Origin of the sequence: Algoriphagus sp. SE2, assembly GCF_039563885.1 — a bacterium.
Taxonomy (GTDB): domain Bacteria; phylum Bacteroidota; class Bacteroidia; order Cytophagales; family Cyclobacteriaceae; genus Algoriphagus.
Window position 1 is genome coordinate 1 of record NZ_JBCLWJ010000018.1, and the last position, 91,967, is coordinate 91,967.

84 protein-coding genes are annotated in these 91,967 nt (G+C 37.2%); 44 read left to right on the top strand and 40 right to left on the bottom strand.

Translation table 11 applies throughout. The features are described from left to right. Positions 1-9: 9 nt before the first annotated feature. The 9 genes from AAGF08_RS17435 to AAGF08_RS17475 all read right to left on the bottom strand — a co-directional run bounded on the left by AAGF08_RS17435 (position 10) and on the right by AAGF08_RS17475 (position 7,592). Positions 10-1,575: an arylsulfatase gene (locus AAGF08_RS17435; protein WP_343512625.1), complete on the bottom strand. Its 1,566-nt coding sequence runs from the start codon at positions 1,573-1,575 to the stop codon at positions 10-12. A 317-nt stretch (positions 1,576-1,892) separates the two neighbouring features. Continuing rightward, a complete protein-coding gene (gene atpG / locus AAGF08_RS17440; protein WP_343512626.1) occupies positions 1,893-2,759 on the bottom strand; it encodes an ATP synthase F1 subunit gamma in 867 nt (288 codons plus the stop codon). A gap of 69 nt (positions 2,760-2,828) precedes the next feature. Continuing rightward, complete coding sequence (atpA, locus tag AAGF08_RS17445; RefSeq protein WP_343512627.1) at positions 2,829-4,403, bottom strand: F0F1 ATP synthase subunit alpha; 1,575 nt, start codon at positions 4,401-4,403, stop codon at positions 2,829-2,831. 33 nt (positions 4,404-4,436) lie between these two features. Further along, positions 4,437-5,000 carry an ATP synthase F1 subunit delta gene (gene atpH, locus AAGF08_RS17450; RefSeq protein WP_343512628.1) on the bottom strand — a complete coding sequence of 188 codons (564 nt, stop codon included), beginning with the start codon at positions 4,998-5,000 and terminating at the stop codon, positions 4,437-4,439. A gap of 9 nt (positions 5,001-5,009) precedes the next feature. Then, the gene (locus AAGF08_RS17455; protein ID WP_343512629.1) at positions 5,010-5,504 is read right to left on the bottom strand and encodes a F0F1 ATP synthase subunit B; all 495 of its coding nucleotides are present in this window, start codon (positions 5,502-5,504) and stop codon (positions 5,010-5,012) included. An 80-nt stretch (positions 5,505-5,584) separates the two neighbouring features. After that, complete coding sequence (atpE, locus tag AAGF08_RS17460; protein ID WP_343512630.1) at positions 5,585-5,842, bottom strand: ATP synthase F0 subunit C; 258 nt, start codon at positions 5,840-5,842, stop codon at positions 5,585-5,587. A 38-nt stretch (positions 5,843-5,880) separates the two neighbouring features. Next, complete coding sequence (atpB, locus tag AAGF08_RS17465; protein ID WP_343512632.1) at positions 5,881-6,909, bottom strand: F0F1 ATP synthase subunit A; 1,029 nt, start codon at positions 6,907-6,909, stop codon at positions 5,881-5,883. A 20-nt stretch (positions 6,910-6,929) separates the two neighbouring features. Beyond that, the gene (locus tag AAGF08_RS17470; protein ID WP_343512633.1) at positions 6,930-7,313 is read right to left on the bottom strand and encodes a hypothetical protein; all 384 of its coding nucleotides are present in this window, start codon (positions 7,311-7,313) and stop codon (positions 6,930-6,932) included. Between the two features lie 42 nt (positions 7,314-7,355). Then, a complete protein-coding gene (locus AAGF08_RS17475) occupies positions 7,356-7,592 on the bottom strand; it encodes an AtpZ/AtpI family protein (RefSeq protein WP_343512634.1) in 237 nt (78 codons plus the stop codon). 147 nt (positions 7,593-7,739) lie between these two features. Here AAGF08_RS17475 and AAGF08_RS17480 point away from each other — a divergent pair, with 147 nt between their 5' ends. The 3 genes from AAGF08_RS17480 to uvrC all read left to right on the top strand — a co-directional run bounded on the left by AAGF08_RS17480 (position 7,740) and on the right by uvrC (position 14,541). Further along, on the top strand, positions 7,740-10,364 hold the full coding sequence (locus tag AAGF08_RS17480) for a tetratricopeptide repeat protein (RefSeq protein ID WP_343512635.1): 2,625 nt from the start codon (positions 7,740-7,742) through the stop codon (positions 10,362-10,364). Between the two features lie 2 nt (positions 10,365-10,366). Continuing rightward, positions 10,367-12,673, top strand: coding sequence for a transglycosylase domain-containing protein (locus tag AAGF08_RS17485; protein WP_343512636.1), 2,307 nt, complete (start codon positions 10,367-10,369; stop codon positions 12,671-12,673). 62 nt (positions 12,674-12,735) lie between these two features. Beyond that, the gene (gene uvrC / locus AAGF08_RS17490; RefSeq protein WP_343512637.1) at positions 12,736-14,541 is read left to right on the top strand and encodes an excinuclease ABC subunit UvrC; all 1,806 of its coding nucleotides are present in this window, start codon (positions 12,736-12,738) and stop codon (positions 14,539-14,541) included. Between the two features lie 17 nt (positions 14,542-14,558). Here the strand turns inward: uvrC and gldN are convergent, their stop codons facing one another. From gldN to AAGF08_RS17530, 8 genes are all read right to left on the bottom strand, one after another. Continuing rightward, the gene (gene gldN / locus AAGF08_RS17495) at positions 14,559-15,374 is read right to left on the bottom strand and encodes a gliding motility protein GldN (RefSeq protein ID WP_343512638.1); all 816 of its coding nucleotides are present in this window, start codon (positions 15,372-15,374) and stop codon (positions 14,559-14,561) included. Between the two features lie 33 nt (positions 15,375-15,407). Then, positions 15,408-17,015, bottom strand: a complete 1,608-nt coding sequence (gldM, locus tag AAGF08_RS17500; protein ID WP_343512639.1) for a gliding motility protein GldM — start codon at positions 17,013-17,015, stop codon at positions 15,408-15,410. 35 nt (positions 17,016-17,050) lie between these two features. Beyond that, complete coding sequence (gldL, locus tag AAGF08_RS17505; protein WP_343512640.1) at positions 17,051-17,845, bottom strand: gliding motility protein GldL; 795 nt, start codon at positions 17,843-17,845, stop codon at positions 17,051-17,053. 61 nt (positions 17,846-17,906) lie between these two features. Continuing rightward, positions 17,907-19,001 (bottom strand): gliding motility lipoprotein GldK, encoded by a 1,095-nt coding sequence (gene gldK / locus AAGF08_RS17510; protein ID WP_343512641.1) that lies wholly within the window; start codon positions 18,999-19,001, stop codon positions 17,907-17,909. 173 nt (positions 19,002-19,174) lie between these two features. After that, positions 19,175-20,155, bottom strand: a complete 981-nt coding sequence (locus tag AAGF08_RS17515) for a type IX secretion system membrane protein PorP/SprF (protein ID WP_343512642.1) — start codon at positions 20,153-20,155, stop codon at positions 19,175-19,177. 76 nt (positions 20,156-20,231) lie between these two features. Next, positions 20,232-21,005, bottom strand: coding sequence for a uroporphyrinogen-III synthase (locus tag AAGF08_RS17520; RefSeq protein ID WP_343512643.1), 774 nt, complete (start codon positions 21,003-21,005; stop codon positions 20,232-20,234). Positions 21,006-21,034: 29 nt separating this feature from the next. Beyond that, the gene (locus AAGF08_RS17525) at positions 21,035-22,159 is read right to left on the bottom strand and encodes a DUF4271 domain-containing protein (RefSeq protein ID WP_343512644.1); all 1,125 of its coding nucleotides are present in this window, start codon (positions 22,157-22,159) and stop codon (positions 21,035-21,037) included. A 2-nt stretch (positions 22,160-22,161) separates the two neighbouring features. Then, positions 22,162-23,754 carry a POTRA domain-containing protein gene (locus AAGF08_RS17530; RefSeq protein ID WP_343512645.1) on the bottom strand — a complete coding sequence of 531 codons (1,593 nt, stop codon included), beginning with the start codon at positions 23,752-23,754 and terminating at the stop codon, positions 22,162-22,164. A 175-nt stretch (positions 23,755-23,929) separates the two neighbouring features. Between AAGF08_RS17530 and hemW the strand changes: the two genes are divergently transcribed. The 7 genes from hemW to AAGF08_RS17565 all read left to right on the top strand — a co-directional run bounded on the left by hemW (position 23,930) and on the right by AAGF08_RS17565 (position 31,806). Next, positions 23,930-25,030, top strand: a complete 1,101-nt coding sequence (gene hemW / locus AAGF08_RS17535) for a radical SAM family heme chaperone HemW (RefSeq protein WP_343512723.1) — start codon at positions 23,930-23,932, stop codon at positions 25,028-25,030. Positions 25,031-25,038: 8 nt separating this feature from the next. After that, the gene (locus AAGF08_RS17540; protein WP_343512647.1) at positions 25,039-25,353 is read left to right on the top strand and encodes a DUF721 domain-containing protein; all 315 of its coding nucleotides are present in this window, start codon (positions 25,039-25,041) and stop codon (positions 25,351-25,353) included. A 114-nt stretch (positions 25,354-25,467) separates the two neighbouring features. Further along, positions 25,468-27,534, top strand: coding sequence for a GAF domain-containing SpoIIE family protein phosphatase (locus AAGF08_RS17545; protein WP_343512648.1), 2,067 nt, complete (start codon positions 25,468-25,470; stop codon positions 27,532-27,534). 17 nt (positions 27,535-27,551) lie between these two features. Continuing rightward, the gene (locus AAGF08_RS17550; RefSeq protein WP_343512649.1) at positions 27,552-27,884 is read left to right on the top strand and encodes an STAS domain-containing protein; all 333 of its coding nucleotides are present in this window, start codon (positions 27,552-27,554) and stop codon (positions 27,882-27,884) included. 2 nt (positions 27,885-27,886) lie between these two features. Further along, positions 27,887-28,300: an ATP-binding protein gene (locus AAGF08_RS17555; protein ID WP_343512651.1), complete on the top strand. Its 414-nt coding sequence runs from the start codon at positions 27,887-27,889 to the stop codon at positions 28,298-28,300. A gap of 85 nt (positions 28,301-28,385) precedes the next feature. Next, the gene (locus tag AAGF08_RS17560) at positions 28,386-30,386 is read left to right on the top strand and encodes a peptidylprolyl isomerase (RefSeq protein ID WP_343512653.1); all 2,001 of its coding nucleotides are present in this window, start codon (positions 28,386-28,388) and stop codon (positions 30,384-30,386) included. A 49-nt stretch (positions 30,387-30,435) separates the two neighbouring features. Beyond that, the gene (locus AAGF08_RS17565; protein ID WP_343512654.1) at positions 30,436-31,806 is read left to right on the top strand and encodes a peptidylprolyl isomerase; all 1,371 of its coding nucleotides are present in this window, start codon (positions 30,436-30,438) and stop codon (positions 31,804-31,806) included. A 39-nt stretch (positions 31,807-31,845) separates the two neighbouring features. Here the strand turns inward: AAGF08_RS17565 and AAGF08_RS17570 are convergent, their stop codons facing one another. Further along, on the bottom strand, positions 31,846-32,163 hold the full coding sequence (locus AAGF08_RS17570; RefSeq protein WP_343512656.1) for a hypothetical protein: 318 nt from the start codon (positions 32,161-32,163) through the stop codon (positions 31,846-31,848). Positions 32,164-32,248: 85 nt separating this feature from the next. Beyond that, positions 32,249-34,039, bottom strand: a complete 1,791-nt coding sequence (locus AAGF08_RS17575; RefSeq protein ID WP_343512658.1) for an ABC transporter ATP-binding protein — start codon at positions 34,037-34,039, stop codon at positions 32,249-32,251. Positions 34,040-34,186: 147 nt separating this feature from the next. Between AAGF08_RS17575 and AAGF08_RS17580 the strand changes: the two genes are divergently transcribed. The 7 genes from AAGF08_RS17580 (at position 34,187) to coaE (ending at position 39,338) form a co-directional block, all read left to right on the top strand. Continuing rightward, positions 34,187-35,287 (top strand): Glu/Leu/Phe/Val dehydrogenase dimerization domain-containing protein, encoded by a 1,101-nt coding sequence (locus AAGF08_RS17580; protein WP_343512659.1) that lies wholly within the window; start codon positions 34,187-34,189, stop codon positions 35,285-35,287. A gap of 117 nt (positions 35,288-35,404) precedes the next feature. Beyond that, positions 35,405-36,589, top strand: coding sequence for a transcription antitermination factor NusB (gene nusB / locus AAGF08_RS17585; RefSeq protein ID WP_343512725.1), 1,185 nt, complete (start codon positions 35,405-35,407; stop codon positions 36,587-36,589). A gap of 7 nt (positions 36,590-36,596) precedes the next feature. After that, a complete protein-coding gene (locus AAGF08_RS17590) occupies positions 36,597-36,902 on the top strand; it encodes a YtxH domain-containing protein (RefSeq protein ID WP_343512661.1) in 306 nt (101 codons plus the stop codon). 1 nt (position 36,903) lies between these two features. After that, entirely contained in the window at positions 36,904-37,446 is a 543-nt protein-coding gene (locus tag AAGF08_RS17595; protein ID WP_343512662.1) for a DUF1573 domain-containing protein, read from the top strand. A 2-nt stretch (positions 37,447-37,448) separates the two neighbouring features. Beyond that, positions 37,449-37,766: a preprotein translocase subunit YajC gene (gene yajC, locus AAGF08_RS17600; RefSeq protein ID WP_343512663.1), complete on the top strand. Its 318-nt coding sequence runs from the start codon at positions 37,449-37,451 to the stop codon at positions 37,764-37,766. Between the two features lie 8 nt (positions 37,767-37,774). Further along, entirely contained in the window at positions 37,775-38,740 is a 966-nt protein-coding gene (locus tag AAGF08_RS17605; protein WP_343512664.1) for a YbbR-like domain-containing protein, read from the top strand. After that, a complete protein-coding gene (coaE, locus tag AAGF08_RS17610; protein WP_343512665.1) occupies positions 38,733-39,338 on the top strand; it encodes a dephospho-CoA kinase in 606 nt (201 codons plus the stop codon). Before AAGF08_RS17605 ends, coaE begins: the two co-directional genes overlap by 8 nt. A gap of 81 nt (positions 39,339-39,419) precedes the next feature. Here coaE and AAGF08_RS17615 read toward each other — a convergent pair whose 3' ends face one another. After that, the gene (locus AAGF08_RS17615) at positions 39,420-39,845 is read right to left on the bottom strand and encodes a nuclear transport factor 2 family protein (protein ID WP_343512666.1); all 426 of its coding nucleotides are present in this window, start codon (positions 39,843-39,845) and stop codon (positions 39,420-39,422) included. Between the two features lie 133 nt (positions 39,846-39,978). On the opposite strand from AAGF08_RS17615, the gene AAGF08_RS17620 reads away from it, so the two are divergent. Both AAGF08_RS17620 and AAGF08_RS17625 read left to right on the top strand, forming a co-directional pair. Continuing rightward, positions 39,979-40,773 (top strand): HipA family kinase, encoded by a 795-nt coding sequence (locus AAGF08_RS17620; RefSeq protein WP_343512667.1) that lies wholly within the window; start codon positions 39,979-39,981, stop codon positions 40,771-40,773. Beyond that, on the top strand, positions 40,751-41,158 hold the full coding sequence (locus AAGF08_RS17625; protein WP_343512669.1) for a DUF3037 domain-containing protein: 408 nt from the start codon (positions 40,751-40,753) through the stop codon (positions 41,156-41,158). The genes AAGF08_RS17620 and AAGF08_RS17625 overlap by 23 nt, the downstream gene beginning before the upstream one ends. Positions 41,159-41,210: 52 nt before the next feature. On the opposite strand, the gene AAGF08_RS17630 is transcribed toward AAGF08_RS17625, so the two are convergent. Then, on the bottom strand, positions 41,211-43,346 hold the full coding sequence (locus AAGF08_RS17630; protein ID WP_343512671.1) for a polysaccharide lyase 8 family protein: 2,136 nt from the start codon (positions 43,344-43,346) through the stop codon (positions 41,211-41,213). Between the two features lie 257 nt (positions 43,347-43,603). Here AAGF08_RS17630 and AAGF08_RS17635 point away from each other — a divergent pair, with 257 nt between their 5' ends. The 3 genes from AAGF08_RS17635 to AAGF08_RS17645 all read left to right on the top strand — a co-directional run bounded on the left by AAGF08_RS17635 (position 43,604) and on the right by AAGF08_RS17645 (position 47,446). Further along, complete coding sequence (locus tag AAGF08_RS17635) at positions 43,604-44,443, top strand: alpha/beta hydrolase-fold protein (RefSeq protein ID WP_343512672.1); 840 nt, start codon at positions 43,604-43,606, stop codon at positions 44,441-44,443. Positions 44,444-44,516: 73 nt separating this feature from the next. Continuing rightward, complete coding sequence (locus AAGF08_RS17640; RefSeq protein ID WP_343512673.1) at positions 44,517-45,995, top strand: APC family permease; 1,479 nt, start codon at positions 44,517-44,519, stop codon at positions 45,993-45,995. A 2-nt stretch (positions 45,996-45,997) separates the two neighbouring features. Continuing rightward, the gene (locus AAGF08_RS17645; protein WP_343512674.1) at positions 45,998-47,446 is read left to right on the top strand and encodes an aldo/keto reductase; all 1,449 of its coding nucleotides are present in this window, start codon (positions 45,998-46,000) and stop codon (positions 47,444-47,446) included. 147 nt (positions 47,447-47,593) lie between these two features. Here AAGF08_RS17645 and AAGF08_RS17650 read toward each other — a convergent pair whose 3' ends face one another. From AAGF08_RS17650 to AAGF08_RS17660, 3 genes are all read right to left on the bottom strand, one after another. Then, positions 47,594-47,845 carry a hypothetical protein gene (locus AAGF08_RS17650; protein WP_343512675.1) on the bottom strand — a complete coding sequence of 84 codons (252 nt, stop codon included), beginning with the start codon at positions 47,843-47,845 and terminating at the stop codon, positions 47,594-47,596. A 190-nt stretch (positions 47,846-48,035) separates the two neighbouring features. Then, positions 48,036-49,307, bottom strand: a complete 1,272-nt coding sequence (serS, locus tag AAGF08_RS17655) for a serine--tRNA ligase (protein WP_343512676.1) — start codon at positions 49,305-49,307, stop codon at positions 48,036-48,038. A 39-nt stretch (positions 49,308-49,346) separates the two neighbouring features. Further along, complete coding sequence (locus AAGF08_RS17660; RefSeq protein ID WP_343512677.1) at positions 49,347-50,117, bottom strand: hypothetical protein; 771 nt, start codon at positions 50,115-50,117, stop codon at positions 49,347-49,349. A gap of 74 nt (positions 50,118-50,191) precedes the next feature. On the opposite strand from AAGF08_RS17660, the gene AAGF08_RS17665 reads away from it, so the two are divergent. The 10 genes from AAGF08_RS17665 to trxA all read left to right on the top strand — a co-directional run bounded on the left by AAGF08_RS17665 (position 50,192) and on the right by trxA (position 59,947). After that, positions 50,192-51,169, top strand: a complete 978-nt coding sequence (locus AAGF08_RS17665) for a 2-oxoglutarate and iron-dependent oxygenase domain-containing protein (protein ID WP_343512678.1) — start codon at positions 50,192-50,194, stop codon at positions 51,167-51,169. Position 51,170: 1 nt separating this feature from the next. Further along, complete coding sequence (gene chrA, locus AAGF08_RS17670) at positions 51,171-52,370, top strand: chromate efflux transporter (RefSeq protein ID WP_343512679.1); 1,200 nt, start codon at positions 51,171-51,173, stop codon at positions 52,368-52,370. Between the two features lie 92 nt (positions 52,371-52,462). Next, positions 52,463-53,128, top strand: a complete 666-nt coding sequence (locus AAGF08_RS17675) for a cbs domain containing protein (protein ID WP_343512680.1) — start codon at positions 52,463-52,465, stop codon at positions 53,126-53,128. A gap of 3 nt (positions 53,129-53,131) precedes the next feature. Continuing rightward, a complete protein-coding gene (locus AAGF08_RS17680) occupies positions 53,132-54,007 on the top strand; it encodes an NAD kinase (RefSeq protein WP_343512681.1) in 876 nt (291 codons plus the stop codon). Positions 54,008-54,116: 109 nt separating this feature from the next. Then, positions 54,117-54,866: a DUF6089 family protein gene (locus AAGF08_RS17685; RefSeq protein WP_343512683.1), complete on the top strand. Its 750-nt coding sequence runs from the start codon at positions 54,117-54,119 to the stop codon at positions 54,864-54,866. A 44-nt stretch (positions 54,867-54,910) separates the two neighbouring features. Then, positions 54,911-55,687, top strand: coding sequence for an isoprenyl transferase (locus tag AAGF08_RS17690; RefSeq protein ID WP_296701419.1), 777 nt, complete (start codon positions 54,911-54,913; stop codon positions 55,685-55,687). Positions 55,688-55,694: 7 nt separating this feature from the next. Beyond that, positions 55,695-58,391: a POTRA domain-containing protein gene (locus AAGF08_RS17695; RefSeq protein ID WP_343512685.1), complete on the top strand. Its 2,697-nt coding sequence runs from the start codon at positions 55,695-55,697 to the stop codon at positions 58,389-58,391. A 91-nt stretch (positions 58,392-58,482) separates the two neighbouring features. After that, the gene (locus AAGF08_RS17700) at positions 58,483-59,013 is read left to right on the top strand and encodes an OmpH family outer membrane protein (RefSeq protein ID WP_296705996.1); all 531 of its coding nucleotides are present in this window, start codon (positions 58,483-58,485) and stop codon (positions 59,011-59,013) included. A gap of 13 nt (positions 59,014-59,026) precedes the next feature. Further along, positions 59,027-59,572, top strand: a complete 546-nt coding sequence (locus AAGF08_RS17705; protein ID WP_343512686.1) for an OmpH family outer membrane protein — start codon at positions 59,027-59,029, stop codon at positions 59,570-59,572. Positions 59,573-59,641: 69 nt separating this feature from the next. After that, a complete protein-coding gene (gene trxA, locus AAGF08_RS17710) occupies positions 59,642-59,947 on the top strand; it encodes a thioredoxin (RefSeq protein WP_343512687.1) in 306 nt (101 codons plus the stop codon). Between the two features lie 29 nt (positions 59,948-59,976). On the opposite strand, the gene AAGF08_RS17715 is transcribed toward trxA, so the two are convergent. The 7 genes from AAGF08_RS17715 to accD form a co-directional block, all read right to left on the bottom strand. Next, positions 59,977-61,410, bottom strand: a complete 1,434-nt coding sequence (locus AAGF08_RS17715) for a pseudouridine synthase (protein WP_343512688.1) — start codon at positions 61,408-61,410, stop codon at positions 59,977-59,979. 134 nt (positions 61,411-61,544) lie between these two features. Further along, the gene (murQ, locus tag AAGF08_RS17720; protein WP_343512689.1) at positions 61,545-62,354 is read right to left on the bottom strand and encodes an N-acetylmuramic acid 6-phosphate etherase; all 810 of its coding nucleotides are present in this window, start codon (positions 62,352-62,354) and stop codon (positions 61,545-61,547) included. Next, positions 62,351-63,193, bottom strand: a complete 843-nt coding sequence (locus tag AAGF08_RS17725; protein ID WP_343512691.1) for an N-acetylglucosamine kinase — start codon at positions 63,191-63,193, stop codon at positions 62,351-62,353. The genes murQ and AAGF08_RS17725 overlap by 4 nt, the downstream gene beginning before the upstream one ends. 1 nt (position 63,194) lies before the next feature. Then, positions 63,195-63,422, bottom strand: a complete 228-nt coding sequence (locus AAGF08_RS17730) for a cytochrome b5 domain-containing protein (protein WP_343512693.1) — start codon at positions 63,420-63,422, stop codon at positions 63,195-63,197. Further along, a complete protein-coding gene (locus AAGF08_RS17735; protein ID WP_343512694.1) occupies positions 63,423-64,574 on the bottom strand; it encodes a formimidoylglutamase in 1,152 nt (383 codons plus the stop codon). A gap of 199 nt (positions 64,575-64,773) precedes the next feature. Further along, complete coding sequence (gene nqrF, locus AAGF08_RS17740) at positions 64,774-66,078, bottom strand: NADH:ubiquinone reductase (Na(+)-transporting) subunit F (RefSeq protein WP_343512695.1); 1,305 nt, start codon at positions 66,076-66,078, stop codon at positions 64,774-64,776. Positions 66,079-66,212: 134 nt separating this feature from the next. Further along, on the bottom strand, positions 66,213-67,055 hold the full coding sequence (gene accD / locus AAGF08_RS17745) for an acetyl-CoA carboxylase, carboxyltransferase subunit beta (protein WP_343512696.1): 843 nt from the start codon (positions 67,053-67,055) through the stop codon (positions 66,213-66,215). 228 nt (positions 67,056-67,283) lie between these two features. Between accD and AAGF08_RS17750 the strand changes: the two genes are divergently transcribed. Beyond that, positions 67,284-68,918: a carbon starvation protein A gene (locus AAGF08_RS17750; RefSeq protein ID WP_343512697.1), complete on the top strand. Its 1,635-nt coding sequence runs from the start codon at positions 67,284-67,286 to the stop codon at positions 68,916-68,918. A gap of 11 nt (positions 68,919-68,929) precedes the next feature. Here AAGF08_RS17750 and AAGF08_RS17755 read toward each other — a convergent pair whose 3' ends face one another. From AAGF08_RS17755 to rimP, 6 genes are all read right to left on the bottom strand, one after another. After that, the gene (locus tag AAGF08_RS17755; protein ID WP_343512698.1) at positions 68,930-69,667 is read right to left on the bottom strand and encodes a hypothetical protein; all 738 of its coding nucleotides are present in this window, start codon (positions 69,665-69,667) and stop codon (positions 68,930-68,932) included. Then, a complete protein-coding gene (locus AAGF08_RS17760; RefSeq protein ID WP_343512699.1) occupies positions 69,643-70,029 on the bottom strand; it encodes a hypothetical protein in 387 nt (128 codons plus the stop codon). The genes AAGF08_RS17755 and AAGF08_RS17760 overlap by 25 nt, the downstream gene beginning before the upstream one ends. 108 nt (positions 70,030-70,137) lie before the next feature. After that, positions 70,138-70,503 carry a hypothetical protein gene (locus AAGF08_RS17765; RefSeq protein ID WP_343512700.1) on the bottom strand — a complete coding sequence of 122 codons (366 nt, stop codon included), beginning with the start codon at positions 70,501-70,503 and terminating at the stop codon, positions 70,138-70,140. Positions 70,504-71,054: 551 nt separating this feature from the next. Then, the gene (infB, locus tag AAGF08_RS17770; RefSeq protein ID WP_343512702.1) at positions 71,055-73,934 is read right to left on the bottom strand and encodes a translation initiation factor IF-2; all 2,880 of its coding nucleotides are present in this window, start codon (positions 73,932-73,934) and stop codon (positions 71,055-71,057) included. Positions 73,935-73,997: 63 nt separating this feature from the next. Further along, positions 73,998-75,242: a transcription termination factor NusA gene (gene nusA / locus AAGF08_RS17775; RefSeq protein WP_343512703.1), complete on the bottom strand. Its 1,245-nt coding sequence runs from the start codon at positions 75,240-75,242 to the stop codon at positions 73,998-74,000. Between the two features lie 5 nt (positions 75,243-75,247). Further along, the gene (gene rimP, locus AAGF08_RS17780) at positions 75,248-75,721 is read right to left on the bottom strand and encodes a ribosome maturation factor RimP (protein ID WP_343512705.1); all 474 of its coding nucleotides are present in this window, start codon (positions 75,719-75,721) and stop codon (positions 75,248-75,250) included. 332 nt (positions 75,722-76,053) lie between these two features. Between rimP and AAGF08_RS17785 the strand changes: the two genes are divergently transcribed. The 5 genes from AAGF08_RS17785 to rodA are packed head-to-tail and all read left to right on the top strand — an operon-like array spanning position 76,054 to position 81,513. Continuing rightward, positions 76,054-77,082: a rod shape-determining protein gene (locus tag AAGF08_RS17785; protein ID WP_343512706.1), complete on the top strand. Its 1,029-nt coding sequence runs from the start codon at positions 76,054-76,056 to the stop codon at positions 77,080-77,082. 7 nt (positions 77,083-77,089) lie between these two features. After that, complete coding sequence (gene mreC / locus AAGF08_RS17790) at positions 77,090-77,926, top strand: rod shape-determining protein MreC (RefSeq protein ID WP_343512707.1); 837 nt, start codon at positions 77,090-77,092, stop codon at positions 77,924-77,926. Continuing rightward, positions 77,916-78,437 carry a rod shape-determining protein MreD gene (locus AAGF08_RS17795; protein WP_343512708.1) on the top strand — a complete coding sequence of 174 codons (522 nt, stop codon included), beginning with the start codon at positions 77,916-77,918 and terminating at the stop codon, positions 78,435-78,437. Before mreC ends, AAGF08_RS17795 begins: the two co-directional genes overlap by 11 nt. Further along, positions 78,437-80,239, top strand: coding sequence for a penicillin-binding protein 2 (mrdA, locus tag AAGF08_RS17800; protein ID WP_343512709.1), 1,803 nt, complete (start codon positions 78,437-78,439; stop codon positions 80,237-80,239). Before AAGF08_RS17795 ends, mrdA begins: the two co-directional genes overlap by 1 nt. Then, positions 80,239-81,513, top strand: a complete 1,275-nt coding sequence (rodA, locus tag AAGF08_RS17805; RefSeq protein ID WP_343512711.1) for a rod shape-determining protein RodA — start codon at positions 80,239-80,241, stop codon at positions 81,511-81,513. Before mrdA ends, rodA begins: the two co-directional genes overlap by 1 nt. Here rodA and AAGF08_RS17810 read toward each other — a convergent pair whose 3' ends face one another. From AAGF08_RS17810 to AAGF08_RS17820, 3 genes are all read right to left on the bottom strand, one after another. Further along, on the bottom strand, positions 81,514-82,089 hold the full coding sequence (locus AAGF08_RS17810) for an HD domain-containing protein (RefSeq protein ID WP_343512712.1): 576 nt from the start codon (positions 82,087-82,089) through the stop codon (positions 81,514-81,516). It abuts the gene before it with no gap. A gap of 14 nt (positions 82,090-82,103) precedes the next feature. Continuing rightward, positions 82,104-82,670 carry a Pycsar system effector family protein gene (locus AAGF08_RS17815; RefSeq protein WP_343512713.1) on the bottom strand — a complete coding sequence of 189 codons (567 nt, stop codon included), beginning with the start codon at positions 82,668-82,670 and terminating at the stop codon, positions 82,104-82,106. A gap of 151 nt (positions 82,671-82,821) precedes the next feature. Beyond that, positions 82,822-83,934, bottom strand: coding sequence for a hypothetical protein (locus AAGF08_RS17820; RefSeq protein WP_343512714.1), 1,113 nt, complete (start codon positions 83,932-83,934; stop codon positions 82,822-82,824). A 32-nt stretch (positions 83,935-83,966) separates the two neighbouring features. On the opposite strand from AAGF08_RS17820, the gene AAGF08_RS17825 reads away from it, so the two are divergent. From AAGF08_RS17825 to AAGF08_RS17850, 6 genes are all read left to right on the top strand, one after another. Continuing rightward, positions 83,967-84,293, top strand: coding sequence for a 2Fe-2S iron-sulfur cluster-binding protein (locus AAGF08_RS17825; RefSeq protein WP_343512715.1), 327 nt, complete (start codon positions 83,967-83,969; stop codon positions 84,291-84,293). Between the two features lie 3 nt (positions 84,294-84,296). Further along, the gene (locus AAGF08_RS17830; RefSeq protein ID WP_343512716.1) at positions 84,297-84,881 is read left to right on the top strand and encodes a thymidine kinase; all 585 of its coding nucleotides are present in this window, start codon (positions 84,297-84,299) and stop codon (positions 84,879-84,881) included. Further along, complete coding sequence (recO, locus tag AAGF08_RS17835) at positions 84,881-85,570, top strand: DNA repair protein RecO (protein ID WP_343512717.1); 690 nt, start codon at positions 84,881-84,883, stop codon at positions 85,568-85,570. Before AAGF08_RS17830 ends, recO begins: the two co-directional genes overlap by 1 nt. A gap of 196 nt (positions 85,571-85,766) precedes the next feature. After that, the gene (gene rho, locus AAGF08_RS17840) at positions 85,767-87,521 is read left to right on the top strand and encodes a transcription termination factor Rho (RefSeq protein WP_343512718.1); all 1,755 of its coding nucleotides are present in this window, start codon (positions 85,767-85,769) and stop codon (positions 87,519-87,521) included. Between the two features lie 365 nt (positions 87,522-87,886). Continuing rightward, a complete protein-coding gene (locus tag AAGF08_RS17845) occupies positions 87,887-89,377 on the top strand; it encodes a glycine-rich domain-containing protein (RefSeq protein ID WP_343512720.1) in 1,491 nt (496 codons plus the stop codon). 869 nt (positions 89,378-90,246) lie between these two features. Continuing rightward, on the top strand, positions 90,247-91,967 hold a 1,721-nt coding region (locus AAGF08_RS17850), incomplete at its 3' end, for a PKD-like domain-containing protein (RefSeq protein ID WP_343512722.1).

The following is a 91,967-nucleotide window of genomic DNA, read 5'->3' on the forward strand; positions in this document are numbered from 1 at the left end:
AGCTTGATATCACTCCTCTACAAATCCAATCTGCTTCCACTCGCCCTCGATGGGATCATTTTGCTGTGGCACTCCAGGAGTACTTCTACCCTCTTTGATGTATTTGATCAATAGATTCTTTAAAGAAGCTACTTTCTCAGGATTTTCCTCCTGAAGGTTGATCTTCTCTCCCGGATCGGAAGCTAAATTGTATAACTGTACGTCCGGAAGTTCTGCCTCTGCAGGGTCACCCGGCTTTGGAAAACTCCATCCGCCCGAACCTTTTGCCATCAGCAATTTCCAATCTCCTTGTCTGATAGCAAAACTCCCATCGATGGAATGGTGCACTGTTGCTTCCCGAAATTGGTCCACTTGCTTCGCTGCATTAAACAAACCCAATAAGCTATAGCTGTCCTCTCCCTCATGATCCTGAAGTTCATATCCCACGATTTCAGCACTTGTTGCCATCAGGTCTGTCAAGCAAATCGTATGATCACTAGCAGTTCCTTTCTCTATTTTTTCTGGCCACTTGGCAATAAATGGTACCCTATGTCCCCCTTCATATAAGTCAGCCTTGTGACCCCGAAATATATAATTAGACAAATGTCCCAAAGCCGCCAACTCTTCCAATCCGGCAGCTGGGGATCCCCCATTATCAGAGGTAAAAATCACCAAGGTATTTTCTTCAATACCAGCCTTATTGATGGCCTCAGTTACTTTTCCAACATAGTCATCGATCATCATCATGAAGTCTCCGAAAGGAAGAACCCCACTCTTACCTTGCCATTCTTCAGTCGGTAAAATCGGAGTATGGGGAGAAGGAAGTGCTAAATACAGGAAAAACGGTTTTTCATCTTTCGCATTCTCCTCAATGTACTGAATGGATCTTTCGAAGAAATTAGGAGTAACTTCCTCATGATCAAAATCCGGAGCCGTAGGTCCTTCTCTCCACCAGGAATATTTTCCTTTATCCACTGTGACTTTTTCAGGAATTGCAGTCGCCATTCCATTTTCCACATAGACATAAGGGGCCATATCCAGCGAACCAGAATGTCCATAGGCATAATCGAAGCCTAAATCATTTGGGCTATGAGTAATCGCTTTGGAGAAGTCTATATGATCAAAATCCTGGGGATTCCAACCTTCACCCTGGCTCTCTTGCCCATCTTTGATCCCCCAATTCCAACCCAAGTGCCACTTACCGATGAAAGCTGTTTCATAACCTTTATTCTTCAGTACATCAGCAATGGTCGTTCTATCGTCAGGGATCAAAGCATTGGATTTTCCTGTCAGAACACCACTCTTCAACTTACTTCTCCAATTATATCTGCCCGTCAAGAATCCATATCGAGTTGGGGTACAAACTGCCGCCGGAGTATGCGCATCGGTAAATTTCATCCCGTCTTTTGCCAATTGGTCAATATATGGAGTAGGAATTTTACTTTCAGGATTAAAAGCTCCAATATCTCCATAGCCTAAATCATCAGCAAGTATCACAATGATATTAGGTAATTTTTCCTGTTCCGGCTGTTTTGGGGAGCAGGAAAAAATCTGTAAAAGAAGAATTGAGGTAAGAAGAGGAATACAATATTTCATAAAGGACCGAAAGGTATTTGTTGACTAATTTAGGGCAATCAAAAGAAATACAGTCAAGGAAATGATTTTTTCCTTTGGAGAGACTCATTCGGTTTTAGAAATCTTATTAAGCTACATAAAAAGCAGGATATAGAAATTTTGAAGAGATTTCTCCCTCTGGTCGAAATGACTCGTAAACTATAAGATTCATTTCAGGGAAAAATAAAATTCATTGTAGCAAAGAGAATTATAAGCGGCTATGTGGTAGCCATTTCTTTTAATAAAAAAACCACAACTCTTACGAGCTGTGGTTGGGTTGGATCTATTGCAATTAATAATTACCCAAGTGCTTCTGCACCAGCTACAATCTCTAGGATTTCGTTGGTGATAGCAGCTTGACGGGTTCTATTGTACATCAATCTAAGTTCTTTCAACAGTTCACCGGCATTTTCTGTCGCCTTATCCATCGCTGTCATTCTTGCTCCATGTTCAGAAGCATTACTTTCCAAAACGGCTTTGTAAAGTTGAATTTTTAAAGAAGTTGGAACCAATTCTTCGATGATATATGCTCTTGACGGCTCAAGGATATAATCAACTTCAGCCGTTTTTTCTTCTGCTGAATCTTCCTTTGCCATTGGCAAGAACTGTTCTGTTCTTACAATCTGGGTAGCGACGTTTTTAAATTCATTGAATACCAAAAACACTTGATCGAATTCACCAGCAACAAATGAGCTCATAGCAAATTCAGCAGCCTGACGAACATTGTCAAAATTCAAATCCTGAAAAACTTGGAAATAATCAGAAACAATAGCGTGTCCGGACTTTTTGAAGTATTCGTTAGCTTTTTTTCCAAGAGGAAGAATGGTGATATCAGCTCCAGAAAACTGCCCTTTGATAACAGCATTCGTGGCTTTGATAATATTGGTGTTGAAAGCTCCACAAAGACCTTTATCCGAAGTAACAGGGATCAAAAGTACTTTCTTAACTTCTCGCTTCTCCGCATAAACAATATCTGCTGCACCATCAGATGATGCAGAAACATTATTCAGGATATTCGTCAACTTCTGAGAATAGGGACGCATCTGGATGATTTTGTCCTGTGCTCTTCTCAGCTTTGCTGCAGACACCATTTTCATTGCCTTGGTGATCTGCTGGGTAGAAACTACCGAGTTAATTCTTTCCTTTACTTCCTTGAGGTTAGCCATCAGTGATTGCTTTGTAAGCTATAGAAATTCCGATAGGCTGTTATAGCCTACCGGATTTTGAATATTAAATTATGCGTATTTAGGAGCCAATTCAGATGCTGCTTTGGCAAGAATCTTACCTGCGCCATCAATGTCACCTTTTTTGATCAAATCAAGAGCTTCAGGGTAAGAAGCGTCAAGAAGCACATAGAATTCTTTTTCGAATGCTCTCGCTTTTTCTACAGGAACAGTATCCATCAAGCCTTTTGTTGAAGCGTAGATGATTGCTACCTGATGTGCAACAGATACTGGAGAATACTGAGGCTGCTTCAAAATCTCTTGGTTTCTTCTACCTCTTTCGATCGTTCTCTTGGTAGTTGCATCCAAATCAGAACCAAACTTGGCAAATGCTTCCAATTCACGGAACTGAGCCTGATCCAACTTCAATGTACCTGCTACTTTCTTCATGGATTTGATCTGTGCGTTACCACCTACTCGTGATACAGAGATACCCACGTTAATCGCTGGACGAATACCAGAGTTGAAAAGGTTAGTTTCCAAGAAGATCTGACCATCTGTAATAGAAATTACGTTTGTCGGAATATATGCAGAAACGTCACCTGCCTGCGTTTCGATAATTGGAAGAGCGGTCAATGAACCACCACCTTTTACCAAATGCTTGATAGACTCAGGCAAATCGTTCATTTGAGAAGCGATTTTATCAGATTTGTTGATTTTCGCAGCTCTCTCCAACAATCTTGAGTGAAGGTAGAATACGTCACCTGGATATGCTTCACGTCCCGGAGGTCTTCTCAAAAGAAGAGAAACTTCACGATACGCAACTGCTTGCTTAGACAAATCATCATAAACTACCAAAGCTGGACGTCCTGTGTCACGGAAGAATTCACCGATGGCAGCACCCGTAAACGGAGCAAAGAATTGCATAGGAGCTGGATCCGAAGCAGGGGCAGCAACAACAACTGTATAAGGAAGTGCACCACCTTTTTCAAGGGCTGCTACCACGTTAGCAACAGTAGAAGCTTTCTGACCGATAGCGACATAGATACAGAATACTGCTTCTCCTCTATCGTAGAATTCTTTTTGGTTCAAGATAGCATCAATAACTACAGCAGTCTTACCTGTCTGACGGTCACCGATAACCAATTCTCTTTGTCCTCTTCCGATAGGAATCATGGCATCAATAGATTTGATACCTGTTTGAAGAGGCTCAGTAACTGGTTGTCTATAGATTACACCAGGAGCTTTACGCTCCAAAGGCATTTCATATAATTCACCAGTGATAGGTCCCTTACCGTCGATTGGGTTACCCAAGGTATCCACAACTCTTCCCAACATCCCTTCACCTACTTGAAGTGACGCGATTTTCTTGGTTCTTTTTACGGTATCACCTTCTTTGATTTCTTTAGAATCACCGAAAAGTACGGCACCCACATTGTCTTCTTCAAGGTTAAGCACCATTGCTTTCAGACCATTGTCGAACTCAATCAATTCACCGGCCTGAGCCTTAGAAAGTCCATAGATACGTGCTACACCATCCCCCACTTGAAGGACTGTACCCACTTCTTCAAGTTCCGCTTGAGTTCTTGCTCCTGAAAGCTGCTCCCTCAAGATTGCTGAAACTTCATCTGGTCTTACTTCTGCCATGATATGATAAGATTATGATTATTGCTTATTGATTTAATACTGTTTTTCGTAATGATTTTGAATAAACTGAGACTTTAAAACTCTCAACTTGCTACTCAAGGAATCATCAAGCTGACGATCATTTACTTTCAAAACAAATCCACCAATAATGTCTGGATTGATTTTTTCTACCAGCTGTACGTCAGTCATGCCGGAAATTTCTTTCACCACATCCATAAATGCTTTTCTTTGTTCTGCATTTATTTTAGTAGTGGTCGTCAATTCAGCTACCTGAATAGACTTATAGATATTGTATTGAATTTCAAATTCCTTAGCGACATCAATCAAAATTTCTTCTCTGTTTTTTCGGGAAATAATCTCGAAAAAGGTCAGAGTCATTTTTTGAGAAGTCTTCTCTGGAAAAAGAGCCTTCAATACATTCAGTTTCTTTTCTGAATTAACAATCGGATTTTTCAACAAAAGCACAAGGTCATAATTGCTCTTGGCCATTGCAGTCAATTTTTGAAAATCCGCATGCACCTCCTCAAGCTGTCCCTTTTCAAGGGCTAGCTCCATAATAGATTTGGCATAGCGGGATGCTACTCTATGATTTGACATGGAGGTAGATTAGTTTAGCTTAAGATCTTTGATAAATTCATCCACAAGCTCTTTTTGAGCTTTGTCTTCAGACAAATTCTTTCTCAATAATTTCTCTGTTACTTCAAGTGTAAGTGTCGCCACCTGAGTTTTCACATCTGCCAAAGCAGCTTTCTTTTCAGTTTCGATTACGGCTTTCGCATTTTCGATCATCTGAGCCCCTGTCTTCACAGCTTCCGCTTTTGCATCTTCAATCATTTTGGCAGAAGCATCATGCGCTTTTTTCAGAATTGTATCTCTTTCCAATCTAGCCTCAGCAAGAAGTTTCTCATTTTCAGCTTTCAGATTAGCCATTTCATTTCTAGCTGTCTCTGCTGCTTTCAGGGCATTCTCAATACTGCTTTCTCTCTCGTCTAGCGCTGCAAGCATTGGCTTCCAAGCAAACTTGATCAAAATGAAAAGAAGGCCCAAAAAGCCAAATAATTGCCAGAAAATAAGACCGGAACCTGGTGTGATTAAATCCATGGTGGAATAATTTATTTCGGATTGTTCAATAAAAGAAAGAAAAGGGAAAGGCCTAGCGCCAATCCCTCTTCAAAATTTGATTAGCTGATTTCCGCGATATTAAGCGCGATCAACAAACAGATTACCGCTGCGAACAGGGAAACCACCTCGATCAAAGCAGCGATGATCAACATAGCGCCTTGGATCTTACCAGCAGCCTCAGGCTGACGAGCAATAGATTCCATAGCTTGACCACCAATACGACCGATACCTAGGCCTGCGCCAATCGCAACAATACCTGCACCGATACCAGCTCCCATTAGAGCGAAACCAGCAGTCAACAAAATAGAAGTTAACATAAGAGTTAGATTTATAAATTGAACAAAGAAATTACTAATTAATGATGATCGTCATGCGCATGCTCAGCTACCGCTCCACCAATGTACATCGCTGAAAACAGCGTAAATACATAAGCTTGGATAGTTGCCACTAACAATTCGATTATATTGATAAATGTTACCATCAGCGTACTTGCGATACCAATGGAGTAAGATTCAAAGATAAAGGCTAAAGCTATAAAGCCTAAGATGACTATGTGTCCTGCTGTGATCGCTACAAAAAGTCGAACCATCAAAGCAAAAGGCTTAGTAAATAGACCAATAATTTCTACCGGTACAATGATAAGCAACATAGGAATAGGAACCCCAGGAGTAGCAAACACGTGCTTCCAGTAATCCTTATTTCCATTCACATTAGTAATTATGAAAGTTAATACTGCCAAAACCATGGTAACAGCAATATTTCCAGTCATGTTAGCTGCTCCAGGCAATAACCCGAGCAAATTACCAAACCAGATAAACAAGAATAATGTAATCAGGTAAGGGACAAATTTTTTGTATTTCGGACCAATTGAGTTTTTCGCAATCTCGTCTCTAACAAAGATTACAATTGGTTCGATCAATGCAGCCGCACCTTTAGGAGCAACAGCTCCATTTTTCTTGTAGTGATTTGCGGCAGAGAGTGCCAAAGATGCCAATACAATCATGACGATAAACATCATGACCACATTTTTGGTGATGGACAGATCAACAAAGCTAGCGCCATCTACTCTTCCTAAATGATCATGCTCGTCAATGAAATATCCTTCATGTGCAAACTCCTCCCCAAAAGCATGTGTCTCATGATTTTGAAAATCAGAAGAGCTAAAAAACTCTAGTCCTTGGTCTCCAGAATAAACAATAACCGGCAATGGCAAGGTCACATGCGTATGCCCAAAAGTTGCAAAATGCCACTCGTGAGAATCTTTCACGTGATGCATTATAAAACTTGTCTTGTCTTCTTCAGATTCTGCTGCAAATGTTGCAGTGGAGAACGTCAACAGGAATGCTGACAATAATAGACTTAAAACCAATAGTTTACGCGTCATCAACTCTTCTTTTTGAGGGGCTACTTTGAAATCGGGCGCAAATTAGCTAGAAAGGCGTAGATATCAAAAACTAAGTAGAATAAAAAAATGATAAAGAAGTCTGCAATAAACAGAATAATATTTTCCATTCCGGGCCAAACCTCTATCCCAATGAACACTAAAGTGGCAATAAATCTTAAAATCATTGCCAAAACCATGATATTAAAGAAATTATCAGCAAAAGATTTTAGAAGAAAACCATTCAACAAACTGATCAAAAAAGATATTACCAGCATGAAAATGTAAATCTCCCAAATCTTTTCGTGGATTACTTGAGGCAAAAGCCATGTCAAGACCAAAATCAAAATGGCGACCGAAACTGATAACAACAGAAACTTAAAATGGATATTTTTAAAAAGAGACATTACATTTTTTTTGCAAAAATACCCATTTTCCTAAAAGTTTACTCACCCATCCTGTTTCATAGAATTCCACAGCTGGTAAAAAGCTATTCCAATTGACAAAAAACAAAATAAAAGAAGCCAAACAGGGAATTTGATATTGCTTTGCTCCTGAATCAACCAACCAATATAAGTTCCACCTCCTATCACCCCAAAAAGCTGGAAAGAAAGCCCGATGTACTTAACGTAAACGGGTGTTCCACTATTTTTCTGCTCTTCATTTTGGGAGGACTCTTTTGTCATAGACGAAGGTATTGATGGATAAAACTAATAAAATTCTGAATTGATAAATTTGAATAGGTCCTTTAAAAAAAATATTTGAATGTCCACATCGTTCCTTAAGTAAGCCAAAAAACCTATTTTGGTACTTTAATTGGGGAATACTGATTTATGATTAAATTTTCGAGGTTAGCATTGGGCTTATTTATTTTTATCTGTGCCTGTTCATCTGAGCGGAACACCTTTACAAATCGTACATTTCACAATATTACCTCCCATTTCAACGCGTATTACTTAGCCGATGTAAAAATCAATAATGTAGAAGAACTGGTTAAATCCAACTACAATGAAGACTATACTCAGGTTTTACCGGTTTTCATCCCCATCGATTCTGCCTCAATCGAAACTGGGATAGATTCCCTTCAGTCTGCAAGAGAACTTGCTTCCAAAGCAATTGAATGGCATAAAATCAGCAAATGGGTAGATGATAGTTATTATTTATTAGGCAAAATTGATTATCTCCAGGCACATTTTGATGATGCCCAAAACACATTCAAATTCGTCAATGTAAACAGTAAGGATAAAGATCTTCGACACAAAACCCTAATTTCTTTACTCAGGCTTTATGTTGATTTGGGGGAATATGAGAATGCCAATTTCACCATCGATTATCTTTCAAAAGAAAGTGGAATTAACGATAAAAACCGATATGAGCTTTACCGTACCTTGGCCTATTACTATGAAACCAGAGGAGATAAAAATGGAGTAATAGGTGCCTTAGTAAAAGCTTTGGAATATGTGGATGACAGTAAGGAAGAATCCCGAATTAATTTCATCCTTGCTCAACGCTACCAAAGAGAAGGGCTTGATGCCCTTGCTTTTGATTTCTATAATAATTCCTTGGCAGGAAATCCACCATACGAAAGAAGTTTCTTTGCACAATTATATGCCCAACAAGTTGCTGAGCTGAATGCCTCCAAAGACCTAAGAAAGGTGAGGAACTATTATGAGGATTTGTATAAAGATCCTAAAAATAAAGATCTCAAAGATGTGGTAGTTTATGAAATGGCTCTGTTTGAGGAAAAACAAGGGGATATTGAAAAAACGCTAAAATTGCTTCATCAAGCAGCCAAAGAGCCTGGAAGTAATCCCAGACAAAAGGGGTATATCTATCAAAAACTTGCTGAGATCAATCTAGATGAATTTAAGGATTACAGAGCTACTAAATATTATTTGGATAGTGCTTTAACTTTTATCAAAGAAACAGATCCGGTATCAATACAAATTAAAGAGCAGAAGGAAACCCTTGATCAATATGTTTTTCACGTAGAAAGAATTCATTCAAACGACAGTTTGATTAGTCTTTCCAAAATGAGTCCTGAAGAACAAATGTTGATTGCTGAATCCTATATTCAAAAAGAAGAAGAACGGCTATTAGCAGAAGCTGCCGCAAAACAAGAACCTAAAAGCACTGGTATTTTTGATAATTTACTTGCATTTAATGATAGAGGGTCAGGCTCTACATTTTATTTCGATAATTCTGTTGCAATGCAGCAGGGTGCTATAGAATTCTACAGAGAATGGGGAAATAGACCGCTTCAAGATAACTGGAGAAGGAGTGCGGCAAGCTTTCAAAGTACAGAACCTACGATTGCCGCTACGGTAGAAGCAGATTCCACTGCTTTGGATGAATCTGCCAACCCACTGAATCAACTTCCTGACATAGAGACTTTGTTGGCAAAAATACCTAGTTCGGAGGAAGAGCTTTCCAAACTAAATCTTGAACTGGAAGAATCATATTTTGAGCTTGGAAAGCTTTTATATTTTGATTTAGAAGAAATAGAAACCAGTATTGACAATCTTGAAATTCTAATACGAGAATACCCCAATTCATCAAGAAAACCTGAAGCTTATTATTTATTATATCTTGCTCAAAAAGACCGGGGAGGAAATTTTCAGCAATATATAGGAAGACTTAATAATGAATTCCCCAATTCCCAATATACCTATTCAGTAAATAATCCAGATGCAGCTTCTGGAAACTTAGCCTATTTAGCTTCTTCAAAAAATTATGAAATCGCTTATAATGCTTATTATCAGGGGAACTATAACGAAGCCAGGTCCATTATCAAACAAACGCTGGAAGAATATCCTCTTACGAGAAATACGGAGAGGATTCTACTCCTTGACATTATGGTGACAGGCAAATTAGAAAGTCGTCAGCAATACCGACAAAGGCTTGAAGATTTTATTGAGAATTCAAAAGAGGAGCAATTGATAGAATTGGCAAGAAATATGCTTAGACCCATGTTGTCAAGTGAAGAGTTAGCGGCTCTTAAAAAACCTGACGATTCTGCTTTAGACTCCGCACAATTAGCAGATGCTGATTTAGTGGAAAATGAAGGTGATGAAAATCTTTCGGAATCGCCTTATAAAGTAAATGAATCAAATACTCACATCTTTGTTTTGGTGATGAGTCCGGAAGAAATGGAGGAAGCCTCGGGACTTTTGGGAGATATTGATAATTTTCATTCAAAAAATTTCCCGAATGCTAGATTAAGGACTGGAAACATGAATATGAGCAGCGAAAATGCTATTTATATAATTTCTCCTTTCACAAATGCTGAAAAAGCAAAAGAGTATTATAAAATGTTTTTGAGTGATTTTAAATCCGATGGAATTACAGACATTATAAAATCTAACTCATTTGTCATCTCTATAGAGAATTTTCAGCAGTTGAATAAAACGAAAAATTTAGAAGAGTACAGGACTTTCTTTAAGTCAGTTTATAAGTAATTATGAGTAAAAATTCAAAACCCGAATCATCTAGCTGGGCCAAAAAATTGGTCAAATTCATCTGGCTGGCCTTCTTGGCTGGATTTTTTGGTTTTATCCTCTTTGTTTGGATGGTAAGCGTCAATTTCCTTGGCTTATTTGGATCGTTGCCGGACTTCAAAGCATTGGAAAATCCAGAAAGTGAATTAGCCTCAGAGCTATATTCAGCAGATGGTGTCTTGTTAGGAACTTATTTCAGAGAAAATAGGAGTCCTGTGACCTATGAGGAACTTTCACCAAATCTAGTAAATGCTCTGATTTCAACAGAAGATGTAAGATTCGAAAATCACTCCGGTATAGATATGATTGCAATGATGCGAGTCTTTGTGAAATCTATCCTTTTGGGTCAAGATGCCGGAGGAGGTTCTACTCTTAGTCAACAAACGGCGAAGAACCTATTTAAAACTAGAACAGATGCCTCACAGGGTACTTTGAGCTCAGTTCCAGGTTTGAGAATGTTAATCATAAAAACGAAAGAATGGATTGTTGCGACACAATTAGAAAAGTCCTACACCAAGAATGAGATATTAACTTTATATCTAAATACTTCTGAATTTGGATCTAATGCTTACGGTATAAAAACTGCCGCAAAAACTTTCTTTAACAAAACACCCGCAGAATTAGAAGTACAAGAATCAGCTGTTTTAGTAGGACTTTTTAAAGCGCCAACCTACTATAGCCCAGTTTATAATCCGGAAAACTCTTTAAGGAGAAGAAATACAGTTTTATACCAAATGGTAAAAAATGATGCACTCTCCCAGGAAGAATATGATTCACTATCTCAATTACCGATTGATTTAGATTACAATGTAGCCAATCAAAACAAAGGTCTCGCAACCTATTTTAGGGAGATAGTAAAGGCAGATTTATTGAGATGGGCTAAAGAAAACCTAAAGTCTGACGGTACCTCTTACGATTTATATGGAGATGGACTAAAGGTCTATACCACAATCGATAGCCGGATGCAACGATATGCAGAAGAAGCGGTTGCTGAACATATGGCTTCTTTACAAAAAGCATTTTATGCGGAAATGGGAAATAGGGATCCTTGGGTGGATGGAGACAATCGTGTCATTCCAAATTTCATAGAAGATGCCGTAAAAAGGACAGAAGCTTACAGATTGTTAAAAATCAGATATGGAAATGATTTAGATTCAATTGATTTGAAGCTGAATGAAAAGAAAAAAATGAAGGTGTTCTCCTGGGAAAAAGGAGAAATCGATACGTTGATGAGTACAATGGATTCATTAAGGTATTACAAAAAATTCCTTCAGGCAGGGTTTATGAGTATGGATCCACATACAGGACAAATCAAAGCTTGGGTAGGTGGAATGGATCATAAATATTTCAAATTTGATCATGTAATTCGAGGCAAAAGACAACCAGGATCTACCTTTAAACCTTTTGTCTATGCTGCTGCCATAGAAAATGGTTATAGTCCTTGCTACTCTGTAATTGACCAACCTGTAGAAGTTTATATTCCGGGACAACCTACCTGGAGTCCTTCCAATGCCAATGGAAAGTTTACGTACGAAAAAATGACCATTCGCCAGGCAATGGCTCAGTCAGTGAATTCTGTGACTGCCTATATGATGAAAAAAATTAGTCCAAAGATTGTTGTAGAAACTGCAAGGAGATTAGGAGTTACCAGTGATTTAGAAGAAGTACCAGCTTTGGCCCTAGGTGTAAACGATGTAAGTATCTATGAGATGGTAGGAGCTTTTGGAACTTTTGTCAATAGAGGGGAACACACCACTCCATTCTACATAGATAGAATTGAGGACAAAAATGGAAATGTAATTCAGCAATTCACTGCTAAAAAACGTCCGGCAATGAGTGAAGAGCATGCTTACTTAATGACTTACATGTTGAGAGGTGGATTTGAAGAAGGTGGTGGAACTAGCCAAGGTGTGCCTTATTCTTTACGAGAAGGAAACGAATTAGGAGGCAAGACAGGGACTACCCAAAACGCATCGGATGGATGGTATATGGGTATCAGTAAGGATCTCGTTAGTGGAACTTGGGTAGGTGGCGACGATCGTGCTATTCACTTCAGAAGTTGGCTTTCTGGTCAAGGAGGCCGAACCGCAAGACCTATATGGGTAAAATACATGGAAAAGGTATATGCTGATGAAAGTTTAGGATATACCAAAGGCCCTTTCCCAAGACCGGAGCGACCTTTAAGTATAGAAATTGATTGTGATGTTTATGAAAAAGAAAGTCAACGATTTGCAGATTTTGACTATGATGCTAAAAAGAATGATTTCTAAATTTTAATAAACTCAAAAATAAAAACAGCCTAAATCCAAGGCTGTTTTTTTAATTTTAGACCATGCAGGCATCTTCCTATAGACCCGAAGAACATTTATCTCTCCCAAATCAACCTGGAGTATATCGCTATTTTAATTCAGAAAATGAGCTTATTTATGTAGGGAAGGCAAAAAGTTTGAAGAAGCGGGTATCAAGTTATTTCAACAAGAATTCAGGGGTTAACTTAAAGACCAGAAGAATGGTCAAAGAAATCGTAAGGATAGAAATTACGATTGTGAATAGTGAATTTGATGCGCTACTTCTAGAAAATAATCTGATAAAAAAAACACAGCCAAAATACAACATCCTTCTCAGAGATGATAAAACTTACCCTTATCTACTTCTGACAAAGGAACATTTCCCCAAGATTTTTCAGACTAGAAAAATGATTCCTAAGCGAGGTACTTATTTTGGGCCTTTTGCAAGTGTTAAAGCAATGAACAATGTGCTGGATTTGATAAGAGAGCTTTTTACGATTCGTACCTGTAAGCTGGATCTATCTCCCTATAAAATAGCTGAAGAAAAATATAAGGTTTGCCTGGAATATCATATTGGAAATTGTCAAGGTCCCTGTGTTGGTTTTCAAAAAGAAAGTGATTATTTAAAAGATCTAGAGCATGCAAAACATATTTTAAAAGGTAATCTAGGGTTGGCGAAAACGCATTTCAAGAATGAAATGCAGCATTATGCTGAAAATCTGGAATTTGAAAAAGCACACAAAATAAAAGAGAAACTAGACCTCTTAGAAAAGTATCAAGCCAAATCCCTAATTGCCAGTCCTAGTATTACCAATTTGGATGTTTGTACGATTGTAACTGATGAAAAGGCGGCTTATGTTAATTATTTAAGGATAAAAAATGGAGCATTAAACGTTTCAAAAAATGTTGAGCTTAAAAAACGACTAGACGAAAGTGAGGAGCAATTATTAATCACTGCCCTAGTGCGGCTTCAGGATCAGTTCCAAAGTGATGCTTCGGAGGTTTTGATAAATATTGAGTTAGATGAACCAATTGAAGGCCTAAATCTGACGTTACCGAAAATTGGAGACAAGAAAAAACTTATTGAGCTTTCACTCAAGAATGCCTTATTCTATAAAAAAGAGAAAGCATTGCTCAAAGGCCTCAATGAGGATAAAAAAGACAGAGTAATAAAACAACTTCAAAAGGATTTAAGCCTCCCTGATATTCCGGATCACATCGAGTGTTTTGATAATTCCAATATTCAAGGTACAAATCCTGTCGCAAGTATGGTTTGCTTTTTAAATGGAAAACCTGCTGTAAAAGAATACAGGCATTACCATATCAAAACTGTTGTAGGCGCTAATGATTTCGCAAGTATGAAAGAGATCGTTAAGAGGCGATACAAACGCCTTTTAGAAGAAAATAAACCAATGCCAAAGCTTGTGGTTATTGATGGTGGAAAAGGGCAGCTATCCTCAGCCGTAGAAGCCTTACAAGAACTCGGTGTTTATGGACAAATGCCCATTATAGGCATCGCAAAAAGGTTAGAAGAAATATATTTCCCAGGTGATTCATACCCAATTCATATTGACAAAAAATCCGAAAGTCTTAGGTTGCTTCAAAGAATTCGAGATGAAGCACACCGCTTTGCGATAACATTTCATAGAAAGGTAAGAAGTAAAAATGCATTTGGAACACAATTGACAGCCATTCCCGGTATAGGAGAAAATACTGCCGAAAAACTTTTGTCTCATTTTAAATCAGTAAAAAAAATAAGTCTGGCAAGTCAAAAGGAGATTGCAGAGGTGATTGGAAAAAGCAGAGCAACCGCATTATTTGATTGGATAGAAAAAAATAAAGGGGCTTGAAAGCCCCTTTAATATTATTACCACTCCCAGAGTGTAGTTTCGTATTCTAAGAGTTTATACTCAAATTCAAGAGAATTCAAATAAGCCTGAACCTCCGGATTAGGATTATCTGCATCCACCAAATCTGCTATTAAAGCATCATCTGGATTTGTAAATCTCCTCACAACAGATCGGAATAATCTGGATTCAAAAGCCTCATCATAGGTTAGACTTTTTGAAAGATTCCTAAAATTAATCCACCTTGCTTCTGGATGATCTTTGAAATAATTGTAAAAGTCTTTATACCTAATGAATCCAATTGTTTTTTGGCCTGCGTTTGAATTAGTCTGAGAGGGCATTACCAATTCCAAATACTTGATATCGAAAACCATCTCAGAATGATGTTTGTCAAATACAAAATCCTCTTTGAAGTCCAAGTAATAAAGTTGCTTCACAAAAATACTATCACCTGTAGCATTCAACCAGAAATTATCTTGGAATTCAGCAATGGATAATGGTTGCGTAAAATCTTCATCCGCAAAAACTTCCAATGCATTTTCATCCACTACAGCCTTATAGATTTGGTTTATTATTCCATTCTTTTTAGCATCACCAGATCCATATAGAGATAGATTATACTTTTCTCTTAGATCAATTCTTCTCCAAACCGCAACTTGATACATTTTATCATCCTCACGAATTCTTTTCGCAGAGAAGATTGTATCCATATCAAAGGTTCGATCCCCATAACCAGAAGGATTAACACTAGTTGCAATTTGAGCTTCACTCACTAAAGGAGAAAGTGCCGCTGCAAATAGCAGGGTTAAGATCAATTTTGGAAGAAACTTTTTCATAATTATTCTTTTATCTTAATCCTTAACCCTGAATTATTTTACAGGAATACGGATAATTTGTCTTAATTCAGTAGGAATTTTATTTCCTCTAAAATTTGTTCTTGTGACTTGTCTGATTTCGAAAACAATGTCATCACCGGCTCTAGCACTTTCTAATAAAGAACGCATTGCAAGACTACTACCATTTGAAATCTGAACAGTTTGTCTTGGGACTTCATTTCTAAGTAATCGCATTTCACCACCCGTCACTTCAAAGTTAGCGTCTCTGGCCATGGTTCTACCAAACGTAGGCTCTGGCTTTGCTAGCAATTTAATTCCAGTTAATGTCCCAATTGCCTGAGCTTGACTTAAATCAATCTCACTTCCATTGGAAGCGACCGGAACCAAGCTTGGAGCAGGAACTGGTTTAATATCATACGCTACATCTCCAATTTTATTGCCTCCAGAACTTACCCCGATAGTAACTTTACCGGAAGCTCCAGGAACAACAGTTAATTGACCAGGTCTATTACCTTTGATAGACTGACCATTACTCACTGAGAAATCTGGAGAATATGTATTACCAAGAGCAGGAACTTCGATCAATAATTCGTTTGCACAGTCTGCGTAAAGCTGCTGAACAACTTCTGAAGAAACCTTAATCACTGGCTGAGCAACATAATACTCATATTCTACAGGAAGGACCTGATCTTCACCACCGACATTAGTAATGATTTCACCATTTAATACTCTTTTAGCAAGACCTCTATCGTCATATTCGCTTGCTGGAGGAACGGTAAATTCAATTTTTCCAAACCCATTTTCAACAGAAACAGGTCTTCCATCAAGTGTCATTTCTGGCGCTGCGGAAGAGGAGCTTGAAGCAATAAACATATCACCTTCAAATGTTGTTCCTGCCGCTACCACATTAGATGTTGCTGCGATTCTTGCTTCCAAAATATCCGCTTTGAAATAGAAAGTACCAATACCGCTTAATATTTGTGATAATGCTTCACTCTCAATATTTAAAACTTCGTTTTGATATTGAGAAATCAAAGCCATTACAGCTCCTACTGGTGATTTCACAAAATTTAAAGCCACAAAGTCCTTATTTCTTACTTCACTATCATTAGCAAAAAGAGGAATATCTCCGGCATCTTTTGCAATTGGTTGGAACGTCATATCAATTCCAATTCCACTTAAAATCTGGGAAATCTGAGTAGGATAAGAGTTTAATCTCTCCTTCATTTCTTCCCCTTTGCCATTGTTGGCAAACATATTTCCTGGAATTTCAGTATTCTTCAAACTTGCACTGACGAAGTTTCCTTCTTCATTTTTAGCATTTGATTGAGTTATTAATTGCTGCTTTAAATCCTCTAAATAAGAATAGATTTGCTTAGTAGCCTCTCTAACTTCCTCGGATGCTCCTACTTTTGGAACATCTTTTTCATTATTCCCTTGTTGCTCTACGGTAGATTTGATTGAGCTCACAACGAACTCATTCTTTGCAATGTAATTTTTGGAGGTTCTCTCCATACCGTCGTTCAACAATACAAATTTCTGGAGAATCTGGTTACTTACTTGGAGAGCCAATAAGGCTGTCAATACCAAGTACATCATCCCGATCATCCGCTGTCTAGGTGTCTCTTTAGCTCCTGCCATCTTTATTTTTTTCTATTCTAGATGTTTGAGTGAAATTAACCTTTCATAGCGGATAACATTCCACCATAGATTTTATTCAATGAACTTACGTTTTGATTAAGCTTAGCCAACTCATTTTTGAAAGCTTCAGTTTCTTTTCCTGCTTCAGAAAGTCCTTCCATAGCTGCAGTCATATTTGAATAGAATTTATTCAAAGTCTTCACATGACTATTTGCATCTTGAAGTTCCATTTCATAAACAGCATTCAATGCTGAAAGATTTTTTGTAACAGTTTGCACTTGTGTATGATAAGCTTTAGCATCTTGTGAAGCGGCAGACATTTCTGTCAAAGCAGCTGCAGTTTTGCTGTAAGATGCATTCATGTCAACAAGAGTCTTTGCCGCAGATTTTACATTGGTAGCATATTCGTTAGTAGCAACAGCTGCATCGGAAAGATTTCCCATTTTTTCTGCTGAAGACGCCAAGTTTTTCATTCCTTTTCCAAGACTATCGATTAACTCAGGGCCTATTTTAGCATTTGCCAACATATCGTCAAGTTTCTGAGAAACATTGTCTCCTGATTTAGCTGTTTTTTTGTTAGCAGGATCGCCACCAGATAACTCGGGATATACTTTTGCCCAATCAACCTCTTCATGGCGTGGTTCAAATGCGGAAAGGAAAAAGATCGCAGCTTCAGTAGTAAGACCTATGGTAATCATTAAATTACCTCCGGCCCAATCCAAAATCTTGAACATCGCACCGAGAATAACTACTGAGGCACCGATCCCGTAAATCTTGGGCATTATACTGCCGTAAAACTGTGACTTGAATGAATTGCTGTTACTAGCCATGTGTTAATTTGAAATTAAGGTGTTAGGTTTTTTTATCGTTGGATTTTTACTAAGTGTAGTATTATCTTTTTCTTCTTCTTGCAGATTTCACGTCCATAGAACCTGATCTGCCAATAAATGTCATTACTGTTCTGAATCCAATATGGGCTTGAGCCACATCTTCGTATTCATAAGTTCTGGTACTTGTTTCAAGGAAGTGTGCAATATCTTTCCAGCTACCACCTCTAACTACTTTTCTTGGTTCATTAGGATCGTCATAAACCGGGTTTAAATCCCAAGTAATTGAGCTTGATGTAGCTGCATACGCATCAAGGACCCATTCTGAAACATTTCCTGACATGTTGTATAACCCAAATCCATTTGGTGCAAAAACATCTACAGGTGCTGTATATGGGAAGCCATCATCTATATAATTACCTCTTCCAGGCTTAAAGTTTGCCATTAAGCAACCTCTTTTATTTTTGAGATAAGGACCTCCCCAAGGATACTTAGCTACATCTTTACCTCCCTTTGCTGCATATTCCCATTCTGCTTCAGAGGGTAGCCTAAATGGAGTCATATCAAACTCAGTTTCATCATTAGCTCTCATGTGATAGGTTCTCCATTCACAATATTGTTTTGCTTGATCCCATGAAATACCGACAACTGGGTAATTATCAAAGGCAGGGTGATCAAAATAAAATTCCATCAACGGATCACCGTAATGATAGGAGAAGCTTGTAGACCAAACAGTGGTATCAGGCTTTAACTCATCTAAATTAAAAGTTGGAGGTTCTCTCAAAGTTGTTGGAGTACCTGTTTCAAGCTGGCCATTTTTTACAGCTTCCAAAAATTGACGGTACTTATTATTTGAAACTTCATATTTATCCATGAAAAATTCCGAGATGGTAATCTGCTTATTCATGGAAGATTGGGTATAAGCAATATCTTCATCAGATTGCCCCATCCAAAATGTACCTGCTTTGACAGGAACCATATCAATAGGTAGGTTTTGCTGCCAGCTTTCTCTTTTTGGTACCCCAGTTACTTCTCCTCTTCTATTTGCCTTTTCACTTGCAGTACCTTTTTTATTAAAAAGCCCACAACTTGGTAATAGTGTCGCCAATGCCAAGCCTAAAGTAATTGGCAATAAGCGAGTTTTCATTTTTTTATACATAAATGACTTTTTTGAGTTCATCAAAATAATGTCCACTTTAAAATAGCCTCAAGCTCGAAATTTAGCTGAATTTGACTAACAAATACAAATAACTTGCCAAATTTCTGTTCTACGGTAAAATAGAGTTTATGGTTCAATTAACTTTATTTTAATTCTTAGTTTCCATTTTTTTGTCAGAATCTGAATCTTGGTGTCCTTTGGATTACTCTTTCGATTTGTCTACTGACATCTGCTAAGGTATATCTTAACATCAATTCATGGCTTGTTGGGGCTTTCGCTTCCACTCCACCAATAACCAAATCGAAAGCATAGCCTAATTTTAGGGAATTATCTCTTAAAAGACTGTAACCAAGTATTAAAGAAACTGATTCTTCCCCTCTAAAGGCAATTCCTCCACTGATCTTATTCTGATGTGTAGCAATAACGCTAACATCATAAGAAAAATTATTAAATGAAACTGACTTTATTAGAAAACTAGGTTCAATTGCCAATTGTCCAATTGGCCGAAACCGATACCCCATTAATAAATAGGAGTGATTTTTAAGCTGATTTGCGTAAGACTCATTGCCAAAATCAAAATTAGGCTCATTTAAATGACGACTACTTAGTCCTATATAATAGTCACCTCTATCAAATAACAATCCTGCACTAAAATTCAGATTAATCTGATTTTCTTTACCAGAGGATGGAAGATTAGGCTCCGGGTTGACTACTATCAGATCTCCATAATCTAAAGAACTAGAAAACATCCCCAAAGAAACCCCGAAACTTAAGTTCGCTCGATTTATTTTTTTATGATACGATCCTTGGAGATTAACTTCCAGATTTGAACTTGCTCCTATGTTATCATTAATCAAGGTCAGTCCATATCCGATGTTTTTGGATTCTAACCTTCCTTGAGCAGTTAGTAACTGGCTGACCGGAGCACCACCTTGTCCAGAGGAGGTACTGTAATTTGCCCATTGAGTTCTATGAAGTGCAGAAAACCTAAAGCCTCCATCTTTCCCGGCAAATGCAGGGTTATAATACATGCCATTATACATGTACTGTGTAAACTGGGCATCTTGCTGAGCCAATACAGGAATACTTCCTACACTTATGGTGAAAATTATAACGCTCTTAAAAAAGTACTTCCAGTAGCCGCTTTGATTCATTTTAGCGTGGTTTTTTCTGATCTGAAAACTATTGTAATGATTTAAACTGAAAAACCACAGAAATTGATTCTAAGTTTTACAAATTATTCGCCTTTTTGATATAAAGCTCTAATGCTCCTGTCATACTCGGTGCATTCGGAAGAGGTGCTTCAATATCCAAAATCAACCCTAATTCACGAACAGCTTGGGCAGTAGTAGGTCCAAATGCTGCAATTCTCGTTTTGCCTTGCTCAAAGTCTGGAAAATTTACTTTCAAAGATTTTATCCCAGATGGACTAAAGAAAGCAAGAATATCATATTTCACATCTGCCAAATCAGATAAATCTGCAGCCAAAGTATGATAAATAATAGCCTCTGTAAAAGCTATCCCATTTTTCTCCATATAATCCGGAATTACATCTTTTCGGATATCTGAACAAGGGAATAAATATTTTTCAGATTTGTGCTTTTTGAAATAATCGAATAAATCATCTGCAGTTTTTTGACCCACAAATAATTTACGCTTTCGGATCACAATATATTTCTGTAGGTAATGAGCAGTCTGGTCAGAGATACAAAAATATTTCATTTCTGCAGGCATCTCTATCTTAAAGTCTTTGCAAATAGCAAAAAAATGATCAATCGCATTTCTGCTGGTAAAAATTATAGCAGTATGCTTTAAAATATCAATTTTTTGCTTCCTAAACTCCTTAGGAGGAACTGGTTCTACCTTGATAAATTGTCTAAAATCAATCTTTAAATTATACTTCTCTGCCAACTGCACATAAGGAGAGTTTTCACCCGCTGGTTTTGGTTGTGAGACAAGAATACTTTTTACAGGAATAAATCGGTCTTTGCTAATTGCACTCATACTATTTATTATGCTTTGATCATTCAAATCTATTGACCTAAAATCATGACCCACTTAGCCATGATTAAGAAAGGCACTAATTCTGCGATGCAAAGGTAAGTAAATAAATGGTATTTCTTAAAGCTCAATCTATTCATCATTATTAAGAATAAACTTATTATGCCGGCTATATAAAGCCAGAAAAATACTGACAATGAGAGCCCTATAGCCTCTCTGGAAGAGGAAAATTCATTCACTAAAAAAAATGCAATAACTAATACTAATCCTGCAATTGCCAAAACTACAAGTCTTAATAGATAAAAGAAGTGGGCAAATTCAAGTTTCCCAAGATCAAATAAATAGGCAACAACTCTGATTCCAATAAATTTTAAAACCGTAATTATCAAAAAAGCAAAAGCTCCCAATAACCATAATATCATGAGTGAATTAAAATCTATTCCTATCCAGGTTATTAGCCATTCTTGTCTATAAAAGAATAAGCCTAAAACAGCAACAAGTGAAGTCATTAAATTCACCATCAAAATATAAAATAGCACGTCTACTGAAAAAAATTTCTGTAGGTTTCCAGAATCAGAAAAATCCTCAGCAGTTAGCAAAGATTCCGGGCGAATCATCGCAATGAACAAATAAGGATATGCTAGTTTATATAATGCTAAGATTAGAAGAATAATAAAAACCGCTACAAAAAAGAAATCTCTTAAATCTTGTCTGTCATGTTTTCTTTCTTTTCCAATAATCTCATTCGAATCCGTGCGTATTTCTGACGATGAAGTCTTTTTTAAAATTTTTTTTACAGAAGCATCTCCCAAATCAATTCCTTTTTTGAAGACTATTAATTCTACTTCCCCCGCTCCAAATTCCTTTGAAAGTTCAGAAATGGGTTTGTTAAAAGTTGTATCTCCTTCCGAATAAACCCAGAGTTTCTTACCAATAAAAACAACCGACTTTTCTGGAAACTCAAATGAAAAATTAGCTAATGGGAAGGTATTTAAATCTAGATTTAGGACCAATCTGTCGTTAGGACGTATCCAAGTCTCTTGTGTGCCTTTACTCCATTCCTTATTGTAATCTTGTAATACCTGTGAAGTAGCCAGATTTGTAAAGGAGGCAAAAATCAAGAAAACTGTAAGTAGTTTGAAATAGGTTATTTTCATACTCAAAATCTAGCCAGGTAGCCGAAATGAATTCTGGAATAAGAGAAAGACAAAGGTTGCAAATTAGATTTTCCTAATCCATAAATAAACCTAAAAACTCCATTACCTGTATCTAAATTTATTCCGGCACCGAAAGAAACCGGATAATCTTCTTTGATCTCATAATAAGGATTTTCAAAAAAACCCAAATCAGAAAATACCATTAAGTAAGAATTACCTCCAAAAAACAATCGTTGTTCCATGTTCAAATAGGCATAAGTTTTAGCAAAAAAGAAGTTTTCATTAAACCCTCTAAATGTTTTCAAACCACCTGCTCTGAAGAGATCATTTAATAATAAGTTTTCATTTTGCATAAAACCTGCATTTCCTCTTAACCACATCCCCCAAGATTTTTTCAGGAAAATATGTTTTTCAACTTCAATTTCCGCTGTAAACTGAGGCGTATTCAAGTCAAGATTTTGATAAACTGATTCAGGGATTCCAGTATTTTGAATAATTTTTTTGTTTCCTGCAGCAAATTCCGACTTCAGACGCATTCCCTTGCGCGGGAAAATGGGGTAGTCTAAATAATTTATATCAATTCCAATCCCATAAACATTCCATCGGGAATCAGCTACATCAGGCAATTCTTCAATTTCTCTATAGGCAAAAGTTGAAATCAAATCACTCGCTTTTCTGTTGGTGAAAAATCGAATGGAAGAATAATTCGAAAGCTGATAACCAAAATCAAGACTAAAAAATCGATTTAGAAAAGTAGTGTCTTGCTTCAATAAATTGAAACCTATACTGATGCTTAGGGGAGATCGGAATATAAAGGATTCCTTTGCGCTTATATCCAAAGTCTGGGACTCTTTATTCATCCTTTGCCAATGAACAGCGACATCCCTTCCTTTCCCTCCTAAATGATATAATTCTAAATCTAACTGGCCAGTAATCAATACCTTTCCTGGTTCATTTTCATTAGGAAGCAATCCTATTACTCCATCTATCACATTGACATTTCTGTCACTTAAATAAAATATAGGTCTGGCATTTTTTGTCTGAAAACTAAGCTCTGGTGATTGAGATAACCCAAAGTAAGGAGACCTATTTAGGACTTGACCTGCACTTTCAAAATCATTTTGAGAAAAGGGTTCTCCTGGTTGTATTCTAACCAAATTCTGTACATACCGAGGTGAGGTTTTTGTATTTCCTAAAATTTGTACACTATCCCAAGTAATTAAGGGGCCTTCAACTAAATCGATAGAAGCAAAAATCTGATCCCCCTTTCGCTCCAAGCTATCTAATTTAATGGTAGCAAATGGGTATCCCCTATTTTCTAGATCTTCTAAAACATCTAAAGTCCATTGATTCCATTCCATAAATCCGGAATCAGGAATGGGCTTCTTTTGAATTAATTCCTCAGGGACATTCCCAGTCTTTATTTTGCTAAGACTAAATTTCTGCCCAAGATGTAATTCGTAAACTAATGAATCATTCCTTTCTGATTCTTTCTCCCAAAATGCTGATAGGTAACCCTTATTATTTTCTTCAATTAAGATTGAATCTAATTCCTCCTGCATCTTTGACTTCTCAACAAATAGTTTCCAATCCATTAACTTGGAAGAATCAGACCTTTTCCACTGAAACCACACCTGCGATTGTCCCAAAGAATAATTTGAGATCAAGAATATCAGGATGACCAGAATAGAACAGTACCTCTTCAAAGGATTTCAGGATTGATTATATTCGCAAAATAACAGAATTCCCTTGGCTGGCATCTACATCCATATTCCCTTTTGCAAGCAAGCTTGCCATTATTGTGATTTTCATTTCGTCACCAATTTGGAAAGCATGGAAGAAATGATTGAAAAAATAAAGGTGGAACTCATCTTGAGAAAAGACTATCTAAATGGGGAGAGGATTGAAACTGTTTATTTTGGAGGCGGAACTCCCTCTTTGCTAAAGCCAAAGATGATTGAATCAATTCTTGATATCATTCATAAAGAATATAATTCGGATTGGAAGGAGCTGACTTTAGAATCAAACCCGGATGACCTAAGCAAAGAAAATTTAAGTGCTTGGAAAAGCTTGGGCATAGATCGCTTGAGTTTAGGAATACAAAGCTTCAATTCGAAGGTTTTAAAGTTTTATAATCGGGCTCACTCAGCACAGGAATCTAGAGAAGCAATCGGGAAATCTAGGGACATGGGATTTGATAAATTCAGTTTAGATCTGATTTATGGTTTCCCGTATAAAGACCATTCCATCTGGCAAAATGATTTGAACGAAGCTTTATCATTGGACCCCGGACATATCTCGAGCTATGCTTTGACTATTGAGCCAAAGACCGCTTTGGGAACTTGGGTACGAAAAGGGAAGTTTGAGGCGCCAAATGAGGATTTCGTGGCAGAGCAATTTGAGTATTTACAAAAAGCCACGGAAGATACGGGTTATATTCAATATGAAATCTCAAATTTTGGCAAACCAGAACAATTTGCATTGCATAATACAAATTACTGGAAAGGAGTCCCATTTTTAGGTGTCGGGCCAAGTGCCCATTCTTTTGATGGCAAAAACAGGGGTGCAAATCCCAGAAATAACTCCATCTATATCAAATCCCTAAATGAAAATAAATCCCCATATGAAGCGGAGGATCTAAATGAGGAAGATTTATTAAACGAATACATTTTAACTGGACTTAGAACTATATGGGGAATCGATTTTAGTAGGATCCAGAAAGAATATCATGTTAATCTAAAAGAGAAAAAAAAATCCATTTTAGATCAAATGAATAAGGAGGGTTGGCTATTATGGGATAACAATAAGTTATCTTTGAGTAAAAAAGGAAAGCTTATTGCAGATAGCATTGCATCAGCACTTTTTACCTGAACCAAAGCATGATGAATAAAAAAAATCCTTTAAGCAGAAAGAAAGAAGTTGCCCCATTGGAGGCAGCATTTAAGGATTTGTTAAAAGCTTATCGATTGGAGGATAAATTCCAGGAGAAAAGTTTGGTTCAATCTTGGCCTGAAATAGTTGGAAAAACCATTGCGGACAGAACCACCTCTGTCTTTGTGAAAGAAAAGAAACTTTTTGTGAAACTAACTTCGGGTCCAATCAAAAAAGAACTCTTGATGAATAAAGGAAAAGTGATTTCTTTGATTGAGAATAAGTTTGGAAAGGGGATTATCGAGGATTTGGTATGTTTTTGAAAGAAATTAGTTCTTCTCTGTAAAGTTTACTTTTTTTAACATCCATTTTGTAATCAAGCCATTAGTCCCGGTCTTAATTTATTTCACATTGAGTATTATTGTGGGACGAAATCTATGATCAAATTACCATCCATCCATATTGGAAAGCTCAGCATGCTCCTGGCCATTTTGGTTTGGTTGTCTTTGCTTTTTGTGGATTTGGTCAGGTTGTTTGGTTTATTGAATGAACTTGAATCAGGAATAGCCAGAGAATTTACATGGGTTTTAGAAATTCTATTTTTCTTGAACGTCTATCTTTTTTATAACTATTCAATCAGTAAAAACAGTCAAAACAATTTCCTCAATCTGATTTGGAGGGCTGCCTCTACCGGAATTGTAGCTGTTTTTGTGTCTTTAATGATCAATTTGTTCTATTCCTTACTAGGAGATAGCAATCTAGCGAATGATCCCTTTCTAAATAATTTTTTCTATCACGTCAACTTTGCACTTATTTCAGTTTTTTTGATTTCCAGCGCATTGCTTTGGAAACATTTGATATTATATCAAAAAAGTAAGCGGGTAGTCAAGCAATGGCAAGCATATGAAATAGCTATGCTCGCTGCGATGTTTTTGGTATTCTTGAATAACAATACGGTTGATTACAGCTTTTTATTTGGTCTGGTTCTATTAATCGGTTTTGGGATCATTCTTTCAGCAAACTTAAAATGGATTCCCTACCTTACTTTCAGAGAAAAATGGAAATCCCTTCTTTTTCTATTTATAATCATCAACTGTTGCGGTTATCTGTTTTATCAGGTTCAAAAGTACAGTGACAGAACCCTATATGTAGTAAATCTTACGGATAACCTATTCCTGATTTCTCTTTTTAGTTTCATTTTCATCTATGCTGTTTTTTGCTTTTTAGTCACGCTTTTTAACCTTCCTACTTCATCAGTATTTGAACAAAAGCTGAAAGAGGCAATTAATTTTCAGAGATTAAGTCAATCAATCCAGCCTGAGGAAAGCGAAGAGCAAGTTTTGGATATTCTTGTCGACTCTTGTATGAGTGCATCGTATGCGGACGCTGCATGGTTGGAATTAGGAGATTTGGAAAGTTCAAAGGGGGTTCTTCAAGAAAGGTGGTTGGATACTGCCCTCAGAGAAGAGCTTAGTGAGCTGATCCAAAATCAAAAAGCAGCACAGGATTGGGCTCTAAACAATCGCCCCGAAAATCTAAATCCACTTACGCTTAAGCTCAATCATACCCGTTTCGAATCTATCTTGTTAGTTCCATTGGTGATTAACAAATTGGCAATAGGAAGGTTGGTTCTTTTAAAAGAGGTAAGAGATGGTTTTAATAAAGAAATGGTGAATATCATCAGTACATTTGTGCGTCAGGCATGCATTGCTGTGGAAAACCATAGGCTTCTGAATCAAGCTATTCAAAATGAACGATACCAAGAGGAACTTAAGATTGCACAGCGAGTTCAGAAATCTCTTCTACCTACCAAACTTGATCATAATGAATCCTTCGATATAGTAGCCTTTTCCAATGCTGCAGATGAAGTAGGAGGAGATTATTATGATACCTTTAAACTTGATGAGGAACGTTTCGTTATGATCATCGGTGATGTCTCAGGAAAAGGTACTTCCGCTGCGTTCAATATGTCACAGATGAAGGGGATTTTTCAAAGTCTCATTCAACTGAATCTAAGCCCAGCCCAATTTATGATAAAAGCCAATGCCGCTTTAAGCCGTTGTCTTGAGAGGAACCATTTTATCACCGCGTCCATATTTCTAATCAATACACAAGAAAAAACAGTTTGTCATGCCAGAGCTGGCCATGTTCCCACCTTGATGCATCAGGTAAATGAAAATAAATCAGATTATCTGGGGATTGATGGACTTGGTTTGGGGATTTTGAGAAACAAGCAATACGAAAATCACGTTGAGGAAAGAACATTCTCTTATTCATCGGGAGATGTTTTAGTCATGTTTACAGATGGTATTGTTGAAGCAAAAAATGAGAAATCTCAGCAGTTTGGATTTGAAAGAATTAGAACTTTGTTGGAAGTATACCACACATTAAGCCCCAAAGAAATCCAGTCAAAAATTATCGATTCCTTACACAGTTATGTGGGAGGAGATGGTCTAATCGATGATGATTATTCCATTATGGTAGTCAAATTTTCAGATCAATAAAGAAATCCGCATAAAACATGCTTACGATAGAAACTCAAAAAGAAGACAATCACGATCTATTAATTATTAAAGGAGAGATAGATGCCAGTAACTCTGTTATGCTGGATCAAAAAATGTTGGATTTAAAAAATGCAGGTTCAAAATCCATTTTGGTAGATGGAAGTGGGCTTGAATATATCTCCTCTGCCGGTTTAGGTGTTTTTATGTCCTATTTGGAAGATTTTCAAGAGGAAGAAATAACCCTTAAAATTTTCTCTCTTTCTCCTCGCGTTTTTGAAGTTTTCAAGATTTTGGGATTAGATCAATTAATGTCCATTTATGACTCAAAGCAAGCAGCGCTAGAAGTTTAGGAATGAAATATCAGTTAAAAATATATTGCAATACAACTGCATTGGCAGATCTCAGAGGTTTTCTCCAAACGACTCTGAGAGAACTAAATTTATCTGATAAAGATCAGCATCAGCTGACCTTAGCCGTAGAAGAAGTTTGCGCCAACCTGATCATCCATTCCCATCACTGCAATGGCTTAGATCAAATAAAACTTGAAGTTCAAGAAACACCCGAAAAATTAATTTTTGAAATAACCGATAAAGGAAAAGCTTTCAATCTTCTCGATTATGAAGTCCCTGACTTAAAAAAAGTTGTCAGCGAAAAGCGAAAAGGAGGATTAGGCATCATTTTGGTAAAGACTATTATGGACGAAATAGAATTTGAGTCAAAAAAGGGAAAGAATACCTGCAGACTCATTAAGTGGTTTCGATCCTAATTCTTGTTAAATCACAGACTTAACATTCATTTCCCTTTATTATCTGATAAATTTGTAAAATTGCACTGAAATTAAGCACCAGTTCATGAACAACCGAACAATTTCGGCACATCTTCTTTCTCTACTATTTATTATAGCGTCCACCTTTCCTGCGTTAGCATTAATGCAAACCGTAAGTCAGGATGAAACGCTATTGTCGATTGGGGGAAAACCGATTGAAAAAGATGAATTAATCTACCTCATTTCGAAGGGGCAGGATTCAGCTCCTTCTTCAAGTGGAATGTCCAGAGAGGAATTCGAAGACAATCTAAACCTATTTGTCAATTATAAGCTTAAGGTTCGGCATGCTGAAGAACTTGGATTGGATAAAACCGATGAGTTCATCAATGAATTTGAATCATTTAAAGAAAATCTTAAAGCTCCTTATTTGATTAAGAATTCATTAGAAGAAGGCGAACTTCGCAAAGCTTACTCAAGAATGCAGGAGGTAATCAGAGCAAGCCATATTCTTTTTGAATTTCCACCAAATGCAAGTAAAGACGATAGTCTGATCGTCTTGAGAATGGCCTTGAAAATTAGAGACAAAATAAATTCAGGAGCAGATATCAATGAGCTAGCAGTCGAATATTCTGATGATCCCTCGGCAAAGGTTAACAAAGGAGATCTTGGTTACTTTACAGCTTTGCAAATGGTCCAACCCTTTGAAGATGCTGCATTTTCATTACAGCCTGGAGAGGTTTCCGACCCTGTCATGACAAATTTTGGCTATCATATTATTAAAGTCCTTGATAAAAGACCGAATCCAGGTCAAGTGAGGGTCTCTCATATTTTGGTAAGAATAGATGAGAATGATACAACCAGCGAAAACTTGGCTAGAAGAAAAATCGCTGATATCTATACCGAAATCCAAAAAGAAAGCACAGTCTGGGAAAACATTGTTAAGAACTATTCAGAAGATCCATCTTCAAGTCAAAACGGAGGGTTGCTACCTTGGTTTAGCGTAGGCTCCATGATTCCTGAATTCGAAATGGCTGCATTTTCATTGACGGAAATTGGGGAAGTTTCACCACCAGTTCGTACAAAATATGGATACCATATTCTTCGCTTGGAAGATAAAAAATCCATTGACTCTTTTGAAGATTTAGAAGAAAGTATCCGGTCAAAAATCATGAGAGATTCCCGCTCCACCATGATTCAATCACAAGTAATGGCTATCCAAAAATCCAGATATAACTTTGACGAAAATGAAGTTTCGGTAAAAAATCTGGAAAATGAATTAAAAACTTTCACCAAATCTCAGCTTCCGGGTGCAGTTGCAGCAAAGGGGTTAGATAAAGATGAGTTATTTACCCTTCAAGGTATAACTTATACGATGGATGACTTAGTGAAATTTATAGAGGATGAAGAATTAAGTATAAAAGTTAAAACAACAATGTTTGATGCTTGGTACGATCGATTTACTGCTTCTATCTTGAATAAAGCTGAAGATGCTGATATCCTTACTAACAATAAAGATTATAAAATGCTTTTGAATGAATACCATGATGGCATTTTACTATTTTCTCTAATGAATCAAGAGGTTTGGCAAAAAGGAATTCAAGACTCACTAGGTCAGAGAGCCTTTTATGAGGAAAATATTCAAAACTATCAATGGGATGATCGGGTAAATGCATTCATAGTGAAAGTACTTGATATCAACCAACTCGAAGGAGCAAGAACCAAATTGAAGGGTCAAACTATTTCTCAAGACTTGATTCAGGTATTCAATACTAATTATAAAACTAAGACACCACTTGCATACCAAACTGAAGATGGCTTGATAGAGTACAAAAAGCACCCTATCCTTTCTCAGGCCGAATTGACTGAAAGCTATCAGGAAATTGAAGCGAATGGACATTTACATATCGTACTATTGGGTGAAAAAATTCCAGCAGGTCCTAAAAGATTTAATGAAACAAGGGGGCTGGTGATCAAAGATTACCAAGAGCAATTGGATAAATCGCTGATTGCAGAACTTAGAGAAAAATATCCAATAGAAATCAATGCAAAAGCAAAAGAAGAAGCTTTTGTATCTCTCAATCAATAATAAAGACTGAAAACTTACTGAACCGAAAAAAAGGTTTGAACGAATACCAATGAAAATATTTAACCGATTTACACTTACTTTTCTGGCATTTTCAATGCTCTCATCTTTGGCAGCACAGGAGGAAAATCCAACTGCAACTGGGCAGGTTTTGGATAAAATTGTCGCAAAAGTAGATAATTATATCCTTTTGGAATCAGACATCCAGAAGACCTATTTGGAGGCTTTGGCGCAAGGACAACAAGGAGTTACTCCTCCTACTAGATGTGAGGTATTTGAGACCTTGATGGTCAATAAATTAATGGTCGCAAAAGCAGAAATAGATTCAGTAATGGTTACTGATGCAGAAGTAATGCTTCAAACCGATCAGCGATTCAACATGGTCATGCAGCAATTTGGCGGAAATGAGGAAACTCTTGCTGAAATATATGGAAAAACAGCAGATCAACTAAAGTCTGAAATTGAAGAAGTCATTAGAGAGCAGTTGGTCGTTCAGCGTATGAGAGGTGTAATTACAGAAGGTATTAGTGTATCTCCTGCTGAGGTAAGGGAGTTTTTTAAAAGTATTCCTAGTGATTCTCTTCCATTCTTTTCTGCTGAAGTAACGGTAGGTCAACTTGTCAAAAAACCAGACGTAAATCCTCAGATTAAAGAGGATATCTTCAAAAAACTACGTCAATTTAAGCAAGACATATTAGATGGAAAAGCAGACTTTGCTGACTTAGCTAGAGCCTATTCTGAGGATCCAGGTTCTGCAGCACAGGGTGGTGATCTTGGTTTTTTCAGAAGTGGAGAACTTGCCCCTGAATTTGAAGCTACGGCAATGGAATTAAAACAGGGTGAAATTTCTGATCCTGTGGAAACTGCATTTGGAATTCATTTGATTCAACTTCTTGAAAAAAGGACAGGCACATATAACACTCGTCATATTTTGATGATTCCAAAGGCCTCTGAGGAGGACTTGCAGAAAGCCGAAAGATATTTGGATAGTTTAAAAACAGAGATTCAGGCTGGTAAAATTGAATTTGCAAAAGCAGCAAAAGAGTACTCGGATGACAGAGGTACTTCCGACAATGGTGGATTCTTTGTAGATCCGGCAAATAATTCGAAAAGGCTAACACTTCGTACACTGGAGGATCCGGTGCTTTACTTTACCTTAGATAGTATGGAAGTAGGTACGATTACAAGGCCTATTAGATTTGAAGACCCTAGGGAAGGAACCAAAGTAAGAATCCTTTATTATCAATCTAAGTATCCTGCACACCGTGCAAATCTCGAAGATGATTACGAAAAAATGAAGGCTGCAACACTTCGTAAGAAAGAAGATGAATTATTGTCAGAATGGTTTATTACTGCCAAGGAAGATGTATTCATTGATATTGATCCAGCTTATGATCGATGTAATGCCCTCCAAGATAGGTAAGTAGAAATAAACCCGGAAGATTCTACTTCCGGGTTTATTTTATTTCTTCCCAAAAAGTGCTTTAAGGGCCATTCCAAATTGTTTGAGCCCTTCCCTAAAGAAGCCTTTAGACTCCTTTAACTTTGGCTCCAACTCCTCTTTTTTCTCTTTAAATTCTTTTTCAAGTAGGTCTTTCCCCTTTTTTAATTCAGCTTCAAGTGTAGTCTTATTTTCTTTTAGCTCTTGAATTTTCTTTTCAATATCATCTTTTACTTCGGAACCTGCTTCGGAACCTTTCTTAACAAGTTCTTCTATCTTATCACCAATTTCTCTCAATACTTTTTCGATATCCTTGGTTGTTGATTTTTTCTCTTCCATATCTCAATTGGTTTAATCCGTTGATTCACATCAATTTAATGAATTTTTCGGTAGTGTGTATACTCTTTGAAAATACTCCTAAAATCTAGCCTTCTACCGATTCTCCAGCTTGGGTCTGCTTTTCATATAATTCTGCATAAACTCCCTTTTCGGCCATGAGAGACTTGTGATTTCCTTTTTCTACTAATTTCCCATCATCTAATACAATGATCTGATCGGCTAATTTGGCAGAAGAAACCCGATGAGAAATAATTATAGAAGTTCTATTCTTCATTATCTTTTTTAAAGCATTCAGAATTACATTCTCGGTTTTAGTATCCACAGCTGACAAACAATCATCCAGAATCAGAATTTTGGGTTCTTTTGCAATCGCTCTGGCAATAGAAACCCTTTGTTTTTGCCCTCCTGATAAAGTAATCCCTCTTTCTCCAAGCAAAGTCTCAAAGCCTTTTGGAAAGTCTATAATATTTTGATATACATCTGCATCTTTAGCTGCTTTATGGATTTTCTCTTCATTTGCTTCATCCAATCCAAAAGCAATATTATTACCTATGGAATCGGAAAAAAGGAATACATCCTGCGGAACATATCCAATTTGCTTCCTTAAACTCGACACATTATACTTCTCTATGGATTCATTATCGATTTTAATTGATCCCGAACTAGGATCGTACATTCTCATGAGTAGGTTGGCAATGGTAGACTTACCAGATCCTGTTGTTCCAATGATTCCTAATGTTTGTCCTGATTTTATTTCAAAGCTTACATTGTCCAATGCCTTAATTCCAGAATCAGGATAAACAAAGCTCAAATTCTCAATCTTAATCTCACCATCAATCTCTCTTTCCAAATTCTCAGTACTTATAATATCATTTTTCTGATCTAGGAATTCATTAATTCTGGTTTGTGAAGCAGCGGCCCTCTGAACAATACTTGTCACCCATCCTAAAGATGTAACCGGCCAGGTCAGCATATTAACGTATAAGATAAATTCAGCAATTATACCGTAACCTATTTGGCCACTGATCACTTGCATGCCCCCCACATAAACTGTAATAATGGTGGATATCCCTACCAAAGCCATAATAATAGGGAAAAACAGGGCATTAACTCTTGTCAGTCTAATTGACTTTACCTTGTAGTCTTCACTCGCTTTTTCAAAATCTCTGGCACTGTCCTCTTCTCTAACAAAGGCTTTGATCACCCGAATCCCTGAAAATGCTTCCTGTACAAAAGTGCTGAGCCCTGAGAGACTCCTTTGAATTTTTTCGGATCTTTCATTGATCAAATTATTGACAAAATATATACTTAGTGAAAGTACAGGTAATGGCAATAAAGAATATAGGGTCAATTCGGGATTTACAGAAATCATATAAGAAATCACCAATGGGAAAAGAATCAAAAGATTCAAACCATACATAATAGCAGGCCCAAGATACATTCTAACTCTACTGACATCTTCAGTGATTCTCGCCATCAAATCACCCGTACTATTTTTTCTGTAAAAGCTTAATGGAAGATTTTGATAATGCTCAAAAATCTCATTCTTCATATCATATTCAATTCGTCTGGACATGATGATGATGGTTTGACGAATTAAAAAGAGGAAAAATCCTCTCAGCAAAGCCATTACCAAAATCAAAATTCCAAAAATGAAGACAAACTGAAGAAAAATTTCTCTAGCATTTTCGCCGACACCCCCCAACTCCAAAGGCTTATAAATCGAAAAACTTTCTACCACATAATCTATGGCAAGTCTTACCAACTGGGCAGGTATAATTACGAAAATGTTTGAAATAACCGTAAATATTATTCCCAAAAGCAATAATCCCTTGTATTTGTACAGGTACTTATTAAGTCTCCAAAGCGGCTTCACCAAATAAAAATTTTAAAATCGAGAAATATGTTTGTAGAAACTAGATAAATTAATTCTTTGAAGGCCAATAAAAGTATTTAATTTTGTATCAGCCTTTCTATCTAGGTTAAGTCCCAAATATAACACATTCTAAAAAGCTAAGTTCACATGTTAGAGATTAAAGCTACCGAAACTGTGCAAGAAAGCTCCATCTTTGGACAAATCAGCACCATGGATCATGAGCAAGTCGTGATTTGCCATGACCAACCCACAGGGTTAAAAGCAATTATCGGCATTCACAATACTGTGTTGGGACCAGCACTTGGTGGAACCAGAATGTGGCCATACGCTAGCGAAGAAGAGGCGATCACAGATGTCTTAAGATTATCAAGAGGAATGACCTTCAAGAATTCTTTGGCAGGATTGAATCTTGGCGGAGGAAAAGCTGTGATTTTAGGTGACCCTTCCTTAAAAAATGAGGCATTCATGAGAAGGTTTGGTCGATTCATAGAAAGTCTCGGAGGAAGATATGTAACCGCTGAAGATGTCAATATGAGTACAGCTGATATGGAATATATCAGAATGGAGACTCGTCATGTAGCTGGTCTACCTGAGATCAAAGGTGGTGCAGGAGATCCTTCTCCGGTAACAGCATATGGTACCTACATGGGTATGAAAGCTGCAGCAAAAAAAGCTTTTGGATCTGACTCTTTAAATGGAAAGAAAATTGTCGTTCAAGGTGTAGGTCAAGTTGGTAAATATTTAATTGAATATTTAGTAAAAGAAGGTGCCGAAGTAATGATCACAGACATCTTTGAAGATAAACTAAAGCAGGTAGCAAAAAATACCGGGGCAACTGTTGTTGATCCTAACGTGATTTATGACCTCAACATGGATATTTATGCACCTTGTGCTTTAGGTGCAACCATTAATGATGAAACCATAGACCGTTTAAAATGTAGTGTTATCGCAGGTGCTGCAAACAATCAATTGAAAGATGAGGCCAAGCATGGAAAGATCCTTCTAAAAAAGGGAATTGTATATGCCCCGGACTTCCTGATCAATGCTGGAGGAGTAATTAATGTAGGTGCAGAATACCTTGGTGACTATATCAAAGAGATGGTTTACCAGCAAACCGAAAAAATCTATGATACCTGTTTGGTGATTCTGGAAAAATCAAGTAACGAAAATATTCCTGCCCAACAAGCAGCGATTGAGACTGCAAAAGCAAGAATCGCGGCAATGGGTAGTGTCAAATTGCCATTCTAAGCAATTACCAAATCATTTTAGAACCACCGATAAGGAATTTTCGGTGGTTTTTTTGTCTACAAAGCCATGGGTATACCCCATGCAAATTACCTATATTTGCAACTCCATTTAGAAGATATGTTAAATAGAAGAATACTTAGGGTCAAGGCATTCCAAAATCTTTATGCTTATGAACAGTGTAAAGGATCCAATTTAAATCTAGCTAAAGATTTTATTAAGGAGTCTTTCTCGCCCGACCTCAATAGTATGGAGGTTCAAGATAAGGTAGCATTAAATGAGGAAGCAAAACTTGCTTTGAAGCTATTTGAAGAAAACCTGGGAAATAAGGAAGCTTTGAAATCCAATGAGGCTTCGCCAAAAATCAAAAAAGTCGTTTTAGAAGCTTTGAAACAATTCAATGCAGCTAATAAAAAGGATAGAGACTTTTTATTAAAAAATATGGTTGTCTCCGCCGAAAGAATCCCCCAGCTCTATTTAATAGCTATTGAATTACTGCAAGCTTTTGCAAAACATGTGGCAAAGGAATTTGACAAAAAGAGAAAATTCAATCGGGATGATCCTGCCGGATTTGCCAATGAATTGAATTTAGCTAATAACCAGGTACTGAAGCATATTCGTGAATCAGATGCATACATGGCAGCTGTAGCGCGTAATAACGCCAATTTAGACGACTTAGAATTGGAAATAAGTCAGTGGTTTAGGGACTATGTCAAACCGTCTGAAGAATATCAGTCTTATATAAGTATCTCAAACCCTACCTTAGAGCAGGATTTTGAGCTTGCGGATCAACTTCTGAAAAAAATCATCTTTAAAAATGAGGTAATTCTAAATTACTTCTCAGAGAAAGATTTGAACTGGACAGAAAACAAGTCTGTTGTTAGAAGTCTAGCATCAAAGGTTTTAAAGAATTCATCACTTTTGGATGAGTCAGAAAGCAGCCAACTTCCTGAGATTGCTATGAACTGGGATGAGGATAAGGAGTTTTTTCAAAATATCTTTAACTTCACCATCGAAAATGATGAATTAAGTAAAGAGCTAATTTCTCAAAAAACTAAAAATTGGGATATTGAACGGTTGGCTTATACTGATAAAATCATTATTTCTATGGCTTTGGCTGAGATGAAGAATTTTCCAAGCATCCCGGTCAAGGTCAGCATAAACGAATATATTGACATCTCAAAAACATATAGTACTCCAAAAAGCAAGCAATTTGTAAACGGATTATTAGATGTCATGTCAAAAGAGCTAACCGAAAGTGGTGAAATCCGTAAAAGCGGTAGAGGACTTTTGGACAATAAATAATAATATTATGAGCAAGAACAGTAACAACTCATTTCTAGCATTCCTCATAGGAGCTGGAGTAGGTACAGCAATAGGAATACTCTTTGCACCTGATGCAGGAGGAAACACACGTGACCGATTGACTTTCAAACTTTCGAAGTATAAAAAGGAGTTAGAAGATCTGGTAGGTGAACTTGTGGAAGGTAAAGAAACGCACTTCAATGAAGCAAAAACGGAAGGCAAGCGTGTTATCACTGAAGCTAAAAATAAGGCAGAAAATCTACTTAATGATGTCAATAAATTAATCGATCAAATAAACCAAGGAGATAATTAATATGAAAATCAACATGTTAAGTGTTGCAGCACTTTCCCTATGCATAGCTCTGGGGACTTCCTGCAGCCAGAAAAGCGACCAAGACGCAAAAATAAAAGCTCTTGAAGAAAAAATTGCTGCTTTAGAAACCGGCAATACTTCTATAACTCCTGTGAATGCGCAAGCTTCTCAGGCAGCAGATCCTAGCACTTTAGGTCAATTTCAATTTCCTGAAATGGAATATGATTTTGGTAATATCAGCGAAGGTCAGATCATTGAGCATGAGTTTAGCTTTGTGAACTCTGGACAAGCACCTCTAGTAATATCAAACATCACAGCATCTTGTGGTTGTACTACTCCGGATTGGACCAAAACTCCAATTAAACCAGGAGAAGAGGGATTTGTAAAAGTTGTATTCAACTCAACTTCTAAGCGTGGAGCACAAGCTCCAACTGTAAGTATTCAAGCAAATACAAACCCAACTGTTACCAGATTGAGAATGAAGGGTACAGTGACACCAAAAGTAGCTGGTGCTTCTGCTCCAGTAGGCCCAGTTAAAAAATAAGTATGATTACTACAGTATTAGCACAGGCCGCTGCTGGCGGTAGCGGCATTCTCGGACAAGTTTTCCTGTTCGGTTCTATAATTCTAATCATGTATTTCTTCATGATCAGGCCGCAACAGAAAAAACAAAAAGAGAGCAAAAAATTTATTGAGGAAATTAAAAAGGGCGACGAAGTAGTAACAATCGGAGGTCTACACGGAAAAGTAAACACAGTTGACGCCGATAAAGTCGTTCTTGAATTAGACAGAGGTTTAAAAGTAACTGTTGAGAAATCAGCAATTTCTTTAGACTTCTCCAAAAAAACGACACCAAGTAAATAAATTGAATTTTGCCGGAAACAAAAAAATCCTCAAAAAGGATTTCTCCTAAAAAACTCTCTGATCTGAAAGTGGTAGTTCTCTGCATTGCAGCAGCTACCACTTTTTGGATTTTAAACGCCCTGAATAAGGACGATTATAATACTATTGTAGATTTTCCAATCGAGATGGTTTACAATAGTGAGGCTTACATGCCAGTCAAAAAATTACCTACTAGTATTGAAATTGAGATCAATGGGAACGGTTGGGATTTATTGAGAAAATACTTCAATATTAACGAGAGTCCATTTCCTATTGAATTAATCAATCCCGCTGAAAAAGACTATATACTAACCTCTGACCTAAAGAGAACATTGGGAGATTTTCTGAGCCCAACTCAGCTTATCTCAGTTCTTGAAGATTCTATTAAATTCCAGATAGATGAAATCCAAACAGTAAATCTTAGACCTGTATTAGATTCATTAAGCTATTCATTGGCAAATAATCATCGAATTCTTGATGAGATTAAATTCATCCCCGAGACAATCAGTATGACCGGTCCCAGTTCAATACTGAAAACCTTCAATGGGGTTTTTCCTGTCCAAATGAATAAAAATAGAATCGATGATAACATTGATGAGGAGATAAAACTGGAAATCCCAAAAAATTTAGAGGATCAACTCTCTTTAAATCAAAATTCAATCAAGGTTCAATTTGATGTTATCGCATTCCTAAATGGAAACAAAAGGCTGAAGGTAAAAAAAGTGAATTTCCCGAGAACGGTAACCATGGAAAATGAGGAAGCCGTCATCATGATTTATTACTTGGTCGATGAGCGAAAATCTGATGAATTAAAAGACCTTGAATTTGAAGCAATTTTAAATTATTCCAAACGAAATAGAGAAGATAGTACAATCACGGTTACTGTTGAACCAATGCCTCCCTACTTAGAGCAAGTTCGGGTGGAACCCTCCACAATAAAACTCAATTATGAGTAATAAGATGCCCTTATTAGTCGGCCTCACAGGCGGTATAGGATCTGGTAAATCCACCGTTGCTAAAATTTTTCAAATCTTAGGAATTCCCACCTACTTTGCCGATGATAGAGCAAAATGGCTTATGGCAAATGAGCCGGAATTAATCCTAGAAATCAAATCTAATTTTGGGTCTGAGTCTTACCTAAATGATGGATCTGTGAATCGTACATATTTATCAAAAGAAGTATTTTCAGATCCTGAAAAAGTAAAAAAAATAAACTCATTAGTTCATCCCTCAGTTGGTAGAGACTTTAAATCCTGGGTATCAAAGCAAAACAGTCCATATGTGCTCAAAGAAGCAGCATTGATTTTTGAGAGCGGTAGTAATTTGGAGTTGGACTATGTTATAAACGTCAGCTCTCCATTAAAAGTAAGAGTAGCAAGAGTACTCATGAGGGACAGATATAGAACTGAGGAACATATAAATCAGATAATTGACCAACAATTGCCAGATGAATACAAAAACAAAATGTCTGATTTTATTATCAAAAATGTAGACAATAAGCTTCTGATTCCCCAAGTTTTAAAAATTCATGAAACATTACTTTCTAAACAGTAAAGTTCCTGTGCTTTCTTAAATTTTGGTATATCCATTAACCGCTTGATAGGTCGAGCCGAGTACACCAACGTCTGGTTCGAATCACAACTTTCTTTCTGACCAACTTTTATTGACTATTTTCCAACTTCCTTCGATTTTCATTAAAGTCAGAAAATCATAATAGTAAATTCCTGGCCAATATAGTTCAGTTTCAACCGAAGCTGCATTTCCCTGAACGCGAATTGAAACAATTTCATTTTTATATGATTCAGGATTTCTAGCTTCACCTTTAGAAGTTGCTTCAGCCCATGTATCGAAATTGGTCAAAGTGAAATTTTCTCCCCTATATCCTATCAATCTTGCTTCGGGAATAAATGCTTTTTCAAGTTTTGCCTTATCCCGTTGCATCATCCCATCAAAATAAAGCTGGACTGTTTCTGAAATTAATTGTCTATCATTGGAAGATTGGGCCATCGCCTCTGTGAAAATCATCAGGGTAAAAAAAACGAAGATTGAAAATGATTTCATGATATTTGGAATCTGGTTTTAGTATTTTATATCGGTAGAACATGAATCATTCCTTTTTTACAAATTTGAAGAAGGAACTTTTGTTTTATTTTTAAAGAATAGATAAAAGAATAATTTTTCTTCATTTCAACGCATGAAATATAACGTTAATTTTCGTACAATAAATGTGACACGCTACATCCTTCCATTACGTGAAGGCGGGTCCTTACCTGCTTTGGCAGATGCAGACGACGGATTTAAATATGTTTTGAAGTTTCGGGGAGCGGGACAGCGAGAGAAAGCATTAATCTCAGAATTCCTAGGTGGTGAAATAGCTAGAATTCTTGGACTGAAAGTTCCCGAAATAGTCTTTGCGAACCTTGACCCGGCCTTTGGAAGATCAGAAGGAGATGAGGAGATTCAAGATTTATTAAAAGGAAGCCAAGGTTTAAATCTTGCGCTGCATTTCCTTTCTGGAGCGATAAATTATGATGCTTTGGCAATGAGCATCGATCCGATTTTGGCTTCTAAGATTGTCTGGCTTGATATGTTTATAACGAATGTGGACAGGACCTTCCGAAATACGAACATGCTCCTGTGGAACAGGGAACTTTGGTTGATAGACCATGGTGCGGCATTTTTATTTCATCACTCTTGGACCAATTGGGAAAAAAATGCATTGGGGACATTTCCCATCATAAAAAATCATGTCCTTTTGCCAGAAGCAAGTCACCTGGATGAAGTAAACGAAGAATTCAAAGACATACTTAATGAGGAAATATTCAAGGAATTAGTTTCAGTTATACCAGATGAGTGGCTAATTGCCGGAGGAGATTCGGAAGACACAGATGAAATCAGAAATGTCTATTCCAGTTTTTTAAGCCTTAGATTATCTAATTCAGATCAATTCATAAAAGAAGCTCAAGATGCAAGGAAATCACTTATATGAATATGCCGTCATTCGGGTGGTACCTAGAGTAGAGCGTGAAGAATTTATTAACGTTGGTGTCATCGTTTGCGATTGGAAAAGCGGATATTTAAACTCTAAAGTTGATCTTGATAAGCAAAAGCTACTTGCTCTGGATCCGAATGCAGATCTTGAAATGATTCAAAAAAATTTAGATTCGTTTCATAAAATATGTTTGGGCAAATCGACCGGTGGACAAATCGCTGAGATGGATCTAGCATCCAGATTTAGGTGGCTAACAGCTGTAAGAAGTTCCATTATCCAAACTTCTAGACCCCATACTGGGTTCAGCAATAATCTTGCTGAGACGCTTGAAAAACTATTTATAGAACAGGTGCAAACACAGACTATTTCTAATAAAAAGTAATTCTATTATTTCTTTTGAGTTGAGTTATTAATCTGGAAGAATTTTTGAGGCATCAAATTTCTATTGTTTGACTGACAGTAGAACCCGCATAATCATCTTTAGGGAGGTCAAAATTTATGGATTTGGACTTACCATCCATTTTTAAAGTTACTTTTATCGACCCCTTCAAAAGCTGAGTAGGTTCTGCCAAACTTATTTTCCACTTCCCATCACTCTCTTCTTGGATTTGAACCAAACAAGGTTGATTTACAGATAGCTCATTCCCTTCCCACTCGAAATTACCTTTTTCATAATATACAAAACCTATCAAACTATTTGATTTATCCTCCACCGCCTGCACTTTCCCGTCATTAGCCAGTATTGCTATCTCTGAGACAGCTTTAGCTTTAAGGTCTTCAGGTGTACTTACCCCAGGTAATAAAACATAGCTGTATTTTGCATTATTAGGATTCAAGCCATGGTTAATGTAAACTTTAAAAACTTCCTTCTGAATGGGTTTATCAGATGAGTTTCCATTAATTTCTCTCCATGATCCTGGCTGTTCCTTAGCTGAAACAACGATATTTTGATCGCTTGGAAAATAATAGCCAATCTCGTCATGAAAGATCCATCTTAAGTCTTTATTGAATTCTGAATAGCCTTCATCAAATTCACTAAAATCGTTTTGATCTGCTACCAAAACAGGTCCACGAAGCCGAGATTGATTTACTGTAGTATTAATGTTTTCAGGGCGGTCAGCAGAAATCTCTGCTCCAAGGCAAATCACTTTATCTTCGAAAAAAAACCAAGCCTTCTTAGCTTTAGTTTTATAGTCATCCATTTTATAAACAGTAACTCCATTTAAGCCATCACTAACACCACCCACAAAATCTGCATTCCCTGGTTCTGATACCCAATTGGTCCTTTTTCGTAATTTTTTGTTCTCTGGAGTAGTCGTACCAGGAATTTTATTCCACTCCCAATTAGGGAAAATATTGAAATACTCATCCCCTTTTACGGCAATATTGGTGGCACCTTCAGTCAACCACTGTCCGTTAAGATTTTCTTTATTCCCTGATTCAGTCCTGATGGTTCTTGATGAGGCAATATTTACTGAAACCATAAACTCCGGCCTGTGATGAACAGTATAATCTGATCTCCAATAGTGAATATTTCTTGGCTTTATTTGATAGGAAGGCGGTTGTTTTCTATCTATCCTTTCTATTGCAGATTGGTACTCCTCTTTATGCTCATCGATATCTATCCCTTTTAGTTGTTTTACCAAGCTGGAATTTGTCCTAGTAGCATTATTCCTCGCGATTCCTCTTCCTATTACGCTGAAGTCAATATACCTACCTCTCATAGACTGTAGATATCCGTTTCGGGCAAAATCAGAGATCAGGGCAATTTGTTCCGGAGTAAACGAATAACTTGTCCCAACGGTGAAAACTGCAACATTTCTTATTCCAGATAAATATTCTCTACCGTATCCATGCATGTAGAGTTCAGGTCCATGAGCATGGAAAGACCTGTCTCGCTGAATTCCTTCTCCCTGCGATACTTTTATTGATTTAGAAGTTACAGATACCGCACTGTCCAATAATTCGGAATTCTCAGTCAAAACTGCTTGCATAATCATATGCTGAGCTATATCGGTAAGATTTGAGCCATCTTTTCCCGGAGATTTAGTGATTGAAACAGTTTTGTTCATCCACTCAAGCATTGCTTTTTCTAGATCGTTTGGTATCCCAGGATTAGCAAATCGTAGAGCAATTAATAAACGTCCGATTTCTTGCGGCACACTTATACTTAGCCACCACCAATTATCAGAGTTTGGTGCTGGTTCTAAACTTGTCCAATACTTCATTCCAGAAAGTATTTTCTCATAAAGATCAGGGTTTTGATACAGGCTGCTTTCTGGTCTTGAATATGCTTTTGCGAATACACCTAGTCTTTTGATGTGATTATTGGGTTTCCAACCTGTCATGGACTTATCTGAATAATTTATATCCTCCCAACTACCATTTGGGTCCATTGAGGCTAAAAGTTTAGTGGCTTCCTGGTCCAAATCATCCGTGTTGTGGCTGTTTTGATATTCATCAAATACCCTCTTTTGAATAATTTCAAAATCAGAATTCTGCCTAGCAAATGTTGGAGTGAAATTCCAAAGCAAGAAAAATAAGAAAATGAAGTAGTAATAATTTTTCATAACACTCAATAAAAAATACAAAATTGATTAGTAATTCATTTAAGTTTTGTCATTTAGCTTTAAGCATAAACTAATAATTAAAATCAAATACATCAACCTGAATTAGAAAATCAAGAGGAAATTTCATAGAATATCCTAATTTCAAACTTCCTTATTATTTGAAAAAAACTCTCTAAATCCTTTATCGACCCATAATACTTTTTTCACTTGTAATCCAATCAGGAGTATTCACCTTTGAATAATCTAATCCCTTTATTATGCTTCCATATAAAAAACGACTTCTATTCATCCTACCGATTCTATTCTTAACAGTCTCATCTTTCGCTGGGGTAGACACCGTAGCAACGTTTAGTAAAGTGATGAATAAAGAAATTAAAGCAGTAGTTATTACCCCAGAATCGTATACCGTATCCAAAGAATATCCGGTGGTTTTTTTATTACATGGCTATTCTGGCAACTATGCCTCTTGGATAAAAAATGCTCCAAATATTGAAGGATTGGCAGAACAATATGAAATGATCCTAGTGAGTCCTGATGGAAATTTCGATAGTTGGTACTGGGATAGTCCAGTTGATCCAAGTTCTAAATATGAAACATACATCACTGAAGAGCTTATATCTTTTGTTGACCAAAATTACAGCACCATGGCACGCAAGGATGGAAGAGCCATCACCGGATTAAGCATGGGAGGCCATGGAGCACTGTACTTGGCGATTCGTCATCAGGATATTTTCGGAGTTGCAGGAAGTCAAAGTGGTGGTGTTGATATCAGCCCTTTCCCTGAAAACTGGAATATGAAAAGCTATTTAGGTACCAAAGCTGAATTTCCTGAAAGATGGGAAACACGTTCAGTCATGGGTCAACTTCATTTATTAAGTAAAAATAGCTTACCATTAATAATCCATTGCGGGACAGATGATTTTTTCTATCAAGTGAATTTAAAACTTCACGAAGAACTAACTTATTTGAATATCCCTCATAGTTTTACCTCAAATCCTGGAGGACATACGTGGGATTATTGGAGAGAGTCAGTCCAATATCAACTGCTCTATTTTCATAATTATTTTGAGGAAAAGGCAAAAAATCAGAAAAATTGAACGATAAACTTATTATTGATTTGCAATCAATTATTTCTAGTGATTAGAACTAATTAAAAATGAACTACCTCCTGTGAGTACTATTAAATTAACCAGACAAATGGGGCTATTAGCCTTAATCGCTACAGGGGTATGTTCCATGCTAGGGGCTTCCATTAACGTTGTTCCTTTTATGATTCAGCGGAATGTTCCAGGAATCGGCCCTTACGTCTTGCCTGCATTTTTATTTGCTGCCATCCCAGCCTTATTTGCTGCACTAGCATATGGTATTCTGGCTTCTGCCATGCCTCGAGCTGGAGGAAGTTACATTTATGCAAGTCGTGGGCTCAATCCATACTTAGGTTTTGTAGCCAGCTTTTCGCAGTGGTTCGGTTTATCAATTGTTATTGGTGTCATTGCTTATATAACCATTCCTTTTATACGGGATGTAACCTATAGTTTTGGTTGGGAAAATGTTTCTAAAACCCTTGAAATTGGTTGGGTTAGAGTTGGACTTGCATTAAGTCTCATTTGGGGTTTTGTAGGAGTGAACATTCGCGGTTTAAAATCTTATGAAAGAATAGTTTTACCCATGATGTTTTTGATGTTTGCACTTGGAGGTATTGTGATTATTTCGGGGCTATTCTTTAATTCCTCTGATTTTTTAGCTGCTCTCCAGGAAAAAGAAGGGAGGTCTTTTAACCCCACCACAAAAATTGCTTTTGATTGGCGAATATTTTTCTCAGCAGCCGCTTTGCTCTTTTCAAGTTTTATTGGCTTTGACTCCATAGCTCAAGCAGGTGGAGAAGCAAAAAATCCTACCAAAACCCTTCCAAAGGCAATTTTGTTGGCAATTCTTGGCGTAGGTTGTTTTTACTTTTTATTTGCTACAGCAGTCTATCACATCGTTCCATGGAGTTTTGTAGCAGCAGAAGCAATGGAAAAAGACATTACAGCCCCAGGACTTTTAAGCTACGTTCTGCCTTCAGGATGGGGGATCGCTATTTTGGCAGGTGCTGCAATTGCATTAATCAACGATTTACCAGCCATGCTTTTATCCGTTTCCAGATTAATGTTCGCCTGGGCCAAAGACGGTATTTTCCCAAAAGCTATTTCTAAAATTCATCAGAAAAACAACACGCCCTACATCGCTCTAATAGTAGCTGGAATCATGGCAAGCATAGGAGTTTTAGGCTCCCATTTTGCCGGGGACTTCTTTTTGGGAATTGATATCATGGTAACTTCCATGATGGTAAACTTCCTCTTAATGTGTATTACTTTGGTTACTATAACAAAGGTTAACAAAGAAGTAGCAAAACGCATTTCTGTAATAAAAAACCGAACCTTGCAATTATGTATCGGCTGGCTAGGCATTGTTACATTAACAGGCTTTCTAGTCATACATACTTACAAAGATTTAACATCGGAAGTCGAAGAATGGTATTTTCACTCTACTCCCATTTGGATTATCGTCATGGGATTGGCTAGTATTATATTTATTTATAACTGGAGAAGATTGAAAAATAATGAACCCGAATTATCAAAACTATTTTTAAACCTCCCTGAAGAATAATCATGATAGGAAAAATTGAATTAGCCAATGAATTGGAAATATCACGAATAGTTACAGGCTTATGGCAAATAGCTGATATGGAGCGGGATGGAAAAACCTTAGATCCTGTTGCCACTGCCAAATATATGCAGCCATATTTAGACGCTGGACTTACCTCCTTTGATATGGCTGATCATTATGGTTCCAGTGAGATTATAGCAGGAACTTTTAAAAATAGTCTGAAGAACAAAGAGCAGGTCCAATTATTTACAAAATGGGTTCCTAAACCGGGAAAGATAAGTCGCCTAGATGTACGTGGGGCGGTGCAGACTGCTCTTGATAGAATGCAGCAATCCTCTATTGACTTGCTACAATTTCATGCTTGGTTTTATCCCGATCCAAGCTGGCTTGATGGTCTTTTTTACTTAAAAGAATTGCAAGAAGAAGGGCTTATTAAGCACTTGGGAGTTACGAATTTTGATTCCGCTCACCTCCGGATGGCTTGTGCAAGCGGTATTCCAATAGTAAGTAATCAAATCTGTCATTCGGTGATAGACCAAAGAGCAGCATTACAAATGAAAGTTGTATGTGAAACTTATAATGTAAAGCTTTTGGCCTTCGGGACTTTGGCAGGAGGATTCCTGACTGACAAATGGCTAGGAAAACCGGAACCCAAATATGAAGACTTGACCACTTGGTCTCAAATGAAATACAAGCGTTTTATTGATGCAGCTGGTGGATGGGCTCCATTTCAAGATTTATTGCATACTCTAAAAGGAGTTGCGGATAAACACCAAGCCTCCATTGCCAACATAGCTACTAGATACATTTTAGAAAATCCAACAGTTGCTGCCGTAATTGTCGGAGCGCGACTGGGGGAAAGCGAGCATATTGCAGATAATAAGCAGATGTTGGAAATTGATTTGAAAGCCGAGGATATTGAAATGATAAAAAATGCACAAAGTCAATTAACACCTATTCCCGGTGATTGTGGAGACGAATATAGAAAGCCTCCTTTTTTGACTGCCTCTGGTGATTTAAGTGATCATTTAGAAACTATTCCCAAAGCGTTTACACCAGTAAAGACCGGAAAAAGCAGAGAACAGATTTTTAGTGGGACGGAATGGGAAGAATATGCCGGTTACTGTCGTGCAGTTAAAGATGGAAATAGAATCCATGTTTCAGGCACTACGGCCACGCACGGACCGATGATGATTGGTGGTAATGATGCAGCAGCTCAAACGCACTTTATTATAGATAAAATTGAAGGCGTAATCACTTCTTTTGGTGGCACATTATCAGATGTGGTTCGCACCCGGATTTTCGTAAATCAAATTACGGATTGGGAGCCTGTAGCACGAGCTCATGGTGAGAGATTCAAAGGTATCAACCCTTCAAACACGCTTGTTGAGGCAAAACTAGTTGGCGAAGGTTATATGGTGGAAATTGAAGCTGAAGCTGTATTAAGCTAGACCAAAAAAAAGGAAATTTATTACGATTTCTTCCCAACTGGAAAGGCTAAGCAATCTTAAAAAGAACTTTCAAATTGAATCGGTCAGAATTCCACGGTTTACACTCTTTCAAAAGTCTTTTGTTAATTCGAAACTGAAGGGAATAAATTAAACTATCCGAGACTCAGAATACAAATCATAGGCAGCAACCAGAAGTTGTCTACCGGGGGTATTGGTATATCGATCATAGCCATCAATTTCCTCTCTATTTTCCACATAGACTGGCTGGTACTCACCTTCTATATCATCCCAAATAATCAATAAATAGTTGTATGGAATCCTACTTTGGCGACCAGCTTCCAGCCAATTTTCGAAGACTTGCTCATCTAAGGATTTCGGAAAACTTGCTCCTTCAAACATGGGAACGGAATTTTAAAATTCAAATTGGTGGTTTAAATGGGATTAGAATAGTTTTTATAAAGACAGCCTAAAGGTAGATAGTTTCTTCCTGGGTGCCTTTCTTACAAATTATATCTGTAATCCTTATAATTATTGAATATGAAAAAAGCGTGAGAAAAAATCCTCACGCTTTTCTAGATAAAACTCAAATTTAGATTTTATCAAACCCTAAATAAGGATGTAATACTTTAGGCATATTGATTCCATCTGGAGTCTGGTTATTTTCCAAAATGGAAGCTACAATTCTAGGCAATGCCAAAGCACTTCCATTAAGCGAATGTGCCAATTGGGTTTTCTTATCTTCTCCTTTAAATCGAAGCTTTAGCCGATTCGATTGATAGGTTTCGAAATTAGATACCGAACTCACTTCCAGCCATCTTTCTTGAGCTGCAGAATAAACTTCCATGTCATAAGTCAAAGCAGAAGTAAAGCCCATATCGCCTCCACAGAGTCTCAATACTCTATAAGGTAATTCCAACTTTTGCAATAAGCCCTGAACATAACTACTCATGCTTTCCAAGGTCTCATAAGATTTGTCTGGATGAGTGATCTGAACGATCTCCACTTTGTCAAACTGATGTAGCCTGTTCAAACCCCGAACATGAGCTCCCCAGCTGCCAGCTTCCCTTCGAAAGCAAGGTGTAAAACCGACATTTTTCACAGGAAGATCATCTTCTGACAAAATTACATCTCGGTAAAGATTCGTCAATGGGACCTCGGCTGTGGGAATAAGATAAAGATTATCTGCTGTCGCAAAATACATTTGACCTTCCTTATCCGGAAGCTGACCAGTACCATAACCAGAGTCCTCATTGACCAAGATCGGTGGCTGAACTTCTGTATATCCTTGAGCCATCGCTTCATCAAGGAAGAAGTTGATCAAAGCTCTTTGTAATCTCGCTCCCTTTCCTTTGTATACAGGAAATCCTGCTCCTGTGATTTTCACACCAAGGTCAAAATCGATAATGTCGTATTTTTTGATCAGCTCCCAGTGCGGTTGTTTTCCTTCATGTAACACAGGAATTCCTCCTTGCTCCAACACCACTTCGTTATCTTCTGCAGATTTGCCTGCAGGAACGGAGCTATGGGGTACATTAGGAATGGTATATAGCAATGCCTTTAAAGACTCTTCCGCAGTGGAATTTTGATCCTCAAGTTCTTTGATCTGTATTTTAATCTGAGCTGTTCGCTCTTTGATCTCCATCGCCTCAGCAGCTTTACCCTCCTTCATCAGCATACCTATTTGCTTTGAAATCGAATTTGATTCAGCCTGTATTTGGTCGCGTTGTGTCTGCGATGATTTTCTCAAATCATCCAAACTCAACACCTCAGCTAATACCGCTTCCGCATTTTGAAAATTTCTTTTTTGAAGTCCGGCTAATACACCGGCATAGTTGTCTCTAATTTGATTAACTAAAAGCATTTGAAAATCTTGGAAATTGAAGCCCCAAAGATAAGCATGTTATCGAACTATCACTGATTTACTAACAGATGAGAAAGGCCCAGCCAATTCTTTTCCGTCAGACCTTAGCAAATTCACATAAACTTGATAAGTCCCTTTGGGTAGATTTCCAACCCGCACCGGCATCATTTTATTAATTTCGTAATTGAAATCGTTTACTTTTATCTGCACTTTTAAATCATCCAATTCCATATCTCCTCCCAAAACCAAAAAATCAATTATCATTTCTTCCCCTTCAGAATAAATTTGTTCGTTTCTAGGATAATTTAATGCTAAATATGGTTCTGCCGAATAAGGAAAAGGACGTGATTCCCCTACTTGAAAATCTCTATCCACATAATTTCCGAAATTTTTTAGGGCTAACCCTTCATCATCTACCAAGTACGCAACAACTCTATAACTTCCTTCGGTCAATTCCCTTTGAAAAATGGGTGAATAAAACCCTACAGGATCTCCTCCATTCAGAATATTGAAAAGTTTGAAATTCCGGTTTCCCTCCTGTTCAAACTCAAAATTCTTTATATTAAATTCGAATGGAACTTTGCCTGGCTTAAAGATCTGATTTCCCAAAGGTGTATAGAGTTCAAGAATAGCATCTGGATAACTGGATGAATCCTCATATTGATAAAAAGTCACTTTTGGCGTTTCACCCACAGCTGCCCCAGAGAGATCCTCAATTTCTACTGCGGATTCATTAATTTTCTTCTTTTCATCAGAACAGCTTGATGCCAAAACTGCAAGTAGAATTAATGAAGCAAGTATTTTATTCATGGTAGGACAAATTTGACACTAAAGATATTTAATTTTAAAAAATATTAGAGAACTAACTAAATAACTGAAACTATATGGAAATCCTTTTTGACGAAATCCCAAGCTTGGATTTAGCTCATTTTACCACGGGAACCCCTGAACAGAAAGCAGAATTCGTGAGAAGGCTTGGTGATGCATATCAGAATATTGGATTTGTGGCCATTAAAAATCATGGACTCTCTCAGGAACTCCAGGATAGTCTTTATCACTCTATAAAAACGTTTTTTAGTTTACCGGATGAGGTCAAAATAAAATATGAAAAACCGGAAATAGGTTTCCAAAGAGGATATACCGGAAAAGGTAAGGAACATGCGAAAGGCCGGAATACAGGGGATTTAAAAGAATTCTATCACGTAGGTCAAGAGTTAAGTACTATTCCTGATACAGACCCTTTAAAATCAGAATATCCTGCAAACTTATGGCCTGACGAAGTTCCGGATTTAAAAAAAGATGCCAATGAAGCTTTCCGGATTTTAGAAAATGCGGGGAAAGCCATGTTGCGAGCTATTGCCTTAAACCTGGAATTGCCAGAGGATTATTTTGAAGATAAGGTGGCCTATGGAAATTCCATTTTGAGACAAATCCACTATTTTCCAATTGAAAACCCGGATGAGGTCCCTTCAGATGCAGTAAGAGCTGCTGAGCATGGAGATATTAACTTAATTACCTTATTAATGGGTGCAAGTGCAGATGGACTTCAGGTTTTGAGAAAAGACGGGAAATGGATCCCAATCACAGCGCTACCGGAGCAATTGGTGGTAAATGTTGGAGATATGCTGGAAAGATTGACAAATAAAAAACTAAAATCCACTATTCATCGGGTGGTCAATCCTCCAAGAGAAAAAATGAATTCAAGTCGTTATTCCATCCCATTCTTCATGCATCCAAGGTCTGAAATGGATTTGACTTGCCTGACATCCTGTGTCTCAGAAGAAAACCCTAAGTTGTTTTCAGATGCCACCGCAGGTGAGTTTTTGGATGAAAGATTACGAGAACTGGGATTAAAGAAATAATATGTTTGTAAAAAAGGTACGATATTACCTTTTCTTGAAAGACATCCTCATGCTTTCATTAACAGCTTTTGGTGGGCCTCAAGCTTTTCTGGCAATGCTACTTGAACGAATAGTAAAAGTGCGTGGATATATTTCAGAAGATGATCTATGGGAGTTGAATGCTTTGTGTAACATGCTACCTGGTCCCTCTTCTACTCAGTTAATATCTGCGATTGGATTTAGAGTTGGTGGACCAAACCTTGCTTATTTAGCATTGATCGTTTGGATTTTACCCGCCACCATCCTAATGACAAGTGCTGCAATTTTGATCTCCTTTTTGCAGGAAAACACGCCCGGAGCTCTTAATTTTGCTAGATTCATCCAGCCGATGGCAATTGGTTTTATCATTTTCGCAGCGCAAAAAACTATCGGAAAAATGGTTCAGAGTACTGAAGCCATGATCCTAATGCTGATGTCGGCTTTTATTTCTTTCTTTTACAGTTCTCCTTATATTTTCCCTATTCTATTGATAATTGGTGGTGTTAGTACATCCATCAAATACAAAAAACAGCCTAAGTTGGAAAAGGATGCTCCCTTAAAAATTCAATGGGCAAACTTTTATTTATGGGCTGGAGTATTAATCCTTGCTGCGGTTCTAGGTGGTATCACAAAAAATGACCCTATTCTTTTATTTGAGAATTTTTATCGAAATGGATCTTTGATTTTCGGAGGAGGTCAGGTTCTCGTTCCTTATTTGTATACTGAATTTGTGGATTTCAAAAATTTCTTGACCTCGGAGGAGTTTCTAACAGGCTATGCTATATCTCAGGGAGTTCCAGGTCCAACATTTAGTATTGCTTCTTATGTGGGAGCCTTATCTATGAGAGAAGGTGGCACACTAGGATTTATTTTTGGGGGATTAATAGGTGCAGGAGGTATTTTCCTTCCAGGAATCTTTCTTATTTTCTTTGTAATTAGATTTTGGGACCAATTAAAAGTTTATAGACCAGTAAGGGCTGCATTAGAAGGTATTAATGCAGTTTCTTGCGGAATGCTGATAGCAGCGGCTTATTTATTATTTGAACCACTTGAGGCCAATGGAATAAATATTTTTTTTATTCTCGCCACATACTCCATGCTTCAGTTTACAAAAATTTCATCCCCTGCAATCATCGCTGGTGGAGTAAGTTTAGGCATCATTTATAATTTATTTATTTCCTAAAAAATACTGTATTCGACGAAATAAACGCGAAAAGGAACAAGTTTAGCTCTTTACGCGTTTTAAAATCTAAATTCATTCCCTATATTTCAATAATGCAGGCCTACGAATTCATAAATAATTTAATTCCTCCCTTAAAACTCAGTGATAAATCTGGGATGGCTTTGTCATGGATGGAAGAAATTAGGACTGATATCTTACCTGTTGTGGATAAAGGTACTTTTTTGGGTTTGATACGAGAGGAAATGATTTTTGATCAAAATAATGCTGATACGCTTATTGAAGAAATTCAAATTGATAACCAAAATTGTTGGGTTTATTCTGACAAGCATATTTATGATGTCTTAAGGGTAGGAGCTGAGCAGCATAGTAATGTAGTAGCTGTTTTAAGCAGAGAGAAGGTTTATTTAGGTGTTGTTACTATGGAAGATTCCATTGCTGCTTTTGCTGACAGTCTTTCGATCCAATCTCAAGGCAGTGTTTTGATTTTATCTTTATATATGACTGATTACAGTTTAGCTGAGATATCAAGAATAATTGAAACTGAAAATACGAAGGTTTTAAGTTCATTTATTACAAGCGATCCTTTAGATGATTCTAAAATCAAACTTACGCTTAAACTGGATAAACCTGAACTTCGTCATATCAAGGCCACTCTCGAGCGCTTTGGTTATAAAATTTTAGATCACTATCAAGAAGAAAGTGGAGTAAGCAGTGAAGAAGACCGAATCGGTAACTTGCTTAGATTTTTAGATATTTAATCCATGAAGGTAGCCTTACATGGCTTGGCACTGAAGTCCGAGTATTTCCAGCATATTCAAATTCTCTTTGAAGAGCTAATCAAATTCAAATTTGAAATTTTTGCCACCAAGCAATTTGATAGGCAGCTAAGAATGAATGGGAATAAATCTCTTCAATATTTAACCATTGGTGGTAAATCGGATATGGCCTCTATGGATTTCATGATTTCTATAGGGGGAGACGGTACTTTATTGGATGCGGTTTGTCAGATAGGAAGTTTAGAAATCCCAATTTTAGGATTGAATACTGGGAGAATGGGTTTTTTAGCAACTGTTGCAACAAAAGATATTTCTTTGGCTATAAGCCAACTTGCTAATGGCAATTTCCAGATTGAAAGTAGAAGTTTAATCTCTTTGCAATCACATAAACGCTTATTCAATGGAGTTAACTTTGCTTTGAATGAGTTTACGATTCACAAGCGAGATACCTCATCCATGATCACCGTCCATACATATATTGATGGCAAATATTTAAACAGTTATTGGGCTGATGGATTAATTGTTTCCACCCCTACTGGATCAACAGGATACTCTCTCAGTTGTGGGGGGCCTTTGATTTCTCCAGAAGCAAAAAGTTTTGTCATCACTCCGGTGAGTCCCCATAATCTGAATGTCCGACCAATAATTATTTCAGATGACAGTGAAATTAGCTTGGAAATTGAAGGAAGGGCTGAGAAATTTTTGATATCACTGGATTCGAGGTCTACATCTATTTCTTCTGAAATTAAATTGAGTGTGAAAAAAGAAAAATTCGAAGCGAAATTGGTAAAGTTACCGCATTACCATTTCTTTGACACGCTGAGACAAAAGCTTAATTGGGGATTCGATATGAGAAACTAGGTTTTCCAAAAGTTTAGTAACTTCGATTAAAATTAGCTTAACAATTATTAACCCGTTAAATACTAGCAAGCGTTTTTTATACGTTAGCTACTTCATAACTTGCATCGTCTTGAAAAAGGTCAATTTTCAGATTTTCAGTCACTTATTTATTTTCTTGCTTGTATTTTCGGCTATTAGCCTGGAAACCAAAGCACAGGAATATGAAATTGGTGGTGGTATAGGAGTAGCAGCCTACTCCGGAGATATAATTCGAAAAATTGACCCTGGCCAAATTGGTCTTCAAGGAACGTTGTTTGGCAAGAGAAATTTTGACAATGTTTGGACGCTTAGAGTAGGCCTGAATTTGGCTAATCTGAATGCAGCAGATAGTATTAATCCAATTGATCGATTGGCTGAGGCTAGGGATGGAAGATTTCGTGCAGGAATCATAGAAGCTTCCGCGGTGATGGAATTTAATTTTCTCGATTTTCTGAGAAGTAATTCCGAATTCCGATTTTCACCTTATGCTTTCTTCGGATTGGGGTATACCTATGCTATTGCAAAGGGAAACACCTATACTTATAATGTTTCAACAAGATATAATCTTGGGACTGTAGTCATTCCATTTGGAGGAGGAGTAAAATACCGATTGAATGAAAGATGGACATTAGCTGCAGAATTAGGATTTAGACCTACCTTAACAGACTATTTGGATAAGATAGATAGTACCGAACCGGAAATACCCAGATTTCCAGATCCAAATAACCCTGATTCTCCATATGGGATTAATTTTGGAAACCCAAATGACAAAGACTGGTACTACTTCCTAGGAGTCACGATTAGCTATACTTTGTCCAGTAACAAGTGCTATGCTTATTAATTAATTGAACCTTAGGGTAAATTATTGGAAAAGAAATAGCATTTTTGTACCTCCAAAAATTAAGGTATTCGGAAAAAACTGGAATGAAGGAAGAATTAGACCGAAACAGAATCCCCCGACATATTGCAATCATCATGGACGGCAACGGCCGTTGGGCCAAGAAAAAGGGCGCCATGAGGATTTTCGGACATCACCATGCCATCAAGGCAGTTCGAGATGCGATAGAAGGAGCCAATAATTTAGGAGTAAAATATCTTACCCTGTTTTCATTTTCAACAGAAAATTGGTCCCGTCCAAAGGATGAGGTAGAAGGTCTCATGGCACTTTTAGTGAAAACTATTGCTAATGAGGTTCCTATGATGATGAAAAACAATATCATTATGGAAAGTATAGGGGATATAGATAGTTTACCTCAATCAGCATATAATCAACTAATTGAGGCGAAAGAAAAAACCTCAAAAAATACAGGTCTCAAACTCGTTTTAGCACTTAGCTATAGCGGTCAATGGGAACTCACACAAGCAGCCAAACGCATTGCTCAAAAAGTCTCAGAAGGAAAATTGAAAGTCGAAGATATTTCTCAGGAAGTATTTGCTGACCATTTAGAAACTCGCGGAATACCTGATCCTGAATTAATGATCAGAACTTCGGGAGAATTTAGAATAAGCAATTTTCTGCTATGGCAATTAGCCTACACAGAATTACATTTTACACCTGTGTTATGGCCGGATTTTAGAGAAAAGCATCTGATAGCTGCAATCCTTGATTACCAAAAAAGAGAAAGAAGATTTGGTAAAACAGGTGAGCAAGTTAAATCTTAAGTAATTGATGAAAAGAAGTTTACTGATTCTGTTATGTCTGGTTTGGACAAGTTCAGCTATTGCTCAAATACGTTTGGGCCAGAGCCGCTATGCGTCCTCAAGACCAATCAATATTCTGGAGTTGAATTACCAAAAGCCTCAGTCCTATAGAATCGCAGAAATAAAAGCCGTTGGCTTGACAACGTTAGATGAAATAGCGATTATTTCGCTCTCCGGACTTAAAGTCGACGATACCATTGAAGTACCAGGTGAATCCATTTCAAGTGCTTTAAAAAAGCTCTGGGGGCAAGGAATCATTGGAGATGTGAAAATTCTTGTCACAAAGGTAGAGGGTGATGACATTTACTTGTTACTCGACCTGACAGAGCGTCCTAGATTCTCCAGAGTGGAGTTTACTGGGATGAACAAAACCCAAGAAGGTGAATTACGAGATAAAGTAAATATCAGAGGTCGGGTAGTTCGGGATGATGTGCTTAATACCGCAAAAAGAACTATTGAGAAATATTACCTCGATAAAGGTTATCTCAATACGGACGTCAAAATCATTCAAGAAAGAGACACAACACTTCCAAATAGTGTAAAACTTCGCTTTGATGTAGAAATGAATTCCAAAGTGAAGATCAATGCGATCAACATTTATGGTAATGAAGAAATCTCGGACTCAAAAGTTAAAAAGAAACTTAAAAAGACAAACGAACACGCAAGGGTAAGTGTCTTCAAGGACATCTATTCCCGTCTAACCGATGCTTCTGCCTCTGATTACGCCAACACTTTACTGCATACCGATTCGGCTTCCAATGAAGATGTTCAATCTTATATCAATAAGAATTTTAAACTGAATTTCTTTAGCGGCTCAAAGTATATTCCCAAAGAATATGATGCGGATAAGGATAACGTAATCAACTTCTATAACAGCAAAGGATTTAGAGATGCTGAAATTCTTGAAGACTCAGTATATGATTTTAACCAAGACAAAATCAATATTGATATTGACATAGAAGAAGGAAGGAAATATTATTACAGAAACATCACCTTTACAGGTAATTACATTCATCCTGACCCTGTGCTCCTAGCAAAGCTTGGTATCCAGAGAGGTGATGTTTATAACAAAGAATTGCTGGACAAAAGGCTTAATTATGACCCTCAAAAAGGGGATGATGTCAGCTCTTTGTATCAAGATGATGGATATCTATTCTTTAGTATTGATCCGGTGGAAGTAAATGTATCTGGTGATTCTATTGATCTCGAAATGAGAATCTTTGAAGGCCCTCAGGTAACGGTAAACAGTGTCAGTATCAAAGGAAATGAGCGAACTTCTGATCACGTGGTCATGCGTGAAATCAGAATCCTTCCTGGTCAGAAATTTAATAGAAGTCTATTGGTGAGAACCATTCGTGAACTTTCTACATTAGGTTATTTTGATCCGGAGAAAATTAATCCTGATTTAAGACCAAACTTTGAAGCAGCAACTGTTGATATCACCTTTGAACTTGAAGAAAGACCAAATGACCAGATTGAATTATCAGGTGGATGGGGTGGTTTCTATGGTTTCGTAGGTACAGTTGGATTGGTATTCAATAACTTCTCTATCAGAAACATCGGTGATTTCTCCAAATGGGATCCACTTCCTGTAGGAGATGGCCAAAAGCTTTCTTTGAGAGTACAGGCAAATGGTAGATCTTTCCAGAATTATTCTGTTTCGCTAACCGAACCTTGGTTTGGAGGTAAGAAACCTCAAGCTTTGAGCTTTAGTTTCAACCATTCAGTTCAGAGACAAGTTGACTTCTTTAATCAACAAAATTTTGGTAACGAACTTGGATTCTTTAAAATAACCGGGGTTACTCTTGGCCTCGCTAAGCGAGTTACATGGCCCGATGATTATTTCAGTATCAGTAACTCCTTGCAGTTCCAAGTATATGAATTTGATCAATTTGGGACTTCTTTTGGTCTAAGTTATCCTACCGGAACATCCAATAGTATTACAATCAATAATACCATTGCAAGGAATAACGTAGATAACCCTACTTTCCCAAGGTTTGGATCTAACATCATTTTGTCTACCTCTTTCACTCCTCCATATGCTTCTTTAAATAAGAATCTTAATGATGAGTCAACTGATCAAGAAAAGTATAAATGGCTGGAATATCATAAGTGGATGTTTGATGCTTCTATTTATACTCCTCTATTCGGATCTAGTAAATTTGTAGCGAGTGCAAGAGCTCACATGGGCTTCTTAGGTTCTTACGGCAATAGTATAGGAATCATCCCATTAGAAAGATTTGTTATGGGAGGTGATGGAATGACTTTCAACAATTTTGCTCTCGGTCAGGAGATTATTGGTTTGAGAGGATATGAAAACCAATCCATCACTCCGGGACGAGATACGAGAGGACAGGAAAATGCTGACCCTTATGGTGGAGTTGTTTACAACAAATACGTCATGGAATTAAGATTCTTGGTTTCTCCAAACCCATCAGCTACCATCTTCTTGCTGGGATTTGCTGAGGCTGGTAACAACTGGGGATCCTATGCAGACTTCAACCCATATGATTTGAAGAAATCAGCAGGTGTAGGTGCTAGAATCTTTATGCCAGCGTTTGGATTGTTAGGTGTTGACTGGGGCTATGGATTCGATGCAATCCCTGGCTCAACTCAAAGAAGCGGAGCCCAATTCCACTTTACAATCGGACAGCAATTCAGATAAAAATGGAAAAAGGTGGCGCAATAGTTAATTTATGTAAAATTAATTTTCTGGGTCCAGTCTTTTTTCAAGCCTGTAATTCTTGCCTATAACCATGAAAAAATCATTGAAAATAGTATTTTTGCTGCTCTTTGCACTGCAAGTACTGCCTGTAAGCGCTCAAAAGTTCGGTTATATAGATTCAGAGTACATTTTGAACAAACACCCGGACTATAAAGTAATACAACAGGAGCTTCAAACACTCAGTAATGAGTGGAAGAAAGAGGCACAAAATTTGGATAAAGAGATAAAAGAACTCTATGACCAATTAAAAGCCGAAGAAGTACTGCTAACAGAAGAGATGTATCAGCAAAGGCTGAATGACATTAAGCAAAAACAACAGGAATCTCAGGCTTTCAATAGTCGGATATTTGGAATTGATGGACAATATTATCAGAAGCAAGCAGAATTGCTTCAACCCCTTCAGTCAAAAATATACGATGCGATCGAACGAGTTTCCAGAAAAAATGGTTTAGCGGTATTGTTTGATAAAGCAGCAGGACCGTCAGCAATTATTTATACAGATCCAAGACATGATTACTCAGAATTCATCTTGGAAGAATTAGGAATTGAAGAGAACAATTAAATACAAACACAGAATGAACAAAGTAAAAGTTATCCTTTCAGCAGTAGCATTGCTTTGCGTAGGATTCGCGGCGCAAGCTCAGGAAATCAAAATTGGGTATACCAGTGTAGAATTTATCATGGATTTGATGCCAGAAATGGAACAAATTGGTGCGGATATTCAAGACTACCAAACCCAGCTGCAAACGAATATTCAAACTAAAGCAGCAGATTTTCAACGTCAGGTTCAAACTTACCAGCAAGCTGCCCAAACTATGACAGAAGAAGCTAGAGCAGCAAAAGAAAGTGAGCTTACCAAATTACAATCAGACCTTCAGAAATATGAGCAAGATGCTCAGATTTCTTATCAAAATAAGCTTGGTGAGCTATTAGAACCTGTTCAGGAAAAAGTAATCAATGCAATCAATGCAGTGGCTGCAGAAAACAACTACACGCATATCTTTGCAGAAACAGCCGGACAATCTCCAGTATTGCTTTACACAAAAGAAGAAGACAAATTCACTGAATTGGTTTTGGCTAAATTAGGCCTTCAAATGCCAACTCCTCCAGCAGGAAACTAAATCAAAGATCTTCAATAATAAAAACCGGTTTTTCGTTGATTCGAGAACCCGGTTTTTTATTTTTATAGCATGCCTAAAAAGAAGCCAAAAGATATCATCAGCAAAAGTATGGATGCCGTATTGGTAGATTTTCGCGCCGATTGGTGTGGGCCTTGCCAAACGATGGATCCGATTATTGAAGAAGTACTCAAAGAACTTAATGGTAAGATCAAACTCCTGAAACTAGATATCGATAAGCACCCTCAAATGGCTCAGCAGTTTGCAGTCCGATCTATTCCTCATTATATCTTATTTAAAAAAGGCAAAATTCTGTGGAGAAAAGGAGGACTTATTCCAAAACGAGATCTTGAAAAAGTGTTAAAAGGATTTGCATAAAAAAAGCTCCCAGAATTGGGAGCTTTTTACTATATAAAGTATTTCAATTTGATGACTTCCTGTTCAGACAAGAATCTATAATGACCTCTTTTCAGATCCTTTTTATCCAAGCCTGCATACATCACACGATCCAAAGCAGTCACTTCATATCCAAGATGGGCAAAAATCCTTCTAACAATTCTATTTCTTCCCACATGGATTTCCAGGCCTAAAATAGTTCTGTCTTTGGATAAAACCTGCATATCATCCACTTCTACTTCACCATCTTCTAAAGTTAATCCCTCAAGAATTGCCTTTTCATCATTATGTGTCAAAGGTTTATCTAAAGTCACCTGATAGATCTTTTTGATTTGGTTTGAGGGATGGGAAAGCTTGGCAGCTAACTCTCCATCATTTGTAAATAACAATAATCCTGTTGTATTTCTATCTAATCTACCTACGGGGAAAATCCTTTCCTCACAGGCATTACCAACCAAAGCCATCACAGTTTTCCTTTCTAGGGGATCTTCGGTTGTTGTAATAAAATCCTTTGGCTTATTCAACAAAACATAAACAGGCTTCTCAGGGTTAATTTTTCTTCCCTGATATACAACTCTGTCTGTACGATTGACTTTGTACCCTAATTCAGTTATCACCTCTCCATTCACGGATACAAGGCCTTGAGCGATCAATTGATCTGCTTCTCTCCTACTGCAAATTCCAGAATTTGCTATGTATTTATTTAACCGAAGCAAACCATCTTCAGATTTGCTTTTGGCCTTTTTTGCAGGTAATTGATCGAAATTATAATCAGGTCTTGAATTCTGAGCTTCAGAATCCACTTTAAACCTTTTTCTGCCAAATCCAGCGGAATCAATTTTTCCTTCAAATTTCTTGGGTTTTCCAGGTGCAAAAACCGGTTGCTGGTCTCTTCCTCTACCTTTGTAAACAAGTCCTTCGTTGGAGTCCTTGGATGCAAAACCTCCACTTTTCCCGTCTTTATTGAATGATTTTTTAAATTTAGCCCCGGATTTTTTATCAAATTTATTTGGACCAAATTCATCTTTCTTGAACTTGTCAGGAGAAGAAAATTTATCATTTTTCCCTTTGTATCCAGTTTTTTTTGAAAACCCAGATTCCTCTCTTTTTTCAAACTTATTACCAGAAGACCCTTCTTTCTTACCTCCAAATGAAGGCTTCTTTCCAAAAGAACCTTCATCGGATTTTTGGAATTTAGCTCCAAACTTTTTTTCTCCAAATGATTTTGGTGAATCTGATTTTAAGTTCTTCTTCTTTTCAAAAGAAGGCTTTGCTCCTCTGGAATCTCTAGTGTTAGAAGACCTTTTTCCAAGGTCAAATTCATTTGTTCCAGAATCTGACTTTCTTCCTCTTCCTCTAGATTCACCACTTCCGGTATTCCCTTTTGGTTGAGACTCGGCATTATCGCCTTTAAAAAACTGCTTTTTTGGATTATTTCCTTTCATAAGTATGCAGCATCACTGCTGGATTTTGTTTAAAATAAGCTCTTGACTATCAATTGCTTAATCGGGGTGCAAAGATAAGCCTATTCTTGAAATTAATAACTATTGCCTTCGAAAATAAAAAGAGAACTTCAAGCCTACTTATTTTTATAAAAATACTCTGTTGCTAATCTTACCGACCCATGACTTAGTAATAATTCCTTTGCGGTTTCTTCGTCTGTACCCGTTGCTTCCATGATCATATTAGTACCCCTTTGCACCAGTTTTGCATTGGAAAGTTGCATATCAACCATTTTATTACCTTTTACCTTACCAAGCTTTATCATCACTGTGGTGGAAATCATATTGAGAACAAGTTTCTGAGCTGTTCCTGATTTCATACGCGTACTTCCAGTGACAAACTCCGGACCCACTATTACTTCGATTGGGTACTCTACTTCTTTTGAAAGTGGGGAATCCCGGTTACAAGTAATGCATCCAGTCAATAACCCTTTTCCCCTTGCTATCTTCACTCCACCTATTACATAGGGAGTTGTTCCAGAAGCTGCGATGCCTATTACTGTATCATCTTTATTAAACCCATATTCTAGGATATCTTCCCAGGCTTGATCTACATCATCCTCAGCATTTTCAACAGATTTACGAATAGCAGAATCCCCACCGGCAATAATTCCAATAACCCATTCATGAGGAACTCCATAAGTAGGAGGGCATTCCGATGCATCTAATATCCCTAACCTTCCACTTGTACCCGCACCAATATAAATCAACCTCCCCCCAGCTTCCATCCGTGGCACAATCATTTCGACCAACCTACTAATCTCTGGAAGTACTTTTTTTACTGCTTGTGGAACTACATGATCTTCCTTATTGATGTTTTGGAGTAGTTCCAAAACTGTCATTTTCTCGAGATTATCGTAATGGGAAGAACTCTCGGTTACTTTCATAATTTCTCCTGATGATAAAGTGTTAGTCCTGATATAGGACTTTCAATAATTAGGTTTGTTGTTATTTGGGAATCTAAGGCTGCCTTTCGAAGAATATCGCTATTATAATAAGCGATAGATCCCACGAAATTTACTGGCTTATCTCTATAATTCTTATACTTCATCACATGAACTTTAAAAAACTCAATAAATGAATTATAATAAAGCATGTAGCAATAAGGGTTGGATTTATGCTCCGTAATAAATCGACAAAAGCTAGCCATATATCGATTAGGGAAGGGCTTTCTATATACGTGTTCTTGAATCGATGAAGGAGTAAGTTTAAGCTTTTCCTCTAGTTCCTCTTTAATTTCAACAGGCATTTCATCGTTAATGAAATCCATTAAAAATTTTCTTCCAACATATCCTCCACCTCCCTGATCTCCCAAAATATAACCCGGTGCTGGTCTTGTATCAATTATAGTTTCTCCATCATAATCACAGCTATTAGAACCTGTTCCCAAAATACAAGCTATCCCTTCTTTGTGTCCACAAGTTGCTTTAGCAGCTGCTGCTAAATCATGATCTACCTCGATATCAGCTTTTTTAAAGATAGTTCTCAAAGCTGTTTCTACTTCTGCTTTTCTGGAATCAACAGAGCATCCTGCTCCATAATAAAAAATCTCCTCGATTTCAGATTCTAAGTTTGTAAGAAATTCATGACGCATATTTGTCGCCATTTCTTCAGAGCTCTGATAATACGGATTAAAGCCAACACCTCTGTATTGACTTATTTTCCCATCTCGGTGAATAACTCTCCAATCGGTTTTGGAAGACCCACTATCTGCTATTAAAATCATATTATGCTAATTGACCTATCGCTGTGAATTTTTTGAAAACCTGATTGTTATGCGGGGCATCCACAAGTTCTTCAGTCAGATCCTGTCCTGCCCAATGTTCATAATGCTTTCCATTTCTCCACAAATTAGAACTCGTAACATCATAAATAATACCTTGATATGCAACCCAAATTTCGGGTTTATCTTGTCCATTTCGTAAAGCGAGCTGCTGTCTAGTATAGATTTTCATTTACAGAAGCTTGATCTGAGCATTTACCCAACGTTCAGGAATTTCTCCCTTTTGAGCCATTTGGTAATCTGCATAACTACAAGGGACTGTACTTCCTCTGTCAAACTTTTCAGTCTCATTCTGAGGAATCTCCATCCACCATTTTCCACTTTTTTTACTTTTATAGAAAACTATGGTGTTGGGTTTGGAATCTAATGAAACTGTATATTTAATATAATCATTGCTCTTAAAGGACAGACTATCCTTCCTTGAATAAAACCCTTCTATAAAATACCAAATCATTACAGCAATTACTTTTGCTGTCTTATTATGCGCGTCATCATAATAAGGTTCATATCCATAAATACCTATGGAACTTAACTTTTCATTGGTCCCGGCAAACCAACAAATCTGACAAGCTTCTTCTGCTGTCAATCCAAAAGGTTGGGCATCAACAGCTCCTGGAGCATCAGTAGATTGGATTGCAGCGAGGTCAAAACTCATAAAATCAGCATTTCTAATAATCGGCTCAATTTCCTTAAAAGCTGACCTTACTTGTCCTAAGCGAACGTGATCAAAGTAAAGTTTTTCCATCACATTTATCAAAGTAGGATCAACCAGAAAACTTTGATATGCCAAATGAGAATATGAAAACAAGAAATTGGGTTGATGAAGAATAATTTCCTGGGTATGTCTTTCAGCCATCGGGCCATTCTCATCCATATCAACTTTTGGATCCACCGTAAGAAGGCTGACCAACTTCTTCATGTTTTGATAGGATAGATATTGTGCAAAATCCAAGTCATGTGTCCCTCCAATATAAACAGGAAGAATTTGCTGTTTCATCAAGTATTCTCCCACTTTCTGGATTCTTTGATAGGTTTCTTCTAGGGTTTCTCCTGAAATTAAATCTCCCAAATCAGCCACTCGAATAGCTGCAAATCCTCTTTTTAACTCATACAGTTTTTCTCTAATTTCTGAGCTAGATCGATCAAGGCTTTCAAATTTCTTAATCCCTCTTGTTTCTCTTAGTCCCACTATAGCTATTTGAATTCCTTTTAGGTTTGGGAAGTTCTCACCATAGAAATGGATTTGATGAAAGAAGGTGTTTTCAGCATACTTCTTTTGCCAAAGGAAGTCAGCGACGGGTTCAAAAAAAGATTGAATGTTCATAAGGGTGTGGTATTGGGTAAAAATAATCAAAATTTGACATGGAACTTAAGAGAATTCTGTTCCAAAATAGATCAAATAATAAATTTGAAAGAATCAAAATCCCTGCCTTTTTTTACCAAAGAAAATTAATGCTGCCTCAAACTGCTCAAGATCATTTCAATAGGGACAAAAAAAATCCCGCAAATGCGGGATTTTATTTTTATCCTCCGAAATCATCAAATCTGATGTTTTCTTCAGGAATTCCTAAATCGTCAAGCAACTTTAAAACTGCAGCGTTCATTAACGGAGGACCGCATAAGTAATATTCTACCTCATCTGGTTCAGGGTGATTTTTCAGATAATTATCATACAAAACCTGATGGATAAATCCTACGTAACCATCTCCTTCTTTATCATCAAGAGATTTTTTGATTTTCCAATTATCTTCTGGAAGAGGTTCTGACAATCCGATATGAAATTGGAAATTTGGAAATTCTTCTTCGATAGCTCTAAAGTGAGGTACATAGAATAATTCTTTCTTAGATCTACCTCCATACCAGTAAGATACCTTTCTGCTTGTCTTCTCAGTATGGAAAAGGTGGAAAATCTGTGCTCTCAATGGAGCCATACCTGCACCACCTCCTATGTATACCATTTCTCTTTGGGTAGGATTAATATGGAATTCACCATAGGGTCCTGAGATCGTCACTTTATCACCTGGTTTTCTAGAGAAAACATATGAAGAACAAACTCCTGGATTTACATCCATCCATTTGTTATTAGCTCTATCCCAAGGCGGAGTCGCTATACGGATTGTCAACATGACAATATTACCTTCAGCTGGGTGATTCGCCATAGAGTATGCTCTAAAAAGTTCCTCATCATTTTTCATGACCAAATCCCAAAGACCAAATTTATCCCAATCACTTTGGTAAACATCAGCTGGGTGACCCAATTCAGGATGTGGAGTAATATCCATATCCTTGAAATTAACTGTTATCACAGGAACATCAATCTGGATGTAACCCCCCGCCTCAAAATCCAAAGTTTCTCCTTCAGGGAGTCTAACTTTAAATTCTTTGATGAAAGTCGAAACGTTATAGTTCGAAATAACTTCACAATCCCACTTCTTGATCCCGAAGATTTCTTCTGGAACACGAATCTTCATGTCATTTTTCACTTTCACCTGACAAGCAAGTCGAACATTCCCTTGCTGCTCTGCCCTACTTAAATGGCCTACTTCTGTTGGAAGTACTTCTCCTCCTCCTTCTTCGACTACACATTTACACATGGCGCATGTTCCACCACCACCACAGGCAGAAGGAAGAAAGATTTTTTGCCCACCCAACGTTGATAGCAACGTCGTACCTGCTGCTGTTACGATTGGAGAACTTTCGTCACCATTTATGATAATGTTTACGTCTCCAGAATTCACCAGTTTAGACTGAGCGAAAAGGAGAATGAATACCAGCAGCAGTATAATTACTGTAAATGCTACTATTGATGTAATAATTACTGAACCCATGAAATATTGGTTTTACTTTTTCGTATGGATTGATTCCGGTTTTGGAACACAAATATATTTATAAATCCTATAATCAGGTCATAACCAAATCCAAATTTGGCTAGAAACTGAAATTCATTTGATAGGATAACTGATTAATTATGCAAGAGGTTTAACAAAGTTGTCAATCTACTCTTTAATTGTCTTCTGTCAATGATAAAATCCAAGAAACCATGTTCCAAAACAAACTCAGAACTTTGGAATCCTTTGGGTAAATCTTTGCCTATAGTTTCTCGAATAACCCTTGGCCCTGCAAAGCCTATTAAAGCTTCCGGTTCGGCAATATTGAAATCGCCTAGCATTGCATAAGAGGCAGTTACTCCTCCTGTGGTAGGATCTGTCAATAAAGATATAAATGGAATTCCCGCTTGATCCAATAGTGCCAACTTAGCTGAAGTTTTAGCCATTTGCATTAGAGAAAAACCAGCTTCCATCATTCTTGCTCCTCCGGATTTTGAAATCATCAGGAATGGAATCTTATGCTTTAGAGAGTAGTCTATAGCTCTTGCAATTTTTTCCCCTACTACTGATCCCATAGATCCACCTATAAAATTGAAATCCATGCAGGAAACTACCAAATCAAGTCCATTCATCTTCCCTACCGCAGATCTCACGGCGTCGTTCAGTTCTGTTTTCTTGATGGTAGCTTCAATTCGAGCCGTATAAGGTTTGGTATCGGTAAAATTTAACGGATCACCGGATTTCATATCCTTATCTAATTCAGTGAATTTATTTCCGTCAAACAGAATCTCGAAATATTCTTTAGATCCGATTTTTACATGAAAATCATCATCTGGACATACATATGCGTTGTTTTTCAACTCGCGTGTATGAATAATATTTCCATTCGGGGTTTTAAACCAAAGGCCATCCGGTGTATCCTTTTTCTCCGCGGTGGAGGTTTTGATGCCTTTGTCAGTTCTTTTAAACCAAGCCATAATGTGATTTTAGGTCGTTGTTTTGATAAATCAAAGGTTACAAATTTAGTCCTAATCTCCATTAAATAAAATCACTAATTAAATAGCTTGCTTTTATTTGAATGGGATTTTCTTTTTGCATTCAGTTTTAATTTCCTTTTTACTCCTCTGATAATTGCTTTATTTTGAGTAATTAACGTATTCTTCATAATTAAGAAGTTATTTTAACAATCGCCAAATAACCCAAAGATGAGCCTTCCTCTATTATTACTCGCTTCTGGAATAATTCTTTTTCTGGCTTATAAATTTTATGGGGGATTTGTATACAAAAAATTCGGAATCAACGATGAAAAGCCAGCTCCATCCCATGAATTTAATGACGGTGTGGATTATGAACCAAGTAAACCAATTGTAGTTTTAGGGCATCATTTTGCCTCTATTGCTGGAGCAGGCCCGATTGTAGGACCTATCATTGCTGTTACTTTTGGATGGATTCCTGCCGTGATTTGGATTCTGGTCGGTGGAATATTTTTTGGAGCAGTTCATGATTTAGGTAGTATGGCAGCCTCTCTAAAAACAGAGGGCAAATCCATTGGCGTTATAATCAGAAACCAAATTGGTCCAAAAGGAAAACAACTCTTTATTATTTTTTCCTTTTCTACATTGATTCTGGTTATTGGCGTTTTCGCCGATATTATTGCAAAGACATTCGTCAGTAATCCTGGAGTAGCTTCCGCATCAATTTCTTTTATTTTTCTTGCTATAGTTTTTGGGAGGTTCAGTAAAATTGTAGGAAGCAGAAAAATTGCATTTATAATACTTAGTGTTATCGGAGTCATATTAATGTACTTTTTTGTTTTTGTAGGAATTCAATTCCCGATCGTGTTAGATTATAAAGTTTGGATTCTTGCATTACTTGGATACGCATTCATCGCTTCTGTCACTCCGGTAAGTCTTTTACTACAGCCAAGAGATTATTTAAATAGCTTTTTACTTTATGGTATGATCATCGCTGCCGTTTTAGGGATTTTTATTGCTAACCCTGAGGTCAAGATGACCAATGAAATTGTAGCATCATCTGAGAGCCTAGGATATATTTTTCCTGTTTTGTTCATAACAATAGCTTGTGGAGCAATTAGTGGTTTTCATTCGCTGGTAGCTTCAGGCACTACCTCCAAACAACTTGATAAAGCAAGTGATGCAAAACTTGTAGGCTTTGGAGGGATGCTCATAGAATCATTCTTAGCTATTATATCAGTTTGTGCAGTGGTTGTCTTAGAACGAGGAGATTATTTTGATAGACTCACTGGAGAAGGGCCTGTAGCTTTATTTTCCACCGGTTTAGGAGGAATGATTTCCAGTTTAGGGATTCAAGAAGAATTTGCCGTAGCCTTTGTAGCATTAACAGTTTCTGCTTTTGCGTTAACAACATTGGATACCTGTACCCGTTTGGCAAGATTTACTCTACAGGAATACTTTGAAGATTTACCACAGCCCGCTGCTAAGAAAATAGCAACAAACCGATACCTGTCTACCAGCATTGTAGTATTACTTTCAATCCTATTATTGGTTTCAGGAGAATTCACTACCCTTTGGCCAATCTTTGGTTCTGCCAATCAATTATTAGCAGCTCTGGCACTTTTGACAATCGCAGTCTGGATGATTCGAGAAAAAGTGAATGCATGGTTTGTCACTATTCCAATGTTTTTCATGTTTACTGTAACATTGGCTTCTTTGGGATTATTTGCCTGGAAAAATTTCCAGGATGAAGTTTATGTACTTTCTCTCCTTGCTGCAGCATTATTTGTACTTGCAATTTCCTTGATGATTTTAGCTACAAAAAGTTTGAAATCAGAAATCAAAGAGCCAGCAAAGGCTCTTTGATTGCTATTTTTTTATAATGATTTAAATGGAGTTGCTACTTTCCTAGGTATTCTCCAAGCCAAGGAGAAATTGATCAAATAATCTGCAAATGCGGCATCGCCATGGACTGGTTCATCAGGAGTAGAATTCTCAATATCAGTGACACCTTGAGTTCTATTCCTTATCAAAGCTATTGGTACATTCAATGTTCCTGTCACATTTCCTTTCATATAGCTTATCCCTGGTTCTACTGAAACAATATATCCAGGTCTTCTAAAACCATTGCTTCCACCTATGGCATCATGAACCGGTCTTCCTTCCACTCTACCACCCAAGGAAATCCCTAATCCATGAATTTTTTCGAATGATTTGAATACCCCTGTTCTTACCGCATATTCATCTGGAACACTCATAATCGCCTCATTTTCCCTTCTTCGATTGGTTGGAGTTCCTTTAGTCTCTTTGGAATTAAACATATAGAAACCGTCATAATACCAGAAATAGGTATTTGTAATATTCCATAATCCCTGAAAGTCGACAATCAAACCAGTGCCTCCATCTCCAAGTTGTATTGACTGATCTACCGTTTTCACTTCCTCAATTCCTTCCGTTCTCTGATTATAAAATTTGCTTGTAGCAGCATAATCACCGGTAGGAAACTTAATTCCCAATCCAATTGCTATATTACCTTTTTTGGCTTTTTCACCAGAAAGTATCCAGTAACCAGCTCCAATACGAATGTCTCCTAGTCCTTTGAAATAGTATGGCACTCGGTCCTTCCATGCTCATATAAAGAACTTCGTTCATTATACTGAAGTAGCAAAGAAAGGATTCCGTAGACTCTTTCATTGAATGCATAACTTATATTGAAATCAAGGCCATGTTGGTGGTTTATTACCTCCGTCCCATCTTCCACACGATTTGTTTCTTCATGGTTCCCTCTGAAATGTCTGAATGATTTGAAATACCTGTAGTTATCTGAAATATTCCATTCACCTTTTTCAAGCATATTTCCTTGGCCAACTGCATTTCCCAATACAGAAAATTGGCGTATCGCAACGCAGCCCTGACCGTATGAATTTATTGTACACAGCAGCATAACTACTGCCATGATAATAGTAATTTTTTTCATTGATATAGGGTAAATTGTTAAGTAACTGATTGAGGTACTTAAAAAGATGAAGATTTTCTTGCTTAGAAAATCGAATAGTTACCGAATACAAAGTACTCGATTAAAAAGTCAAGAAATTTGGGGAGGTGGTGAGTCTAACGTGTAAATCGGATTTTGATAAGTTGAAAAAATAAACCCTATTGTACTATTTTCAATATTTGATGAAAATACAGTAAAAGGAAGATCTTCGGTTTGGATATAATCCTTAACAAAATTCTTTAGGAGTGATTTACTTCCTTGGTTAGAAGGAAGCTCATCATCTACTAAAGAAGAGACCCATATTTTTATTGTAATATCCAGAACTTTTCTGGCTGTATCCGGAACATAAACGATCTGTAATTTATCGTTAATGTAGCGTTGCTTGATCGCACGATAATACTTTCCGTCTTTTTCAAATCTGGTATTTGTAATTTGAAAATCCTCTTGATAAGACATATAAGGCACTTGTCAAGGGGACATCCATCACTCTTCCAGCCCATCCAATTCTGTATTATATACTTCATTTTCTCATGTTGACTCTAAATGAGTATCGTAGGAAATATAAAATGCATAATAGCCAAAATTATAAATGGCAAAACACAAGAGAAGTAATATGGATGATATTTTTTTCAACCCAGGCAATTTACTGGATGAAAAGTAATGATAAATTAACCCTTCCTCAATTATAATTCAAAATAGTATTTTGTAAAAAATCATATCTGTGAAAAAATTATTTGATTTTTTCTATTTACTCAAAATATAAATTAAGTATAGAATATAAAACTAATAGAACCACAGATGCAGATCCAAATATCTTCAATACTTTCATTCGATTGCATCGATCTAAAAACCAAAGCACGTAAACCGGCTGAACCATACCTATAAAAAGCTGGAGGATAGATAATCCAATTAGAAGTTTTAAAATGAAAAGAATCGCTTCAATCATATCTCAAAAATAAAAAAGGAACGGTTTCCCGTTCCTTTCTATCTTATTTATTCTCGCTAAATTATTTTTTTCGCTTGATCTCACGCATTTCATAACCTTCAATAGTATCGTCCACTTCAATGTTATTGAAGTTTTTGATAGAGATACCGCATTCGTATCCGGCTTTCACTTCGGCAACATCATCTTTGAATCGCTTCAATTGATCGATCTCACCTTCATGGATTACAATACCATCCCGAATGACTCTGATTTTATTCTTACGAGTGATATATCCATCCATAACGTAAGAACCTGCAACAGTACCGATCTTAGAAATCTTGAATACCTCACGAACTTGAATATTACCTGTAATAACTTCCTCAAATTCTGGCTCTAGCATTCCCTCAATCGCATCTTTGATCTGATTAATCGCATCATAGATGATAGAGTAATGTCTGATTTCAATTTCTTCCTGTTCTGCCAATTTCTTCGCATTTGCAGAAGGTCTTACCTGGAATCCAAGAATAATCGCATCTGAAGCTGAAGCCAGAAGAACGTCTGATTCAGAAATCTGACCTACACCCTTATGGATTATACTTACTTTAACTTCGTCTTTAGAAAGCTTCAATAAGGAATCCGAAAGTGCTTCCACGGATCCATCTACGTCACCCTTAATAATAATATTAAGTTCTTTAAATGAACCAATTGCCAAACGGCGACCAATTTCATCCAACGTAATATGTTTCTTAGTTCTAAGACTTTGCTCCCTTTGTATTTGCTCTCTTGAGTTGGCAATTTCTCTTGCTTCTCTTTCTGTATCGTATACTTTGATTATGTCACCCGCTTGAGGAGCACCACTTAAACCTAGTAATTGAACAGGAGTAGAAGGTCCTGCAGTTTTTAACTTTTTTCCCTTATGGTCAAACATGGCTTTTACGCGGCCATAGTGCTTTCCTGCAAGTGTAATGTCTCCTATTTTCAACGTACCACTTTGTACCATAATCGTCGTGACATATCCTCTTCCTTTATCCAAAGAAGCTTCAATCACAGTACCAGTGGCATTTTTATTAGGATTTGCTTTCAATTCCAAGACTTCTGCTTCTAAAAGCACCTTTTCCAAAAGATCATCAACACCTTCTCCGGTTTTTGCAGACAATTCCTGAGATTGATATTTTCCGCCCCATTCCTCTATCAAAAGATTCATGTTTGCTAATTCTTCTTTGATTTTATTTGGATTAGCGTTTGGCTTATCAATTTTATTTATCGCGAAAATCATTGGAACTCCCGCAACTTGAGCATGGTTGATCGCCTCTTTAGTTTGTGGCATGATACTATCATCCGCTGCAATCACAATGATTGCGATATCAGTGATTTTGGCACCTCGAGCACGCATCGCTGTAAAGGCTTCGTGACCTGGTGTATCCAAGAATGCAATTTTATGTCCCGTTTTGGTCGTCACATCATATGCACCAATATGCTGTGTAATACCTCCCGCTTCATCTGCTGTGACTTTTGAAGTACGGATGTAATCCAATAAGGAAGTTTTACCATGATCAACGTGACCCATGATCGTTACGATCGGAGCTCTTTCGACCAAATCTTCTGGATCGTCCTCTACCTCTTCTACGATTTCATCTTCAATAGATTTGGTGAATTCAACATCGAATCCAAATTCATCAGCAATAATCGTAATTGCTTCAGCATCTAGTCTTTGATTGATCGAAACGAACATACCCAAAGACATACATGTTGAAATAATCTGATTCACGGATACGTCTAAAAGGGCAGCTAAGTCATTTGCAGAAATAAATTCTGTGACTTTAAGCAATTTTGTTTCTTCGTTTTCGTGATCGACTTCTCTTTCACGTTCTGCCTTTTTATCTCTTCTTGACTTGGACTTTCCTCCTCCAGGTTTGTTTCCTTGAAGTCGGGCAAGAGTTTGTTTGATTTGATCCTGAATCTCTTTTTGAGTGGGTTCAGCCTTTTGAACTCTACCTTGTCCTCCTCTATTTTGGTTATTTCCTCTTTGACCCCCTTGGTTCCTATTTCCACCACCTTGGCCTTGATTTCTATTACCTCCGGAGTTAGAGCCCCCCTTATCAATTCTTTTTCTAGGACGCTTTTTATCCCTTCCTCTTTCGTCAGAAGATGCAACTGGCCCACCTTTCTTTTTAGGCTTATCAGCTGGAAGATCAATTTTTCCTAAAACTGTCAAGCCCTTTAAAGAATCTGCTTTCGCAGAAATCAATTCACTTGGCTTTGGCTTTGGAGCATCTTCTTTCGGAGCTTCGGGAGAAGCTTTCTTCTGCTCAGGTTTTGCTGCTGAAGGAGGTGTTGGCTTAACACTTTTTGCCTGTTGGGGATTCTGCTTCTTTTGATCCTGTTGAGACTTTTGCTGATTTTGAGGCTTTCTATTATCCCCACCATGTCTTTGTCCTCGATTACCATGTCCACCATGTCTTTGAGTCGGAGCAGGGTTTTTACTCAAATCAATTTTACCAAGAACTTTTATTCCTTCCAGTTTTGGAGATTCTGTTTCAACCTTCGGAGCCTCGGGCTCTTTCGGAGTTTCAGAAATTGGTTTTGGCTCTTCCGCTTTAACTTCAGGCTTAGTTTCTACTTTCGGCGTTGGCTCAGGAGCCGGAGCTGGTTCTGGTTTAGGAGCCTCCACTGGAGCAGCTTTTGATTCTGGTTCAGGAGCCTTTTCTTGCTTTGGAGTATCTGGCTCCATCGAAATAGGCTCATGACGCTTCCCTATGGAAAGGTGGGAAGCCTCTTCTTTATCGAGGGCAGAAGATTTGAATTCCTTTTTCAGCATCTCTACTTGCTCCATGCTGATCTTGGAATTCGGATTATTCTCCACCTCAAAGCCTTTTTTAGCCATTGACTCAACTATGGTCGCCGTTCCCACGTTGAGTTTTCTGGCTATTTGGCCTAATCGTATCATTTTTTCTTCTGACATAAGCAAAAACCTCTTTCGAAATCTTAAGTAAAATAGGGTGTTTTAATTAGTAAACCCTTTGTATTATTGTTCAAATTCTTGTCTGAGGATTCTGAATATCTCATCGATCGTCTCTTCCTCAAGTTCTGTTCTCCGGAGTAAATCCTCCCTAGTTAAGGTCAAAACACTTTTAGCAGTATCTAAACCCGTCTTTTTCAACTCTTCGATGATCCATCCTTCAATTTCATCACCGAATTCTAATAGATCAACATCCTCCTCTTCGTATTCATTCAATTCACGGAAAACATCTATTTCGTACTCAACCAATTTACTGGCCAATTTTATATTGAAACCGCCTTTTCCTATAGCAAGAGATACTTGATCGGGCTTCAAGAACACAGAAATCCTCTTTGTTTCTTTATTAACTGTAATAGAAGAAACCTTAGCAGGACTTAGGGCTCTCGTTACGTATAGGTCTAAATTATCCGTATAATTAATGACATCTATATTCTCATTCTGAAGCTCACGAACAACTGCATGAATTCTTGAACCTTTCATTCCGACGCATGCTCCTACCGGATCAATTCTGTCATCATAAGATTCAACTGCCACTTTTGCCCTTTCTCCTGGTTCACGTACGATCTTTACAATGGTGATCAATCCGTCATATACCTCAGGAACTTCATTTTCAAATAACCTCTCTAAGAAAACAGGAGAAGTTCTGGAAAGAATGATTTTTGGATTCCCATTCATCATATCCACTCGGTGGACAATTGCCTTGACCGAATCACCTTTTCTAAATCTATCCTTAGGAATCTGTTCTCCTTTAGGAAGGATCAATTCATTCCCTTCACCGTCCATCAAAAGAACTTCTCTTCCTAATATCTGATAAACTTCTGCTGAAACGATCTCACCAACTTGCTCCTCATACTTATTATAAAGAATATCTTTTTCCAGATCTTTAATTCGTTGGATCAATGTCTGACGAGCCATTTGCACAGCTCTTCTTCCAAATTCCTCCAATTCAATTTTCTCGTATACTTCTTCACCTATTTCAAAATCTGGCTCAATCTTTCTAGCTTCTGACAAACTGATTTTATCAAAATCCCAAATATCCTCAGAATTATCATCAACAATTTCTCTGATTCTGAAAATCTCGAGGTCACCCTTATCAGCATTGATTGTCACATCGAAGTTTTCATCTGATTCAAACTTCTTTCTAATCATTGCTCTGAACACATCTTCCAGGATACGGATCATGGTAGGTCGATCCACATTTTTAGATCTCGCAAACTCTGCGAAGGATTCTATTAAGATTTTGGCATCCATTTGAGTTATTTAAAAGATACTTGTACGATTGTTTTTTTCATGTCCTCAAAAGGAAGGCTAACTTCCTCTTCAGTGGCTTTCTTGCCTTTTTCCTTTTTCTTCACCAGGATTTTCACTCCAGATGATTCAACTTCTAATAATTTCCCCGTAAGTTCCTCACCAGTGCTTCGCAAAACTTTCAATTCCCTACCTACATTTTTCTGGAATTGCCTTCTACTATTGAGTGGATAATCCAATCCAGGAGAAGATACTTCCAAAACATAAGCGCTAGAAATTAAGTCCTTCGCTTCTAGTTCTTCCGAAACTGCCCTGCTCACATTCGCACACGTCTGGATATTCAATCCTTCATCCGCGTCAATCAAAATACTCAAAGTAGTTTTACCTGCTTTTTCAGCAATTATAACCTCCACGACAAAGTGATTTTCATCAGGAAGATGCTTTTCTACAATTTCTTCGATAGCTTGCTTCAGCTCGGACATAGTATGCATAATGAAAGAGGGGACATTGTTGTCCCCTCGAGAAACTTTCGAATACGCCACAAATGTAAAATAAATTTGATGCAAAAACAATTTGAGTAAAAAATCTACAGAAGGATTCTAAACGACACACCCAATTTGGGGCAATCTTTAAATCAAACGTAACAAACTAAAATAAAAGGTGTCCTTTTTAATAAATACACCAAAAAATATCAGGTTTCTTTCAGATTTCTCCCATTAAGGTAATAATTTTGCCGACCTCTGTTTAATAATAAGTACTCATCGTATTATATTGAACAATTAACTCCAATTATTAGCCAATCAAAAAGTCAAAAATGGGATTATTCGATTTTTTCTCAAGTGATATAGCCATCGATCTTGGTACAGCCAACACCTTGATTATCCATAAGGATAAGATAGTGGTGGATGAACCTTCTATCATTGCGATAGACAAATCAACTAACCGAGTTCTGGCAGTTGGCAGGGAGGCGATGAATATGCATGAGAAAACCCATGAAAATATTAAAACCATCAGACCTCTAAAGGACGGTGTAATCGCAGATTTTTATGCGGCTGAGCAAATGATTCGGGGATTGATTAAAATGATTCCAGGTCAGAAGAAAGGAATGTTTCCCCAATCACATAGAATGGTAATTTGTATTCCTTCCGGAATTACAGAAGTAGAAAAAAGAGCAGTTCGGGACTCTGCTGAACATGCAGGGGCAAAAGAGGTATATATGATCTTCGAACCTATTGCTGCGGCGATAGGTATTGGAATCGACATTGAGAAACCAATGGGCTCTATGATCGTAGATATAGGAGGTGGTACAACAGAGATTGCATTGATTGCGTTATCTGGTATCGTGGCCGATCAATCCATCCGTGTGGCCGGTGATACATTCACAAAGGACATCCTGGACTATATGCGAAGACAGCACAATTTATTAATTGGAGAAAGATCCGCAGAAAAAGTAAAAATAGCGATCGGATCAGCGCTTACTGAACTCGATGAGCCACCAGAAGATCATGAAATCCGAGGTAGAGATTTAATGACAGGAATTCCAAAAGTTATAAAAGTTTCATATTCTGAAATTGCTTTCGCTTTGGATAAATCAGTGTCTAAAATCGAAGAAGCAGTTTTAAAAGCTCTGGAAATTGCTCCGCCTGAACTTTCAGCAGATATTTATGACAATGGCATACATTTAACTGGTGGAGGTGCATTATTGAAAGGTTTGGATAAAAGGCTACACCAAAAAACCAAATTACCAATTCACATTGCTGAAGATCCTCTACGTGCAGTTGTAAGAGGTACTGGTACCGCCTTGAAAAACATACAGAATTTCAGAACAGTATTGATGACTTAAGCCCTGAATGCTACGCATCCTCCAATTCCTTTATAATTTAAGGTCTTTTCTTTTATTCATTTTACTTGAAGTTATAGCAATATGGCTCCTTGTTGCAAATAACTCTCCTCAGGGTGCGGCTTTCTTTAATAGTTCCAATGCAGTCGCAGGTTCTATTTTAGAAACTCAATCTGATGTACGAGATTTCTTTTCCTTAGCTGAAGCAAATAAGGCCTTAGTAATGGAAAATTCTAGACTATTGGAACAATTGAATAGTCTTAAAATTGAGCCGGATTCTATTGAATTAGACCTAGATTCTACTTTATCTGCACAATTTGAATTCAAGGGCGCTAGAGTCATTAGTAATTCACTCCGTTTTGCTCAAAACCATCTTACTTTAAGTAAAGGAAGCTTAGATGGAATTAAGCCTGGCATGGGGATTTTTAATGAAGCTGGAGTGGTAGGAAGAGTTAAGTCTGTTTCGAAAAATTATTCCGTGGGTATTTCATTGCTAAACAATGATTTATTGATTTCCTCAATCATTAAATCTACAGGAGATTTCGGAACTATTAATTGGAATGGAAAAGATTCACAAAAAGCTAAATTGCTGTATGTCCCTAGACATGTTCAAGCGCAAATTGGAGATACTGTAGTGACTTCTGGATATAGCGCTGTATTTCCTAAAAATATAAATATTGGTGTGATATCGAATATAATACAATCTGGTGATCCTAATTACCTTGATATCGAGGTATCTCTAACTACTGATTTCAGCAAAATCTCCTATGTTTATTTAGTTGAAAATACCCAAGCCAATGAGCTAGACACCTTATACCAAAAATCTGAAATACCTGATGAATTCTAGAAACCTTATTTCTTTTATTTTTCTAGTCTTGATTCTTGGGCTTGTCCAAATTCTATTTCTTAAAAATCTAGCCCTATTTGGAGTGGCTTTTTGTTTTGTTTATTTAGTAGGAATTCAAAGTCTCCCTTTACAAATCAAGCACGTGCCTTTATTGTTTATTAGCTTTGGCATAGGTTTACTAATAGATATTTTTTATGACACATTAGGTTTAAATGCACTTGCAGCAACATTTATGGCTTTTTTAAGGCCTTATTGGTTGAAGATAATTAAGCCAAATGGTGGATATGATGATTCCAATCGACCTACGATACAGGAAATGGGAATTGGTTGGTTCATGAGTTATTCTCTCCCATTAACTTTTGCCTTTAGTCTGCTGTTTTTTACCGCTGATCAATGGGGAACAGGGGCTTTTCTAGGTATTCTAAACAAAAGCTTATTCTCCTCGATTTTTACAGTCCTTTTGGCTATTATTGTACAACTACTGTTCTTCAAACGCAGGAGAGGAATCTGATGAACGACCAAAGACCCGTAGCAATAATAATCTTCATTTTCTTGATCGGTTTGGTGCTTTTGACCAAGCTATTTATGATTCAGGTATTGGATGACAGCTTTATGAAAAAAGCTGAAAGGAATGCTATTCAAAGAGTAGTTGACCATCCATACAGAGGCTTGGTTTATGACCGAAATGGAAAGTTATTGGTGTATAACAATCCAATTTTTGATTTGATGCTTGTTCCTAAAGAATTTGAAGTTGGAGACACCACGCGATTCTTAGATCTATTTCGCATCACAAAGGAAGAATTGATTGAGTCCTACAATGCTGCAAAAAAATATTCCTGGGTTAAACCTTCTCCCCTGATCAAACAAATCTCTACGACAGATTTTGCGAGAATTCAAGATTATCTGATCGATTACCCAGGTCTTTTTATTATGACAAGATCTGTCAGGTCCTATCCTCTTCCAATAGCAGCACATGCTTTGGGCTATATTGGAGAAATCAATGCACGACAATTAGAAAACGATTCCTCAAATTATTATAAACAAGGTGATTACGTTGGGTTGAGTGGGATAGAGCGTTTCTATGAAGACGATTTACGAGGAAGAAAAGGCGTAAAATATAAAATGGTCAACGTTAGAGGAGTGGATAAAGGACCATTTAAAGACGGTGAATACGATACTGCTTCTGTTGCAGGTAGAAATATAACCTCTACTATTGACATGGAGCTTCAGCAGTATGGAGAAATGTTGATGGAAGGCAAGACAGGCTCTGTGGTAGCAATTGAGCCTAAAACGGGCGAGATATTAGCAATGATTTCTGCTCCTTTTTATGATCCAAATGATTTGACTGGTGCAGAATTCAGTAAAACCTATAGGAGTCTTAACTCGGACGAAAGTAAGCCACTATTCAATAGGCCAATAATGGCAACTTATCCTCCAGGCTCAATTTTCAAAGTAGTTCAAAGCCTAATAGGATTACAAGAAGGCGTTTTAACTCCGGAGACAACATTTGCATGCAACAAATCTTTGGTGGCCTGTCATAATCATCCTTCTCCAGTAAGTCTTTTTGGAGCCATCCGGAATTCCTGCAATCCCTATTATCACCAGGCCTTTCGTCAGATTATCAATCGGGAAGTTTCCAGCAATACCTATAAAGACACCGAGATTGGACTAAATGCTTGGCGAGAAGATGTTTTAAAATTTGGATTGGGAGTTCGACTTGGAGTAGATATGCCGAATGAAAAAGGCGGAAGTGTTCCTTCCAGTAAATATTATGATCGATTTTACGGAGAGGGCAGATGGAAATACAGCACAATATATTCCCTTTCTATAGGTCAAGGAGAAATGTTGGTAACTCCACTACAGATGGCAAATCTTGCTGCTATTTTTGCAAATAAAGGATACTATTACACCCCTCATTTGATAAAATCAATTAATGGAGATTCAAATCTGATTCCTGAAAAATATAGAACCAAGAATGATGCGGGTGTAGATTCACGCCATTTTGATATGATCCAAGATGCTATGGCAGAAGCATTGTATGGAACCGCAACGAGAGCCATTATTAAGGATATTGAGATTGCTGGAAAAACAGGGACTGCACAAAATCCTCATGGGGAAGACCACTCTGTCTTTGTAGCCTTTGCCCCCAAAGATGACCCAAAAATTGCTATTGCCGTTTATGTGGAAAATGCTGGTTGGGGAGGAAGAGCTGCAGCTAGTACTGCTTCACTGATGATCGAAAAATATATCCGAAAGGAAATCACCAGGCCCGAGCTGGAGCAATATGTGTTGGCAGGAAACTTCATTTATTAATGCGGGAATCGGATATTCATATTGATCGGGTTGATTGGTTGGTTGTGGCCATTTATTTTGCTTTGGTCATTTTTGGCTGGTTTAATATCTATGCGGCAGTATATGACAGCCAGGCACCGCAAAGCATGTTTGATATGTCCATTAACTCTGGTCAGCAACTTGTCAGAATTGGTATTTCTGTGGTCCTAATTGTCCTGATTATGGTAGCAGATTACCGGTTCTTTGAAAACCTTTCCCTATATATCTACATTTTTTTTATAGCACTTTTGGTGGTAACTCCTTTCATCGGAAAAGAAGTCAACGGACAGGTTCTGACCATTGGTTTTGGCTCGTTCAGAATTCAGCCAGGTGAATTTGCAAAAATGGCCACTGCATTGGCACTAGCCAAAGTGATGGAAAGACCCACTTTTGATCTGAGTAAAACCAAAAATCAACTTATTGCATTTGGCGTTCTATTGCTTCCGGTAGCTCTTATCTTATTGCAGCCGGATACTGGAACAGCCATGGTTTATTTTTCCTTACTCGTGATGTTTTATCGAGAAGGACTTCCCCAGCGCTATTATATCTTAGGTTTTGGTTTTATCGCCTTGACGCTTTTATCCTTGGCAATAGAAAACAATCTTTACCTAGTTGCAGGGATTGTGCTCATTATTCTGGTTTTAATCTTATTGGGGAAAAAGACCTGGCAGAGAATAATCATTTTTTCATTGATTGGTTTAGGCATGATTGCCTACAGCTATAGTATTGATTTTGTTGTTTCCAAGCTTCCAGAGCACCAGCAAAATAGGATTATGGTTCTCTTCAACCCCAATTTAGATCCATTAGGTGTGGGTTGGAATGTCACCCAATCCAAGATTGCTATTGGCTCAGGCGGCCTCTTGGGGAAAGGCTATTTAGAAGGCACTCAAACCAAATTTGATTTTGTCCCCGAACAACATACTGATTTTATTTTTTGTACGCTGGGAGAAGAATTTGGCTGGGTAGGCAGCCTAATTGTTATTGGCCTTTTTGTCACGCTCTTAGTTCGTTTGGTGATCATGGCAGAGCGGCAAAAAACCAGGTTTTCCAGAATCTATGGTTATGGAGTTATTTCCATTCTGCTCTTTCACTTTATGATAAATATTGCAATGACAATCGGTTTGTTCCCGGTGGTAGGAATACCATTACCATTTTTTAGCTACGGGGGGTCTTCACTTTGGTCCTTTACTATTCTCCTATTCATCTTTATCAAGATGGATTCTTCCAGAGCAATGCAATTGGGTAGATTGGGCTAATTAAGAATTTAAAAGTTTGTTTAACCAAACTTGCTTTTTAGGTTCTCTATTTTTGACGGCAAATGGCGTATGAAAATGATGAGCTTTCAAAAAATTGATCTGCAAGTTTTTCCATTGCTCTTCAGTTTCTATGACTTTCATATATTTTAGTTCCTCAAAAAGTTTTTGACTGATTTCAGGATAATCAGATCTCCCTAAATAATCTAAATCCGCGTCACAAATTATCATTTGAAGCGGATTTAGCGGCGTTTGAGGAATTTTTGTAGCCATTACTAGGCCTTTCACTTCCTGAATCAGCTTTTCGTTAATCCCTAAATCTCTCATAATATCTGCAGCCATGGCAGACCCTACTTCCTCATGATTGGCTGGACCTTTTAAAAACCCCATATCATGAACTATTGCCCCAACCCTTAACAAGTACCGTTGTTCTTCTGACAATTTTAACCTCCGAATGTATTGCTCACATACATTTAATACATCCAATGTATGGTCCAACCCATGATAAGATAGGTATGAAGGCAGATCAGACTTCAATTTATATAATACAGTTCTTCTAAGTTTTAAATATCCTTTCATTTCATTAAAAAGATTTAGATCTGCAACGCAGTTCTTAGGGCATAATACAAAATAAAAACAAACAATAGGCCAATATTAAAAGAAAGAAATCTAATGGAAAGGTTAACATTACGAAATTTCGCTGCAGTAATTTTTGCGTTGATATATACTTGCTCACCCAATTGATCCAAATAAGGTCTTCTCTTTACGCTTATTTTTTCTAAAACTCTTACATATTCTTTGATGGTGCCATATGAGCTAATAATATCCCCAAAGAAAAAAACACTCTTATCAAATTTGCTTTCTATTTGAGGCATAAAACACCTAAAGCTGTAGTAAATTGAAGTTACGCTAAACATGAACCACATTGCCATGAAAATATAGATGAATGGGTCCTCCGCAGCAACTTCTATAAGATGATCAGAAAATTGGAAAAAAACATTAATCAATAAACCATAAAAAGATAAAACCAAACCAGCTTTGATCTCTGACGCCTTGATCAAATCCCTTAAGTAATTGATTAGATACCAATAGTTATCTACAATATCTAATCCATCATCAAATTCAGGGATATCATCAAGCCCTTCTCCTTTTTTAACCATTAATAAATTATGATTCTTGAAAATATTAATTCCTTTAAATTCAAAATAATCTATGATTTAAACAAATTCTTTATGAAAGACTGAAAATAATGAAGGCAATTAAGAAATGAGAAAATTGAAAAAGGCTGTAAACCTGATATCCATTTAATAATTAAACTTCATCAAACTTCCTGTAAATCAATAATAAGAATTCTTGAACAGGTTCTGTTTCTACTTCCCAATTTAACTCATTGACATATCTTTTATTTACCAAATCAATAGCCTCATTAAAATTATCGCAATTGTCAATTGACTTTAAAGCATGTGACAGTAAGTCTGAATTCCCATCAAAAAGCTCTTTTGTGAACATAAACCTTTGATTGATTGCGAGACTTTCTGATAATTCTCCAATAACCCCACGCATCCCTTTGTAAGATTCAGTCTTAAATCTCGATTTTATTAAAGCGGGATCCAATGTGCCATTAGAATCGGAGGCTGAACTCACCTCAGTGAGGGTAGATTTTTGCTCCTCTTTTTCAACTATTTCTGGTTCTTTCTCTATTTTATCTTCTGTCTGCTTATTTTCTACTTGGTCAAAAAAAGAGGATTGAGACTCTTCTTCTTCAATTGAAGAGCTATCTGGATTTACTTCTGATGAGTCAGTATTGACCCGATAAAAATCTAAATTAAAAGCTTTCACATCGCCTAAAGTTGCCAAAAGAAGGTTTTCAGATTCCAGTGAATCTTTTATTACTTGATAATTCGCACCAATAGCTCTCAAATATTCTGTTTTATCATGGCCAAATCCAGCCTTATCAATTAAGAAAGTGATGACTTTATCATGCCATTTATAGTATTTTTTATTCTCTTTTAAATATTCATTTATCTTTCCATCTGGGGCTTTTTCGATTTCAGATTGATAATACACTACGGGATCTGTAGCGAGTTCAATCGCCTGAATAACTGCTTTTTTTAGCAACGGATGAAGATTATCTCTCTCCACCTTTATCCTTTTGGATAAAACATTCATAAACTGAGTCAAAGCCTCATGAACCGCAATATCTCTGTAATCAAAAAATGGGTTACTTTTCAATTTGGATAATTCCTCCTGCCATAGCTCAAATAACCTTTTAATGATAAAAAAATTTACCTGATTGCTACTTGTCAGTTTGATGATATCCTGACCAGTGATGTATTGTTTTGAGGAGAAAAAGCCTTCGCATACGATCGTAGCGTATTCTTCGGCGTACTTTTCTAAATAATTGCTGTTAATTTGAATTGTCATTGAATTGTCTTGTTTAAAAATGCAACGAACAAATGCCACGAATAGTCATTCAAAACTTATTTAATCGAGAAATTAATTCGAAAGCTACTGATCGTAAAGTTATTGAATTAATTCATGAAAATGGTATTGACTGGATGCATGCTTGTGGCAAAAAAGGACGTTGCACCACCTGCAAAATAATTTTGGTGGAAGGGGGAGAAAATTTAAGTCCACATACTCCCGCAGAAGAGAAATTTGCAAATCAGGGAAGATTAAAACCCAATGAACGGTTATCTTGCCAAGCAACGCTATGCAAAGGGGAGTTAATCGTACGAGTAGCAGAAATTAATAAGTTTCCACATTTAGATTATAGTAAATAAAGAATGTTTATCGAACCTTCTATCGGAAGGAATAAATTTCCAGAGCAAAAGGGTCAGATTGAGGTCATTTGCGGATCGATGTTTTCAGGTAAAACAGAAGAATTGATTCGTCGGCTAAACAGGGCTAAAATAGCGAGACAAAAAGTGGAAATTTTTAAACCCTCCGTCGATAAAAGATACAGTGAATCTGAAGTTGTATCACATAATGAAAATACGATCCGCTCCACGCCTGTTGACTTTGCAGAAGATCTTCTCCTATTGAGTGGAGATTGCGATGTAGTGGGAATAGACGAGGTTCAATTTTTTGATAATGAAATAGTTTCTGTAGTTCAAAAATTAGCTTTACAGGGTAAGCGGGTCATTCTTGCAGGATTAGATATGGATTTTGAAGGTAGGCCGTTTGGTTCAATGCCAATCTTAATGGCAATTGCGGAATATGTTACGAAAGTGCACGCTATTTGTATGAAATGTGGTGACCTAGCAACATTTTCCTATAGGTTATCTGAAGGGAAACAAAAAGTAATGCTTGGGGAAAAAGAATCATATGAAGCTCGGTGTAGGAAATGTTTCTTTGAGGGGAAAAAATAATGCTGTACAAAACGAAAGGGATAGTTTTAAGCTATATTCGCTACAAAGAAACTAGTATCATTTGTAAAATTTTTACAAGAGAACTTGGTTTAAAAACCTATTTGATAAATGGGGTGAGAAGCCAAAAGAGTAAATCTAAAATTGCCTTATATCAACCAATGACCATCTTAGAAATGGTGGTTTATAACAAAGAGAATTCCGGGCTTCAAAGAATATCTGAAGTAAAAATAAATAGGGCTAATCAATTAATTCCATTTGATTTTAAAAGGACAGGTTTGGCACTATTTATGACTGAAGTAATATCTAGATCCATTTTCGAAAATTATCAAAACGAAAATCTATATGATTTTTTGGAAGAGAGTATCGGAAAATTGGACAAAAAAGAAACATCGTTGGGTCATTTCCCCTTGGTTTTCTTGATAGAAAATGCAAAATACCTTGGATTTGCTCCTGCAACTGCAAGTGAATTCTTGTCAGAAAATACGGGACAACCCTTCACTGGGGATGAAATTATAACGACTGAAAATTTCATTCAAAAACTTATTGAAGAAAAATATTCCTGTCAGTATAAAGTGAATTTATTCCTACGAAGAAAGCTCCTGGATCATTTGCTGGATTTTTATATTCAGCAATTGGAAAACAATCAATCTTGGAAATCAATGGCTATTCTTCGCCAAGTTTTAGACTGATAATAAATCTTTAATTGATGAAAAAAAAATAAAATTTGCTAAATCCAAATCGATCCTTTAATATTGTGGAGTTACGTGAGTATCCAAGTCAGCCCACTATGACTTGAGCTTTTCCTGCAGACCTTTTTTGCTCAGAAATTCAATCACGATCCCAAATACCGCATTTTACAATATCTTATTATTTCATACCCTCTTTATGTACAACATAGAAGAACTCAGAATCAGACTTCTGTCTGAACTGAAGGAAATCGCAGAGGAACTTGGAGTCAAAAATCACAAGACTCTTAAAAAAGACGACCTAGTCTATGCGATCCTTGACCAGCAAGCTATCACCCCAGAAAAAGCCTTGCCTAAGAAAAAACCCTCTGTCGCAGAAGTTGCTTCTCCAGAAGAAGCCACCAAAAGTGAGAGCTCCAGCAAACCCACACCTGAGGAACCAGAGTACAAGCCTAAGTTTAAAAGACAAAATGTAACTGAAATTCCTAAGGATGTTCCAAAAGAAAGCCCCGCAGCTGATGAAGCTAAGAAGCCAACTCAAAGACCAGAAAGGGGTCCAAAAAAGGAGCAAGAGAAAGAAGTAGAATCCAAAACTGAAGACGCTTCTCAAACAGAGGATGCAAAAACTTTCAGGCCAAGGAAAAAGGTTTTTGAAGATAAAACCAAAGAAGAAAGCTCAAAATCATCAGCTCCTATACCAAAGTCCAGCGAAAAATCAGATTCTGAGATAGAATTACCTAAAAGGAAAAACTTCAAATCTCAAGATGAAGTGATGGCTCCCGCTGCTGAGACAACCTCTCATTCTAATAGAAGACGTCCTTTTGTAAATGCAAGAGAATTCGACGGCGTTATCGTCAATGAAGGTGTTTTGGAAATGATGCAGGAAGGCTATGGCTTCTTAAGATCTTTGGACTATAATTATCTAGCTTCTCCAGATGATATTTATGTTTCTCCTAGTCAGGTTAAGCTTTTCGGTTTAAAAACTGGTGATCATATCAAAGGATCCATCCGCCCTCCTAAAGAAGGTGAGAAATACTTTGCTTTATTGAAGATTGAAACCGTCAATGGAAAAACTACTGATGAGATTAGAGATAGAGTACCTTTTGAGTATTTAACACCTCTTTTCCCTGAAGAAAGGTTAAACCTTTCTACTTCACCGGATAAAATGTCCACAAGAATTCTAGATTTGTTTGCACCAATTGGTAAAGGACAAAGAGGAATGATTGTTGCCCAGCCAAAAACTGGTAAGACAGTTCTTTTACAGCAAATAGCTAATGCTATCACAAGAAACCATCCTGAAGTTCATTTGATGATTCTTTTGATCGATGAAAGACCGGAAGAAGTAACGGATATGGCGAGATCGGTAAATGCAGAAGTGATCTCTTCTACTTTTGACGAGACTGCCGATAGACATGTGAAGGTTGCGAATATTGTGCTAGAGAAAGCCAAAAGAATGGTTGAGGTTGGTCACGATGTAGTAATCCTTCTTGATTCAATTACCCGACTTGCACGAGCACATAATACCGTCGTTCCAAGTTCAGGAAAAATTCTTTCTGGTGGTGTTGATGCAAACGCCCTTCACAAACCGAAAAGATTCTTTGGAGCTGCCAGGAATGTTGAACATGGCGGATCACTTACTATTATTGCAACTGCATTGGTTGAAACCGGTTCTAAAATGGATGAGGTTATCTTTGAAGAATTCAAGGGTACTGGTAACATGGAATTGGCTCTCGATCGGAAACTTTCTAATAGAAGAATTTATCCTGCTATTGATGTTCTTAGCTCTGGTACTAGAAGAGAAGATCTCCTAATGGATAAAGAAGAAATGCAGCGAGTTTGGATACTTCGTAAACTCATGAGTGATATGACTGCTCAGGAATCTATGGAATTCCTCCTTCAAAGAATGAAAGGAACTCGAGATAATGCTGAATTTTTAATCAGTATGAACGGATAAAATTTATAAATAGTACTATTCAAAAGCTCTTGATTTGTCAATCAAGAGCTTTTTTTTATGCACAAAATACGCATTTGTAAGTCTGAAGTAGCACTAAAAAACTAACTCAAAATACCACAAACAAATATTTAAATTTTTATGTTTTAGTAAATATGATCTTATCTTTGTGATATGAATGATATAATTATTCTAGACAAAAAATAATCTAAAATTAATTCTTTAATTGTTTTTAAACAGTGAGCTGTTGAGAGCAGTTTTAGAAATCCATAACTAAGCATATACCATAAGAACTAATTATAATATTTCCTTTCTAAGAATAGACTTTTAAGTCAATCCTTTCATGTAGTTTATTTGAGATCTAAAGAATGCTATTTCTACCCTCCAAAGGAATGTTCCTTTTCCAATTAAGATTCAAGTCTATTCTGATATTTTTTTTAGGTATCACATCATTTTTCTGGACTTTTGGAGATGGGTATGGCCAAAACACTATAACTAAAACATTTAATTCTGACGGCACTTTCACCTTAACTGATCTTTCTGATCTTCCAGGGTTTGATCCAAATAATGAAATTTTTCAAGTTGCAACCGTAGATTTATTAATAGTTGGAGGAGGAGGAGCTGGAGGTGACCTTGGTGGTGGTGGTGGTGGAGAGGTTAAACTTGTGAGTATTGATCTAGACCTTGGGGCTCAATTGACCATAACAATTGGAACCGGAGGAATTTCTTCAGGTAGTGTTAATGCCGCAAATGGTAACCCAACTACAGTAACCCTTACGTCCGAATCAGTGTCCACAACATACCAAGCTCTTGGAGGTGGCAGGGGCGGTTATTTACCTTCGGGAAATAATTCAGCAAGAAATGGAGAATCCGGGGGTTCCGGTGGAGGCGGAGGTGCTAGAAACGGGAATTCGCTAAGTCAAAGAACACTTGGAATCGGAGGTACAACCGGTATCGGAGTTGGAGGTGGGGTTTCTTATTCAAATAATGGTTCGAATGGATATATTTCTTCATCTGGGCTAACCTATGCAGGCGGAGGAGGAGGAGGTGCTGGAGGTAATGGAACGGCAGGAACTGCAGTAGGAATAGGCGGAAATGGCGGAGAAGGCATCTCATTCCCCCAATTTACTGGAATATTTAGTGCAGGAGGAGGTGGTTTTGGAATCAATGGAAATGGGACTTCCGGAACTGGTTCAGGCGGAAGTGGATCAGGAGGGGATGCACGATCTAATGGATTCGATGGAATAGTAATCGTACAGATTGTCTACCAGATATTGCCCGTTGAGTTTTCTAAATTTGATGTTTATTATAACAATAATTTAAGATCAACTAATATATTTTGGGAGACTTTAAAGGAATGGGAAAATTCACATTTTCAAATTGAACGAAGTATTAATTCAATCGGAAACTGGGAAACAATTGCCAGAATCGAAGGAAATGGATACTCCGATGGATCAATTGAGTATTCCTATGAGGACATAAAACTCCCCCCAGCTGGTGGTAATATATTTTATAGAATAAAGCAAGTAGATTTTAGTGGTAGCACAACTTATACAGAAACAAAATCAATCAAAGTAGAACCTCTTCCAGGATCAGCAAATTGGATACTTTATCCAAATCCAACCACTGGTTATCCATTTAACATTGAAATCCTCGATCAATCAACCTATCGCGATGAACCAATTACATTAAGGGTAATAACTCCAACTGGACAATATAAGCTCATCAATTTTGATGAATTAAGAAATATGGGAACTCAGGTAAGTCAGTTTTTTGAAAATAAAGCTTCTGGAGTATATACGATAGAGATTTCATGGGGCAACAATAGAGAGTATCACAAAGTAATTTTGAGGAAGTAACTAAGATTTTTTAGAAAAATTTCTTTCAGGTAGGTATTATTAGAACCTATGTTGAATTCACCAATTTTTTAGGAGAAAAAGCTATCTCGAGAAAATTTAGAAGTCTTGAATAAACTTTGTTCCAATCCACAAAGACTCCCCAGATAACCTTTAATGACATAGAATTTGCCTAAGTGATGTTTTGCAAATAGAACTATAATTAGGAAAGTAGATAATTACTGATCCAATTCTTGAGTTTCACTTTGGTCGTTAGAGCTCTTTTCTGCACTGAATAGTTTTTTAACATCTTATTTTACTTCCTTTATTTTTTAAGTTCTGAAGGAAGCAACAGTAATACTTTAAAAAGGAGGAACGGAGAATGAACGATTGTTTAACCCATACTCAAAAAGGGAATATCCAATTGAGAAGGCTCTAAGATTATTCAAATATCTATCAAATAAAAAAAATCTTATTCAACTAGTACCAATGTTAAATTATTAAAATAAAACATAATTTGTAGTTATATGATATATTTATATTTTTAAATCTTATCTAAGAATTAAACAAAATATAATTTTAAAAAAATAAAAATAATGCATTTTAGATTCAAAAAATCGCAATTAAAAAATTAAAGCACAATATACTTATTAACCCAATTGACTGTCCACTTAAAGACACATCATTACAAAGATAAATTTATAACTTATTAAATAATGAGCACTTATAATTAGAGGTATAAACTAAATAATCTGAAATTAAAGAGAGCCTACCAAACTTATTCCCTTGCTTACCAATAATTTATCCTCAATATCATTATTGTTCCGAAACAATTTGATATATTTGAAATACATTTTTATTACTTCGAAATTCGATTTTGCTCAAAGAAGTATATGAAAAAACATTTACTTAAAATTCTACTTTTTATTATCCTGATTTTTGTCGGCTGGGATTCCTATTCTCAGACCGTTACTTTTTCACCTGATATAGCTAATCCAGGAGTTCGCCAATTTATTGTTCCCCCAGGAGTGACTTCCATTACAGTGGAAGCATGGGGAGGAGGGGGCAGAGGCGGCACAAGAAGAAGCTCAAATGGGAATGGAGCAACTGCGGGAGGAGGTGGTGGAGCATACTCCCGAAGTGTGATAGCAGTGACACCTGGTCAAGTAATTGATTACTATGTAGGTTTTGGTTCTATTACTCAAAGTCCTGGAGAGGACACTTGGTTTGTAAATCAAACGACCATCATGGCTAAAGGAGGTAATTCTGTAGTAGATGGTGGAGAAGTTGGAGCAACTGGAGGATTAGCTTCGGCTGGATTTGGAGCTGTGAAATTTAATGGAGGGAATGGAGCAGATATTTTAGGTTCTGGAAATGATCTTAGTGGAGGTGGAGGTGGCTCATCAGCGGGAATTAACGCCAATGGAGGAAATGCAATTAATACTACTATTGGAGCAACAGCTCCTTTTGGAGGTGGAAACGGTGGAGATGGAAGAGCAGACAGTGAGGGTGCGGGAAATGGAATAGATGGGTTCTTTCCTGGAGGTGGCGGTGGCGGTGCAAAAAGAACCAATAGTTCACAAACGGACATTCAAGGTGGTGATGGAGGCAATGGCCAGTTACGAATTTCATATATTGCTTTAACTTCTGCCACAGGTACAGATGATCAGTCCGTTTGTGAAGATGACCCGATTATAGAAACTACCTATTCCCTTCCTCCAAATTCTACAGTAAGTGTCTTAAATCTTCCACCTGGTTTATCCTATAATTACGATGCATCTGCTGGTACTATCTCTATTACTGGGATTCCAACAGCAGATGGAACCTATACCATTAATGCCATTCCCCCCTACAATTCTTTCTTTACCCTTACTAAAAGTGGCACTGTTACCATAATCTTAAGACCCGATGTGTCGAACATGACAGAAACTATTTGTAGTGGTGAGGACTTTTCTATTACCCCTGTAGATGGCGTAAATGGATTTGTTCCAGTAGGCACTACCTACTCCTGGGGTCCTCCTATATTTTTCGGTGGAGTAACCGGTGGAGTTGCTGGAAGCGGGAGTTCTATCTCTGGTAATCTGACTAATACAACCAAGGCAGTCCAAATTGCAATATATACAGTCACTCCAACTATCGATGGCTGTGATGGAACTAATTTCACAGTTGCTGTTACAATAGATCCAATTGCAACCATCAATGACCTAACTACAGAAGTTTGCAATGGGGAAGGGTTTAATCTAAACCCCACAAATGGGACAGATGGAATTGTACCTTCCGGAACAACTTATTCTTGGAATGTTCCTTCTTTACCCGCAGGATTATCAGGAGGCCAATCTGGAAGCGGAAACTCTAATATCACTGGAACACTTGTCAATTCTACTAATACTCCACTTGCTGCTACATACACTGTAACACCAAACTCTGGAGGATGTGTAGGGCCAGATTTCACTGTTACGGTTACAGTAAATCCTGAACCGAATATTGATGATTTAACCGCTACCATCTGCAGTGAGGAGACCTTCGATATTACCCCGACAGATGGTGACAATGGAATCGTTCCTGCTGGAACTACATACACCTGGGTTTTACAGTCAGCGGATGCAGGAATCTC

Coding starts and splice junctions, on each gene's coding strand:
- AAGF08_RS17435 (WP_343512625.1), bottom strand. CDS start 1,575: ATGAAATATTGTATTCCTCTTCTTACCTCAATTCTTCTTTTACAGATT.
- atpG (WP_343512626.1), bottom strand. CDS start 2,759: ATGGCTAACCTCAAGGAAGTAAAGGAAAGAATTAACTCGGTAGTTTCT.
- atpA (WP_343512627.1), bottom strand. CDS start 4,403: ATGGCAGAAGTAAGACCAGATGAAGTTTCAGCAATCTTGAGGGAGCAG.
- atpH (WP_343512628.1), bottom strand. CDS start 5,000: ATGTCAAATCATAGAGTAGCATCCCGCTATGCCAAATCTATTATGGAG.
- AAGF08_RS17455 (WP_343512629.1), bottom strand. CDS start 5,504: ATGGATTTAATCACACCAGGTTCCGGTCTTATTTTCTGGCAATTATTT.
- atpE (WP_343512630.1), bottom strand. CDS start 5,842: ATGTTAACTTCTATTTTGTTGACTGCTGGTTTCGCTCTAATGGGAGCT.
- atpB (WP_343512632.1), bottom strand. CDS start 6,909: ATGACGCGTAAACTATTGGTTTTAAGTCTATTATTGTCAGCATTCCTG.
- AAGF08_RS17470 (WP_343512633.1), bottom strand. CDS start 7,313: ATGTCTCTTTTTAAAAATATCCATTTTAAGTTTCTGTTGTTATCAGTT.
- AAGF08_RS17475 (WP_343512634.1), bottom strand. CDS start 7,592: ATGACAAAAGAGTCCTCCCAAAATGAAGAGCAGAAAAATAGTGGAACA.
- AAGF08_RS17480 (WP_343512635.1), top strand. CDS start 7,740: ATGATTAAATTTTCGAGGTTAGCATTGGGCTTATTTATTTTTATCTGT.
- AAGF08_RS17485 (WP_343512636.1), top strand. CDS start 10,367: ATGAGTAAAAATTCAAAACCCGAATCATCTAGCTGGGCCAAAAAATTG.
- uvrC (WP_343512637.1), top strand. CDS start 12,736: ATGCAGGCATCTTCCTATAGACCCGAAGAACATTTATCTCTCCCAAAT.
- gldN (WP_343512638.1), bottom strand. CDS start 15,374: ATGAAAAAGTTTCTTCCAAAATTGATCTTAACCCTGCTATTTGCAGCG.
- gldM (WP_343512639.1), bottom strand. CDS start 17,015: ATGGCAGGAGCTAAAGAGACACCTAGACAGCGGATGATCGGGATGATG.
- gldL (WP_343512640.1), bottom strand. CDS start 17,845: ATGGCTAGTAACAGCAATTCATTCAAGTCACAGTTTTACGGCAGTATA.
- gldK (WP_343512641.1), bottom strand. CDS start 19,001: ATGTATAAAAAAATGAAAACTCGCTTATTGCCAATTACTTTAGGCTTG.
- AAGF08_RS17515 (WP_343512642.1), bottom strand. CDS start 20,155: ATGAATCAAAGCGGCTACTGGAAGTACTTTTTTAAGAGCGTTATAATT.
- AAGF08_RS17520 (WP_343512643.1), bottom strand. CDS start 21,005: ATGAGTGCAATTAGCAAAGACCGATTTATTCCTGTAAAAAGTATTCTT.
- AAGF08_RS17525 (WP_343512644.1), bottom strand. CDS start 22,159: ATGAAAATAACCTATTTCAAACTACTTACAGTTTTCTTGATTTTTGCC.
- AAGF08_RS17530 (WP_343512645.1), bottom strand. CDS start 23,754: ATGGATTGGAAACTATTTGTTGAGAAGTCAAAGATGCAGGAGGAATTA.
- AAGF08_RS17540 (WP_343512647.1), top strand. CDS start 25,039: ATGATGAATAAAAAAAATCCTTTAAGCAGAAAGAAAGAAGTTGCCCCA.
- AAGF08_RS17545 (WP_343512648.1), top strand. CDS start 25,468: ATGATCAAATTACCATCCATCCATATTGGAAAGCTCAGCATGCTCCTG.
- AAGF08_RS17550 (WP_343512649.1), top strand. CDS start 27,552: ATGCTTACGATAGAAACTCAAAAAGAAGACAATCACGATCTATTAATT.
- AAGF08_RS17555 (WP_343512651.1), top strand. CDS start 27,887: ATGAAATATCAGTTAAAAATATATTGCAATACAACTGCATTGGCAGAT.
- AAGF08_RS17560 (WP_343512653.1), top strand. CDS start 28,386: ATGAACAACCGAACAATTTCGGCACATCTTCTTTCTCTACTATTTATT.
- AAGF08_RS17565 (WP_343512654.1), top strand. CDS start 30,436: ATGAAAATATTTAACCGATTTACACTTACTTTTCTGGCATTTTCAATG.
- AAGF08_RS17570 (WP_343512656.1), bottom strand. CDS start 32,163: ATGGAAGAGAAAAAATCAACAACCAAGGATATCGAAAAAGTATTGAGA.
- AAGF08_RS17580 (WP_343512659.1), top strand. CDS start 34,187: ATGTTAGAGATTAAAGCTACCGAAACTGTGCAAGAAAGCTCCATCTTT.
- nusB (WP_343512725.1), top strand. CDS start 35,405: ATGTTAAATAGAAGAATACTTAGGGTCAAGGCATTCCAAAATCTTTAT.
- AAGF08_RS17590 (WP_343512661.1), top strand. CDS start 36,597: ATGAGCAAGAACAGTAACAACTCATTTCTAGCATTCCTCATAGGAGCT.
- AAGF08_RS17595 (WP_343512662.1), top strand. CDS start 36,904: ATGAAAATCAACATGTTAAGTGTTGCAGCACTTTCCCTATGCATAGCT.
- yajC (WP_343512663.1), top strand. CDS start 37,449: ATGATTACTACAGTATTAGCACAGGCCGCTGCTGGCGGTAGCGGCATT.
- coaE (WP_343512665.1), top strand. CDS start 38,733: ATGAGTAATAAGATGCCCTTATTAGTCGGCCTCACAGGCGGTATAGGA.
- AAGF08_RS17615 (WP_343512666.1), bottom strand. CDS start 39,845: ATGAAATCATTTTCAATCTTCGTTTTTTTTACCCTGATGATTTTCACA.
- AAGF08_RS17620 (WP_343512667.1), top strand. CDS start 39,979: ATGAAATATAACGTTAATTTTCGTACAATAAATGTGACACGCTACATC.
- AAGF08_RS17625 (WP_343512669.1), top strand. CDS start 40,751: ATGCAAGGAAATCACTTATATGAATATGCCGTCATTCGGGTGGTACCT.
- AAGF08_RS17630 (WP_343512671.1), bottom strand. CDS start 43,346: ATGAAAAATTATTACTACTTCATTTTCTTATTTTTCTTGCTTTGGAAT.
- AAGF08_RS17635 (WP_343512672.1), top strand. CDS start 43,604: ATGCTTCCATATAAAAAACGACTTCTATTCATCCTACCGATTCTATTC.
- AAGF08_RS17645 (WP_343512674.1), top strand. CDS start 45,998: ATGATAGGAAAAATTGAATTAGCCAATGAATTGGAAATATCACGAATA.
- AAGF08_RS17650 (WP_343512675.1), bottom strand. CDS start 47,845: ATGTTTGAAGGAGCAAGTTTTCCGAAATCCTTAGATGAGCAAGTCTTC.
- serS (WP_343512676.1), bottom strand. CDS start 49,307: ATGCTTTTAGTTAATCAAATTAGAGACAACTATGCCGGTGTATTAGCC.
- AAGF08_RS17660 (WP_343512677.1), bottom strand. CDS start 50,117: ATGAATAAAATACTTGCTTCATTAATTCTACTTGCAGTTTTGGCATCA.
- AAGF08_RS17665 (WP_343512678.1), top strand. CDS start 50,192: ATGGAAATCCTTTTTGACGAAATCCCAAGCTTGGATTTAGCTCATTTT.
- chrA (WP_343512679.1), top strand. CDS start 51,171: ATGTTTGTAAAAAAGGTACGATATTACCTTTTCTTGAAAGACATCCTC.
- AAGF08_RS17675 (WP_343512680.1), top strand. CDS start 52,463: ATGCAGGCCTACGAATTCATAAATAATTTAATTCCTCCCTTAAAACTC.
- AAGF08_RS17680 (WP_343512681.1), top strand. CDS start 53,132: ATGAAGGTAGCCTTACATGGCTTGGCACTGAAGTCCGAGTATTTCCAG.
- AAGF08_RS17695 (WP_343512685.1), top strand. CDS start 55,695: ATGAAAAGAAGTTTACTGATTCTGTTATGTCTGGTTTGGACAAGTTCA.
- AAGF08_RS17700 (WP_296705996.1), top strand. CDS start 58,483: ATGAAAAAATCATTGAAAATAGTATTTTTGCTGCTCTTTGCACTGCAA.
- AAGF08_RS17705 (WP_343512686.1), top strand. CDS start 59,027: ATGAACAAAGTAAAAGTTATCCTTTCAGCAGTAGCATTGCTTTGCGTA.
- trxA (WP_343512687.1), top strand. CDS start 59,642: ATGCCTAAAAAGAAGCCAAAAGATATCATCAGCAAAAGTATGGATGCC.
- AAGF08_RS17715 (WP_343512688.1), bottom strand. CDS start 61,410: ATGAAAGGAAATAATCCAAAAAAGCAGTTTTTTAAAGGCGATAATGCC.
- murQ (WP_343512689.1), bottom strand. CDS start 62,354: ATGAAAGTAACCGAGAGTTCTTCCCATTACGATAATCTCGAGAAAATG.
- AAGF08_RS17725 (WP_343512691.1), bottom strand. CDS start 63,193: ATGATTTTAATAGCAGATAGTGGGTCTTCCAAAACCGATTGGAGAGTT.
- AAGF08_RS17730 (WP_343512693.1), bottom strand. CDS start 63,422: ATGAAAATCTATACTAGACAGCAGCTCGCTTTACGAAATGGACAAGAT.
- AAGF08_RS17735 (WP_343512694.1), bottom strand. CDS start 64,574: ATGAACATTCAATCTTTTTTTGAACCCGTCGCTGACTTCCTTTGGCAA.
- nqrF (WP_343512695.1), bottom strand. CDS start 66,078: ATGGGTTCAGTAATTATTACATCAATAGTAGCATTTACAGTAATTATA.
- accD (WP_343512696.1), bottom strand. CDS start 67,055: ATGGCTTGGTTTAAAAGAACTGACAAAGGCATCAAAACCTCCACCGCG.
- AAGF08_RS17750 (WP_343512697.1), top strand. CDS start 67,284: ATGAGCCTTCCTCTATTATTACTCGCTTCTGGAATAATTCTTTTTCTG.
- AAGF08_RS17760 (WP_343512699.1), bottom strand. CDS start 70,029: ATGAAAAAAATTACTATTATCATGGCAGTAGTTATGCTGCTGTGTACA.
- AAGF08_RS17765 (WP_343512700.1), bottom strand. CDS start 70,503: ATGTCTTATCAAGAGGATTTTCAAATTACAAATACCAGATTTGAAAAA.
- infB (WP_343512702.1), bottom strand. CDS start 73,934: ATGTCAGAAGAAAAAATGATACGATTAGGCCAAATAGCCAGAAAACTC.
- nusA (WP_343512703.1), bottom strand. CDS start 75,242: ATGGATGCCAAAATCTTAATAGAATCCTTCGCAGAGTTTGCGAGATCT.
- rimP (WP_343512705.1), bottom strand. CDS start 75,721: ATGTCCGAGCTGAAGCAAGCTATCGAAGAAATTGTAGAAAAGCATCTT.
- AAGF08_RS17785 (WP_343512706.1), top strand. CDS start 76,054: ATGGGATTATTCGATTTTTTCTCAAGTGATATAGCCATCGATCTTGGT.
- mreC (WP_343512707.1), top strand. CDS start 77,090: ATGCTACGCATCCTCCAATTCCTTTATAATTTAAGGTCTTTTCTTTTA.
- AAGF08_RS17795 (WP_343512708.1), top strand. CDS start 77,916: ATGAATTCTAGAAACCTTATTTCTTTTATTTTTCTAGTCTTGATTCTT.
- mrdA (WP_343512709.1), top strand. CDS start 78,437: ATGAACGACCAAAGACCCGTAGCAATAATAATCTTCATTTTCTTGATC.
- rodA (WP_343512711.1), top strand. CDS start 80,239: ATGCGGGAATCGGATATTCATATTGATCGGGTTGATTGGTTGGTTGTG.
- AAGF08_RS17810 (WP_343512712.1), bottom strand. CDS start 82,089: ATGAAAGGATATTTAAAACTTAGAAGAACTGTATTATATAAATTGAAG.
- AAGF08_RS17815 (WP_343512713.1), bottom strand. CDS start 82,670: ATGGTTAAAAAAGGAGAAGGGCTTGATGATATCCCTGAATTTGATGAT.
- AAGF08_RS17820 (WP_343512714.1), bottom strand. CDS start 83,934: ATGACAATTCAAATTAACAGCAATTATTTAGAAAAGTACGCCGAAGAA.
- AAGF08_RS17825 (WP_343512715.1), top strand. CDS start 83,967: ATGCCACGAATAGTCATTCAAAACTTATTTAATCGAGAAATTAATTCG.
- AAGF08_RS17830 (WP_343512716.1), top strand. CDS start 84,297: ATGTTTATCGAACCTTCTATCGGAAGGAATAAATTTCCAGAGCAAAAG.
- recO (WP_343512717.1), top strand. CDS start 84,881: ATGCTGTACAAAACGAAAGGGATAGTTTTAAGCTATATTCGCTACAAA.
- rho (WP_343512718.1), top strand. CDS start 85,767: ATGTACAACATAGAAGAACTCAGAATCAGACTTCTGTCTGAACTGAAG.
- AAGF08_RS17845 (WP_343512720.1), top strand. CDS start 87,887: ATGCTATTTCTACCCTCCAAAGGAATGTTCCTTTTCCAATTAAGATTC.